Consider the following 115,343-nt stretch of genomic DNA (forward strand, 5'->3'; position numbering starts at 1 on the left):
TCACTCGCCGGCGCCAACCCCGTCCCCGCCAGCTCCGGACGCATCGTCCGCCACCGCCTCAACCGAGGCGGCGACCGCACCCTCAACGCCGCCCTGCACACCATCGCCAAAGCCCGACAACGATGCCACCAACCCACCAAGGACTACATCAACCGCCGCACCCTCGAAGGCCGCACCCCCACCGAGATCACCCGCAGCCTCAAACGCTACATAGCCCGCCAAATCTGGCGCACCCTCGAAGCCACCGCTTGACAAAAACCTTCACAGATCTTGCACTTTTCGTCGCGGCAAAAGCCGCATAGTCGGTCTTTTTGGTGACCAGAAGTGCAAGATCGACGGCGCTGGGGCGGGGTGGGGAGCGAGGGAGGGAGGAGGGTGGGGTCAGGCGGGGATGCGTTGTTCGGGGACGGAGAGGCCGTAGAGGGCCATGAGTTCGGGGGTGTCGACGCGGCTGCCGTCGGCTACGGTGTCGCAGGCGATGTCGACGATCTGGTCCTTGTGGGCCAGCAGATAGGGGCGGGCCCCGACATCGGCGCTGGCCAGGGTCGCGATGCCGGCCCAGTGACGGCGGCCGAACAGCATGGGGTAGCCGCGCAGGCCGTTGTAGGTGGCGCAGACCAGCACGTCGGGGAAGGGCAGGGCGGTCACCCGGCGAACCGCGGCGGCGGTCAACCCGGGCATGTCGACCGGCACCACCACCACCGCCTCGATCCCGTCGTCGTCGAGCCCGGCCAGGCCGGCTCGGATCGACGAGCCGACCCCGGTGCCCCAGGCCCGGTTGACCACCACGGTGACGCGGTCCAGGTCAGCGGTCTCGCGGACCTGGTCGGCCGCGGCACCGAGAACGACCACGATGGGCCGGCAGCCCGCCTCGGTCAGCGTGTCGATCATCTGGTCGACCAGGGGCTTGCCGCCCTGGTGCAGCAGGGCTTCCGGGCCGCCGATGCGGCGACCACCCCCCGCAGCGATGATCATTCCTGCGATCCGGTTCAGAGCCGAGCTCCCTCCAGAGTGGAACCGGCAGGCACTGCGGCACTGCCCGTCCCGTCCGACGCACACCGTGAGCAACGATCGCGCCCTGTGGAGAGTGGCGGGCAAATCACATAAATCAGACACCCCTGGGCAAGGAAGGGCACCTCAGCAACGGGAAGGACCCTTTGTTGACAAGCCCCAGATGCTCACCGGGTTGGTGTTGCGGGCCACCGGCAGCCGGCCGGTCGCCTCGGCCAGACTCAGGCCGCGTCGGCGTAGGACTCGACGATCGACAGGTCCAGCGGGAAGCGCACCGGGGTGTCGCCGAACAGCAGGGCGGTGGCCCGCCGACCGGCCCGCTGGACCGCCTCGGCCACCGCCTCGGCCTGCTCGGCCGGGCAGTGCACGATCACCTCGTCGTGCTGGAAGAAGACCAGCTCGGCCTCGGTGCCGGCCAGCTCGCCGCGCAGCACCGCCAGCAGGGTCGAGGCCCACTCGGCGGCGGTGGCCTGGATGACGAAGTTGCGGGTGAACCGGCCCCGGGACCGCGCCGCCCGGGCCCGGGGCGACTGCGGGTCGCCGGCCGCGTCCGGATCGACCGGCCCCTCGTCGGTGGCGAAACCCGCCGTGCCCGGCGGGCAGGTCCGCCCCAGCCAGGAGCGCACCAACCCGCCGGCCTCACCGGTACGCGCCGCCGCCTCGACGTACCCGAAGGCCGTCGGGTAGTTGCGCCGCAACACCGCCAGGGCCGGTACGGCCGCCCCGCCGGTCTGCCCGTACATCGCCCCTAGCAGGGCCAGCTTCGCCCGCCCCCGGTCGCCGCCGAAGGCGTCCCGCGCCAGGGCCGCGTAGAGGTCCCCGGTGGCCCCTGCCCGTGCCAGCCCGCCGTCACCGGAGACGGCCGCCAGCACCCGGGGCTCCAACTGCCCGGCGTCGGCCACCACGAACCGCCAACCCGGATCGGCCACCACAGCCCGGCGGATCACCTTCGGGATCTGCAACGCACCCCCGCCCCGGGTGGCCCACCGACCGGACACCACCCCGGCGGGCACGTACTCCGGTTGGAAGCGGCCGTCGCGGACCCAGGCGTCCCGCCAGGCCCAGCCGTGCGCGGTCCAGATCCGGTACAGCTCCTTGTACTCCAGCACCAGCGGCACCGCCGGATGGTCGACCCCGCGCAGCACCCAGGACCGGGTGTTGGGCAGGTCGATGCCGGCACGGGAGAAGGCCCGCAGCAGCTCCGCCGGGGAATCGGCATGCAACTGGCGTACGCCGAAGGCCTCCGCGATCCGGGCGGCCAGTTCGGCCAGGCGACGCGGCGGGCCACCCACCGGGGAGGGCTCTCCCAGCAGCTCGGTGAGGATGCTGTCGTGCACGTCGGCCCGCCAGGGCAGCCCGGCCGCCCCCATCTCGGCGGCGATCAGCACCCCGGCCGACTCGGCGGCCACCAGCAGACGAAAGCGACCGGGATGCCCGGTGGCCGCGATGCGGTCGAGTTGGTCGGCGTACACCCGGGTCAACGCGGTGATGTCGGGACCCGGCGGCCCGGGCACGGCCTCGAAGAGTGCGGCCTGCCCGGCCCCGGGTGGGGCGGCGGCCCGCGGCGGCGGATCGGGTGGCACCGGTGCGCCGGTCAGCCGGGCCCAGGCCGCCGCCAGGGAACGCGGTTCACCCCAGCGGCCGGCGTAGCCGAGCAGCAGGGACTCGGTCAGTTCGACGTCGTGGCAGCGCTCGACCCGGACCCCGGCGCGCAGCAGGCCGGGGTAGAGGGTCGCGCCGGAGGCCCAGACCCAGCGGGGCCGGTCCTGGGCCTCCCGCGCGGCGACGGCGGTGGCGAGGTCGGTGACGGGCTCGGGCGGACCGGCGCACCGCCCGTCGACGCGCAGCGGGCACAGCACGCCCGCACCGCCCTCCCCCGCCACCACCGCGACCAGCACACCCCCATCCTGCCCGGACCCACCGACACCCTCGGGGCGCCTCGGTCCGTCCGGGCAGTGCTACGGGATCACCACACGCAGGGCTGGGTGTGGACCTTCACACTCGTCACGATTCCGGGCCAGTACGTGTCCTGCCCGTTGCCGGGGGTCAGGCAGATGGTAAAGGGGCCCCACGGGGAGTCATGCTGCCAGCGGAAGGTGACGTCGACGTTGCGGGAGGTGTTGTTGTAGAACAGGTATCCCGGGATCTCGCCGGACCAGTCGGTGTTGGTCGTCAGGGCCGGCGTCATCCATTCGTTCCATTCGGGCCAGAGGCAGAACACGCCCTGCGGGCAGTTCCCGGACGGCCACATTCCGTCTGACGCCTGGGCGGTTGCCGCCGAGGCGGGAGGGGCGGCGACCAGCACGCCTGCGACAGCCGCGGCGACAGCGAGGGACTTGAGCATGGTCTTGAGCATGATTCACCTACTTCTCGTTGTGGGATTCACCGGCAGTTGCGCGTGTGGAAGACCACCTTCGTCACGGTCATCGGCACGTACAGGTCCGCGTCGCCAGGGGTGGCGCAGAAGGTGCCGGCGTAGGTCGTCCCCGGCAGGTGCCAGTCGATGTCGACGTTGCGGGAGGTGTAGTTGTAGAAGTTGAACACCGTGACGCTGCCGGACCAGTCGGTGGTGGTCACCAGGGAGGGAGTCGCGGTGGGGCCCTCCGGCGGGTGGTCCCAGTTGGGCCAGCCGCAGAACGTGCCCGGCACGCAGTTGCCGGGCAGATATCTTCCCCACCCCGACTCGGCGGTTGCCGCCGAGGCGGGAGGGGCCGCGACCAGCACGCCTGCGACGGCCGCGGCGGCAGCGAAGAGCTTGAGCATCCTTCACCTGCTTTCCGTGAGACAAGTATCGATGCCTGTCGAACTTACTCGTTAAGATATTGACGAGTCAAGCACCTGATGTCGGTTCGCTCACCCAGGGAGGAGCGTGACGACGGGGCTACGAAACCGTTACGGCGCAATGGCGGGATCCGCGCGAGCGGGATACCACCATGGCGCCGAAACGGAGTTGATCAACCGGATGAGCCGGCTGCGCGCGGGTCTCGTTACTTGCTGACCCCGGCGGTGAGGCCGGACTGCACCTGGCGCTGGAAGACGATGTAGACGATCAGCACCGGCAGCATCGCCATGGTGACCCCGGCGAACAGGCCGGACCAGTCGGAGCGGTAGCCCTGGTTGACGGAGAGTTCGATCAGGCCCTGGGAGATGACCTGCTTCTTCGGTTCGTCCGCCACCGACTGCATCAGCAGGGTCGGCAGGTACCACTGGTTCCACTGCCCGAGGACGTTGAAGATGCCGATGCTGATCAGGCCCGGCTTGGCCATCGGCAGCATGACGCTGAAGAACAACCGGCTGTGGGAGGCCCCGTCGACCATGGCCGCCTCGGCGATCGCGTTCGGCAACGTACGGAAGAAGGAGTGCATGAAGAAGACCGTGAACGCCAACGACCAGGCCACGTAGACCAGGATCAGCATGAAGTAGCTGTTCGGGCCGAGGAAGGGCAGGGTCACCCCCATGTTGTAGACGCCCTTGAACAGCGGCACCGCGGCCAGGTAGACCGGCAGGGTCAGCCCGGACAGGAACATGTAGTAGATCAAGCGGTTGCCGGGGAACTCGTAGCGAGCCAGCACGTACGCAGCCATCGAGCCGAGCAGCATGGTGAGGAAGACGCTTCCGGTCAGCACCAGCACGGTGTTGAGGAAGAACGAACCGATCTGCCCCTCGGTCCAGGCCCGGGCGAAGTTGTCCCACTGCAACGTCTCCGGGAACAGCGACAGCGGCTTGCGGATGACCTCCGAGTCGGTCTTGAGCGCCGACATGATCACCCACAGCAGCGGGTAGACCACCATGATCGCCCAGACGGCCAGGAAGAGATGCGAGAAGCCGTTGAAGATCTTCGCCCCGGCGCGGCTGCCGTCGACGGCGGCGCGTGGGCCCGGCGTACGGTCCGAGGGTGGGGCCTGCCCGGGCCCGGCCGGAGGGTGGGTCACCGTGCTCATCGTCGGTGTCTCCTCAGTACTCGATGCGCTCACGACGGGTGATCCGTAGCTGCAACGCAGCCAGCAGGATCGTGAAGATCGCCAGGGCCACCGCGATCGCGCAGGCGTAGCCGAACTGGCCCCGCTGGAAGGCGTTGAAGTTGATCACCGAGGCGAAGATCTCGCTGGCGTGGTTCGGGCCGCCCTGGCTGGGGGTCATGATGTAGACCAGCGCGAACATGTCCAGCGCGATGAAGCCCAGATACACCCAGGCCACCGAGACGGTGTCCCGCAGCAGGGGCAGGGTGATCCGGAAGAAGGTGTGGAAGCGACCCGCGCCGTCGAGGAGGGCCGCCTCGTAGATGTCCTTCGGAATGGACTGCATGGCCGCGGAGAACAGCACCATGTAGAAGCCGGCCCCGCTCCAGACCGCGATCACCAGCAGCCACCACAACACCGCCGGTACGCCGAGGAAGGGCTCCGGGTCGTACACGAAGGTGATCGGGTCGTTCTCGTCGACCAGACCGATCTTCATCAGTACGCCGTTGATCAGGCCCTGGCCGTCCGCGCGGTAGATCTGTTGCCACATCACCGCGATGACGACCAGGGACAGCACCTGCGGGAAGAAGAAGATCACCTTGTACAGGCCGGAGCCGAACACCCCCCGGATGCCGGCCTTGTCCTCGCGTCCGCCCACATTGAGCAGGAACGCCAGGAACAGGGCCAGCGCGATGGTGAACAGCGGCACGGTGACCAGGAAGAAGACGTTGTGCCAGAACGCCTTCCTGATCAGCTCGTCGGAGAACAGCCGGAGGTAGTTCTCCAGCCCGACGAACTGTTGCCGGTCGGAGTAGCCGCCCCAGTCGGTCAGCGAGTACCCGGCCGCCTGGAGGAAGGGCCACACCACGTAGAAGAGGTACAGCCCGACCGGCAGCGCCAGGAAACCCGTGACGAAACGCCCCACACCGTGCCGCATCGCCGCTCACTTCCTCGTTCGGTCGGGGGTCAGGCGTCGCGGGTCTGCTTGGTGATCGACGAGTCCTTGGCCACCTTGTCCGCGGCGGCCTGCATCTTGTCGACGAACTGCGCGGCGGTGATCCGACCGGCCATCAACTCCTGGGAGAGGTTCTGGCTCTCCTTGTCCAGGTCGGCGTAGAAGTTCCAGAACTTCACCGAGACCAGGTCCTTCGGCGCGTTCTTCATCAGCTCGTTGGCGCTGGCCAGCGCCGAGTCCTGGACCTTGTCCCCGGAGCCCACGGTCGAGGCCAGGGACTTGGTCAGCTCGGCGAACTTCGCCGAACCGGCCTTGGAGAGCACCGCCCGCAGGAACTCCTTGGCCGCTGCCTTGTTCGGCGCCTTGCTCGGCACCACGATGCCCTCACCGGCACCGGCGTACACGTCGTTGGGGGCCTTGTCGGTGGCGCCCAGACCCCAGTAGTCGGAGATCTTCATCTCGAAGCCGGGCGGAATGGTCGCCGCCATCTCGTTCTTCAGCCAGGTGCCGACCTGGATGAAGGCCGCCTTGCCGTCCAGCCAGGCCTGCTGGGACTGGGTGTGGTCCAGCCGGCCGGGCAGCAGCAGCTTGTCCTTGACCAGCTTCTCCCACTGCTCCAGCGCGGGCAGCACCCCCTCGGCCCGCCAGGCGTTCTCCTTGAGGTTGTCGATGTCGATGACCGCCTGCTTGCCGGCCGACTTCCAGATGGTGGCCATCAGCGCCCAGCGCGGGTAGTAACCGTGCACGGCGTCGTAGACGTACGGTGCGATGCCCTTGGCCTTGATCTTCGGGGCCAGGGCGAAGAACTCGTCGAAGGTCTTCGGCGGCGCCCAGCCCTCCTTGCTGAACAGGGCGTCGTTGTACCAGTTGCCCCAGACGGTGTAGGCGACGTTGACCACGTAGAACTTGCCCTGGAAGGTGCCGTCGGCCACGGTGCCCGGCAGCAGGGTGTCCGCCACCGTCCCCGGGCTGTCCCAGGCCGGGGCGGCGAGCAGGTCGTCCAGCGGCTCGATGGCGCCCTCGTTGACCAGGGTGCTGACGTCCATCATGTCGGCGCCGGAGTTCATCACGACGTCGCTGGGGGTGGTCGCCATCTTCGGCTGCTCTTCGGTCTTGATCTTCTGGGTGGAGCTCATGTTGACCGTGACGTTGGCGTGCTTGGCGCTGAAGATCGCCTGGTCTTCCTTCGCCCACTGGTCACCGAGACCGCCGTTGAAGATGACCACCTTCACGGCGCTGTTCTCCTGCACCCCGAAGGGGTTGTCGTCGCTCTTCTCCCCGGCGTTGTCGTTACTCGGGCTGGGCGTGCTGCCGGCGCAGGCGCTGAGCAGGCCGGCGGCGGGGGTCACCAGGAGACCCGCGGCCGCCGCGCGGCGCAGCAGGGTCCGGCGGTCGAGTTCGGGGTTGACGGACATTCTTCGGCGCTCCTTGTGGTGTCGGGTCAGATGGGCGGTGAGGCGGCCTGGCGTCGTGGTTCAGGTGGCGGCCGCGCGCGCGGCCTTGTGCCCGTCGACGGCCTGGGCGGTACGCCGGAAGGCCGCGTGGGCACGGTCATGGGTCCGTTGGGCCACCGCGATGTAGAGCAGGTCCAACACGACCAGTTGCGGATGCCGGGCCGACAGGGCGTCCGGCCGGAAGGTGGTGGCCTGGCTGGCGGTGAGCAGCACGATGTCGGCCAACTCGGCCAGTGGGGAACGGCGGAACCCGGTCAGCGCGATCGTGGTGGCCCCCCGGCTGCCGCCCTCGGCGAGCATCTCGATGGCCTCCCGGGTCTGACCGCTGTGCGAGATGCCCAACGCGACATCGCCGGGCCGCAGCAGGGCGGCGGCGGCGAGTCCGGAGTGCACGTCGTTCCACGCCCAGGCGGCCACCCCGATGCGGTGCAGGCTGAACTGCATCTCCTCCCCGACCAGGGCGCTGCCGCTGGCGCCGAAGATGTTGACCCGGCTGGCCCCGGCGATCGCGACCGCGGCCCGTTCCACCTCGGCGAGGTCGAGCAGCGCGGCGGTGTCGTGCATGGCCCGGGTGTCGGCGGCGATGATCTGCTCCAACACCCGTTCCAGGGGGTCGCCCGGTTGGATCTCACGTCCGATGTCGACGCTCCACCCGGCCGAGCGGGCCCGGCCGGTCTCGGCGGCGATGCCCAACCGCAGGTCGGCGTAGCCCTCGAAGCCCATCGCCCGGCAGAAGCGGGTCACCGTGGCCGGTGAGGTGCCGCTGCGTTCGGCCAGCTCCACGATGGTCGCCCGGGCCGCCGCCGCCGGGTCACTGAGCACGTGTTCGGCGACCCGCCGCAGCGCCCCGGTCAACTCGTCGGCGCCGGTCCGGACCCGGGCCAGTATCCCGTCGGACGCCACTCCCAGGGCGTCCCGCCGGTCGATCCCGTCGACGTCGGCCACCGCGGCGCCCGCGGAGGTGTCCGCCTCGTGATCAACCATGGGAAGCCTTTCGGAAAAGACTGTTAACTGTTAGTGGTAAAAGTTCTTACTGAAAGCCCCTCCATGTCAAGACCGTGGGCGAAGTTTTCAAACTGTTACCAGTCGCGCAGCTCCGACCACCCCACCACCGGCCACCACGGCGCCGCCATGACCAGCACGAACGTTGATAAGTAGATAAATATCGATACCTCAGCCGCCTCCTGATCAACGCCGTGGCCCGCCCTCCGGATCGGAGGGCGGGCCACTTTGGGAGTTGTGGAGTGTTCTGGCACGATCATGTGGCGGTACCGGGCGTCGTAGCAGCGCGACTGGCAGTGGCCTGGACCAACCTCGGTGCGGCGGGGCCGGACTGCCGGAACTCCGCCTCAGGCACGTGCCGCTGCAGTGCTAGCCGTCAATGCTGCGAAAGGTGCTGGGCTGGCAGTTGTAGCCCTGGTAGTCGGAAGGTCCGTTGGCCTCGCAGATCACCATTCTGACCTCGTCCCCCGCGTAGACCTGAACCGGATCCCAGATGATCGACGTGCCGGAGCCGCCACCGTTGTACTTGGTGCCCCTCTGGACGCCATTGAGATACACGTACGCCAAGACCCCGTCACCGTTGGCGCACGTGTCCCTCACGATGAAGTAGTCGTCATTCATTCCACCACCGGGCGCTCCCTCGCCGTAGTCGACGAAGTCAAGGCGGCCGGCCTGGCAACCCTTGAAGCTGTCCCAGGTGGTCACGTAGTGGTCGTCGTTGGCAGCGGCGGCCGGCGAGCCGGTGGCGACCAGGACGCCGACGGCCACCGCGAACACCACTGGCAGCTTCAAGGCAAGATGCTGGATCTTCATGTGAAGCCCCTTCAGCGGTCGGGTCGGGTCACCAACTAGCCCGGGTAGTCCCACCCCTGGATGGTGGCGACGTCGTCCGGGTATTCCCAGCCCGCACCCACGGCGGCAGCGGACGCCGACGCGGCGGGCAGGATCAGCGCGGCGGACGCCATCAGGCCGGCGGCGGCCAGCATCAGCAGCTTTCGTTTCATCGCTTTTCCTCTCGTCGATTTCTCCCCGGCGTGCCGATTCCCGAATTCACCAAGCCAATTCGGATCCCCCGAACCCGGCACACCACTTCTGGATCCCAGACTGCCAGCCGGCGAGCGCGATACCGCCACCGTTGGACGTCCATGGACGATGCTGGACATCGGGTGCGACGATGCGGCTGTGACCAACAGCCATGCCGGTTCTTCCACGGCTGATTCAGGCGAGCCGGAGCAGGAGTTGTTGGCGGAGCTGAACCGGCTGCGGATCCGCGCCGCCCGGTCCCGAGGCAAGGCTCGGCTCTCCCTCCAGGACCTGGCTGCGGCCACCGGCGTCCCCCGGAGCAGCCTGGCCAACTACCTCAACGGCAACAGTGTGATGCCGATGGATGTACTCGACCGGCTGCTGCTCGCCCTCGGTGTGACACCGGCTCAGGCGGGCGCGTGGGCCACCCGATGGGAACGGGTGGTCGGCGAACGCCTCGCGACCGGCGGACCACACCGTACCGCCGCACCGGACACCGACCGGCGGGTGGCGGATCCGGCAGGACCCGCGCTGCCCGGCACCGGACCGCAGGCGGATCCGGCCACGGACCGCCCGCAACCGGCATTGCCGGTGCCCGCCCAACTCCCGGCGGCCCTCGGCGCCTTCAGCGGACGGCGGGAACTGCTGGCGGAACTCGACGGGCTGCGCGCCGACCTGGACGCCACCACCACTGCCCCGGTCATCGCGGTCGTCACCGGGACCGCCGGCGTGGGTAAGACGACAATGGTCATCCATTGGGCACAACGAATGCGGGAACATTTCCCGGACGGTCAGCTCCACGTCAACCTGCGGGGATTCGACCGAAGGGCACCGGTCCCGCCCAGTGACGCGATCCGCCACTTCCTGGACGCCTTCGAGGTGCCCCGAATGCGGATTCCGGGCGATCTGGAGGCACAGATCAATCTGTTCCGCAGCCTGCTGACCGGCCGCCGGTTGCTGATGGTGCTGGACAATGCCCGCGATGCCGACCAGGTTCGCCCGTTGTTGCCCGGCTCGGCCGGTTGCCTGGTCCTGGTGACCAGTCGCAGCCAACTGCCCGGCCTCGTCGCCGCAGAGGGTGCCCGACCGATCGCGGTGCCGCTGCTGGATCGGATGGAGTCGAGGACCCTGCTGGGCCGCCGGATCGGAGCCCGACGGATGGCGGCCGAACCCGACGCGGTCGACGAACTCATCGACAGGTGTGCCGGCCTACCGCTGGCCATCGCCGTGGTGGCCGCCCGGGCCGCGACCCACCCGCACTTCCCGCTGGCCGCCGTGACCGCTGAGCTGCGGGACGCACCACGGCGACTCGACCCGCTGGCGGGAACGGATTCGCGCGTTGACGTGCGAGCCGCCCTCAGCTGCTCGTACCAGCAGGTGAGCGAGCCGGCCGCACGTCTGTTCCGCCTGTGCGGGCTGTTCCCGGGGCCGGACATCGGGGTCGCCGCCCTGGCCAGCCTCGCCGCGGCGACCGTGGTCGAGGTCCGGGCGTCCCTGGCCGAACTGGTCCAGGCCCACCTGGTCACCGAACATCGGCCGGGTCGGTTCACCTGCCACGACCTGCTGCGCGCGTACGCCGAGGAACTGGCCGAGGCGGAGCCGGCCCAGTGGCGGCGGGCAGCCACCCGGCGTCTCCTCGACCACTACCTGCACAGCGCGCACGACGCCGAACTGCTGTTGCAGCCGCCCCGGGGCCCGATCTCGCTCGCCACCGCCGCACCCGGGGTGGTCCCGGAGGGGTTCACCCACCGCGAGTCGGCACTCGCCTGGTTCGCCGCCGAACACGCCGTACTCGTCGCCGCCGTCGACCTCGCGGCCGGTTCGGGCCATGACACCCACGCCTGGCAACTCGCCGCCGCCCTGGTGAGCTTCCTCGACCTGCGCGGCCACTGGCACGACTGGACCAGCACCCAACACATCGCCCTGTCCGCCGCCCGTCGGCTCGGTGACCCGGCGGCGGAGGCTCACACCCACCGCTTCCTCGGTGGGGCCGCCACCCGGCTCGGCCGCTACGGCGACGCCCGGGAACACCAGCAGCGGGCGCTGCATCTGTTCGAGGGGCTGGACGACGCGCTTCATCAGGCGTTCACCCACCGAAGTCTGGGGTGGATCGCCGACCAGGCCGATGACCATCAGACGGCGTTACGCAACGACCTACGGGCATTGGAGCTGTTCCGCCGAGCTGGGCACCGCATCGGCGAGGCCAAGACGCTCAACTCGGTGGGCTGGTGCCATGCCCAGCTCGGCGACCACCGCGCGGCGGTCGCGTACTGCGAACAGGCTTTGGCGATGCTCAACGAACTCGGCGACGTGGACGGGGCCGCCGTCACTCACGACAGCCTGGGCTACGTGCACCGCATGCTCGGCGAGTACGACCGGGCCGCCGAGCTTTACCATCGCACGCGGGAACTGTACGCCTCCCTCGGCGACCGGCACGGCGAGGCGACGGCGGACACGAATCTCGGCGACACGCTGTACGAGGCCGGCGAACACGAGGGTGCCGCCGTCGCGTGGCGGCGCGCGCTTGCCGTGTTCGACGACATCGACGACCAGAAGGCCATGCAGATTCGGGCCAGCCTGGGCAACATCGCCTCGACTGGGCATACCCTCGGTTGATGCGCCGCCTGGCCGCACTCGCCGCGAGGACACCGGCCGACCGTGAGCGCTACCTGGATCTGCTTCGGGCCCTGGCGATCCTCATGGTCGTGCTCGGTCACTGGGCGATCGCCACCATCTCCTACGACCGGCATGGACAGCCCGACGGCCATTCGGCCCTGCCGTCGCTGCCGTGGGCCTATCCGCTGACCTGGCTGGTCCAGGTGATGCCGGTGTTTTTCCTGGTGGGCGGGTACGCCAACGCCGCCGCGCTGACGGCACACCGCAACCGGGGTGGTGAGGTCAGCAGCTGGTTGCTCGGACGTAGCGCTCGGCTGCTGCGCCCGACCACCGCGCTGGTACTGGTGCTCGCCGGCAGCGCGCTGATCGCCCGGCTGGTCGGAGCCGAGGCGAGCCTGGTCCGTACGGTCATCTGGTTCGCCACCATCCCGCTGTGGTTCCTCGCCGCCTACCTGGCGGTGGTGCCGCTGACCCCGCTCATGTACGCGCTGCACCGCCGCTTCGGGCTGGTCGTGCCGGTGGCGTTGGCGGCCCTGGTGGCCCTGGGCGACGCAGGACGCGCGTTCGGTCCGGCCGAACTGGCCCTGGCCAACTACCTGCTCGGCTGGCTCGCCGTCCACCAGCTCGGTTTCGCCTGGTACGACGCCCGACATGGCGACTGCCGACCATCCTCGCCCGGGCGCGAACCGCCAGCCGCGGCGGCGGACCGGAGTCCACCACGCCGAGGACTGCGCACCCGATGTCTACCGATGTCGCCTCGGGCCGCCCTGGTGATGCTCGCGGCCGGACTCACCGTGGCGGTGCTGCTCACCGGCCCCGGACCGTACCCGGTGAGCATGATCAACTTGCCGGGTCAGCGGCTGGACAACGCCGCGCCGCCCAGCGTGGCACTGCTCGCCGTGGCCACCGCCCAACTCGGACTCATCCTGCTGCTGCGTGAACCCGCCGAACGCTGGCTGCGCCGCAGCCGCCCGTGGCAGGCGGTGATCGCGGTCAACGCGGTCGTACTCACGGTCTTCCTCTGGCACCTCAGCGCGGTGATCCTGCTGGTGGGCGGGCTCGACGGGCTCGGTCTGCTGCCCACCCCGGCCGCCGGCACGCGAGCCTGGTTCGCCTGGCGGCTGCCCTGGCTGCTGATGCTGAGCGCGGTGCTGGCCGTACTGGTGACGATCTTCGGCCCGATCGAGGCCCGCACCGGCCGCTCGACGGCGAGCCGGCACCATTCCACCGACCAGCCGGCCACCGACCGGCAACACCCCGCCGACCGGCCGGCCGCCGGCCAGCGGCAGCCCGATCATCGACAGGGCGGGGTCGACCGGCCGCGGGGAGACGGACGGCCGACCCCGTGGTGGACAGTTGCACTCGCCGTCGCCGGATACGGCGCCGTCGTGTACGCCATGGCAGCCAACAGCGTCGCCCCGAAGGCCGCACCGGAACCCCTGGGCCTGCCGGTGACCGCCCTGGTGGCGTACCTGGTCGGGGCGGGCACCCTGCGACTGCTCAGGTCTGGGTGGGGAACCCCAGGTTGACCCCGCCGTGGCGGGGGTCCAGCCAGCGGCTGGTGACCACCTTGCCCCGGGTGAAGAAGGCGACCCCGTCCGGGCCGTGGGCGTGCAGGTCCCCGAAGAGGGAGGACTTCCAGCCGCCGAACGAGTAGTACGCCATCGGCACCGGGATCGGCACGTTGACGCCGACCATGCCGACCTCCACCTCGTGCTGGTAGCGCCGGGCGGCCCCGCCGTCGTTGGTGAAGATCGCCGTGCCGTTGCCGTACGGGTTGGCGTTGACCAGGGCCACGGCCTCGTCGTACGAGCCGACCCGCAGCACCGACAGCACCGGCCCGAAGATCTCGTCCGTGTAGATCGACATGTCCGGGGTCACGTGGTCGAACAGGGTCGGGCCCAGCCAGAAGCCGTCCGGGTCGCCGTCCGGGGTCACCTCGCGGCCGTCGACCACCGGCACCGCCCCGGCGGCCACCCCGGCCTCCACGTAGGAGCGCACCCTCTCGGCGTGGGCGGCGGTGACCAGCGGACCCATGTCGCAGCCACGCCGCCCGTCACCGGTACGCAGGCCGGCCATCCGCCGGGCTATCCGCGCCACCAACTCGTCCGCGATCGGCTCCACCGCCACCAGGGCGGAGATCGCCATGCACCGCTCCCCCGCCGAGCCGAACCCGGCGTTGACGGCCGCGTCGGCGGCCAGGTCCAGATCGGCGTCGGGCAGCACCACCATGTGGTTCTTCGCCCCGCCGAGGGCCTGCACCCGCTTCCCGGCCATGGTGGCGCGCTGGTAGACGTACCGGGCCACCGGGGTGGAGCCGACGAACGAGACCGCCTTGACCGCCGGATGTTCCAGCAGCGCGTCGACGGCCTCCTTGTCGCCGTTGACGACATTGAGCACCCCGTCGGGCAGGCCGGCTTCGGCGAACCATTCGGCCAGCAGCAGGGCCGCGCTGGGGTCCTTCTCGCTCGGCTTGAGCACCACGGCGTTGCCGGCGGCCACCGCCACCGGCACGAACCACAGCGGCACCATCACCGGAAAGTTGAAGGGGCTGATCACCGCGACCACCCCGAGGGGCTGGCGCAGACTGTACGAGTCGACCTCGGTGGAGACGTTCTCGCTGAACCCGCCGCGCAGGGCCGAGGGGATGCCGCAGGCGTACTCGATGACCTCCAGGCCGCGTTGCACCTCCCCGGCGGCGTCGGCTAGCACCTTGCCGTGCTCGGCGGTGATCACCTCGGCGAGCTGGTCGCGGCGGGCGTGCACCAGCTCCCGGAAGGCGAACAGCACCGCGGTCCGCTTGGCCAGGGAGGCGTCCCGCCAGGCGCGGGCCGCCCGCTCGGCGGACTCCACCGCTACCGCGACGTCCGTGGCGCTGGCCAGCTCCACCTGAGCGGTACGCCGACCGGTGGCCGGGTCGAAGACCTCACTGCGCCGTCCCGAGCTGCCGCCGACCCGCTTGCCGTCGATGAAGTGCCCGATGAGGTTCACGCTGAACAACCTTTCGTTCGCGACTGCGGGGCTCGCAAACCCGGCTCACTCCTCGCGCTCACGGGTGCCGCCTTCGTTCGCGACTGCGGGGCTCGCAGAACCGGCTCACTCCTCGCGCTCACGGGGTCACCGCCTCGGCGGCGCCGGAGCGGATCGCCTCGACCAGGATGGCCAGGCCCTCCCGGGCCTCCTGGTCGGTCAGGGTCAGCGGCGGCCCCATCCGCAGCACGTTGCCGTGCAGCCCGCCCTTGCCGACCAGCAGGCCACCGGCCCGGCACCCCTCGAAGACTCGGGCGGCCAGGGCGGGGTCCGGCTCGGTGGTGCCCGGTCGGACGAACTCGACACCGAGCATCAGGCCCTTTCCGCGTACCTCGGCGACGCAGTCGAGGTCGCCCACGGCGGCGCGTAGGCCCTCGACGAGGATCGCGCCGGTGCGGGCCGCGTTGGCCTGCAGGTCGTGGTCGAGCAGGTAGTCCAGGACCGCGTTGCCGGCGGCGGTGGAGATCGGGTTGCCGCCGAAGGTGGAGAAGCTGATCGCCGGTACCGCCTCCATCACCTCGGCCCGGCCGACCACCCCGGCCAGGGCGAAGCCGTTGCCGATGCCCTTGGCGAAGGTGAGCAGGTCCGGGGTGACCCCGTGGGCCTGGTAGCCCCAGAAGTGCTCCCCGGTACGCCCCCAACCGGTCTGTACCTCGTCGGAGATCAGCAGGATGCCGTGCTCGTCCAGGACCTTCTTCCAGGCGGCGAAGAGACCGTCCGGGCCGTGCACGAAGCCGCCGACCCCCTGGATCGGCTCGGCCAGCAGACAGGCCACGTCTCCGCTTGTCTGGGTGGCCAGCACCTCCCGCAGGTCCTCCACGGCGGCGTCGATCCGGTCGGCCTCCGGCAGCCGGGACAGCAGGCCGCGCAGCCGCTCACCGGAGTGCAGCCAGGCCACCTGGAGGGGGTTGAGCTGGCTGGCCGACCAGCCCCGGTTGCCGGTGATGCCCATCGTCGCGTACGACCGGCCGTGGTAGCTGTTGCGGACCGCGAGGACCTGGTGGGAGCGGCGGTGGTTGGTGGCCATCAGCAGGGCGGCCTCGTTGGCCTCGGTGCCGGAGTTGGTGAAGAAGACCCGGGCGTCCGGGATGCCGGAGAGTCGGGCGATCTTCTCGGCCAGTTCGACCTGCTGGCGGATCAGGTAGAGCGTCGAGGTGTGCACGATCCCGGTGGTCAGTTGCCGCTGCACCGCCTCCCGAATCTCGGCGATGTCGTACCCGATCATGTTGGTCAGCACCCCGCCGAAGAAGTCCAGGTAGGTGCGGCCCTGGGCGTCGGTGACCCGGCGGCCCTCGCCGGAGACGATTTCGATCGGCTCGGCGTAGTAGAGCGGCATCCAGGACGGGAGTACGGCCCGGTGCCGGGCCAGCAGGTCATCGGCGGTCATCGTCGCACCCTCTCGGTTCGCGGTAACCGCACGCTTCCACCACGATCACTACCCCGACAAGAGCCAAGGTGTCGCGGATGCCCCACCCGCCCTGACACAACGTCAACGCTTTCCGCACCCATCTGCCCGCACCCCCACGCTTCCCACACCCAAACCCACCCCCCACCCACGCTTTCCGCACCCCACCCCTCCCCCTCCCCTTCGGCGTTGATCATGAGGTTAGCGGCAGTGAATCAGGACAAAACGCACGGCTAACCTCATGATCAACCAGGGCAAGGGCCGGAGGCCCGGGGGTGGGGGTGAGGGGGTCAGGGGTGGGTGGGGGTGGTGGTTTGGATGGCTTGGGCGAAGACTTCGGAGCGGTGTTCGAAGTTGCGGAAGCGGCCGTAGCTGGGGGCGGCCGGGGAGAGGAGGACGACGCCGTTGGGTGGGGTCAGCTGGCGGGCCAGGTGGACGGCTTCGGTGAGGTCGTCCACCAGTTCGGTACGCACTTTGGGGAGGCCGGTCAGGGTTTGGATGATGCGGGGGCCGCTGTCCGGGATGCCGATGACGGTCAACTCCCGCTCGGCCAGGTGCTCCCGCAGGGGGGTGTAGTCGACGCCTCGGTCGTTGCCGCCGACGATCACGGTCAACGGGCGGCCGTCGTACGCGTCGATGGCGTGCATGGCGGCGTACGGGCTGGTGGCCAGGGTGTCGTCGACGAAGGTCAGGCCGGAGGGGTCGACGATCTCGGTCAGCCGGTGGGCCAGGCCCTGAAACTCGGCCACCGCCACCGCCAGGGCGTCCTTGCGCCCGACGATGTCCACCCCCAGGGCGTCGAGCACCGCCAGGGCCACGCAGAGGTTGCCCTCGTTGTGCCGCCCGACCAGCGGCAGTACCGCCCGGGGGAACAGCGGCCGGTCGACCAGGTGGAACCAGGGTGTGCCGTCCGGCCCTCCGGCCACGTTCACCGAGTCGGCCGCGCCGGCCCGGATGACGGCCCGGTCGCCCAACTCGACCGCCAGTCGGGGGTCCGCGCCGTTGACCACCACGGTCTGCGGCCCGTACTGCAGCAGGTTGAGCTTGTCCCGGTAGTACTCCCGTTCGCCGCCGTGGGCGTCCAGGTGCTCCGGGAACAGGGCGGTGACCACGGCGACCCGGGGCGAGTCGGTCAGGTCGCTGCACTGGTAGCTGGACAGCTCCAGCACGTACAGCTCCGCCTCCGGCAGGTCCAGGGTCGGTACCCCGATGTTGCCGCCGAAGACGTTGGGGCGGTCCATCGCGTTCAGCAGGTGACTGATCAGGCTGGAGGTGGTGCTCTTGCCCTTGCTGCCGGTCACCCCCACGGTGCGTGCCGCGTGGTCGGCCATCCACAGGGCGGTGCCCTGGGTGATCGTGGCGCCCCGGCGGCGCAGCTCCACCAGCCAGGGATGGGTCTGCGGCACCCCCGGCGAGCGGACCACCACCTCGGCGGCGGCCAGCCGCTCGAAGCCCTCCTCGCCGGTGACCAGCGGGGCGGCCTCGGCCAGGGGCCCCTCCCAGGGCAGGGTGAGGAAGTTGGCGCTGTCGTCCACGGCGACCAGCTCCGCCGGCCCGTGGGCGGCGATCGCGATCACGGCGGCCCGGCCCTCCCGGCCGGCCCCCCAGACGGCGACGGAACGTCCGCGCAGGTCAGACAGGCGCACAGCTTCTCCTCGAGGGCGACGGCGGTGGAGCAGGGACACGGTACGGCGGAGCCGGGCACGGCCGGACGAACCAGGGCCTAGTATGGCGTGTGCCCAACACGCAACTGGCGCGGATGGACGCGTTCACCTTCCCGTCCTACTCGATCGACCTCTCCACCGGTGAGGCGCTGTTCGACTACGCGCTGACCGGCCCGGACGGCGAACAGCGGTTCACCGAGGTGATCACGCTGCCGGTGCCCGAGCAGTCCCCCTCGGATGCGGCCGTGGCGGCCCTCGGCCGGGTGCTGGAGCTGCTGCACGTGGTGGCCGGGGTCAGCTACTACAAGGCCGCCGCGCCGGGGCAGATCGTGCTGCCGGCGCCGCTCGGCCCGGCCGCCGCCGAGTTCGTCACCGCCGTCTACAGCAAGGGCCTGGCGGAGTACGCCTACCGCAACCAGCTGCCGTACGTGCTGGAGTTGACCCCGCAGATCCCGCCCGGCCGGGTGCGCCCGCCCGCCGAGTACGACAACTCCGACCGGCGTCCGTTGTCGGCGGTCGGTGGTGGCAAGGACTCCATCGTCAGTCTGGAGGCGCTGCGTCGGGCCGGTCTGGACCCGGTGCCCTTCTCGGTCAACCCGAACCATGTGATCAAGGCGGTGAACGTCGCCTCCGGGCTCCCCGCGCTGGCGGCGCGGCGCCGCCTGGATCCGGTGTTGTTCGAGCTGAACGCGGCCGGGGCCCGCAACGGGCACATCCCGGTCACCGCGATCAACTCGCTGATCGCGGTCGCCACGGCGGTGCTGCACGGTCTGGGCCCGGTGGTGATGTCCAACGAGCGTTCGGCGTCGGACCCGAACCTGATCTGGAACGGTCACGAGATCAACCACCAGTGGTCGAAGGGGGTGGAGGCCGAGGGGCTGCTGCGGGGAGCCCTGGCCGAGCACGCCGGGTTGACCGAGCCGTACTTCTCGCTGCTGCGTCCGCTGTCGGAGCTGCACATCGCCCGGCTGTTCGCCACCATCGACCGGTACGACGACGTGGTGACCAGTTGCAACGCCGCCTTCAAGCTGCGGGACGCCAGCGAACGCTGGTGCCGTGACTGCCCGAAGTGCCGGTTCGTCTTCCTGGCCCTGGCCCCGTTCATGTCCCGGGAGCGGATCACCCACATCTTCGGTGGTGACCTGCTCGCCGACCCCACCCAGATCCCGGGTTACCGGGAACTACTCGGGGTGGACGGGCACAAGCCCTTCGAGTGTGTCGGTGAGGTGGAGGAGTCCGTGGTGGCGTTGAGCCTGCTGGCCCAGCAGCCGCACTGGCGGGACACTCCGGTGGTGACCGCCCTGGTCGCGGCCGTCCCGGACAGCGCCTGGGCCACCGCCGCCACCTCCGACACCTTCACCCCGGGCGGCGGCCCCTCTTACGTCCCGCCGCTCTACGCCAAGGCCCTGCACTCCCTCACCGAGTGAGCGCCGCACGGTCACCGAAAGGTGCCCTGGTTTCGAAAAAGTGCCTTCTTCCCAGGTAGCCGCCACTCTCTTATGGTTCCTGAGTAACCATTGGAGAGCTAGAGGAGGCACTTCGTCATGGCTGTGACACTGGTGAACCCCAGCGGGCTGCCGGAGATCGACGTGTACCGGCAGGTGTCGGTGGCGACCGGGTCGAGGATCGTGCACGTCGCCGGGCAGGTCGCCTGGGACGCCGAGGGTCGCACGGTCGGCGAGGGGGATCTCGCCGCGCAGGTCGAGCAGTGCTACCTCAACGTCGGCACGGCCCTGGCCGGGGTCGGGGCCGGCTTCGCCGACGTGGTGAAGTTGACCGTGCATGTCGTCGACTGGACCCCGGATCGGATGCCCGCGCTGCTGGAGGGCATCGCCCGGGCGGCGGCGAAGCTGGGGGTCACTCCGGCCGCGCCGGCCTCACTGTTCGGGGTGGCGGCCCTGGACGTACCGGAGCATCTGGTGGAGGTCGAGGCGACCGCCGTCCTCGACTGACCGGCAGCGGTCCCGGCCACGGCAGCGGCCCCGGCCCGGGAGCGGGCCGGGGCCGTCAGTCGGCGTCGAATCGGTGGCGGGAGGCCTCGATGTGGCCCAGGTAGCGCTGGGTCCAGGTGCACATGCCGTCGACCACCCCGCGCAGCGACTCCCCGGCCTCGGTCAGGGTGTACTCGACCCGGGGCGGCACGGTGGGGTACACCTGCCGCTCGACCAGGCCGTTGCGCTCCAGCATGCGCAGGTTCTGGGTGAGCATCTTGTGACTGATGCCGCCGATGACGTCCCGCAGTTCGCTGAAGCGCATGGTGCGCTGCCCCAGGAACTCGATGATCAGGAAGGCCCACTTGTTCGCCACGTCGGAGAAGATCTCCCGGGCCAGCGAGTCCGCCCGGGCGAGATCGGCCTCCGGGGGCAGCTGACTGATCTCCGTTCTTGTTCCCACCTGGCCACTCTCCATCAGTGCCCGGGTTACCGCAAGAGAGTGTGGGCGGTGTGTCAGGGGGCGCGGATGGCGTCCAGGGCCAGCAGGGCGACATGCAGGGAGAGGCAGGTGTCGACCGAGTCCAGGTCGGCGTCGAGGATGCGACTGATCCGGGCCAGCCGTTCGTAGAAGGCCGGCCGGGACAGGTGCGCCGCGGTGGCCGCCGCCGACTTGTTCCGCCCCTGCTCCAGGTACGCCCGCAGGGTGCCGAGCAGGTGCTCCCGGGGATGCCGGGCGTCGTACGCCAGCAGGGCACCCAGCTCGCGTTCGACGAAGGTCTGCAGGCGCGGCTCGTCGCGCAGCAGGTGCAGCAGCCCGGCGAGCCCGACATGCGGCAGCCGGAAGATCGGCAGGTCCCGCCGGTCCCGCCGGGCCGCCTCGGCTACCTGCCGGGCCTCCATCAGGGAGCGACCGGCCTCCCGCAGGCTGCCCACCCCTGAGCCGGCCGCGATGACCAGGCCCCCGCTGCCGGGGCGGCGCGGCTCGGGTAGGCGGAGGTCGGGGCGGGCGCGTCGCAGGGCGGCGGCGAAGGCCGTCAGGGCCCGCTCCTCCGCCGCCGGGTCGGCCAGGGCCAGCAGCACCCCGACCGCCTGGTCGTCCATGGCGCTGGTCAGGCCGGTCAGGTTCGCCTCGCGCAGCGCCTGCCCGACCGTCTCGGCCAGGTCCCGCAGTCGGCCCGCCCCGGCATCGGCACCGGCCGACCCGGGCTCACCGGCCGGTTCGGTCGATGGGCCGTACTCCCCGGTCGGGTCGTCGCCGCGCGGCCGGACCACCACCCCGACCAGGTGCCGACGGTCCAGCACCAGCCCCAGCGCCCGGGCCCGCAGGGCCACCTCGTCGACCGGCCGGGTGCGGTCCATCAGGGCGGTGAGCAGGGTGCGGTGGATCTGCCGTACCCACCCTTCGGTGTCCCGGCGGATCAGTCGGCCCAGGGCCAGGGTGGACGCGGCCCGTTCCACCAGGATGGTCAGCCGGGTCGGCGGCACGGCCGGGCCGGGCCTCGGGTCCTCCGCCCCGTCCGGGTCACCCTCCCCCGGCCCGTCGACCTCGACGCCACCCGGGCCGCTGAGGTGGACGCCGCCCGGCCAGCGCAGCAGCAGCCGACCCCAGTCCTCGCCCCGGGCGCCGACCATGGTGACCAGCCAGCCGCTGTCCGGGTCGTACGCCGTACGCCCGGTGGGTCGGATCCGTCGGGAGTGTTGCTCCCATCCGTCCAGCAGCAGTTCGGCGTTCTCCCCCGCCGGGTCGTAGGCGAGCACCTGGCGGGACAGGTTCTCCAGCACCACCGGGCAGCCGGACAGTTCGGCGGCCTGCCGGATCACCTCGTCCGGTTCGGCGCCCTCCACGGACAGGTCGGTGAACCGCTGGTGGATCTCCTCGGTGGCCCGCAACTCGGCTAGCTGGGCGTCCACGATCAGGGCGTGCACCGCCTCGGTGATCCGCACGAAGGGGGTGGCCCGGCGCAGTTCCACCAGGGGCAGGCCGTGTCGTCCGGCGGCGGCGGCCATCACCCTGGGTACCCCGGTCAGGTAGCGGCGGCCCAGTTCCACCACCAGTCCGGAGACCCCTACCCCGGCCAGGTCGGCGATGAAGGCCCGCAGTCCGGCGTCGTCGACCGGCAACCCGATGCCGGTGGTGAGCACCAGTTCACCACCGCCCAGCAGGGTGGCGATGTCGGGTACCTCGGCCACGTGCACCCAGCGCACCGGTCGGTCCAAACCCACCTCTCCGGCTACCAGACGCGGGGCGCCACGGCGGACCGGGTCCAGGGCCAGGACCTCGCGTACGGTGGGGAACACCCGCGACACGTTACAGTCCGTGATTTGCCCGCCGATAACCGCAGGTCAGGTCAGAGGGGATCGTCGCGGCCGAGTTCCCAGCAGGCCACCGCGGTGGCGGCGGCGACATTCAACGAGTCGACACCGCGCCGCATCGGGATGACCACCCGCACGTCGCTGGCTTGCATCGCCGCCGTGGTCAGCCCGGCCCCCTCGGCACCCAGCAGCAGCGCGGCCCGGGCCCGCTGAGCCGGGGTCAGTCGCTGGATGGGCACCGCATCCGGGGCCGGGGTCATCGCCAGCACGGTGAAACCGGCGTCGCGTACCTGGGCCAGCGCGGTCGGCCAGGGGTCCAGTTTCGCGTACGGCACCGCGAACACCTCCCCCATGCTGACCCGTACGCTGCGCCGGTAGAGGGGGTCGGCGCAGGACGGTGAGAGCAGCACGGCGTCCACCCCGAGCGCGGCGACCGCCCGGAAGATCGCGCCCAGATTGGTGTGATTGTTGACGTCTTCGAGGATGACCGCCCGGCGGGCGGTGGCCAGCACCTCGGCGGCCTCGGGCAGTGGTTTGCGCCGGAAGGAGGCGAGCACTCCCCGGTGCACATGGAAGCCGGTGGCCTCCCGCAGCACCTCCGGGGTGGCGGCGTACACCGGGGCCTCGCCGGTGTCCAGGTCGGCTAGCTGGTCCACCCGCTTGGCGTCGACCAGGTACGACCGGGCCGGGTAGCCGGCCCGCAGGGCCCGGCGCAGCACCAACTCCCCCTCGGCGATGAACAGCCCATGCGGGGGCTCCCAGCGGGTACGCAACTCCACGTCGGTCAGCGCGCGATAGTCGGCGATCCGCTCGTCGTCCGGCTCGGTGATCAGCTCCACCAGCCCGAGTGTAAGGAAGGGCCCCTTCCTAACGTCTGCGGTAGAGCAGGGGTCCCCTGTTAACAAGCAGCAGTCAGCCGCCGAGACGCGGCTCTGCCACAGCTGGATATGATCGGCCCAGTGTGCTGACCGCGATCAGGACAGCAGGGCCGGCCGCAGTTCCCCGCCGAGATTGATCCCACCTACCACCCGATCAGCGGCGGGGTCGTACACGTTGGTGGTGTTGTTGCGGCGCATCAGTTCCCGGACCGACTGCGGCAACGGCGGCGGATCCGGCCACGCCGCGTTGATCTGCTGCGCGGCAGAGATCAGCCGCAGGACCAGCTCGGCCCCGTTGGTGTCCGGCCGGACCCGGCCGTACTCCCAACCGGTGGTGACGAGGTCGAACAGCTCGAAGACCGAGGCCAGGACCGGGGCGGGGTCGGTGATCTTCACGACCCGCGACGCCCGGTCGCCGATCACCGTGACCGCCGCGGCCACCTGCACGTACGGATGCAGGCCGCCCGGCGCATCGAACAGCGGCCACCGCAAGGCCCGCCCGGCTTCCCGCCACAGCGGACGATAGTTGCGCCGGTCGACCACCAGCCGGTAACCGTTACGCCGGTACAGGTCGGCGGCCTGAGCCTGGAGATCCGAGTGGGCCGCCTCGGCGACCTCACGCACGATCCGGATGGCTACCAGCAGACCGTCCTCGTCGTCCAGCAGCTGCGTGATCGCCTTGACCTGGTCGTGGAGGCCGACCTGGACGCGGATGCCGAACCGGTGCCGTACCTCTTCTAGCAGTGCCTCCTGTCGACCCGGATCGTGCTCGACCCGCCGCCCACCCAGCACACGCTGGAGCCACCCCATACAGCCTCGCTCCGCAGCCGTCTCAAGACGCGGCAATGTTAGCGTGCCGCCCCCCAGTGGACGGCCCCGGCACGACGCCCGCGCCCCAGCAGCGCCGACGCGCGCCGTATCGACGAAACGGCGGGGTCCGCGAGGGCCGGCGATCGCCGTTACGCCGTAACGGCGGGGTCCACGAGGGTCGGACACCGCCGTTACGGCGAAACGGAGTCGATCACCGCCGGGAAGCCCGGACGGTCGGTTGCAGGCCGCCCGACCGGCAGCCCGGCCCACCCCGGCGACGGCCGCAGGCAATCCGAGCGACCACCCCGGTCGACGAGCCGGTGGACCCGGGCCACCCCCGGCCGACGAGCCGGTGGACCCGGGCCACCCGGTCAGCGTGGCCCGGGACCGACGATCAGGTCCGATCGGTCAGGCGATGGTGCAGGTGGCGCCGTTGAGGGTGTACGAGGAGGGTCTAGCGGAGTTGCCGGTGTGGGTGGCCTGGAAGCCGATGGCCACCGAGGCACCCGGGGCGATGCTGCCGTTGTACGACACGTTGCGGGCGGTCACCTGTCCGGAGGTCGGCGAGTAGCTGGCGTTCCAGCCACCGGTGATGTTCTGCCCGCCCGGCAGGGTGAACACCAGGGACCAGCCGTTGATCGCGCTGCCACCGGTGTTGGTGATGGTGAGGTCCTGGGTCAGGCCGTTGTTCCAGGCGTTGACCGCCACGGCCACCCGGCAGGCGCCACCACCCGGGGGCGGGGTCGTCGGGCCGGGCGGCGGAGTGGTGGGGCCGGGCGGCGGGGTGGTGGGGTCCGGCGGCGGCGGGGTGCTGCTGCCGAACTGGGTGAAGAACCGCCAGGTCTCCGCCGGCAGCCAGGTGCGGGAGCCGCTGTCGCCGGGCGCCCCGTCCTGGGGTGCGGCGATGTGGCCCTCGTCGAAGGCGGCCCACACCACCGGGTAGCCGGCCGCGCAGCCGGAGTAGGTGGTGGTGCGGTGGGTCAGGCTGCCCTGGGAGGGCTCGGGCGGATTCTGCGGGGTGCAGCCGTTGTTGTTGACGAACCGGTCACGCAGCGACCGTCCACCGGAGATGCCGAGGACGTTGTCCCGGATGCCGTGGGCGCCGAAGTAGGCGATCCGACCGTTGCCGCCGCTGCATCCGCTGATCAGGCCACCGGCGTACACGGCCACCGCCCGGAACACGTTGGGTCGGGCGCAGGCCAGGGCGTAGCTCATCCCGCCGCCCCAGCTGAAGCCCAGGGCGAAGCGTTGGGTGGTCTCCACGCAGAGGTTCGCCTCCACCTGCCGCAGCAGGTCGTCGACGAAGGTCACGTCCTCGCCGCCGGAGTTGGCCCAGCCGGCGTTGAGCCCCTGCGGGGCCACGAAGATGGTGCTGTTGTCGGCCAGTTGCCGCAGCCCGTAGTACGACCAGGCGTCCCGCTGCACCGTCTGCCCGGTGTCCACGTCGACGGCCGAGCCGCCGCGCCAGTGGAAGCCGAGCACCAGCCGGTAGGGGTGGTTGTTGTTGTAATTGGCCGGGATCCGCAGGATGTAGCTGCGGCTCTTGCCGTTGCTCTGGATCGTGTGGGTGCCGCTGTTGAGCCCGGGGGCCCGACCGCAGCCCGCCGTGGCCGCCTGGGTGCCGACCTCGGTGGTCGAGGCGGTCGCGCTGGGGCCGGTGGCCATCGCCACCCCGCCCACGCTCAGCACGAGCAACGCCGCGAGGGCGGCGGGCCCGAAGATCGATCTGGATCTCACCATCTTGTTGCTCCATCTCGCGTCGCACCGGACGCGCGGAAGGTGCCACTGCACCGTGGGTGGTGGTGGATGAGCCCTGCTCCGCGTACCGGTCGGGCACGGGCTGCCCACCGCGGACCCCGGGGCGACCGTGATCGGTTCGGCGGCGCCCGGTCAGGATCCGCGTAGCCCGTCGGTCGGCATCGCGGTCTCGTCCACTCGCCGGGATCCCGGACCGGCGGGGACGCGTCGAGAGCGTGCCCGGCTCCCGCTCGGAAGGTATCGTGTGAGCGATAACATATCAAGACATTTGGATGTCTTGAGTCGACGGACCGGTGGCGATCAGGCCAGGAAATCCGGCGGCACCTGGGCGGTCAGCCAGACCCCGTTGGCGGCCCGGTAGAAGACCAGGCCGACACGGTGCATACCGGCGGCGTCGACCCGCAGCACGACCGGTTCGCCCCGGCGGGCACCGACCCGGGCCGCGGTCTCCGCGTCCGCAGACAGATGCACATGGGTACGCTCACCCGGCGCCAGTCCCTCGACACGGATGCGGGGCAGGAAACGGGCCACCGTACCGTGATAGAGCACCTGCGGCGGCACCTGCGGTGCCAGTTGCAGGTCCACCGCGACGCTGTGGCCCTGGGCGGCCCGGATCCGACCCGCGCGGATCTCGAAACGTTGCTTGTCGGTACCGGTGACCAGGTGGTCCAGCAACTCCACGGTGACCGGTCGACCGTGCCGGGCCAACGCGGCCAGCAGCTCCTGCACGGCCACCCAGCCGGCCTCGTCCAGGGTGATCCCGACCGCCTCCGGGCGATGCCGCAGCACGTACGCCAGGAACCTGCTCGTCGAGGTGAGCCGCCCGGTCACCGGGGTGCCCGCTCGGCCACCGGCGGGAACTGGCCCAAAAAGTCGCCCACCAGCTCTGCACGGGGAAGCCGCCAGGTGGCCCAGTAACGGATCTGCGGCAGGCCGTGGATCGGCACGGCACGCAGCCCGTCGGGCAGTTCGACACACCCGTTGACCACGGTGGCGCCGACCCCCAACCCGGCCAGGTGCACCAGCAGGTCCCAGCCGTCCACCTCGGCGGCGACCTGCCACCGTACGCCCGCGTCGAGCAGGGCCCGGGTCAGCGCCCGCCGGTGCGGTCGGTCGGCCGGGGGTACCACCAGGTCCAGACCGTCCAGGTCGCGCAGCCGGACCGCCCGACGCTCCGCCAGGGGGTGTCGCTCGTCGACCACGAGCACCTGCTGGTACGCGGCGATCTGGACAGCCTCGACCTGCCGGGTCGGCGGATCGTGGGCGATGACCGCCAGATCGGCCCGCCCTGCGCGCAGGGCCGCCAGCGCGGCATCCCGGTCGGCGGTGATCACATTGACCCGACGTCCCTGCCGGCCGACCTGCCGGATCGCCTCGCCGATCACCCAACGCAGCGCGCCCCGACCGGCCGCGATGGTCAGGGTGGGGGTCGACTCGTGGTGCAGTTCCCGCAGGAACTCGTCGGCCCGCCGCCGACAATCCAGGGCGTACGCGGCCAGGCGCTCCCCGGCGGCGGTCAGGCTGAGCCGCCGACCCTCGCGTTCGTACAGCTCCACGTCGAGGGCCGTGGCCAGCTTGCGGATCTTCACATGCAGGGCGGGTTGGCTGATGTGCAGCGCCGCCGCGGCGGTCGTGAAGTTGCGGTGCTCGGCGAAGACCGCGAACGACCGGAGGGCGTCGGCCTCCAGCAACTCCCGCCCAGTCATAACGCCACACTATAGATCAGCGCCAGAACAATAGTTCTGCGTACGCCTCAGGCCGCCGATGCTGGGCCACATGAACGCGCACCTTCCCCGACTCGGCATCGACATCGGCCGGGTCATCATCGACGGTTCCGCCCATCCCAGCGGCGACGACACCGCCTTCTTCAGCGGCGACGAGGCGGCCATGCTGGCCACCCCCGAGGTACCCGAGGCGGTGGCGACCATCGCCCGACTGGTCCCCCACTTCGACGGCCGGGTCTGGCTGATCTCCAAGTGCGGCCCCCGGGTGCAGGCCCGTACCCTGCGCTGGCTGGCCGCGCACGACTTCTACACCCGCACCGGGGTCGACCCCCGGCAGGTGCGGTTCTGCCGGGCTCGGGCCGACAAGCGGTCCCACTGCCTGGACCTGGCCCTCACCCACTTCGTCGACGACCATCCCGAGGTGCACGCCGCGATCCAGGGCACCGTCGAGCACCAGTACTTCTTCGGCCCCCAGCGCCGCCCGGTCCCCGACTACGGTCACCCCACACCCACCTGGGCGGAGGTCGAACGCCTGATCATCGACTCCCTCCAGGCCCCGGACCACGCGGCGATCCCCAGCCGAGGAACCGGTTGAACAGGCTCGTCGGGTCCGGGCCGTCGTGCGGGTTGAGGTGGTACAGATCGCGCATGGCCTCGTACATCAGCCCGGCCAGGTAGATCGACAGGCCGGTGCGGTTGTGGGCGTACTCCGTGTGCAGCAACAGCCGCGCGGTGGCACACGGCCAGGGCTGCCCGCAGGCCCGGCAGCACCACATCGGACGCATCGGGGTGTGCGGCGGGTCCGCGCCGACCCGCCGAGGACGATCCGGGTACGGTCCTCGGCCCGCCCCCGGCAACCGCGTGGTGATCACCTATGACCTCCCAGGGCCGGCTTCTTTGGGTGCGTTTCTTGTCGCCCTGGCAGCAACGAACGCACCCAGAGCGAGCGATGGAACCGGGGCCACCCCGACGCGGGGGGGAAAGCGCGGGGCGGCCCCGGGGCAGAACCCGCCCCGTCCCTGCTGGATGGGAGCGGATCCGCTTACGTGACAGTCTGCTGATCACACCGCTACCCTCGGAACGCATCGAGCCTGACCGCGGTGACACTGCGTGGATCATGGCCACCACTCGGCGACAGTTGGCGATCTTGACGAGGCCCCTGGGGGTGCGGTGGAAGGTGAACAGAGCGTGGATCTGATCCGGGTCCAGTTACGCAAGCAGCGAGCCCTGGCCGGCATGAACCAGGAGGAGTTCGGCAAACGCACGAACTACTCCGCCTCGACGGTGTCCGCCGTGGAGACCGGCACCCGTCCGGTCGACCTGCCCTACGCCCGCCGGGCGGACGAGATCCTGGAAACCGGCGGTCTCTTCGAGTCTCTGCTGCGTACCGCCCAGCAGGACAGCCAACCCGCCTGGTTCATGCCCTGGCTGAAAGCCGAACGCGCCGCCAAACAACTGCGCTACTTCAATCCGACCCTGATTCCGGGTCTCTTTCAGACCGAGAACTACGCGCGGGCGGTGCTGCGGTTTGACGACACCTGCCCCGAGCAGGAGATCGAGCAGCAGGTGGCGGCCCGACTGGAGCGCCAGGAGATCCTGCGCCGCGAGCGGCCACCGCAGGTCTTCGCGGTGATCGACGAGGCGGCGCTGCGCCGCACCAACGCCATCATGGCCGAGCAACTGGCGCATCTGCTGCGGATGACTGAGCTACCGCACGTCCACATCCACATCATCCCGGCTCGTACCGGCCTGCACGTTGGCCTCGACGGGCCACTGCTGCTCGCCATGCTGCCCGACGGCACCTGGATCGGGCACCTGGACAGCCAGCTCGGCGGCGAGGCAGCCGACACCGACGAGAAGGTGCTTAAGCTTCTCGGCAAATGGGAGGGTGTGCGGACGGTCGCCCTTCCCGAAGACCTCTCCATCGACCTCATCAAGGAAGTTGAGAGCCAGCATGGACCTCAGTGACGCCCGTTGGCGGAAGGCCACCCGCAGCAATTCCTCCGGCGGAGACTGTGTCGAGGTGGCTGACAATCTGGTGGGCGTGGTTGCCGTACGCGACAGCAAGGACCCGGCCGGGCCGGTGCTCGCCTTCGACCCCACCGCCTGGCGGTCCTTCCTCGAACTGGCCAAACGGCACTGACCGGTACCGCAGATCAGCCTAGTCAGACACGACCGACCCGGCCAGGCGCGAGAAGCCTGGCCGGGTCGTTGTCGTTGCGGGTGGCCTGGACGAGCATCGTCACCTAGGCCGGGGCGTACCGCATCACCGCCGCTCCGGAGGCCAACTCGGACCGGCCGACCAGCTTCAGGTCGACATGTTTCGCCAGCCCCTCGAACAGTCGCGGCCCGCGCCCCGCGATCCGGGGATGCACCACGAACTCGTACTCGTCGATCAGCCCCAGCTCGGCCAGGGCCGTCGGCAACTGCACCCCGGAGACGAACACCCCGCCGGGGCACCGCTCCTTGATCTGCTCGACGGCGGTACGCAGATCTCCCCGCACCAGCTCGGCGTTCCAGTCGACCCGCTCCAGGGTGCTCGACACGACGTACTTCTTCGCCGCGTCGATGGTCCGTGCGAAGGGTTCCGTCCACTCCGGCCTGGACACCGCCGCAGCGGACGGCCGCCACGCCTGCTCCATCATCTCGTAGATCACCCGACCGAACAGCAGGGCATCGGCCCGGGTGAGGTTCTCCATGTGGTGGCGGTGCAGCTCCTCGTCGGGTTCCACCGCTAGGTGATCGCTGCATCCGTCCACGGTGAGATTGATGGAGTACCGCAGAGGTCCCATTCTCAGGCCGCCCATACGTGTCGTCGTGGTCGTGATCTCCCGGGGGGACTCACCCTGGTGGACCAGCTGTCGACGTGCTGCCCGGGCCGCCCGTGCGGCACACCCTACTCAAATTTCCTTGGCCTCGAGGGCCGGTGGACGGGCGTGGCGGGGTTCGATGGCCGGGCTGAGGCGACGGCGACGGGTCGGCAGCATGAGCGTGGGGTGGGACACCCCCCAGGCCGCGCCCCGACAGACGATCTCCTTGTAGCGGGCGGCCCACCAGCCCCGGAAGTGCACCCCCCTGGCCTGGTCGTCGGCGGTCACCCACTGAATGATGCCGTCCCGTCGGCCGAGGCTGATGCACTGGTTGTAGTAGCGGATCGGGGTGCTGCGCACCGGCCGACCGGTCAGCCGGGCCGCGATGGCGTCCGCCGCCTGCCAGGCCATCGGGACTCCGGAGGCGCAGGACATCCGCAGCGGCCTGCCGCCCGGCCCCTCGGCGCAGGCGGCGTCGCCGATGGCGTACACCTCGGGGTGCGACACCGAGCGCATGGTGGCGTCCACGAGGATCTGCCCGGTGGGTGCGGTCCGCACGGCCATGCCAGCGACCAGAGAGGGTACGGCGAAGCCGGCGCACCAGACGGTCACCTGGGCCGGGATGACCCCGTCGGTGCCGGTGACCGCGCCGGTGGCCCGGACCTCGGTGATGTCGGTGTGCTCGTGGACGGTGATTCCCAGCCGGTCGCACACCTTCCGCAGGTGGCGGCGGGCCCCCTCGTCCAGCCAGTCACCGAGCCCGCCCCGGGTGGCGAGCGCGACCTGCAGGTCAGGTCGGGTTTCGGCGATCTCGGTGGCCGCTTCCAGGCCGGTGAGGCCCCCACCGACGACCAGTACCCGGCCGCCCGCCTCCAGGACGGCCAGGCGTTCACGCAGCCGCTGCGCGGACTGGGCGCCGGCCACGTCGTAGGCGTGGTCGGCGCCGCCGGGGTGCTCGGCGGCGGTGCTGCCCAGGGCGTAGACGAGGGTGTCGTAGCCGATCTCGGACGAGGTGTCGGCCTCGGCGAGGGTGACGATCCTGCGGTCGACATCGACCCCGGTGACCCGGGCCAGTCGGACCCGTACCCCGGTGCCGGTGTAGAGGTCCCGCAGCGGACGGACGGCTAGATCCGCCCCGACGGCGAGTTGGTGCAGGCGGACCCGCTCGACGAAGTCGGCGGCGGCGTTGACGACGGTGATCTCGGTCTGGTCGGGGTGCAGTCGCCGGGCCAGGCGACCGGCGGCGATCGCCCCGGCGTAACCGGCGCCGAGGACGACGATGCGATGGGTCATGCTCCCACTCCCTGTCTGCGGGTGGTGCCGCGCCGGCTGCTGGGAGCCGGTCGTCGGCGTACGCCTTCTGAACCGGGCAGCCCGGCGATTGCTGACAGGGATCGGGTGTGGTCCCGGTCACCACCGGTCCAGGAGGGGTTCGGCCGGGGGGCTGGCCGACCAGAGCCGGGTGATGCGGGCCAGCTTGTCGGGGTTGGCCTGGGCGCGCACGGCCGCCACCCCCTCGGGGGTCACCTCCAGCGCCAGTACCCCGACGATCCGGTCGCCGACGACGACCACCACGGCCGGTTCGCCGTTGACGATCTCGGCGTACATGGTGGCGGATCCCCCGAGCACCTTCCGCCGCAGGTCGACGGCCTGGAAGAGTCCGCGCAGCAACCTGGCCACCGCCAGCGCACCGACGACCGGGGTGGACCGGGCGGGGACCTTCCCACCACCGTCACCGACGCTCACCGCGTCCTCGGTCAGCAACTCGACCAGCCGTGCGGTCTGACCACTGTTCGCGGCAGCCAGGAACTCCGCCACGATGTTGCGGGCGGCGGTCTGGTCGACCTGGACGCGGTGGCGACCGGCGGCCAGGTGCTGCTTGGCCCGCCGGTAGAGCTGCTGACAGTTGGCCTCGGTGAGGTCGAGGATCTCGGCGATCTCCTCGTGCGGGTAGCCGAAGGCGGCCCGCAGCACGTACACGGCGCGTTCATTGGCCGACAGCCGCTCCATCAGGGTCAGCACCGCCAGGGACACCGATTCCCGCTGCTCCACGGTGTCCACCGGGCCGAGCATCCGGTCCCCGGCCAGCAGGGGCTCCGGCAGCCACATGCCCACGTAGCTCTCCCGCCGGGCCCGGGCCGAGGTGAGCTGGTTGAGGCACAGGTTGGTGAGCACCTTGGTCAGCCACGCCACGGGCTGCTCGATCCGGGCGCGGTCGGCGGCCTGCCAGCGCAGGAAGGTCTCCTGGACCATGTCCTCGGCGTCCCCGGCCGAGCCGAGCAGGCGGTAGGCCACCGCCTCCAGCCGACCCCGGGACCCCTCGAACAGTTCCACGTCCTGCGCGCTGAGCGACATGTTCCGAGTGTCACCCATCCGGGCGAGGTGCCCGCTACCCGCCCGGCGGACGACTGTCACCGGCTAGCAGGTGGATGCCGAGGGGGGTCAGCCGGTGCACCTTGGCGCCGCCGAGACGTTCGCTGGTGATCAGCCCGGCGGCCCGCAGCGCGGCGGCGTGTTCGGAGGCCGAGGAGACGCTGATGCCGAGGTGTCGACCCACCGCCGTGGTGGTGTGCTGGCCGGGTTCGGCCAGTCGGCGCAGCACGGCCGCCCGGGTGCCGCCGAGCAGTTGGGCCAGGGGGTCCGTCCTGGTCGGTGGGGGTTCGGGCGGGGCGATGACCGGGTACACCAGCAGCACCGGCTGTCCGGTTCGGACCAGCACCCGGGGGCGCAGACCGGCCAGTGGACCGGGGATGAGCAGGATGCCCTCACCGTTTCCGGTCAGCTCCGCGCTCCACCAACTGTCGATCTCCAGGATCGGCGGACGCCACCGGATCGCCGGGTGCAGTTCGTTGAGCAGGCCGTCCACTCCGGATCGGGCGTAGGTGCGGGCCCGCAGGTCGACATGCGCCCGGTGGGCCGCGGTCAGGTGCGACCAGGCCGGGGCGAGCACGGCGTCGAAGTAGTGGTCCACCGCCGTCATCAGCAGATCCAGCATCTCCGGGTCGGCCGACACGAACCGCCGCCGCCACAGGCTGGGCGGCAGTTTGGCGTACGTCTCGGTGAGCTCTGCGGTGATCTGGCGACGCGGGGTGGCCCGGATGGTCTCGATGCCGGCGGCCACCGACTCGATCCCCTGCACCGGGGTGAGGAAGTCGGGCAGCAGGCCCCGGGCCGGCAGCAGATGGCGCAGGGCGGCGGTGCTCGCCGAGGCGGCCTGGGCACGGGCGGCCATCTCCGGCATCCGCGCGGCCACCACCGGATCCCGCAGGGCCTGGCTGGCCAGGATCGTGTTGCCGACCGGATGTGGACGGCTACCGAACCGGATCCGGGTCAGGTCCGCCGCAGTGAGCCGCAGGGAGATCACCCCTCAAGGTTGCCAGCAGTTCCGGGCGTACGCCGAGGGGGGGCAAGCGTTTTCCGGGTACGCCGGAGGGACCCGGGGTGCTTTTCGGCGTACGCCGAAAGGGTTGTCGGGGTGTCGGACCGCCGGTGAGAGTGAGGCAGACCAACGGCCGGGAGGGGGCGGCATGCGTCGGCTGCTCGGGTGGTGCGTGTCGGTTTGCCTGGTGGTGGGGGCCGCGGCGTGTGGTAGTGGCGATGTGGAAACGCCACCCACGACGACGGGGGCGGCCCCCGCCGTGTCGCCGGGCCCAGGGCAACATGCCCTGACCCTGAACCATGACGGGGTGAGCCGGAGTTACCGACTTCACGCACCGCCCGGGTACGTCCCCGGGCGGCCGGTGCCGCTGGTGATCGCGCTGCACCCGTACCCCGGCACCGGTCTGGAGATGAGCGGACTGTTCGGTTGGGACGACCTGGCCGCCCGGGAGGGCTTCCTGGTCGCCTACCCGGACGGGGTCGACGGCGCATTCAACGCCCTGGTCTGCTGCGGGAACGCCGACGACGTGGGTTTCCTCGCCGCCCTCGCCGGCCACCTGGTCGACACCTGGCAGGTCGATCCCGACCGGGCCTACCTGACCGGCATCTCCAACGGTGGTGACCTGAGCTTCCGGGCCGCGGTGGAGGCCGCCGGCACCTTCGCCGCGATCGGGGTGGTCAGCGGCGGGTTCATCGGTGAGCGGTCGGTCGCGGACGACTACCGACCCCAGCGACCCGTATCGGTGGTCACCTTCATCGGCGAGCGGGACCGGTACGCGTCGTCGTTCAGCACCGGGTTGGACCGCTGGCGGCAACGGCTGGGCTGCACCCCGGTCTCCCCCGCCCCGGCCGCCCCGACCGAGGGGGTGACCCTGACCCGGGACCGCTGCGCCGACGGCAGTGAGGTCGAGGTGTACCGGATCGACGGCATGGGTCACTCCTGGCCGGGGGCCTCGGGTGACCGGCTGAGCGCCCCGGAGGTCGAGTTGCCCGCCACCGAGTTGATCTGGACCTTCTTCACCGCCCATCCGCGCCGGACCTGACCCGAATCGGGGGGTTTCGGCCGGGTGGTGCCGGGAATGTGCGTTCGCCGGTACTACCCGAGAGGCGGCCCAGGTGAGCGCAGGACATGTCGGCACTGCGGTGCCAGCCGACCCGTGGCCCCTACCCCGCAACGCCACCGTGGCGGACCACATCGTGCAGCGACTGGCCTGCTGGGGGGTACGCCGGTACTTCGGCTACCCCGGCGACGGCATCAACGGCATGACCTCCGCCCTGCAACGCACCGGCCAGCAGACCCAGTTCGTCCAGGTACGCCACGAGGAGACCGCCGGCTTCGCCGCCTCGGCCCACGTCAAGTACGGCGGCGGGCCGATCGGGGCCGTACTGGTCACCAGCGGGCCGGGGGCCATCCACGCCCTCAACGGCCTGTACGACGCCAAGCTGGACCACCAGCCGGTGGTGGCCCTGGTCGGGCACACCGCCTCGACCGCCGAGGGAGGTGGCTACTACCAGGAGGTGGACCTGCTGGCCCTCTACAAGGACGTCGCGGCGGCCTTCCTGGCCCAACTGGACCATCCCTCCCAGGTACGGCACCTGGTGGACCGGGCCTGCCGCACGGCCCTGGCCCGGCGTACGGTCGCCGCGTTGGTGCTCCCCCTGGACGTGCAGGACCTGGCCGCGGTGCCCAACCCGCCGCACGCCCACGGCTACTACCACACCAGCAGCGTGCCCAGCACCGGCCCGACCGTGCCGCCGGAGGCCGACATCCGCCAGGCCGCCGAGGTGCTGCGCGGTGGCGAGCGGGTGGCCATGCTGGTCGGCCAGGGGGCGATCGGCGCCGAGACCGAGGTACGCGAGATCGCCCACCGCCTCGGCGCCGGGGTGGCCACCGCCCTGCTCGGGTTCACCGTGGTGGACCACCGGGAGCCCTGGGTGACCGGGGCGATCGGTCTGCTCGGCACCCGCCCTAGCTGGCAGCTGATGAACGAGTGCGACCGGCTGCTGATCGTCGGCAGCAACATGCCGTACTCGGAGTTCTATCCCCCACCCGGTCAGGCCCGGGGGGTGCAGATCGACCACGACGGCACCCAACTGGGCCTGCGGTACCCGACCGAGGTGAACCTGACCGGGGACGCCGCACCCACCCTGCGGGCCCTGCTGCGCGAACTGGGCCCCGGCCCCGGGCCGACCCGCTGGCGACAGACCATCGCCGGGGCCACCGCCGCCTGGCGGCAGTCCCAGCGGAAACTCGCCGAGCAGAACGCCGACCCGGTCAACCCGCAACGGTGGTTCGCCAGCCTCAGCGAACGGCTGCCCGAGGACGTGCCGCTCGCCGTGGACTGCGGCACCACCACCGCCTGGTACGCCCGACACGTCAAGGTCCGCCCCGGGATGCTGGCCAGCCTCTCCGGCACCCTGCTGTCCATGGGCGGAGCCATGCCGTACGCCCTGGCCGCGAAGTTCGCCCACCCGGACCGGCCGCTGGTGGCCCTGATCGGGGACGGGGCGATGCAGATGAACGGGGTCAACGAACTGATCACGGTGGCGAAGTACTGGCGGGGCTGGGCCGACCCCCGGTTCGTGGTGCTGGTGCTCAACAACCGGGATCTGGCCTTCGTCAGCTGGGAACAGCGCTCCAGCGAGGGCACCCCGATGTTCCCGGACAGCCAGCAGTTGCCGGACATCGGCTACCACCGCTGGGCCGAGGTCCTGGGGCTGCACGGTGAGATGGTGGACCGCCCCGATCAGGTGGCCACAGCCTGGGAGCGGGCGTTGAACGCCGACCGCCCCACCGTCATCAACGCCCTGGTCGACCCGGCCGAGCTGATGATGCCCCCACACTTCACCGCCGAACAGGCCCGCAACACCGCCGCCGCGATCCTGCGCGGCGACACCGACTGGGCCGGCATCATCCGCCGCGGCCTACCCACCATGGTCACCACCTACCGCCCCCGCCGAGCATGAAAGGAAGGGCACCTTATTAACGCCTGGCGTATGGGAAGGGCCCCTTGCTAACAGAGCACGCCGGCGCTGCGGCCGTCAGCCGCGGCCTTGCAGCCAGCGGGGCAGGTCGGACTCCGGGTCGGACTCCGAGTCGGGTGAGCGGGGCGAGGTCGAGGGGGCGCGCTCGACCGGACGACGCTCGACCGGGCGACGTGGGTCCCCGACCAGGGCCCGGCTGGGAGCGGTGAAGGACTCGGCCGGTTCGCCGTCGACCGCCGTACCGATGATCCGGGCCACCGCCTCGATGACCCGGGCCTGCACGGCGGAGCCGACCAGGTCGGTAGGGTCGTCCGGGTTGGCGGCGATGCCGGCCACCGCCACCTGCGGGGTGAAGCCGACGAAGGTCTCCGTGGCGGCCCGCTCGGAGCTGCCGGTCTTGCCGGCCACCGGACGGCCGTCGAGGATGCTGTTCACCGCAGTGGCCGTACCACCGTTGCACTGTGCGAACGCCGACTGCTGACCCACCGGGCAGCGCGCCGCGTCGGTGGCGGCCCGCGCCACGTCCGGGTCGAGCACCTGCCGGCAGGAGGGGTCCCCGACCGGCAGCCGCTGCCCGTCCGGCGCGGTCACCGACACCACCGGCAACGGCGCGCAGTACGTGCCCTCGGCGGCCACGGTGGCGTACGCGTTGGCCAGATCCAGCGGGGTGGTGGCGGAGACGCCGAGGGTGAAGGCCCCCCAGTTGGCCGCATTGTCCTGCGCGAAGCGCGCGTCGGCCTCGGCTCGGAAGGTGATGCCCAGCCGCTGGGCCATCTCGACCACCTTGTCCTGGCCGACCTGCTCGGCCAGCCAGACGAAGTACGTGTTGACCGAGCGGCCGAACCCGTCCCACATCATCCGGTAGCCGTTCATCCACTGCGGGTTGGCGTTCGCCGGGCACCACTGGCCGTCGCAACTGCTGTCGTCGGTGCCGGCGGCGTACCGGGTGGGCAGCCGGGTGGGGGCGTCGAAACCGGTCGACAGGGTACGGCCGGACTCCAGGGCAGCCAGCATGGTGAACAGCTTGAAGGTCGAGCCGGCCTGATAACCGGCGACGCTGCCGCCACCGGAGATCAGCGGGTTGACGGTGTTCGGGTAGTTGACCTGCCCATCCGGGTTGTCGTCCAGGCTGTAGTGCCGGTTGACCGCCATGGCGAGGATCCGACCGGTGCCCGGTTCGACCGCGGCGATCGGCACCGCGCGCTTGTTGTCGTACCCGTAGATGCTGGTGGCCTGCTGCTGCGCGGTCTTCTGGATCTGCGGGTCGAGGGTGGTGACCACGTTGTAGCCACCCCGGCGCAGCGCCTGCTCCCGCTCGGCGACGGTGTCGCCGAAGGCCGGCTGCTCCAACCACCAGCGGCGCAGGTAGTCACAGAAGAAGCCCCACCCGTCGCGGGAGCTGACCGTGGCCGCGCAGCCGTTGGCCTGGTCGCTGGGGTCCAGCTTCAACTTCTCGGCCTTCGCGCTCCTCGCCTGCTCGGCGGTGATCGCCCCGGTGGCGACCATGGCATCCAGGACGTACCCCCGCCGGGTCAGCGCCGCGTCGGTGTCACCGTCGATCGGGCTGTACGCCTCCGGCGCCTGCACCAGACCGGCCAGCAACGCCGCCTCGGCGAGGGTCAGGTCCGCCGGCGCCTTGGAGAAGTAGCGCTGGCTGGCGGCGGCGATGCCGTACGCCCCGGAACCGAAGTACGCGATGTTCAGGTAGCGGTTGAGGATCTCGTCCTTGCCGAGGGTCTGTTCCAGGGCGTTGGCGTACCGGATCTCCTGGATCTTGCGCCCGATGGTCGGCGCGGTGGCCTCGGCCCGTTCCTCCGCGGTGCGGTTCGGGTCGGTCTTGAGCACGTTGCGCACGTACTGCATGGTCAGCGTCGAGCCCCCCTGCTCGGTGCCGGAGGTGGCGTTGCTGACCAGGGCCCGCGCCATGCCGCGCAGGTCGACCCCGCCGTGGTCGTAGAAGCGGCGATCCTCGGCGGCCACGATGGCCTGGCGCATCACCGGCGCGATCTCCGCCAGCGGCACGTCCGTGCGGTTGACGTCGTAGAAGGTGGTGATCAACGTCTTGCCGTCGTTGGCGTAGAGGTAGGAACGCTGCGGGGTGGCCGGGGTCCGCAAGGCGTCCGGCAGTGCGGCGTAGTTACCGAGCGCGGCCTGGGCGGCGAAGCCGAACACCAGATTGACCGGCAGTACGGCGACCGCCAGCACGAGTCCGGCGAGCACGCCGGTCAGCAGCACGGTGAACAGCCGCGACAGCGGCGTAGGGGAGGCCATGGTCCCCAGGATTGCCGCGAAAGCCACCTACCGACCACCTCAACGGCCGGGTTGTCAGCCAATTCACGGCAAGCCTCCAGCACTCTTTGCCCTGTTCAGGCCGGGCCGGGGCCGATCGGGCCGGGCGGGCGGGCCGTGGCGACGCTGGCGCTGGCCGCGTCGTAGAGGATCTCCCGGGGCATCAGCCGCCCGGAACGGTACGCGATGCCGATGCTGGCGATCAGCACGAAGATCGCCCCGAAGGTCTGCAAGGAACCGATCAACGCGCCCCCCAGACCCAGCAGCGGGCTGGCGATCATCAGCATGACGCCGTCGCCGATGCTGAACGCCCCCGACCGGGCCACCGCCCAACCGGTGCACAGCCAGCCCAGGCTGTAGCAGGTGGCGCCGACCAGCACCAGGGTCCGTGCGGTGGTACCGAAGACCGGTGTCTGTTCGGCCAGCCCGGCGAACGGCAGCATCAGCACCGTACCGGCGATGCTGATCAGCAGCCCGGCGACGGCGGAATGCCGACTGCGGGTGGCGGCCAGTAGGCCGGTCAGCCCGAGCAGGGCCAGCAGGCCGAGCCAGACCGCGGCCACCCAGCCGACCAGGTACAGGGCCCGCCCGTCGGCCGGGTAGGGATCATTGCCGACCCCGCCGTCGCTGGCCATCGCGACCAGACCATAAAGAATCGCGTACGCCGGCAGCAGCCAGACCGCCGCTCGGGCCAGCCGGCGCAGTGACCAGGCCCAACTGGCGTTGGTGGCCGGCCTGGGTGGGCCCGGGTCGTCGACGAAGGGCAGTACCCCGAAGCCACCCCCGGTCCGCCGGGTACCCAACGGGCCCTGGGGATCGTGCTTGCCCGGCACCTGCGGCGCGGACCACAAACGGCGCAGCGGATCCATGCCTCACCTCGCTCATCCACAGACCTCGCGCGGGACGCACCCGAGAGCGCCCCGGTGCCCCAGGCCGGACCGGCCCTACGACCGATGGTGGCAAACACCGCAGCCCGCCATGAGGCTTTCTCGCATTACCGATGCCGAAGATCGACTCCGTTACGCCGAAACGACGGGGTCAAGGCGGGCCGGATCGCGCCGTTACGGCGTAACGGCGGGGACCACGCCAGCCGGACCGCGCCATAACGGCGAAACGGCGGGCGCGCCCAGGGGATGGGCGCGCCCGCCGGTTGTGCGGGAGGGTCAGGCGCGTTCGCGTTGGTCGGTCGGGTCGTTGAGCAGGCTGGTCGGCGAGACCGGCTCCGGGGCGGGCAGCCCCTGCGGGGTCTTGCCGCCGGTGGCCTGCGCCTCGGCCACCCGTACCTCGTTGTGGATCTCCTGGGCGGCAGCGGCGGCGGCCTGGGCCGCCTCGGCGGCCTCGCGCTCGACGGCGCTGGCGTCGTCGGAGGCCTTCGGGCTCGGCGCGTCGCCGACCATCTGGCTCAGCCCGCCGAGTGCGCCGCCCATGCCCTCCAGGGCCTTGGTCAGCTCGGCCGGCACGATCCACACCTTGTTGGCGGTGCCGTTGGCGATCTGCGGCAGGGCCTGGAGGTACTGGTAGGCGAGCACCTTCTGGCTCGGGTTGGCGGTGTGGATCGCGTCGAAGACGGTACGGATCGCCTTGGCCTGGCCCTCCGCCTGGAGGATCCGGGCCTGCCGGTCACCGTCGGCGCGCAGCACCGCGGCCTGCTTCTCACCCTCGGCGGTGAGGATCTGCGACTGCTTGTGCCCCTCGGCGTTGAGGATCGCGGCGCGGCGGTCCCGCTCGGCGCGCATCTGCTTCTCCATCGAGTCACGGATGCTCGGCGGCGGCTCGATCGCCTTGATCTCCACCCGGGTCACCTTGATGCCCCACCGGCCGGTGGTCTCGTCCAGCACCCCGGACAGGTGCCGGTTGATCTCCTCGCGGCTGGTCAGCGCCCGCTCCAGGTCCAGCGAGCCGATCACGTTACGCAGGGTGGTGACGGTGAGCTGCTCGATGGCCTGGAGGAAGTTGGAGATCTCGTAGGTGGCCCGGACCGAGTCGACCACCTTGAAGTACAGGACGGTGTCGATCGACACGACCAGGTTGTCCGAGGTGATCACCGGCTGCGGCGGGAAGCTGACCACCTGCTCCCGCATGTCGACCTTGGTACGCACCGAGTCGACGAACGGCACGAGCAGGTTCAGTCCCGGGTTGAGGGTGCGCTTGTAGCGACCCAGCCGCTCGACCACGTCCTGGCGCTGCTGCGGGACGATCCGCAGCGCCTTGGCCAGGGTGATCACCCCGATCAGGGCGATACCTATCAAAAGGACGGGAATCACGAGTTCCATCCGGTCACCTCTCCACTTCGGGTAGCTCAGTGGGCGTCGCAACATCCCGCCAGACCAGGGCTACCGCTCCCTTGACCTGAATAACCTGCACCCGTTCGCCGGGAGCCAAAACCTGGGTGCCGTCGTAGGCTCGGGCGGTCCACACCTCGCCGTCGATCTTCACCATGCCCTTGTCGGAGTCGACCTGCTCCAACACCAGGGCGGTGGAGCCCTCGAGCGCCTCGATCCCGAACGCGGTGTCGCCGCTTTCCAACGCCGACTGCCTGTGTCGCCGGATCACCGGCCGCGCCGCCAGGACGGTCAGCGCCGAGACGGCCGCGAAGACGACCGCCTGCACCGCCACCGGAGCACCGAGCGCGGCGGCACCGGCAGCGGCGAACGCACCGACCGCGAACATGAGCACGAACAGGGTCGCCGTGAAGATCTCAGCGACCGCCAGCACCACGCCCAGCACGATCCAGAACACGGCATCCATAACACGATCGTGACATGGGAATGCACGTGTCATCGAATTGACATGATCGTAAGCTCTCGGTCACCACTACGGAGGGCAGAAGATGTCGCTACGTCCGGAAACCGCCCGTCAGCTCGACGTCCTGGTGGCCGAGGCCCAGTTGACCGGTCACGTTCCGTCATTGATCGTCGGGGTGATCCGCGACGGCGCTCTGGTCCATCTGAGCGCCGCCGGCACCCACCCGACTCCCGACGCCGACCTGCAGTTTCGGATCGGTTCGATCACCAAGACGATGACCGCAGCGCTGATCATGCAGGAACGCGACGCCGGCCGGCTGGCGCTCGACGACCCCCTGCGGCGGCATCTGCCGGAGGCCGAGGCGGCCGGGCCGGTCACCCTGCGGCAGTTGCTCGGACACATCAGCGGTCTGCAACGGGAGCCGGACGGACCGTGGTGGGAACGTAGCGACGGTGTCGATCTACGTACGCTGCTGGCCGGATTCTCCGCCGCGAAGGTCGCGTACCCCCCGCACCGCGCCTTCCACTACTCCAACCTGGCGTACGGGCTGCTCGGCGGGGCCCTGGAACGGATCACGAAGACCCCGTGGGAGCAACTGCTGCGGGAGCGGATCCTCGACCCCCTGGGGATGCATCGCACCACCTACGCCGCCACCGCGCCGTTCGCCCCCGGCTATGTGGTGCACCCGTGGCACGACACCCTGCGGGAGGAACCGCTTACGGACACCGGGGCCATGGCACCGGCCGGGCAGCTCTGGTCCACCGTGGCGGACCTGGCCCGCTGGGCGGCCTTCCTGGCCGAGCCCGATCCGGCCGTCCTGGCCCCGCAGACCCTGGACGAGATGTGCGCCCCGATGGCGATGGTCGACCTGGACTCCTGGCGGGCCGGACGCGGGCTCGGACTGGCACTGCACCGCGAGGGCGAGCGGGTGTACGCCGGACACGGCGGCTCGATGCCCGGCTACCTGGCCGTGCTGGAGGTGCATCGCCCCAGTCGTACCGCGGTGGTCGGTTTCGCCAACGCGTACGCCTTCCGGGTCGGCGGTCTCGGCACCCTGGGCCGGCAGCTGCTCACCCAGGTCCTGGACGCCGAACCGACGCCGCCCCGAGCCTGGTCGCCGGTCGACACACCGCCCCCGGCCGACGTGGCCGCCCTGACCGGCCGCTGGTGGTGGATGGGCATCCCGCTCGACCTCACCTGGGACCCCATGACCGGCGACCTGGTCGGGGCCGTGCCGGGCGATCCGGTCAGCCGCTACCGCCCGGAAGGCCCGGACCGGTGGCGGGCCGTCAGCGGCGAGGAACACGGCGAGGTGCTGGCCGTGCTCCGCGACCAGACGGGCCGCCCGGTGGCCCTGGACATCGCCACCTTCGTCTTCACCCGCTCCCCCGACCAAATCCCCTGACCCACCTGCCCACCCGCGTTGATCATGAGGTTACCGGTACAGGAAAGCGCTGTCCCCACCGCTAACCTCATGATCAACGCAGCGGGCCCGGGTCGGGGTGAGGGGTGTTATGGCGCGGTGGAGCGGACGACCACTGCGTCCGGGACGGGTGGGGCCGGTTCCGGGGGGCGGCGGGCCAGGCGACGCACGGCCGTGTTGAGCACGGCGATCAACGGTACGGCGACGAGTGCTCCGACGATGCCGTCGAGCACCACCCCGGCGGTCACCGCCAGCACCACCGGCAGCGGGTGCAGGGCCACCGCCCGACCCATGATCCAGGGCTGGAGGACGTTGCCCTCCAGCTGCTGCACCACGATCACCGCCCCGAGAATCGCCAGGGCGGTGACCCAGCCGCTGTCGACCAGGGCGACCAGTACCGCCACCGCACCGGACAGGGTGGCACCGACGATCGGGATGAAGGCGCCGAGGAACACCAGTGCGGCCAGTGGGAAGGCGAACGGCACGTCGAACAGCACCAGGGCGATCCCGATGCCCAGCGCGTCGATGAAGGCCACCAGCACGGTGGCCCGGACGTAGGCCACCAGGGTCAACCAGGAGGCCCGACCGGCGTCGTCGGCCCGCCAACGGGCCGCCACCGGCAGCATCCCGACCAGGAACCGCCAGATCCGGTCACCGTCGCGCAGGAAGAAGAACATCGCGAACAGCACCAGCAGGGTGCCGGTGAACACCTCGAACACCGTGCCGGCGGTGTTGATCGCCCCGCTGGTCAGGGACTGGCTGTTCTCGTTGATCCACTTCTGGCCAGCCTCGACGTAGCCGTTGAGTTGCCCGTCGGACAGCCCGAGGGGGCCGTCGCGCAACCAGTCCTGGATCTGCCCGATGCCGGCCGAGGCCCGCACACTCAGGTCGGGCAAACCGACGATGAACTGGTTGACCACCAGGGTCAGGGTGCCCACCACCGCGCCGAGCCCGCTGATCAGCACCACCGCAGTGGCCAGGCTCCGGGGTACCCGCAACCGCAGCAGCCACCCGACCGCCGGGGCCAGCAGGGCGGTCAGCAGCAGGGCCACCAGCAGGGGAACGATGACGATGCGAACGGTGCCCATCAGGCGCAGCAGCGCCCAGCCGACCACCCCGATCACGATCAGCCGCCAGGACCAGGCGGCGGCGATCCGCAGTGCCTTCGGCACATCGGAGTCGTCCCGGCTGGTCGTCGAGCCACCGCCGTCGACCGGCGGCACGGGCTGCCAGGGCGGCGGGACGGCGACCGCCTCCTGGGCGCGGATCGCCGCTCGTTCGCGCTGTCGCTCGCGGGCGGCGCGTACGGACGCGCGTCCCACCTGGAACGCCTGACGCACCCGCCGTCGCGGCTGCTCGAAGCGGCTCAACCGGCACCCCCGGGAGTGGTAGGGATCAGGCGGTACACCGTAGCGCCTGCGGCCCCGCCCGACACAGACCGCCGAGAGCGCGGATCAGCCCGGCTCGGTGACGAAATCGATCAACCGCTCCATGGCGTTGATCAGCGGGGTCTCCACCTCCGCGTAGGTGTTGACCCGGGACAGGATGTGCCGCCACATGTCGGCCGGCTCGGCGACCCCTAGCGCCGCGCAGACCCCCTCCTTCCACGGCCGCCCCGGCGGCACCACCGGCCACGCCCGGATGCCCAGCGCCGCCGGCTTCACCGCCTGCCACACATCGACGTACGGATGCCCGGTGACCAGCACGTGTGGCGAGGTCACCCGGGCCACTATCCGGCTCTCCTTCGAGCCGGGCACGAGATGGTCGACGAGGACCCCGAGCCGCCGGTGCGGGGCCGGGCCGAACTCGCGTACCGCGGCGTCCAGGTCGTCGATCCCCTCCAGGGGTTCCACCACCACACCCTCGATGCGCAGGTCGTCGCCCCAGATCCGTTCGACCAGGGCGGCGTCGTGCACCCCCTCCACCCAGATCCGGCTGGCCCGGGCGACGCGGGCGCGTACCCCCTCGACCGCTACGGAACCCGAGGCGGTACGCCGACGCGCGGCCGGCACCGGCGCCCGGGCGGGTCGGCGCAGGGTGACCGGCTGACCGTCGAGCAGGAAGGCGGCCGGACGCAGCGGGAAGTTGCGCCGCTTACCGTGCCGGTCCTCCAGCACCACCGCACCGGACTCGAACCCGACCACCGCGCCACAGAAACCCGAATCGGCGTCCTCGACCACCAGGTCCGCCTCGGCGTCGACCTCCGGAATCACCTTCCGCCGCCGCCAGTCCCCCGCCAGAACGTCCTCGCCATACCGCCGCCCCATCCCCGGCACGCTAGTCCCACCCACCCGACCCCACATCTCGACGCGCCGCCCACCCCGCCCTCTGGCCGCCGATCATGCACTTAGCGTCGCGACGAAAGGTGCAGAAGTGCATGAACCAGCGACCAAAAGTGCATGATCGACGGGGAGATGGCGGGGGTGGGAGGGGCGGGGTGGGAGGGGGTGGGAAGGGGTGGAGTGCGGCAGTCGAGACAGGGGCGGGCAAGAACACGTACTCTTTCGGCATGTCCACCCCCGCTGCGGGTGCGGCCATCCTTGCGCCGCGCCGGTCGAGCCGGTTCGTTGCCTGGGTGCGCGCATGGCGCGCCGGCCTGGTGCCCTTCGACGAAGTCGCCGACGAGGTCGCCGGTGACGAGGAGCACCTGGTCGCCGACGCACCCGGCACCTGGACGGACGTGCCGTTGCGGGAGGCCCTGCCCACCCTGGCCAAGCTCTCGCCGGACGAGATCCGGCTGGTGCTGCCGGCCCCGGGCGACCCCCGTGGCCTGCCCGGCCCGGGTGACTTCGCCGGGGCCGCCCTGGTCACCGGCGAGGCCGTCATCGCCGGTCCGATGGGCCTGATCCCGGAGGTACGGGTGCACACCTCCGGCTCCGGGGACACCTTCGAGACCGTGCTCTGGCGGGTGTACCCCCTGCCGGCCAACGCCCCGGCCGCCGCGCTCACCCTGCCCGGTGCCGCCGAGGCGGAGGCGGAGCTGGCCGCCGCGCTCGCCGACACGACCGCGGCACTGACCCGACTGGACATCGCCCAGTGGCGTCCCGAGCTGGCCGGGGCCCTGGAGGCCCTGCGCCGCCCGGACGGCACCACCGACCTGCCGCCCGGCTTCGACCCGCGATCGCGCCGGTTGTTCGCCCGGGCCGCCGTACTCGACCGGGTGCTGGCCCTGGCCGGGCACGCCGCACCCGGCGGTGCGGTCAACAACCACGAGGCCCAGCAGCGCGATGCCGCCCTGCGCCCCCTGACCACGGCCTGCCGTCAGGCCCTCGTCGCCGCCTGCAACGCCCCCCTGCGGCCGTAGCCCGGAGGACCCCATGCCGTTCGTAACCTCCCGGGACGGGACGCGGATCGCCTACGAACGGGAGGGTGCCGGCCCGGCGCTGATCCTCATCGACGCCGCCGGGCACTTCCGGGCCAACAGCCCCCTGGACGAGTTGGCCGTCCTGCTGGCCCAGGGCTTCACGGTCTACCGCTACGACCGGCGCGGCCGCGGGGACAGCGGCGACACCCCGCCGTACGCCCCGCAGCGCGAGGTCGAGGACCTGGCCGCCCTGATCGCCGAGGCGGGAGCACCGGTCTCGCTGTACGGGTACTCCTCGGGCTGTCTGCTCGCCCTGCACACGGCCGCCGCCGGTGTCGACGTACGACGATTGGCCCTGTTGGAGCCGCCACTGGACACGGACGACGACCGCGCCGAGGCGCGGGCCTTCACCGCGAAGCTGCGGGAGTTGGGCGGCGAGGAGGCGGTGGGGTTCTTCCTCACCGAGATCGGCGTACCGGACGACCTGCTGGCCGGGATGCGCGGCACCCCGCACTGGACAGCCATGGTCTCGGTGGCGCACACCCTGGCGTACGACAGTCTGCTCAGCGAAGCCACCGGCGCGGCACTGCTGCGCCGGGTGGCCACCCCCACGCTGGTGCTGCACAGCGCCGGCAGCACGGCCGACCTGACCGCGATGGCCGCCACCACGGCCGCCCTGCTGCCCGCCGCCGAACAACGCAGCCTGCCCGGCGAGTGGCACGGCGTACCGGCAGCGGTGCAGGCTCCGGTGCTGGCCGACTTCCTGCGCCGCGACACCGAGCCCGCCTGACCGGCGCCGATCCGCCCGGACGCCGCAGCGGTCAGATCTCGTCGATCAGGTCGGCCACGGAGTTCACGATGCGGGAGGGACGGTACGGGTAGCGTTCCGCCTCCGTGCGGGTGCTGATGCCGGTCAGCACCAGGATGGTCTCCAACCCGGCCTCCAGGCCACAGAGGATGTCGGTGTCCATCCGGTCACCGATCATCGCGGTGCTCTCCGAGTGGGCGTCGATGGTGTTCAGCGCCGAGCGCATCATCATCGGGTTGGGTTTGCCGACGAAGTACGGCTCCACCCCGGTCGCCTTGGAGATCATCGCGGCCACGGATCCGGCGGCCGGCAGGGCCCCCTCGACCGACGGGCCGGTGGCGTCCGGGTTGGTGCAGATGAACCGGGCCCCGTCGTTGATCAGCCGGATCGCCTTGGTGATCGCCTCGAAGCTGTAGGTGCGGGTCTCCCCCAGCACCACGTAGTCGGGGGCGAAGTCGCTGAGCACGTAACCGACCGCGTGCAGGGCCGTGGTCAGCCCGGCCTCCCCGATCACGTACGCGGTCCCGCCCGGCCGCTGGTCGGCCAGGAACTGGGCGGTGGCCAGCGCGGAGGACCAGATCGCCTGCTCCGGCACGTCCAGACCCATCCGGGCCAGGCGGGCCTGCAGGTCCCTGGGGGTGTAGATGGAGTTGTTGGTCAGCACCAGGAAGGGCTTGCCGGAGGCGCGCATCCGCTTGATGAACTCCGGGGCACCCGGTATGGGCTGGCCCTCGTGCACCAGCACACCGTCCATGTCGGTGAGCCAACTCTCGACGGGTTTACGGTCTTGCATGCTCGTCTCCGCAGGGGTGTCGGGGTCGGCAGGGCCGGTCAGGAGGGACGGCGGGGCGGGACGCAGCAGACCGAGGGGCAGGTGTCCCACATCGGCAGCTCGCCGAGCCGGCGACGCAGGTCGACCCCGGCCGGGTCGATGCGTTCCTGGACCAACTCCCGCACCATGGTCACGAAGCGGGGGTCGGTGCCCGGGGTGTCCGCCCGGACATAGTCCAGGCCCAGTCGGGTGGCCGTGTCCCGCGCCTCGGTGTCCAGGTCCCAGATCACCTCAAGGTGGTCGGAGACGAAACCGATCGGGCTGACCACCACCCCGGTCACCTGCTGGTCGGCCAGGGCGGTCAGGTGGTCGTTGATGTCCGGCTCCAGCCACGGGACGTGCGGCGGCCCGGATCGGCTCTGCCACACCAGGTCGTAGGGCAGGTCGGGGGCGGCCCCCGCGTGCACCAGCCGGGCCGTCTCGGCCAGTTGGGCGGTGTACCGGCCACCGTGCGGGCCGGCGCTGTCGGCCATGGTCACCGGTACGGAGTGGGCGGTGAAGACCAGCCGGGTGGTGTCCCGCCGAGCCGGGTCCAGTCGGCTCAGCGCGGCCCGTACGGCGTCGATGTGCGGCTCGACGAAGCCGGGGTGGTCCCAGAACTGGCGCAGCTTCTCGATCACGGGTGCGTCCGAGCCGACCGCGGCCCGGGCGGCGGTGATGTCCTCCTGGTACTGCCGGCAGGAGGAGTACCCGCCGAAGGCGCTGGTGGCGAACGCCAGGGCCCGGCGTACCCCGTCGTCGCGCATCTGGGCCAGGGTGTCCGCGAGCATCGGGTGCCAGTTGCGGTTGCCCCAGTACACCGGCAGGTCCAGGCCGTGGGCGGCGAAGTCGGCGCGGACCGCGGCCAGCAGGTCCCGGCACTGCTGGTTGATCGGGGAGACTCCGCCGAAGTGCTGGTAGTGCTCGGCGACCTCGGCCAGCCGCTGCGGCGGGATGCCCCGCCCCCGGGTGACGTTCTGGAGGAAGGGCAGCACGTCGTCCGGCCCCTCCGGGCCACCGAAGGAGACCAGCACCAACGCGTCGTACGCCATGGTCCCATTCTTGCCCCTGCCGGGCGGCGTACCGGCAACGCCCCCGGGTCCCGGCCGTTAAGAAGGGCCCCCTGCTACACCGTAGGCGTTAACAGGGGGCCCTTCCTTTCACCTAGGCGCCGATTGCGTGGTAGCCGCCGTCGACGTGCACGATCTCGCCGGTGGTGGCGGGGAACCAGTCCGACAGCAGGGCCAGGCAGGCCCGGGCGGCCGGCTCCTGGTCGGCCAGGTCCCAGCCCAGCGGGGCCCGTCCGGACCAGGCGTTCTCGAACTGCTCGAAGCCGGGGATCGACCTGGCGGCCATGGTCCGCAGCGGACCGGCGGCGACCAGGTTGCTGCGGATGCCCTGCTTGCCCAGGTGCAGGGCCAGGTAGCGGGAGGTGGACTCCAGCCCGGCCTTGGCCACGCCCATCCAGTCGTACACCGGCCAGGCCTGGGTGGCGTCGAAGGTCAGCCCGACCACCGCGCCGCCCGGCGACATCAGCGGCAGCGCCGCGACGGCCAGGGACTTGTAGGAGTACGTGGAGACGTGCAGGGCGGTCGCCACGTCCTCCCAGGGGGCGTCGAGGAATCCTCCGCCGAGGCAGCTCTGCGGGGCGAACCCGATCGAGTGCACCACCCCGTCCAGGCCGTCGACGTGCTCACGCACCTTGTCGGGCAGCCCGGCCAGGTGTTCGGGGTTGGTCACGTCCAGCTCGATGACGGGTGCCGCCTCGGGCAGCCGCTTGGCGATCCGCTCCACCAGCGAGAGCCGGCCGTACCCGGTCAACACGACCTGGGCGCCGTTCTCCTGGGCGAGCTTGGCGACTGAGAAGGCGATGGAGGCGTCGGTGATGACGCCGGTGACGAGCAGCCGCTTACCGGCCAGCAGTCCGGACATTTTGCTCATTCCTCCGTGCTCAGGTTCAGGGGCCTGCTCGGTTCAGTGGCCCATGCCCATGCCGCCGTCGACCGGGATGACCGCGCCGCTGATGTAGGCGGCACTGTCGCCGGCCAGCCAGGTGACGACCTCGGCGACCTCCTCCGAGCTGGCCATCCGGCCCGCCGGGATGGACCTGAGGATCTCCGCCTTGCGCCCCTCGGAGAGCTCGGCGGTCATGTCGGTCTCGATGAAGCCGGGGGCCACCACATTGGCGGTGATGTTGCGGCTGCCCAGCTCACGGGTGATCGAGCGGGCCACCCCGACCAGGCCGGCCTTGCTGGCCGCGTAGTTGACCTGACCGGCACCGCCGGAGAGACCGACCACCGAGGAGATGAAGATCATGCGACCCCACTTGGCCCGCAGCATCTTCGCCGAGGCCCGCTTGGCGCAGCGGTACGCCCCGGTCAGGTTGGTGTCCAGCACCCGGGTGAACTGCTCCTCGGACATCCGCAGCAGCAGGGTGTCGTCCGTGATGCCGGCGTTGGCGACCAGCACCTCCACCGGGCCGAACTCCGCCTCCACGGCCGTGAACGCCGCGTCGACCGACTCGCTGTCGGTGACGTCGCACCGCACCCCGAAGATCCCGTCGGGTGCGCCGCTGCCCCGGTGCGTGATCGCCACCCGGTCGCCCTGCTTGGCGAACGCCTGGGCGATGGCCAGACCGATGCCGCGGTTGCCACCGGTAACCAACACAGTTCGAGACACGGGCGTCCCTCCAAAAGATCGTTGCGGGTGGAGACTAGGTGCTACCGCACGGTAATCCCTAACCCGTCCCACGTCATCGCACCTATCGTGCTCGCTTCCATCTCGGACGGCGGAAGTGTGCCCATGCGGGGCCATCCCGTCGACTGCCAGCCTTTCCGGCCTCCGCCGCCGGACAGTCGACCCCGGTTCGCGGGGGCGGTCGACCGAATGCGCCCCGGGGCGGTACCGGGTGTACGCTGACGGGCGTTCGCGGGTCGCTCGGCGACCCGTATCGCCCGGACCGACCCCGACCTCAGGAGGTGATCGCTGTGCCAGATAGCGATCCTCCCAGTCGTGGCCGGGCCGACCGCCAGTCACGCTGAGCATCTCTCCGCCTGAGCTGGCCCGCTCCCCGCGCACCCGCCACCGCCCTTCGGCCGTAAGCCGCAGTGGTCGATCCTGCGGGTGCCAACCGGAAGCCCCCGGTCACGACTTCGAGTGTGTGCATCCCCGATTCACTCCTCGCCGGTCCCGCCATGTCCCGGGCCGACGAACCGCTCACCCCGGAGTCTGTCATGAGCCGCTACGTCGCCCCGCTGGGCTTCACCCTCGCCGCCGTCTGGGTGGCCGTCCTGTTCGTGATGGCCAGCGGCACCCACTGACCGCCCCGCCCAGGGTGACCCCCGGCAAGATCGTGCTCGATCCAGGATCGAGTGGCCTGGCGGCGTGCGCTTAGCCACTCGATCCTGGATCGAGCGTGATCACCACGACTGAGCGGGGTGGTCAGACCAGGCGGGAGGACCAGAGCAGGCTGGTCGCCCCGGCGCAGAGGGCCAGCAGCAGGGCGATGCCGGCGTACCACTGGGTGATCTCCCGGGCCTCGGTCCGGAAGCCGATCGAGCTGCCCATGTCCTGGTACACCTGCTTGAGCTCGCTGACCGAGGCGGCCTCGTAGAAGTAGCCCTCGGTCGTCTCGGCCAGGGCGGCCAGGGCCATCCGGTCCACCGGCACCCGTTGCAACTGCCCGCCGATGGCCACATGACCGGCGTCCGTACCGAAGGCGATCGTGGAGACCGGCACATTGGCCGCCTGGGCCGCTGCGGCGGCCTCCTCCACCGACCGGCCGGCCGTGCGGAAGCCGTCGGACAGCAGCACGATCCGGGCCGGGGGGATCCCGGCCGCCCCGTCGGCCGGCACCGACCGGATCGCCTCCAGGCAGGTGAAGACCGCCTCCCCGGTGGCGGTCGCCTCGGCCAGCACCAGCCCGTCGATCGCACTGGTCACCGCCGGACGGTCCTTGGTCGGGGGCACCAGCACGTTCGCCGACTTGGCGAAGGAGACCAACCCCACGTTGTACGTCTCCGGTAGTTCCCGGACGAACTGCTTGGCCGCCTCCTGGGCCGCCTCCAGGCGGTTCGGGGGCACGTCGTCGGCCTGCATCGACAGCGACACGTCGATGGCCAGCATGATGGTGGCGCGTTCCAGGGGTTCCCGGGTGTCCATCGCCGGGCGAGCCAGGGCACCGGCCAGCACCAGCAGGGCCAGCAGGAAGGCGGTCGCCGGGACGTGCCGCCGCCAGCCCAGTCCCTTCGGCGCCACCGTACGCAGCAGGTCCACGTTGGTGAACCGCATCGCGTACTCCCGGCGGCGCAACTGCCGCCAGACGTACAGCGCGGCCAGGGCGAGCACCGGCAGTACGGCCAGCAGCCACCACGGTTGGAGCAGTCGGATCATCGTGTCGTCCCCCGGGTACGCGCGTGCCGTTGCCCGGCAACGAAGCGCACCATGTCCAGCAGCCAGTCTCGGTCCGTACGCAGTCGCAGGTGTGCGGCACCGGCGGTACGCAGGGCGGCGGAGATCTCCGCGCGCTGGGCGGCTGCCGCCGCCGCGTACCGGTGCCGCAGGCCCGGATCGGCGGTCTGCACCTCGTGCAGTTCCCCGGTCTCCGGGTCGACGACGGGCAGCACCCCGACGTCCGGTAGCTCCAGTTCCCGCGGATCGACCACCTCGATCGCCAGCACGTCGTGGCGTACCCGCAGCTTGCGCAGCGGGCGGGCCCACTGGATCGGCGGGGCCAGGAAGTCGGAGATGACCACCGCGACCCCACGCCGCCGGGGTGGGCGGTTGAGCATGTCCACCAGTGCGCCCAGGTCACTGCGGCCGGGCCGACTCTCCGTGCCGGCGATGGCCCGCAGCATGCCCTGGGCCTCCTTGCGCCCGGACCGGGCCGGCAGCCGGACCAGCCGCCCCGGCCCGACGGGTACGGGTGCCGACCGGCGACCCCGACGCTGGGCGGGCACCTCGTCGCCGCTGCCGACCACCGCGCCGATCCGGTTGCCGCCCCGCACGGTCAGGTGGGTGATGGCCGCCGCCGCGGCGATCACCACCTCCCGCTTGAGCCACCGGCCGGTGCCGAAGTCCAGGCTCGCCGACAGGTCCACCGCCAACCAGGTCTCCAGCTCACGGTCGGCCACCGTACGGCGTACGTGCGGGGTGGTGGTGCGGGCGGTGACCGGCCAGTCCATCCGGCGTACGTCGTCACCGGGGCGGTACTCCCGGGACTCGCCCGCCTCACTGCCCGGGCCCGGCAGCAGCCCGGCGTAGTCGCCCTGCAACAGCCCGTCGAGTTTGCGGGTGACCAGCAGCTGCAACCGGGCCAGCACGGCACCGGAGCGGTTGTCCGCCGCCTGTGCGGATTCCCGGTTACCGCTGGGAGGGGTGGTCGAGGTCACGGCCGCTGCCCGGGCCACCCCGAGGTCGGCGCTCCCGTCGGCGGCGGGGTGGCCTGCTGCCGGGGCGCCACCGAGGGCATCGGGATGGTCGACATGACCCGGTGCACCACGTGGTCGGCCGGCACGTCGTCGGCCAGGGCGTCGTAGCTGAGCACCAGCCGGTGTCGCAGGATGTCCGGGGCGATGTCCTGAACGTCCTGCGGCAGGGCGTAGTCCCGACCGCGCAGCAGGGCCAGCGCCCGGGTGGCCCGGACCAGACCGAGGGAGGCCCGTGGGCTGGCACCGTACTGGATCAGTCGCGCCACGTCGGGCATCCCGTGCTCGGCGGGGGTACGGGTGGCCAGCACCAGCCGCACCGCGTAGTCGATCAGGGCATTGTGTACGAACACCTGGTCGGCCTTGCGTTGCAGGGCGAGCAGGTCCTCGGTGTCGAACACCGTGGTGGGCTCGGGCGGGGCCACCCCCATCCGGTAGACGATCTCCCGCTCCTCCGCGTCGGTCGGATAACCCACGACGATCTTCATGAGGAAACGGTCCCGCTGGGCCTCCGGCAGGGGGTAAACCCCCTCCTGCTCGATCGGGTTCTGGGTGGCCATCACCAGGAAGGGGTTCGGTACCCGGTGGCTCTCCCCGCCGATGGAGACCTGCCGCTCGCTCATCACCTCCAGCAGCGCCGACTGCACCTTGGCCGGGGCCCGGTTGATCTCGTCAGCGAGCAGGAAGTTGACGAACACCGGTCCCAGCTCCACGTCGAACTTCTCGCTGGACTGCCGGTAGATCCGGGTGCCCATGATGTCGGCCGGCACCAGGTCCGGGGTGAACTGCACCCGGGCGAAGGAGCCGCCGACGACCTTGGCCAGGGTCTCCACCGCCAGGGTCTTGGCCACCCCGGGCACCCCCTCCAGCAGGCAGTGCCCCCGGGCCAGCAGGGCGACGAACATCCGCTCCACCATCCGGTCCTGCCCGACGATCACCCGTTTGATCTCGAACAGGGCCCGCTCCAGCAGGCCGGCGTCCTGCGCCGGTGTGGTCGGCGCGGCGGGCGCCTGCGGCTGCGTCCCGTTCGGGGTCGGGGCGTCGGGCGTGGTCGGCTGGGCCACCGGTCCTCCACAGCATGAATCGGTCGTCGCGGCGTGTGCGCTACCAAGCCTCGCATGCCCGGCTGAGTACGGACGGCGGGAGCGACCGATTTTCGCCACGCCCGCCCCTCGGCACCGAATCGCCGATCACCAGTGGACAGAATCCGCCTCGGCGTGTGTACCATTCACCCGTCGCCGGGCGGCTTCCCCCGTGGCCGCCCGGCGCTCATCGTCTTTCTCCCGCCGCCCTAGACTGGCCGGGATGAGCGACCCCGACACCTCCACCCAGGTCCTGGTCTGTTCGGCCCGTGGGTGTCACGCCTGCGCCGGGTGGTCACTGCGGTGGAACAATCCCCGTCTGCACCAGCCCGAGCGGCGCAAGACCTGGCTGGCCTGCGACGCGCACCGCGCTCAGCTCAGCGACTTCCTCACCGCACGCGGCTTCCTGCGGGAGGTCGCCCCGCTGAGCGGATCGCCTACCCTCGAAGAGTGGACGCGCACAACAGAAGGCGGGCCCCATGACCGGTGATCAGGTGGGCGGCGGCTCGTTGCCGAGGTCGGACGCCGGGCACCCCAGCCCACTTGAGCCGTGGCCGGACACGGTCCGCTGGCAGTCGATCTCCCGGGATCTGATCTGGGTGGAGTTGCTGCGGCTGTCCGCCATGGTGGTCGTACTGTCGATCATTCTCGGGGTCGGCTGGGCGTTCACCAGCGCCTGGCCCTTCGGGCTGGCCCTCGGCCTGCTCCTGTTCTTCGCCCTCTGGCGGGCGGTGACGATCGTCCGGGCGGTACGCGCCTGGGGCTACGCCGAACGGGAGAACGATCTGCTGGTGCGGCACGGGCTGCTGGTCCGTCGGCTCTCCATCGTGCCGTACTCCCGAATGCAGTTCGTCGATGTCAGTGCCGGCCCCCTGGAGCGGGCCTTCGACCTGGCCACCGTGCAGTTGCACACCGCGGCGGCGGCCAGTGACGCCCGGGTGCCGGGGCTTCGGCCCGCGGAGGCCTCCCGGTTGCGCGACCGGCTCACCGCCCTCGGCGAGGACCGGGCGGAAGGGCTGTGAGCGACCCCGTCGGCGGGGACTCGGACCGCACCCCGCCCTCGCCGGACACCGCACCCTCCGCCAGTTCCCCAACAGCCCCAGCCCCTCCCCCGCCAGCCGGCCCATCACCCGTAGCCCCGCCACCACCAGCCGGCCCGTTGCCGGGGGCGGTGCCACCGCAGTATCCGTACGGATATCTTCCGGGCGCGGGGCCGCCGCAGTATCCGCCCGGTGGTTGGCTGGGCTCGCCGCAGGCACCGCAGGCTCGGCAGCGGCTGCATCCGCTGAGTCCGGTGCTGCACAGCGCCCGGTCTCTGGTCGTGGTCATCGCCGGGCTGTCCTGGTCGACCTTGTCCCGGGTCGGGTTCGGCTGGTTCGCGGCGATGGTGTCCGTGATCGTCCTGGGCGCTGCCGTGCTGGCCGTGGTCAGTTGGTACAACACCGGCTACCAGGTGGTGGGCCGCGAGCTGCGGATCCACGAAGGGCTGTTGTGGCGCCGGACCCGGGCGATCCCGCTGGAACGCCTCCAGGCCGTCGAGGTGGTCCGGCCCCTGCTCGCCCAGCTCACCGGGTTGGCCGAGTTGCGGTTGGAGGTGGTCGGCGGCGGTAAGACGGAGGCCCCGCTGGCCTTCCTCAGCCTGGCCGAGGCCTCCGCGCTGCGCCAACGCCTGCTGGCCCTGGCCGGGTCACCGACCGTCAGCGCACCCGGTGCCGGGCCCCGGCCTGCTCCGCTGGCCACCCCTGCCGGGGCCGAGCCGCCGGCCGGTAGGCAACTGCATGCGGTACGCAACCATGATCTGCTGATCAGTCAGTTGCTCACCCCCCAGGCGTTCCTGCTGCCGTTCGGTGTGCTCTTCGTCGCCGCGCAGTTCCTGTCGGAGGGTTCCTGGTCGTTCATCGCGGTGGCCAGCACCCTGACCGCGATGGCCGGCATCCTGCTGCAACCGGTTCGCCGGGTGCTGGACGACTGGCGGTTCCAACTGGCCCGCGACGAGGACCGGCTGCGGATCCGCAACGGTCTGCTGGAGACCAGGATGCAGACCGTACCCCTGCACCGGGTGCAGACCGTCGGGGTGACCTGGCCGCTGCTCTGGCGGTTCAAGGGCTGGTTGCGGATGCGCCTGGAGGTGGCGGGCTACTCCGGCGGCGAGCCGGACCAGCGCAGTCGCCCCGACCGTCTGCTGCCGGTCGGTGACCTCCGCACCGCCGAGGCGATCATGGCCGAGGTGCTGCCGGGGGTCGATCTGTCGTCGCTGCCGCTGACCACGCCGCCGGAGCGGGCCCGCTGGCTCAACCCGCTGAGCCGCCAGGTGCTCGGTGCCGGGCTGACCCCGCAGGTCTTCGCGGTGCGTTCCGGCCTGCTGACCCGCCAGGTGACCGTCGTGCCGTACGCCCGGTTGCAGAGTGTCCGGGTGGTGCAGGGGCCGTTGCAGCGGCTGCTGCGGCTGGCCACGGTCCATGCCGACACGGCCGGTGGGGCCGGGGCGGCGGCCGTCGACCGGGATCTGGCCGAGGCCTGGGCCCTGGCGGCGGAGTTGTCCGCGCGAGGGCACGCCGCCCGCCAGCAGTGACCGCCCGACCCCACGCCGCCCGCCGCCGGCAGTGACACCCGCTCGACCCCGGCAGTGACCGCCCGAACCGCGAGGGTCGGTCAGCGGGTGGCCGGGACGGTGGTGGGGTCGGCCGGGGTGACCGGCGGGTCGGCGGGGGTGTCCGTCGGGGTGCGGCCTGCCTTTCGGCCGGCCCACCAGCGCTCGGCCAGGCCCACCACCAGGAAGGTCATCCCGACGTACGCCCAGCCGACCAGCACGTCGATCACGTAGTGCTCGCCGCTGTAGACCAGGGTGAAGGTCATCGCCAGCGGATACGCCAACAGCAGCGGCCACCAGCGACGCCGCACCCCGCTCAGGAAGAACAGCACCACGAACAGGGCGAAGGCGGTGTGCAGCGACGGCATCGCGGCCACCGGGTTGGAGGCAAGCTGACCGGCGTTGAGCAGGTTGCCGGCGCCGTGCATGCCGAACTCCCGCCACCCCCGGGTGGAGATGCGTGCCACCTCCGTCAGCAGCCCGTTCTGCGCCGCCCACCAGGGCGGGGCGGCCGGGTAGAGGAAGTAGGTGACCAGGCCGGCGGCGCAGAGGAAGAACCAGCGGCGCATGAAGGCCGCCCAGCGGGCGCGAGAGTGCACCCAGAGCACCGCGGCAGCGGCCAGGGCCGCCACGAAGTGGGAGAAGTACACCCAACTGACGAGTACGTCGTACCAGCGCACGTCGGGGTGGTAGAGGTGCTGCTGCAACCAGACCGTCGGCACCTCCCCGCCGGTGAGCCAGCCGAACATCACCCGGTCGGCGAGGATCAACTCGTACGCGTGCGGGACCGTCCCGTCGTGGTAGGCGAAACCACGGGACAGGTTGTACGCGACCAGCAGCAGCACCACCGGCACCCAGTCCCGGGCGAACCGCAGGTGGCTGCGCCACGGGCGGTCGGAGTTCCAGGCGATGGTGCCGGCCCAGATCCAGAAGAAGGCGTACAGGGGGTCGGTGGGCAGGCCGATGGCCAGCCAGCACACCACGAACGCGAGGGCCCACACCAGCATCGCGACCACCCGGCGGCGACCGACCTCAGGTGGGACGGGGGCCTCGGTGGGGGCGGTGGGTTGGGGGTCGGTCACAGCAGACATCGCGGACAAGGTTAACGGCGCATCAACCACCGTCTGACGCAGGACCACCTGCCGCGCCGGGGCAGTGACCGGGGTCGCATCCCGCCGGGGCCCGACACGGCCCGGATCGCGGTGATCGTGGCGGCCACCCACCCCGACACCGGGCCAGCACCTACGCTGTGGCCATGCAGGAGCAGTCGGATCATGCCCTGACGCCGGGCCTGGTGGCCCGCGTCGCGTTGACCGTCACCGACGCCGACACCGCCCAGGCCCTGGGCTCCGGCGACGTGCCCGTGCTGGGCACCCCCCGGGTGGTCGCGCTGGCCGAGGCGGCGACCGTGGCGGCGATCACCCGTCAACTGGCGCCCGGGACGACGACGGTCGGCACCCGGGTGGAGTTGGATCACCTGGCCGCGACCCTGGTGGGCCGGACGGTGACCGCCCAGGCCGAACTGACCGCGGTCGACCGGCGTCGGTTGACCTTCGAGGTGACCGTCACCGAGGGTGAGCAGACGGTCGCGCGAGGCCGGGTGGAGCGGGTGCTGGTCGACCGGCAGCGCTTCATCGAGCGGGCGGGCGGAGCCTCATGACGGGTGGCTTCGTCGAGGTCGCCGACCGGGTCCTGGTGCTGCGGGAGCCCCTGCTGGCGGTCAACGTCACCCTGGTGCTGGGCGAGGGACAGGCCCTGCTGGTCGACACCCTGTCCACCGTTGGGCAGGCGGTCGAGCTGGCCGAGGCGGTACGCGCGGTCACTGCCGACCCGCTGACCCTGGTCAACACCCATCACCACTTCGACCACTGCTTCGGCAACGCCACCCTGGCCGCCGGGGGGTCGCGCCCGATCTGGGCCCACGAACTGGCCGCGGCGGCCTTGCGCGAGGACCCGGAAGGGCTACGCCGGCAGGCGTACGCGGAACTGCTTGACGAGCACCCCGAGCTGGCCGCCGAGGTGACCGAGGTCGAGGTGCTGGCGCCCACCCACACCCTGCGCACCGAGGTCACCCTGGACATCGGGGGGCGGCCGGTGCTGCTGCGTCACCCCGGTCGTGGGCACACCGACGCCGACCTCGTGGTGCAGGTGCCCGACGCCGAGGTGCTGATCGCCGGTGACCTGGTGGAGGAGTCCGGCCCACCCGCCTTCGAGGACTCCTACCCCCTGCAATGGCCGGAGACGGTGGCCGAACTGCTGCGCTGGGCCACCCCCTCGACGGTCGTGGTGCCGGGGCACGGCACGCCGGTGGAGATCGACTTCGTCCGAGCCCAGCACGCCCAGCTGGTCGAGTTGGCCTGGCTGATCCGGGCCGGGCACACCGGCTCGACCCCACCGGAGCGGGTCGCCGCGGACGCACCCTTTCCGGCCCGGGCCGCGTTGCTGGCCGCCCGTCGCGGCTACGCCGAGTTGGACGGCACGATCTGACCGGGTGACGGCCGGGCCGCAGGGGTCAGCCGGGGAACCGGTCGGCGACCTCGGCCCGGGTGGGCATGGCGACCGCGCCCCCGGGGCGCTCGCAGACCAGCCCGGCGACCCGCAGGGCGAAGGCGACCCGCTCGGCCCACCCGGTCGGGTCGACCGGTTCCCCGGCGACCAGCAGGTCAGCGACGAGGGCGGCCAGCACGGAGTCACCCGCGCCGGTGGCGTCGACCGCGGTGACCCTCGGCGCCGGTACCCGTACCGGATCGGTGTCGGCGGCGGTGACGACCGCACCGGCGGCGCCCAGGGTGACCACGACGGTGCCGGCCCCCAACTCCCGCAGGTAGGCCGCCACCCCCTCGGCCGGCTCGCCCGGATAGAGCACCTCCGCGTCGGCGGCGCTCAACTTGACCAGGTGCGCCCCGGCGGCGAACTCGGCGACCACCTCGCGCAGGTCGGCCAACGCCGCCGGGCCGGAGAGCAGCCGGGGCCGGACGTTAGGGTCGAAGACCCGCAGGCCGGTCGCCAGCGACCAGGCCCGCCGGGCGGCGGCCAGCGGTGCCGGCGACAGCAGCACGATCGACCCGCAGGAGAGCACCTGCGCGCCCTGGATCAGCCCGACGTCCAGGTCCTCCGGGTTCAGCAGGGCGTACGAGGGCGGATCGCCGTAGAAGCGGAAGTCCGGTTCGGCGCCGGTGAAGGTGGCCACCGCCAGGGTGGTCGGTACGGCGGCGGTGACCGTGCCGGTCAGACCGACCCCGGCCGAGGTGAGGAAGGTGCGGATCCGCTCGGCGAGCGCGTCCTCACCGAGGGAGCCGACGAACTGCACCGCACCGCCGAGCCGGGCGATGCCCACCGCTACGTTGAGCGGGGCCCCACCGATGGCCTGCCGGTAGACCGGCACACCGTCGTACTCCGTGTCGAGCAGGTCGACCAGCGCCTCGCCGAGCACCACCGCGTATCCCATCGAGCCGATCCTTCCGTCCACTGCCGGGATGTTCAGGCTGGCACAGCCGGGGCCGGTCGGGTGGGCGAGGCGGCGCATCGACCGAGCCGACATCGAGAAATGACTATTGCGCCGATGCGCCGCCCGTGCTGGGATAGTGGGTACCGGGTGACGCGGGGGCTGCGCGTCACCGGCGCCGGGTTCATCGCACGCGAGGGCATTTACGCGTCGACCGCATGCTGACGGCACCCGCCTGTCGGGCTCATCCGACCTGGGCGCGGGTCGCCGCATCGATCGCATCCGCCTAACAGCAGCGGGGTTGGCATACCTCGTCATCCCCCGCGCGTTCCGGCGGGGCCACCGGACCGGTGTCCCCGCGAGTCAGGAGAACCTGTGCACCGTCCTCGTCTGGCCGCGGTATTCTTCGCGGCCGTCACCCTCGCTGCGAGCGCGGTCGTAGCCGTGACCGCCAGCCCCGACCCGGCCGCCGCGCACGGCGCGGCGATGACCCCGGGTGCCCGTACCTACCTCTGTTGGCGTGACGGGCTCTCCCCCACCGGCGAGATCCGTCCGCAGAACCCGGCCTGTGCGGCGGCTGTCGCGCAGAGCGGTACGAACTCCCTCTACAACTGGTTCAGCGTGCTGCGTTCGGACGCCGGCGGCCGCACCACCGGCTTCATCCCGGACGGGCAGCTGTGCAGCGGCGGGGCGACCGGTTTCCGCGGCTTCGACCTGGCCCGCAACGACTGGCCGCTGACCCACCTGACCGCCGGCCGCTCCATGGAGTTCCGGTACAGCAACTGGGCCCACCACCCGGGCACGTTCTACTTCTACGTGACCAAGGACAGCTGGAGCCCGACCCGGGCGCTGGCCTGGAGCGACCTGGAGACCCAGCCGTTCCTCACGGTGACCAACCCGCCGCAGCGCGGCGCGGTCGGCACCAACGACGGCCACTACTACTTCACCGGCACCCTGCCGGCGAACAAGAGTGGCCGGCACATCATCTACTCCCGCTGGGTCCGCTCGGACAGCCAGGAGAACTTCTTCGGCTGCTCCGACGTGGTCTTCGACGGCGGCAACGGTGAGGTGACCGGCATCGGTGGCGGTGGCACCAACCCCCCGCCCACCACCCCGCCGCCCACCACTCCCCCGCCGACCACTCCCCCGCCGACCACCCCGCCGCCCACCACCCCGCCGCCGACCACCCCGCCGCCCGGCAACAACAGCGGCTGCTCGGCCACCTTCAAGCTGACCAACAGCTGGTCCGGTGGCTTCCAGGGTGAGGTGGAGATCAAGAACACCGGCACCTCGCCGATCAACGGCTGGACCGCGAACTGGAGCCTGTCCAGCGGTCAGCAGATCAGTCAGGTCTGGAACGCCACGCACACCACGTCCGGATCGTCGGTGACGGCCCGCAACGTGGGGTACAACGGCAGCCTGGGGGCCAACGCCAGTACGAGCTTCGGCTTCCTCGCCAGCGGCACCAGTTCCACCCCCACGATCACCTGCACCGCCAGCTGATCACCAGCACCACGAAGGGGGCCCCGGATCCGGGGCCCCCTTCCGCTTGTCCGCTTACGTCTCAGCGCCGTTGGCGCCCCAGGCGCCCCAGTCCGCGCTCGGCACTGACAAGGACGCGGTCGGGCGAGACACTCTCGCCCGACCGCGCCCCGGATCGGATCATCCCGTCCGCGGAACCGCTCAGCGCAGCGTGTACGCCGTGGGGATGGTCTGCTTGACGGTGTTGCCACCGCTGTCGGCCGCGCTGATCCGCAACCCGACCCCTTCGGCGGCCTGACCCCGCTTCGGGTGCTTGACCGTCGCGGTGTAGGTGTTCTTCCCGGCGGCCTTCGTCGGCGCCGGCTGCCAGCTTCGGCCACCGTCGAAGCTGACCTCCACACGCAGATCGGTCACCTTCGGCGGCGTGCTGAGACGCTCCTGGTAGTAGCCGATGATCGTGACCTGGTGCGTACTCCCGGCCTTGACCGTGTTGTCCAGGTCAAGACCCAGGTCGTAGCGGAGGAAGATCAGCGGTTCCGGGCGGCACTCGTCCGCGCCCCCGACGATGTCGCCCATGCAGGGCTGCGACTCCGAGACGTCCCCCTCGGTCGCCTTGCCCGAGGTGTACTCCCACACGGTCTTGACGCCGTTGGTCTCCGCCTCGAAGGTGTAGCGGGCCGATTCCGGCGGCAGATCATAGGCGACGATGTCACCACCCGCCGCGCATCCCAGCGCGACGATCCCCGCAGCTATCAGCCCCGCGAGTGTTGCCTTTCGCCGCAACGACGGCGACGTCGTGTTCATTGCGTCGGCCTCCCTTTTCGATTCGGCCCTCATCGCTGGCCACCGGAGGTCCGGGCCACCGGGTCACCGGCCGCACCGCTGCCGATCACGGCGGAGAAGGGCGCGAGCCGGCGTTCAAGTTCGTTGCCGGACTCATCGGCGAGCCTGAAGTCACACGCGGACGGCTCGCAGTTGTTGATTCCGAAGTACCCCTCGGCGAGCCCCTCGTTGTTGACGATGCCGATCATCGCCTGGCGGCCGCCGCTGCTGGTGGTCAGATACATGTTCGGGTAGAAGGTGTCAGCCTGCCGGCACCCTGCGCAGAGCGTTCCCGTGTCGAGGGTGAAGCCCGACCTGGTACGGACCTGCGGCACCGCACCGGGCAGGGTCGGACCGGTGTTCCAGTAGACCGTCTGCGCCACACCGGCCAGCAACTCCTGGTCTTCCTGCTGATTCGACGATGGGGTCGGCGTTTCGGTGTGGTCGACCCACGTGAATGCGAACTTGTTGATGGCGTTCTTCTGCCGGGTGACGAACGTGGTGAGCTTGTCTTGCGTGCTCGTGAGCGGCAGGCTGGCGGACACCGGGTCCGGGCCGGATTCGGTCCACTGCCCCCACGTCAGGCTGGTGACCTCTCCCGGCCGGCTGGCGTGGAATCGGTGGTCGACCCGGTCAAGGTCGTTGTGTCGCACCTGGTACGGCAGCTTGTTGGGCACCCGACCCGAGTCGTGGAACGCGAGGGTGTAGACCTGCGGGTCGGGGCTGCCGCCGAGCTTGATTCGGACGGACGAGGCCTTCTTCGGCTTGGCCTCGAGCCGCGCGATCAGCTGGTTGGCCTCATCCGCCGGCACGGTCAGGATCGGCAGCGCGGCGTACGGTTCGATTGCCGGGCAGCTCTCCGGCCCGTCCGGGCAGACGATGGTGGGCTCGACGAACGTCAGTCTTTGCAGACCCGGCGGGCCGGCCACCAGCACGCCGACACCCCCCGCGGCAGCCACCGCCGCAACCCGTTCCCGCAGCGAGGTGACCTGACAGGTCGTCGCCGGGCAGATGTCGGTCGGTGTCAGCAGCACCAGCTTGCCCCTGGCATCGATCTTCGCCAGGTCGTCCGCCAATCCCATGCCGCCGTAGACGACAGCCTTCGTCCCGCTGTTCGGCAGCCGGGGAACCCGCAGCCGCAGCGGCTGAGAGAAGGTGTTCTCCCCCTCCGTCCACTGCAGGTCGTTGCGATACACGGAGGCGTCCGGGGTGCTGTAGCGGGCGGACAGGTCGAAGGAGCTGTCCCCACCGGTGACCTTCATGGTGATCAGAGGTGTGGTCTGCACCAGGTAGGCGCTGTGGGTCAGGGTGCCGGTACGCACCTTGTCGGTGGGCAGGGCCCACCAGTTCGGGTCGTAGGCGCCGTAGTTCGATGCGGTTTGTTGCGCCGTCATGTCCCAGTCACCGGTAGCGGACGTCCGCTGGATGACCTGGGCCGCGAAGTAGGTTTCCGTCGGCTTCGGGGTCTTCGCCCTGACCGGTTTCGCCTTACGCAGGTCGAGGGTGACGGTGGTGGGCTTGCTCAGCTTCACCTCGGGGGCCATCGGTAGTGCGCTGTGCTGCTCGCCGCGCGCGTCCTGCCAGGTGACCGAGAGGGCGGCGGCGAAGGTGCCCTCGAACAGGCGTGCGGTCATCCGGTCACTGCCGGGCACGCCCACCGCGTCGTCGTGCAGGTGCACCTTGTCATCCACCGGAACGATCAGTGCGTTGCCGTACCTGACGGAGGTGGCACCGGCCGGTGGGATGACGTTGATGGTCAGCTCGATGCGCTCCGGCTCGAGGAAGGCGCTGATCCGATTGGACGCCTGCACGACGCCGTCGGCATCCCGAGCTGTCAGCACACCGCTGTAGCTGCCGTACTGCCCACCGTCCTCCAACACCCTGCCGTCGACGGTGACGGGCACCTCCGCGGTCCCGTGCGCGGCCACGGTCACCGGGTCGGTGCCGAAGCTGAACAGCCCTGCGGGAGCGGACTGGCCGTTGGAGGCGACCGAGGCCGAGAGATTCAGCATGATCGGCTGGTCGGTGTGGTTGGTGTAGGTGAGCGTCCTGACCACCGGTGAGTGGGGGTAGGTGTGCCGGCCGAAGTGCAGGTTTCCGGTGGTGCTGATGGTCGGGTCGACGGCTCGGGCCAGGTCGACCCGGCCGACGCCCTGGGCGTACACGTCGTGCCCGAGGTCCATGGCGGTGGACATCAGGAGTCCTTTGATCTCTTGCCCAGTCAGCTCCGGGTACTTCTCCGCGATGATGGCCGCGGCTCCGGCAACGTGCGGGGCGGCCATCGAGGTGCCGCTGGCGCTGGTGTAGTGCTCGTCCACCACGGTACCCATCGCCGTACCGGCGGCGCGCGCAGCGACGATCTCGACGCCTGGAGCGGCGATGTCCGGCTTCGCCGCGTTGTCTCCTATTCGCGGTCCGCGGCTGGAGAAGCCGGCCATGGCGTCTTGCTTGTCCACGGCCGCCACGGTCAGTGCCTCGTCGGCAGCTCCCGGGGCTCCGACAGTGCCGCTGCCTGGTCCGGAGTTGCCCGCCGAGACGACGAAGAGGGTTCCCGTGCTGCGGCTCAGGTTGTTGACCGCCTCGCTCAACGGGTCGGTTCCGTCGGTGGCCCCGCCGCCGAGGCTCATGTTCACGACCTTGGCGTCGGAGTGGGCAGCCCACTCCATACCGGCGATGACGGCATCGGTGGGGCAGGAGCCGCCATCGTTGCAGACCTTGCCGACCATGAGTTTCGCCGCCGGCGCCACTCCCTTGCGCAGTCCGTCGGAGGCGGCACCGCTGCCGGCGACGGTAGCCGCCACGTGCGTCCCATGCCCGTGCCCGTCCTTCGGGCCGCTCGCGTCACCAGTGAAGTCGACCTGCTCGACGATCTTGCCGGCCACATCCGGGTGATTGGGATCGATACCACTGTCGAGTACCGCGACGGTCACACCCGACCCGTCGTAGCCGCGGTCCCACACGATCGGCGCATTGATCTGCGCTACGGAGGTGTCAAGGTTGATGCGGGCCAGTTCGTTGAGCCATACCTTCTTGACTCCGGACAGTGCACCGGCAGTCCTGGCGGCTGCCACGCCGACGTCGTCATTGCCGCGCACCTCCTGCCACCAGCGGCCGTCACCCTGGATGTCCATCGACTGGGCGTTGATGCTGGCCAGAGTGGACCCGGTTTGTGCACCGGCCACCTTCGGTGCCGCCCGCATCCGGAGGTTCTGGTGGTAGGTGATCAGCACCGGCACCCGGCCGACCGTGCCCTCCGCCACGTGCGCGGCCAGCTTGGCAAGGTCGAACAGGCCCCAGTCCAGCAGTCCCTGCTCGATCAGCGACAGTGCGTCGTTCGGTACGACGTAGACGCTGCCCTTCCTGGTGATGGTGTGGAAGGTGACGGTTTCGCCGTCGGGTCTGGGGGCGGCTTCGATCTCCCGTACGACCGGTTTCGCGTCCGCGCCGATACCGACATGCACCTTGTCGCCGGTGATCAGTGTCAGCGGCAGACTTGCGCCGGATCCGGCAGCGACCCGCAGGGCGTCTTCGCTGATGGTTACCGGCAGGCTCCGGGGCGCCGTGACATCCGGTCCCGGACCCTGCTGGGTTGGCGTGTCGGCGTTCGCCGGCGAGGTTGACACGACCATCCCGAAGATGGTCAGACCGACGGTCAGGGCGCCCAGGCGTCGCCCGATGGGCTTCATAGCCGGACTCGGCCTCATCTGTCGGCCTCCTGCCGAGATACGGCCAGGCAGGTGCCTGGATGATGGCGTGTGGATCGCATCAAATTCCTCCTGCTAACTGGTACCTGCTCCGCCGACGTACCGAAAATGGTCGTGCAGCCGAAAGAGAAACCCCGCTGTCGACCCTCGACCTTCGCTAGAGCGGCTCGTATTCGCCATCGACATCAACTCCGCCCGCATCTGTACTATTCGATGCAACTGCCGAGTCGATCGACGGTCGTGCCAGCTCCGCGCGGCCGTTCGACCCGCTCGACGACTCCGGCGAGCTGTCTGATGACTCAGGCATAGACGGTTGTCCTGGCTCCATGAGGACAGTGTGGGATCACCTTGACCGTAGATCGATTGGCCAAGTGCAGGATTTAAACCGCCCGCGCACCCACGGATTTATTTCGTGCCGCCTGACGGGGGCTGAATTTTTTCGTCCTGCGCCGGCGGAAGTGCCTCATGCTCGACGAGGCCAAGTTCCATGATCTTGAGTGCGAGTCCCGTGCGGGAGGTCACCTGCAACTTGCGCATGGCCGACTTGATCTGGCTGGAGACGGTCTGCGTGGACACCATCAGCTCGTCGGCGATCTGGCGGTTCGTCCACCCACCGACCAGCAGGCGGGCCACTTCACGCTCGCGCGGCGACAGTTGGTTGCCGTAGCTCGGCCGGCCGCGGCCCCGCGTCATGCCGCCTTTCCACCCGTACTCCTGCAAAGCCTGCAAGATCCGGTCGGCGTCGATGCCGGCGCCCAGTTCCGTCAGGGCCCGTGCTGTCTCGGCGAGCATCGGCAAGGCCACGTCGGGTTGGCCGGCGGTGAGCAGGCAGCGGGCGTGGCGCTCCCGGGTGAGCAGCGCATCGTACGGGCGAGGCAACGCCTGCCACGCTGCGACCGCGTCAGCGAACAGCTCGGCGGCCCGGGCGGCCTGCCCGCGGGCTTCGGCGAGGATCGCGCGGCACAGCGCCAGGGACGCCTGCGGTGCCGGGGCGGGCGCGTCGCCCAGGGCGCGTTGAAAGGCGCCGACCAGATCGTCGGCCTGGTCGATTCGACCAGCGGCAACCAGAGCCTCAACCCGCACGGGCGCGATTTCCGCGCCACGCGCCCAGATTCCGTTGCGTAGTGCTACCTCTCCGGGCCCCTCGGTCATGCGGAGCGCTTCCTCGACGCATCCGTCGCGCAGTCGCAGTCGGGCCAGCGCTGCCGTGGATTCGATGCGTTGCTGATCGTCCCTGCCGGCGACGAGCAGATGGCGTTCCGCCTGTTCCCGGTCTCCGTTGAGCGCATGCAGCAGGCCTGCCACCAGGGCCGCCTCGCGCTGGTCCCTCAGCCACACCCCGTCGGGCGCGGCCATCAGTGCGGCGGCCCGGTCCGCCAGGCCGGCCCAGGCGCCGGTGAACCAGTCCAGGTGTGCCTCGATTACCGCGATGGCGCCGAACAGCATCCCAAGCTGGTATCTGTCGGCAAGGTCTCTGGCCTTGGCCAGTCGCAGGCGGGCCTCGTCGTATCGACCCCAACGCATCGCCATCTCGGCGATATTCGCGTGGCTCGCCGCGATCAGCCCACGTTGGCGAGGATCCGGGCTCTCCTGGGGAAGCTGCTGCACCTCGGCCCAGGCGGTCTCCTCGCCGAGCATGAGCAGCGCGAACGTCCGCTCCTGGAGCAGGCGCAGTCGCTCGTATGGCGTGATCGACAACGTGGCCGCCGGTACCTCGCGCAGCTGACGCAGCTGCTCCTCGGTCAGCCGGGCGGTGCCGGGAGAAAGGGCAAGAAAGATCCGCGCTCGCGCGGCCTGCTCCGAGTCCGGCGCCAGATTGACCGTCGCCTGCTCGACCTCGAGTCGGGCCTCCTCCCAGGCACCCGCCACCATGAGGACCCGGCCGAGCTGAAAACGTACCGCTGCTTCCTGCTGCGACGTCAGCGCTTCCTTCCGCAGCGCGGACCGCAGGACACCGACGATGTCCGAATACGGGTCTGCGTCGGGCAACGGCTGGAACTGGATTTTCATCACGAGCCGCACCAGCGATTCGACCGGCAGGTCAACGCTGGTGACCAGCCGGTGCAGCAGGAGTGCGGCCGTGGCCGCGTCACCGGATTGGGCGGCGAGGTCGGCTGCCTGTTCGGCGTATCGGCACCATGCCTCGGTCTCGCCGGCCTGCCGGAAGTGGTGGGCCAACTGCGCCACCGGCGGCAGCACCGATCCTTCCAGTGCCCTGCCGGCCCGCAGATGCATGAGGTGGCGTTCCGGCACCGCGACGGCCTCGTACACCGCGCGGCAGGCCAGGGAGTGACGGTACGACACCTTCCCACGCCGGTCCTCGCGCAGCAGGCCGCAGCCGAGCGCCTCCGCCGCGGCGACGCCGGCCCGCTCCGGCGGCAGACCGGCGACCGCGTTGAGGGTCAGGTAATCGGCGGGGGCGGCGAGCACCGCGGCGGCACGCAGGATGGCGACGGTGTCGGGCCGCAGTCGGGCGACACGTTCGAGCACGGCGTCACGGATCGTCGGCGGCACCTCGATGTGGCTCAGCCGACGGCGCGCCCAGCCGCCGGCAAGGCGGACCAGGTCGGCACGTTCCCGCATCAGGCGTATCGATTCCTCCACCGCCATGGGTACGCCGTCGGTGCGTTGGTGCAGGAAGGCCGCGAACTCGGCGGAGACGTGCTCGTCGGCCAGCATCGAGGAGACGAAGGCGGCCGTGTCATCGACTGACAGCGGCTCGAGTTCCACCCTGGACAGGCGAGCGTCGGCGGGCAGCCGAGAGGACAGCCGCAGGAGCAACGAGTCGGCCGGTAGCTCTTCGGGCCGGTAGGTCACGACTATGCTCGCCGGCTGGGGGCGGCGCGAGACCAGGAACAGCAGGAACTCAAGGGTGGCGTCGTCGGCCCAGTGCACGTCCTCGAGCGCCAGCACAGCTACGTCGAGGCGGCCGAGCAACTCGACGAAGGCGCGGAAGAGTCGGTGCCGCGCCGCCGTCGGATCCTCGATCGGCTCCGGTGCGGGTGGCAGGTCGGCCGCCCATTCGGGAAACAACGGCCGAAGCGCTCCGGCCAGGCCGCTCAGCCGCAGCCCGGCGACATTGCCGACGCCCTCGCGCACCGCGTCGACCACTGCGCCGAGGGTGTAGGGCTCACGCAGCGGTGGGCAGGAACCGACGAGGGCCCGGTGACCCTGACCGGCGGGAGATGCCAGGAACTCCCGCAACAGCCGGGTCTTGCCGATGCCGGCCTCGCCCTCCAGCAGGACCACGGCGGGCGGTTGTCCGAGTGCGCCGAACAACGCCCGCATCTCGCGGTCCCGCCCCACGAAACGAGGAGTGGAGATCGTTGGCGGTTGACGACGATCGACATCAGTTTGGCTGTTCATGGCCGCCTCCTCCGGCAGATCACCGGTCGGCCGACTCTGGCCTGGAGGTTAGTCCATGATCAAACTTTAGCAAATATTACTCTTCAGTAGCTGATCTATCTCTCGTTGAAACGAACGACTTGACAGGTCAGCGGACCATCGAGCCGACGACCGGCTTGGTGAGCAGGGCGGACTGGTTGCGCTGGATGCCCGGGTCCAGGGTCTTCGCCACGAAGATGGCGTGCCAGATGCAGAAGATCAGCACGGTCCACACCTTGCGGGAGTGGTCGGCCTCCTCCCGCTTGTGCTCCTCCAGCAGGCGCAGGGCGTACGACAGGTCGAGCAGGTCACCGGCGCCGGAGGTGCTCAGCACGTGCCGGGCCCACTCGTACATCTCGCCGCGCAGCCAGACCCGGGTGGGGGTCGGGAAGCCGAGCTTCTTGCGGTTGACGATGGCCGGCGGCACCACTCCCTGCAACGCCTGACGCATGGCGTACTTGGTGGTGTCCGAGCGGGGTGGCAGCTTCAGCTCCACCGGGATCTTGGCCGCCACCTCGAAGACCGCCCGGTCGAGGAAGGGCACCCGCACCTCCAGGGAGTGCGCCATGGAGATCCGGTCGGCCTTGACCAGGATGTCGCCGCGCAGCCAGGTGTAGAGGTCGACGTACTGCATCTTGGTGACGTCGTCCAGCTCGGTGCACTCGGCGTAGATCGGGGCGGTGACGTCGGTGTAGCGCACCGAGGGGTCGTAGCGGCGCAGCAGGTGCTGCTTCTCCTCCTCGGTGAACATCCGGGCGTTGCCGTAGTAGCGCTGCTCGATCGGGGTGGTGCCGCGCTCCAGGAAGCTCTTGCCCTTGACTCCCTGCGGGATGGCCTTGGACACCGCCCGCAGGCCCTTCTGCACCCCGCCGGGCAGCCCGTTGACGCCGCTCAGGGAGAGGGGTTCCCGGTAGATGGTGTACCCGCCGAAGAACTCGTCGGCCCCCTCGCCGGAGAGCACCACGGTGACGTGCTCGGCGGCCTTCTTGGCGACGAAGTAGAGCGGCACCAGGGCCGGGTCGGCCACCGGGTCGTCCAGATGCCAGACGATCTTCGGCAGCGCCTCGATCATGTCCTGCGGCCCGATCTTGGTCGGGATGGTGGTCACGTCGAGGTGCCGGGCCGACTCCTGGGCGACATCGATCTCCGAGTAGCCCGGGACGTCGTAGCCGACCGTGAAGGTGAGGATGTTCGGGTTGAACTCCCGGGCCAGGGCCACCACCGCGGTGGAGTCGATGCCGCTGGACAGAAAGGAGCCGACCGGCACGTCCGAGCGCATGTGCATCCGTACGCTCTCCCGCAGGGTCTCCCGGATCTCGTGGTAGAGCTGCTGCTCGTCGGCGACCGGGGCGGGCCGGAACACCGGGCGGTACCAGCGGCGGATGTCGATCCGGCCACCCGGGGACCAGGTGAGGTACTCCCCCGACCCGATCCGACTGATCTGCTTGTGCAGGGTGCCCGGCTCGGGGACGTACTGCAGGGTCAGGTAGTGGCTGAGGTTGGCCGTGTCGACCCCGGCGTCGCCGATGTGCGCGGAGTGCGCGAAGGGCAGCAGGGCCTTCTTCTCCGAGGCCAGGTAGAGCCCGTCGGCGGTCTCCAGGTAGTGCAGCGGCTTGATGCCGTAGTAGTCCCGGGCGCCGAAGGCGCGGCGGGCCTGCCGGTCCCAGATGACGAAGGCGAACATGCCCCGTAGCCGGGTGAGCACCTGCTCGCCCCAGTAGTGGTAGCCGGCGACGATCACCTCCCCGTCACCGTTGGTGGCGAACCGGGCCCCGTGCTCGCGGATCAGCTCCTCGCGCAGCTCGATGTAGTTGTAGATCTCGCCGTTGAAGGTCAGCAGGTAGCGCCCGTCGGCGTAGGGCAGCGGCTCATGGCTGAGCGCGACGTCGATGATCGCCAACCGCTTGTGGGCGAAGACCCCGTCCGCGTACTGGCCGGTGGCGTCCCCGACCACCTCGACACCGGTCTCGTCCGGGCCGCGGTGGTGCAGGCATTCCAACGCTCCGGCGATGCTGTCGCGGTGAGCGGCGGCGTCGCCGCGCGCACTGAAAAAAGCCAGGAGTCCGCACATGGTCGTCATCTTTCCATGCGTACGAATCGGGCGTTGCGGCACGGGCGGGCTCCCCCACCGAGGGCCCGGAGAGGGTCCCGGCGCGCAGCACGAAATGATCACCATGGCCGGTGCGGACCGGATTCGCGGTACGGTCGGGGCCAGCGACGACATGAAGGGAGCGGGCATGACCGAGGAACGCACCGACGGCAAGCCGGCCGACGGCACCGAGTCACACGACCCGGACTTCCCCCCGGCGTTCCTGGCGTTCATGCGGCAGGGTTGGCGGGACACCACCCTGCCGGTAGGCCCCCGACCGGAGGTGCCGAACTACGCCAAGCGGCGAGCCGCGCTGTCGGCCGCCTTCCCGGGCGAGACCCTGGTGATCCCCACCGGCGGGGAGAAGATCCGCGCCAACGACACCGAGTACCGGTTCCGTCCGGGCAGCGACTTCGCGTACCTGACCGGCGACCACGACCCGGACAGCGTCCTGGTGCTGCGGCCCAACGGTTCCGGGCACGACCCGATCCTGTACATGCGGCCCCGCAGCTCGCGGGAGAACGACGAGTTCTTCCGCAGCCGGCACGGCGAGCTGTGGGTGGGCCGGCGGCACACCCTCGGCGAGAAGTCCACCGAGCTGGGCCTGCCCACGGTGGATCTGGCCGAGCTGGACTCGGCGCTGGCCGAGCTGGCCCCGGCGCGTACCCGGGTGCTGCGCGGTTTCGACCCCCGGGTGGACGCCGCGGTCCGCGCCTACGACGGTCCGCGCGAGGAGGGTCAGCCCGCCCGGGACCGGGAGCTGGCCATCGCCATCTCCGAGCAGAAGCTCGTCAAGGACGAGTGGGAGATCAGCCAGTTGCAGGAGGCGATCGACGCCACCGTACGCGGCTTCGAGGATGTGGCCCGGGTGCTGCCGGCCGACCGGGGGGTCTCGGAGCGGCTGCTGGAGGGGGTCTTCGCCCTGCGGGCCCGGCACGACGGCAACGACGTCGGCTACGGCTCGATCGTCGGCGCCGGGGAGCACGCCACGATCCTGCACTGGGTGCACAACCACGGGGTCACCCGGCCGGGCGAACTGCTGCTGATGGACATGGGGGTGGAGGGCCGCAACCTCTACACCGCCGATGTGACCCGGGTGCTGCCGGTCAACGGCCGGTTCACCCCCCTCCAGCGCCAGGTCTACGACATCGTGTACGCCTCGCAGCAGGCCGGCATCGACGTCATCAAGCCGGGGGTGGCCTTCAAGGAGGTCCACCTGACCTGTATGCGGGTGCTCGCCGAGGGCCTGGCCGACCTGGGGCTGCTGCCGGTGAGCGTGGACGAGGCCATGGACGAGAACTCCACCGTCTACCGCCGGTGGACCCTGCACGGCTTCGGCCACATGCTCGGCATCGACGTGCACGACTGCTCCAACGCCCGCAAGGAGGCCTACCGCGACGGCAACCTGGGCGAGGGATATGTGCTCACGGTCGAGCCGGGGCTGTACTTCCAGCCCGAGGACGAGCTGGTCCCCGAGGAGCTGCGGGGGGTCGGCATCCGGATCGAGGACGACATCCTGGTCACCGACTCCGGTGCGGTGAACCTGTCGGCGGGCCTGCCCCGCCGCTCCGACGAGGTGGAGACCTGGTTGACCGAGCAGCGCGAGGCGGGGCCGCGCCTGCCCGGCTGACCGCGCCACGACCGCCCGACGGGCCCCGCCCGGCGGTGTGCGACGTTTCGTACGTCCAGCACACCCCGAGCGGGGCCCGTCCTTGTTTGGTCCGGTCACCCGCTTCTTGCCCAGGCTGGCGCTGTGACCGGCACATGCCCGGAATACATCTAATGCGGGGGTTTTTCGGATACGCCCGTGTCGCGAGGATCCTTCTCATACGGTGGTCGTCGGAGGCTGCAACCGATTTGTAGCTGACGCGCCTCCTTCGGGTGGTGCGAGCCCGTTTGGTAGCAGGAAGGGCGGAAAGCTCTGATGTCCAACCTAACGACTCCCTCCGGTGAGGCCCCCATGGCCCCACCGAGACGAGGACGACGGAAACTTTGGGTGGCCGCCGGGGTAGCCGGCTTGACCGGCGTCGTCGGCCTGGCCGCCGTGGGCGGCGTGGCCGCCCGTAACCAGAAGTCCGGCGAGCGGCAACAGGCGTCGAACACGCAGGCGTCGGCACCGAAACAGCACGTCAGCGACGCGGACAAGGCCGAGGAGACCGGTGGCACGGAGTCCGGCAAGGGCGACCGAGGCGACCGGGACGGCAAGGGCGACCGGGACGGCAAGGGCAAGCGCTTCGACGGTCGAGAACGGGTGAAGGAGGTGCCGTGCGACACCGACAAGCTGATCGACGCGATCACCCTGGCCAACCGGACCGACGGCGCGACCCTGAAGCTGGCCGAGCACTGCACCTACACGCTGACCCGGCACGACGAGTGGGGTAACGGCCTGCCACGGATCAATCAGCCGATCACCCTCAAGGGCGACAAGACCCGGATCGAGCGGGATCCGACGGCCAAGCCGTTCCGCATCCTCAACGTCGGCCCTGGCGGGGAACTCACCCTCAAGGGCCTGACCATCAAGGGCGGCCAGCTCAAGGACGACAAGAAGAAGGACGACTCGAAGCCCCGCGTACGGTGGGGGTCGAAGGGGGAAACGACGGCTCCCACGGCCACGCCGGAGGCGGCTGACGCCGCGCCCGGGACACCGGCGGTCGCCCCTCAGGCAGCAGCCGCGCCTCGGGCGGCAGCGGCACCGGCGGCCGCGCCCGGAGCCGGCGAGCCCGGCTCGGAGGTGACGCCGGCTCCGTGGCCCACCGGCGGGCACGGGCACACGCCCACCGAGGGCGCGGGTCTCCTGGTCCACCAGGGTGGTCGCGCCGTCGTCGAGCACAGCACCTTCGTACAGAATCACGCGGCCGGCGACGGCGGTGCCATCGCCAACTTCGGCGCCACCCGCATCGACGGGACCCTGATCGAGCGCAACAGCGCCGGTGGCTTCGGCGGCGGCATCTTCAACGCCGGAGCTCTCCAGGTCGAGCAGTCCGAGGTGGTTCGCAACAGCGCCGAGGAAGGCGGCGGCGGCATCGCCAACGGCTCGTCCGACAAGTACGGGATCGAGGGCGGCACCGTCTACATCTTCAAGAGCAAGATCAGTCACAACCGGACCGCGGGTGACGGTGGCGGCCTGGCCGACAACGGCGGGACCACCTCGGCCAGCCACAGCGAGTTCACCGACAACACCGCGGGCTCCGATGTCGGCGGTGTGCTCGCCAACGTCGACAGCCAGCTGACCCTCAAGCACGTGCTCGTCGCGAAGAACTCCACCCAGGGCCGGGCCGGCGGCATCGGCATCGGTACGGGCACCAAGGCCGTCATCGAGCACAGCCTCGTCAAGGAGAACGTCTCCGACGGCGACGGTGGCGGAATCTTCAACTTCGGCTTCACCGTGCTGCGGGACACCGAGGTACTCGCCAACCAGGCGGTCGGTGGGTATGCACAGGCCGGCGGGATCTACAACGACGGCGGCAAGGTCAGTCTGATCCGGTCGAAGGTGGCCTTCAACTTCTCCACCAAGAAGCCGGGCGGCATCTTCACCAACAACGACCGCGTCGACATCGACAGCAAATCCACGGTCGTCGACAATCGCCCGACCAACTGCCTCGGCAGCCCGGTCATTCCGGACCGCTGCTTCGGCTGAGACATACCGAGAGAGCTAGACCACATAGCCGGAGGGCTTCTCCGGGCCGCCACCCGGCGCCCCGGAGAAGCCCTCCCCCTTCTCCCGCCGCCCGCCCAGCCATGTTGATCGAGAAGGTTGCGTCACGAATGGCGTGTAGCACGACCAAAAGCTCTTGATCAGCCGCCTGTCCGGGGTGCGGCCACGGTGGGGTGGGGATGAGGGCTTGGGTGCGCGGGACAGCGAATGCACCTAATGCGGGTTCCTTTCGCATTTGACCGCGAGGTGAGGAAGATTCTCTTACTGTTGGTTTCGGGAGCTACAACCGATTTGTAGCGGGGGACGCCCGCCTGAGGCGGAGCGACCCTGTCTGGTACGAGGAGAGGGCAAAAGCTCCGATGTCCAACTACCTAGCGAACAACGATGATCGGCCGACGCCGAAGCGTCGCCGCAAGCTCTGGGTGGCCAGCGGCGTTGCCGGATTGACCGGCGTGGTCAGCATCGCCGCGGTCGGCGTCGCTGGTGCCGGGGCGGTCGGCGGCAGTGACGGGGTGAAGTGGTCGACCACCCAGCAGGTCATCCGCGACGACGTCCAGGGCGAAGCGGAACACGGCAAGGAGGCGGAACACGACGGCAAGAAGCGGGACCGCGATCGGCACGATGAGCGGGCGAGGGAGGTGCCCTGCGACACCGACAAGCTGATCGAGGCGATCACCCTCGCCAACAACAGGAACGGTGCCACCCTGAGCCTGGCCGAGCACTGCACCTACAAGCTCACCCGGCACGACAAGTGGGGCAACGGCCTACCGAAGATCACCCAACCGATCACCCTCAAGGGCGACAAAACCAAGATCGAGCGGGATGCCACGGCCAAGCCGTTCCGCATTCTCAATGTCGGTCCCGGCGGGGACCTCACCCTCAAGGGCCTGACCATCAAGGGCGGCCAGACCGGGCCGGCCAAGAAGGTCTCGGCGCCGGAGCCGCGGAAGACGTGGTCACAGTTCTCGGGTTCGGGCGAGGCGACGGACGCCGTACAGGGCGGCAAGCCGCTGGCCACCGCGTTGCAGGCCGCGCCGAAGGCGCCGGCCGAGACCGACGCGGCGGCGGTGCCCGCCACCGCCCAGGTCGACGGGGAGCAGGAGTGGCAGTCCGAGGAGCAGGTCGAGGCCGAGGGCGACTGGGAGCCGGGCCGTTTTGACGGCGCGGGCCTGCTGGTGCAGCCGGGCGGCCGGGCCGATGTCCACGACACCGAGTTCGTCGAGAACCAGTCCGGTGCCAACGGTGGTGCCGTGGCCAACTACGGCCAGACCCTGCTCCACGAGAGCCGCGTCGTCGACAACACCGCCTTCCTCTTCGGCGGCGGCATCCTCAACGTCGGCGTCCTCAACATCGAGAAGTCGGCGGTGAAGAACAACCAGGCGATCATCGGCGGTGCGGGCATCTCCAACGGTCTGGTCAAGTTCAAGCCGCACAAGGACAAGCTGCACCACGCCGGCATCGACAACGGCACGTTGTACGTCGAGAAGTCCGAGATCGAGGGGAACGAGACCACCGGCTTCGGCGGCGGCATCCTCGACATCGGCGGTCAGACCTCCGTCAAGCACTCGAAGGTTTCCGACAACGCCGCGCTGATCGCCGGTGGCGGCATCCTCGCGGCCAAGAAGAGCCAGCTCACCCTGGCGCACAGCACGGTCGCGAAGAACAGCACCGCAGGTGTCGGCGGCGGCCTGGCAGTGGTCGACTGGAGCACCGCCACGGTCGACGACAGCGCCATCAAGGACAACATCGCCGGGTTCTTCGGCGCCGGCCTGTTCAACGAGGACAGCAAGACCACGCTGCGGGACACCGAGGTCACCGGCAACCGTGCCATCGGCCTGTTCGCTGTCGGCGGTGGCATCTTCAACAAGGGCGGCTGGGTCTACCTGACCAAGACCGAGGTGGCCCACAACTCCGCCCGCAACAAGCCGGGCGGCGTCTTCACCAACAACGACGGCGTGGTGTTGGACGACAAGTCCGTCATCACCGACAACCGCCCCACCAACTGCCTCGGCAGCCCGGTGGTTCCGGACGGCTGCTTCGGCTGATCCACCCGGTTGACCGGTACTGACACCGGCTCCGACCGCAGACCGGCTCCCTTCCGACCACGGAAGGGAGCCGGCCGTCGGTGGCTGATTGCTGCGGGCACGAACGGGGGCTGACCGTGCGGTCCAGCCCCCGTTCGTGGTGGTACGGCCTACCGCTGCACGAAGACGGCCACACTGCGCGCCGGGACGGTGAAGGTGCCGGTCGGCGCGGCGAAGGCGGCGGTCCGCAGCACCGGGTCGGCCGAGGAACGCAGCATCGGGTGCAACGTCACGTCCGCGCCCCGCAGCCCGGTCACCCGCTGGGTGGCCGCCTCCGGGGTGCCGTTGAAGACCACGGTCACGGACTTCCAGGCCCCGCCGAGGCCCCGGGCGTCCAGGGTCATGGTCAGCACCCCCGGCGTCTCGTCCGGCCCGGACAGCGGGAAGCTGACCCGCCGCTGCACCTCCTGTGCCGTGGACAGCCCGAACACCGGGGAGGAGTTACGGATCCGCAGCAGTTCGGCGTACCGGGCGTCGGTCAACTCGATCGCGGCACAGTCCGGCACCAGCAACGGATCGGCCAGCAGCGGCTTCGCGTACGGCCACTTGTCCCGGTTGTCCTCGGCGGGCGGCAGACCGGCGCCGAACCCGTTGCCCTGGGCGCAGTCCCAACGGATCTGGTTGAACCAGTCCCCCGAATTGTACGAATTTCGATCGAGTGACTTCGACCGCAGCCGCTCGGTGCCGGTGGTGACGAAGCCGGCCCCCTGACCCAGCACCACCGTGCTCAGGGCGAGCACCTGCATCCGGGCCCGGTCGGTGGCCGGGGTGGCCTGGGGCAGCTTGTACGCCAACGCGTCGTACAGGATCTCGTTGTCGTGGGCGTCGACATAGGTGATCGCCTCGCCGGGCGAGTCGGTGTAGCCGGCGGGCGAGCCGTTGTAGTCCACCTGGTCGCCGGTGACCGTCCGGCCCGCCGAGTCGGTGAACCGGTAGCCGCGCAGGTTGCCGACCAGCCCGACCTTGATCAGGTCCTGCTGGTGCAGCAGCCGGGCCCGCTGTTCGGCGGTGCTGCCGTTGATCGGGTCGCCGTTGGGGTCGCTGAACAGCCCGGAGGCGAAGCCCTGCTGACGCGGGTTGTCGTCGAAGGGCCCACCGCCGCGCACCGCGTCGCGCAGCCGGTCGTTGAAGGTGCCGATCCCGGTGCCGGCCATGTTGGCCTGGGTGGCCTGTACGAACCGGGCGTCGTCGGCCACCTCGCCGAAGTTCCAGCCCTCGCCGTAGAGCAGGATCTTCCGGCCGTCCACCCCGTCCCGGGCCACGGTCAGCTTGTCCAGCGCGGCGCGTACGGCCAGGATGTTCGCCTTCGGGTGGTGGCCCATCAGGTCGAACCGGAAACCGTCGACCTTGTACGCCTTGGCCCAGGTGACCATCGAGTCGACCACCAGCTTGCCCATCATCGCGTGTTCGGGTGCGGTGTTGGCGCAGCAGGTGGAGGTGGCCACCGTCCCGTCGTCGAGCAGCCGGTGGTAGTAGCCGGGCACGATCTGGTCGAGCACCGAGCGGGGGTCCGTACCGGCGGCCGAGGTGTGGTTGTAGACGACGTCGAGCACCACCCGCAGACCGGCCCCGTTGATCCCGGCGACCATCTGCCGGAACTCCGTGGTGCGCCCGGCACCGTCCGGGTCGACGGCGTACCCACCCTCCGGGACGGTGTAGTGCAGCGGGTCGTACCCCCAGTTGTAGCCGTCGCGCTCGCGCACCGCGGCGATGCACTCCTGCTGGCGCTCCGAGTCCGGCGGCAGGGCGGCCAGGTCGCAGTCCGGCTGCCGCTGGTCGGCCCGCCGTTCGGGAATGGTGGCGAAGTCGAAGGTCGGCAGCAGGTGCAGGTGGTTGACGCCGGCCTCGCTGATCGCCCGCAGGTGCTTCATCCCGGCCGTGTTCGGGTCGGTGAAGGCCAGGAAGGTGCCCCGCCGGTCGGCCGGGACGGTGCTGTCGGCGATGGAGAAGTCGCGTACCGACAGCTCGGAGATCTGCACCTTGGCGGCCGGCGGGGCGGCCGGCTTGCGCAGCTTCGCCCAGCCGGGCGGGGCCAGCTTCGGGTCGGCCAGGTCGACGATCTGGCTGTGGGTGGAGTCCGCCGCCAGGGCCACCGAGTAGGGGTCGGTCACCGAGGCGGTGACCATCTGCTGGGCGGCCGGTTGCCAGGCCTGCACCCGGTACCGGTAGTACCGGCCGGTCCAGTCCCGGGCCCCGCGCACCGACCAGACTCCGGTGCGGTCGTCCCGGCGCATCTGCACCAGGCGCGGAGTCGCGGTGGGCGAGTCGAACAGTTCCAGCGACACGCTGCGGGCCGTCGGGGCCCAGACCGCCAGGGTCGGTACCCCGCCGGTGAAGGTCGCCCCCAGTCGAGCGGCCGTCGCCGGGGCGTAGAGGTCGTCGAGCACCCCCGGGAGTTGCACCCCGGTCGCGCCGAGCAGGGTCCCGTCGGCGGCCCGCTCGGTCACCAACACCTGCCCGCGCAACGCGGCCGGCACCTTGGCCAGGTCTCGCCGGTCCAGGGTGAAGGTCCGGTGGTCCCACAGGTGCGGGAAGGCCGCCCGCTGGGCCTCGGTGAGTCCGTTGCGCTGCGCGGTCAACGGCAGCGAGGTGTACGCCCCGACCAGCTCGCCGTCGACCACCCGCACCCCGCCGGCCGGGGCGGTCACCAGGGCGTACGCCTTGCCGTCGCCTGCGCCGGTGCGCCAGGCCACGGTGGACCGGTCGATCCAGTGGGCCTTCTGCCGGCCGATGTCGGTGTCCGTACCGGTGCCGGTGGTCGTGGTCGGCAGCAGCCGGCCCTGGGTGGCGGCCAGCAACCACACCTCACGTCCGGCCTCGGCGAAGTCGAGCCGCTGGTCCTGCGGCAGATCCTTCTCGTCGCCCCGGTGGATGATGTAGCTCAGCCCGGTAGCGCCCTCGGCCAGCGGCACCCGGAACTCGGCGCCGAAGGAGTCGATCCGGGTCGGCGGCATCGGTCGCGCCCAGTCGGTGGGGTTGGCGGCGCCGTCCCACAGGTGCAGACCCCAACCCTCGTAGTTGCCGTCGGACCGGCGGTAGTGGAGCACCGCCGTGCCCTCCTCGACCGGCGGCGCGGGCCCACCGGCCGCCTCCTCCCGCCTCTGGTAGGTCGCCGGGTCACCCTGTTTGACCCAGACCTCCCCGGTCTGCGTCACATCCACCACCCGGTCATTGTCGACGTCCTTGGTGCCGTCCGCATCGACCACCAGGAAGCCGACCGATTTCGCGCCCGGCTTCAGCTTGACCCAGGCGAACCGGCCGTAGGCGTCCGTCCCGGCGAAGGGCTGCCCCTTCGGCCATTCGGTGGCGTACTCGGGGTCGATGTCACCCCAGGTGTAGAGCCCCCAGTCGGGGTAGTCGCCGTCGGGCCGCTGGTAGTGCACCACCAGCCAGTCCCGGGAGGAGCCGACCTGGTCGGGGGTGCCGACCGTGGTGGCCCCCCGGGCGGTCGCGGCGCGGCCCCGCCCGTCGCGGACCACCGCCAGGTAGTCGACCTTGGTGCCGGCGGCCAGCCCGGTCAGGTCGTGGTGCACGGTGTACGGCGCCCGATGGGCGGTGCCGAGCAGGGTCCACCGGCCACCGGCGACCCGGGCCGCCATCGTGACCGTGGCCAGTGGGTCCCCGGTCACCTGGGCGGTGACCTCGGCCCGGGTGGCCTGGGGTGCCTCCGGAGCGGTGATGGTCAGGCCCGGCTTGGCGGTGGGCAGGGCCACCGGCTTGCCGGCCCGGTGCACCACGGCCGACAGCGGCGGCACGGTGACGGTCAGCTTGCCGTCCCCGGCCGCCCTGGGCCGACCGGTGCTGCCGTAGACCCCGGCGAAGGTGGCACCGGGCGACCAGGTGTCCACCGTGACGGTCTGGGGGGTGGCCGCGTTGTTGACCGCCACCAGGTACTCGGTGCGGTTGTCCGGGTCGAACCGGGAGAAGGCGAAGACCCCCGGCCCCTCGGCCGCGTGCCGGGTCACCTGCACCCCGTCGCGCAACGCCGGGTGGGCCTGGCGCAGCTGGCCCAGGGCGGCGATGGTCCGGTACAGCGGGTGGCCGCGGTCGAACTGGTCCTGGGCGTGGGTGCGGTCGGTGCCGAGCAGGTCGTCGTCGAGGTAGTCCGGGGTCCGCGAGGCGAACATCGGCTGCCGGGCGTCCTTGTCCCCGCCCGCGCCGGTGAAGCCCTGCTCGTCACCGGAGTAGATCACCGGCTGGCCCCGGGTGAGGAACATCAGCTCGTGGGCCAACTGGTCACGGCGCAGGTGGGTGGCCGGGTCGGTGGGGCCGGCGGCGATGAAGGAGCCGATCCGACCCATGTCGTGGTTGCCCAGGAAGGTGGGCAGTCGCCCGGCGTGGGTGTCCCGGGCGGCGTACAGGTCGTCGCGGGCGTACACCTCGGCCAGGGTCTTGGCGGAGCCGTCGCCGGCGGTGTAGCCCCGGGCCGCCTCCTGGAAGGCGAAGTCCAGGGTGGCCGGCAGCCCACCCTGCCGTACGTAGCTGGAGGTGATCTCCTGGTCGGCGCTGTAGACCTCGCCGAACATGAAGAAGTCCTTCTTGCCGGCGCGGGCGGCGGCCTGGTCGATGCCCTGGCTGAACTGCGGCCAGAAGTCCATGTTGACGTGCTTGACGGTGTCCAGCCGGAACCCGTCCACCCCGGTGTCGCGTACCCAGTCGGCGTAGATCTTGGTCATGCCCCGGACCACCTCGGGCCGCTCGGTCCACAGGTCGTCCAGGCCGAAGAAGTCGCCGTACTCGCTGTTCTCGCCGACGAAGGTGGAGTCACCCCGGTTGTGGTACATGGTCGGGTCGTTCAGCCAGCCGGGCACCTTGACCTTGGCGTCCGCCGGGCTGGCGAAGGTCGGGGTGTACGGGAAGGACCGGTTGTTCACCTGCGGGAAGGTACGGCTGCCGTCGGCGTAGTTGCGGTCCTCGAAGGGCCGGCCCTGCGCGTCGCGGTACGGCGCGGTCTTCTTGTCGAGGTAGCTGTACCTGTCCTCGGCGTAGGTGATCACGTCGGCGGTGTGGTTGACGATCACGTCGAGGTAGACCTTGATGCCCCGTCGATGGGCCGAGGCGACCAGCTTCTTCAGGTCGGCGGCGGTGCCGAAGTGCGGGTCGACCTGGGTGAAGTCGGTGATCCAGTAGCCGTGGTAGCCGGCCGAGACGTCGTCTCCCTCGCCCTGCACGGGCCGGTTCTTGAACACCGGCGCGAGCCAGATCGCGGTCGTGCCCAGCCCTTGGATGTAGTCCAGCCGATCGGTCAGGCCCTTGAGGTCGCCGCCCTGGTAGAACCCCTTGTCGGTGGGGTCGTACCCGGTGCGCAGCCGGTCTCCGGTCAGCCCACCCCGGTCGTTGCGCGGGTCGCCGTTGGCGAACCGGTCGGGCAGTACGAAGTAGAACTGCTCGGCGCGGGCCGAGTTGGCGCCCGCCGCCAGCAGAGCCTTGGCGCTGGGCTCGGACTGCCAGGTGACGGCCCCGGTGGGACTCAGCGAGCCGGTGCCCGGGGCGGCCACGGCGGGGCTCTGGTGCACCACGACCGGTGCCCCGAGCAGGGTGAGGGTGAGCAGCAGGACGAGGGGGAACAGGGCGCTGCGGGGTTTCGGCGGGGGCTTCATCGACGGCCTTCCTCTGGTCGCTGACTGGCCCGCACGCTAGCCCTTGCCGAAAGGTTCTGCAATACCTTGCAAACGAACCGGCAATGTTGTCGACACCTTGCGCAAGCTTGAAAGCACCGCGCAACAGCGGGAGGGTCCTCAGAGGCCGTCGCAGGTCCGTCCGGACACGACACAACGCGCCGGGCGGGGCGAGGCGAACTCGATGTGGAACCGCAGGGCTACGGCCGCACCGGCCGCCAGATCCGGGCCGCTGCGGTAGGTCAGGGTGCCGCCGGCATCGCGGAAGGTCCCCTGCGGCACCCCCTCCAGCCAGGCGGTGACCACCCGACCGCCGGGGTACTCGACCCGGGCCACCCACTCCTGGTCGCGCCGGGAGGTGTTACGGATCGACAGCTCCGCGATGAATCCGCCGTCGAAGGTCTCGGTCACCCGGTAGCGCGCCTGAATCGGCGAGGCCGGTGTGGCGGGTGGACGGGCGATCGGCGGGCTGCTGACCTCGGGTGCCGCATAGGTCGGTGCCGCCGAGCGGGAGGGTTGCCCGGCCGAGGGCTCAGGCTCGGGCGCGGGCATGGCCGCCGTACCGGTCGGGGTGGGTGGGTCGGTGCGACGCGGAGACAGGCCCGGCACCGGCTGCGACGGTAGGCCGGAGGCCCCCCACCCGGCCGAGGTGGCGCGTGGCGGCGGCACCGCACCCAACGGCGGGGTGGGGTCGTAGTCGGCTCCGGGCCCCCGGTATGCCCCCACCGCGATGACGAGCAGCACCACCATCGCGCCCACCCCGATCGAGATCAGGATCCAGGGCGAGGACGCCACCGCGGTGGCACCGGGGGACGGCATCGAACGCGGAGCGCGACGCATACCGGACATGTCTCTCCTCAGCGGGCAGCCCGGCAAGGGTAACGATCATGACAGAACTCGGGAAGCACCCGACCGATCAATCAACAGTCCCGACTGTACGGTCAGCCCATCGCACAGGCTGAGCCGTTGACCGTGCATTGTGCCGGGTAATTCCGATTTCCGGTACGGCTGATTCGCAGATACACCGTCTGCCGCCCGCTGGCGGGCAGCAGACCGGTGCCACTGAGCTGGTACCAGCCCGCTCCCTTGATGCTCATCGACACCCCCGGCCCACTGGCGGCCCGAACGCCGGTGACCTCGCTGGTGAACCTCAGGTCGACCACCCATCCAGCCGGCTGATCGGTGCCGTTGTGGACAACCAACCGGGCCCGGTAATAGTCCGTCACGCTGAAGGTGACCAGATAGCTGGCGGCAAACTCCCCGGCGTCCACGGCCAACGACGGCGGGTCAGAGACATCGGGCGATTCGGAGGGTTCCGCTTCCCTGCGCGACGGCTCCGACACCGTACGCGACGGAAGCGCCGACCGTGTCGACGACGGAGTGACCGCCGGGCCGGGGGTCGCCCTCGGCGAGGGGGTGGGTTTGCGGGTCGCGCTGGGCTCCTGGGTCGGGGTGGGCTGGGTCGGCAGCAGCATCGGCGGACCGGGCGTCCACGCCGTTGGCTGTTCCGGCTGGCGAAAGGACATCGTCGCCACCACCAGCAACACCGCCAGCACCGCGACGCCGACCAGCACCACCACCCATGGTGCCGACCCGATCACGGTGGGCAAGGCCACCCGGCCGTGGCGATCTGCGCCCTCGTCGCCCGCCGACCGCTCCGGCATTCAGGCCCCCTCATGGTCACCGATGGGTCAGCCTAGCCAGGTGCGTCCGGGCGCGGAACGACCAAGCCGGCAGTGAGGCCCTGGCGGGCCGGAGGGTCAGCCGGTCCGGATCACTGTGCAGATGGCCGGTCCGTCGTCAGTGGATCGCAGCAGGTAACGGTAGCGTTCGCCCGTCACCTGCCGTCCCTGGCTGTCCAGGAACTCCCACCGGACGGCCACCATGGTCAGCAGCGCGGAGATGTGCTGGATCTGCTCGATCTCGGCGTGCGCGGCGATGAGTTCCCGCTCGCTGTAGTCCGGGGCGGCGCCCACGAAGGACAGCGCCACCGCTGCGGGCGAGGTGAACGAGAAGCTGTAGGTGTCGGCGACCACCAACCCCGGCAGGGCGTAGCAGCCGGCGATCGCGGGCAGGTCACCGGCGGTCAGGGCCACGCCGTACCGGTCGAAGAATTCGGTCAGGACGTCGAGATCGGTGGAGGCATTCACAGGCAGGAAGTTGCCGACCGGCCGGTCGACCAAACCTCAACGGGCCGGCATCCGTACCTCGATCTCGCTGCCCAGCCGGGCCCCACCGCGCAGCCCGAGGTCATCGCCGCTCCAGAAACGCCCCGGGTCGTACCAGTTGGGACGGCGACCGGCCGGCAGCAGCCCCATCGCCTCGTAGGTGACCGCCACGACCTCGGCGCAGTAGGCGCTCTCCAGGGTCGACTCGTCAGCGGCGGCCGTGCTTTGGGCGGTCGGCTCCGCCGAGCCGGCCGGACCCAGGGCGGTCGGCTCCGCCGAGGCGACCGGGCGGGAAAGGGCGGCGGGTAGCGGCAGGCGGGGCAGGCGCGGGGCAGGCACCCGGCCGCGAAGCCAGCGCCAGGCCATCTGGGCGGTGGACGGAAAGGGGGTGCCGTCCAGTCGGGCGATGGTCCGCAGCACCGCCTTCTCCATCTCCTGGTCGGCCGGCGGATCGAGTTGCCGCAGCCAGGCCCGCTGGCCGTACCGGTTGGCCCAGACGCAGACCGCGTCCCGCAGGTCGTGCAGCTGCACCCCCCGCTGGTGGGTACCGGTCCACATGTCCGGCAGGGAACGGCCGAGTTCGGCGTGCCACATCAGGGGTGGCATGTCGTCCAGCACCACCGCCATGCCGACATGGTTGACCGGGCTGTTCGTGGTCCACTGAATGGCCCGGTCCGGCGCGCTGCGGCCCCGGAACAGCCACATGTCGCCGGTACGGGTCAGCTCGACCGCGTCGTCCAGGCTGATGCTCATGAGGGTTTACCCTAAGCGGATGCGGCGACGGGTGCGGTGGTGGAAGGTTCTCGGTCTCGCCGGTCTGGCCGGTGTGGCGGCCTCGGGGGTGGTGATCGCGCGAGCCGAGCGACGGCGGCGCGCGTACACACCGGAGGAGATCCGGGATCGGCTGCGCAACCGGCACGCGGAGGCCAGTTCCTTCTCACCGGCCGGCGAGCAGGACTGACGCCCTCAGTCCACTTCGACGTGGTTGCGGTCCCAGCGACCGCCCTCCGGAGAGTTGTCCAGCCGTAGCGGCCCATCGGCGTTGCCGGCCAGGTCGTTGTCCTCGACCCGGCAGGACACGCAGCGGCCCCGCGGGGTGATCCACATGGCGTAGCTCTGGGTGGGGTCCTCGCGGTTGTCCCAGATCCGGTTGCCGCGCACGCTGGACGAACGCAGTTCGGAGTTCACGGTGATGCCGGCGCGTACCGGGGCCGGGCCGGGCAGTTCGTAGGCCGCACCGGGCGGCGGCACGTCCTCGTTCCAGGCGTTCTCGGCGTCCGGCCGCAGGTCGGCCAGGGCCAGATCGGTGTCGGTGTTGGCGACCACGACCGCGTAGCGGGTGCCGACCCGCAGCACCTTGCCCCGGTGGCCGTCGATCGGCCAGTGCGCCGACCGGTCCGTCACGGCACGGCGGGCGTAGTGCACCGATTCCCCGGACCCGGCAGCCGCCGGGGCGCACTGCCGCCCGTTGTTGCGGATCCGGTTGTTCACCACCACGGTGTCCACCATCGGCCGGTCGATCCGGATCCCGTCCAGCCCGTTGTCCCAGAACTGGTTGCCGTCGATGACGATGTCCAGGGCCGGGCCCTCGTAGCCCGTGCCGAGGTCGTGCTGGTGATAGCCGTGGCGCCCGTTGCCGCTGATCCGGTTGCCCTGGATGGTGTACGGGCCGGGGGTGTTCCCCATGCTGATCCCGTCACCGACGTTGCGGTCGATGACACAGTTGGCCAGGATGCCGCCGCGACCGGCGATACCGGCCGTGCCGTTGGCGGAGACGTCGAAGCCGGCCTCCAGGTTGCCGGTGATGGTGCAGGCGGTCACGATCAGTCCGTCGGCGCCCCAGTCGGAGATGCCGAACCGGTTGGCCTGGCTGTGGCAGGCGACGATGCGGTACCCACGCGGCGGGGTCCAGTACGGCTTCTGCAACTCCAGGAAGATGCCGTTGGTGCCGTTGCCGAGGGTGGTGCAGTTGGAGATGGTGCAGCGTTCCACGTCACCCCACCCGCCGATGCCGACGCCGATCCCCGCCCCACCCATCTGCTCGCCGTTGTCCAGTCGGCCGCAACCCACCACGACCACCCCGTCGATCAGGCAGTCCTGGAGGAAGTCGCAACCCAGCCCGGTGGCGCCGGTGTGGTGGATGTACAGATTGCGGAACACCCCGCGTACGACGTACTGCAACCCCAGGCCCTTGGCCAGGTAGTTGTACTGGGTCATGGCCACGCCGGAGCCGTCGATCTCGAAGTCGGCGAAGGTGCAGTCGGCGATGTGCCGGTCGCGGTCCGCGCCGTGCTGGAGGGTGGTCCAGTACGCCAAGGGGGTCGGCTCGGCGCGGTTGCCCTCGTTGCTGAGCAGGAACCGGGTCGCGCCCGAACCGGCACCGACCAGGGACACCCCGCTGCGCCAGACCGTGCCGGCGTCCCGGATCGAGTAGATCCCGGGCGGGCAGTAGATGACCCGGGCCCGCCCGTCGGCGGCGTACCCCTCGCCGAGGCGGTCCACCAGGGCCGCCAACGCGGGCTGGTCGTTCGTCGTACCGTCGCCCTGTAGTCCGTAGTCCCGCGCGTCGCACCACAGCGGCGCCCCGGCCACCGGGGCCGGGTGCTGACGTACGGCGACGGATCGGCCCTGCTGCCCCACGGGCCCTCCCTGGATCGTCGGCTACCTACCCGCCGCGCTTTCCCCCTCCCCCTCCCCAGAAACCCACCCCCTTGGCCCTCTCTTCGCCCCGTTGGGGCGGGGTGGGGTGCCGGGAGGGGGTCCATACGGTGGCACTGGGTTGCGTGCATAGCAAGACGGACGTACGGTTTTGATGACAGGGAGAATCGGCGGTAAGTGTCCCCTAACCACGGCGGCGCCCCGACCGGTGCGACAGACTGCTCAGGACTACTCACGGTCGCTGGTGTGAAGGAGTACGACGTGGCGAGCCTCGACACCTTCGGTGCGAAGACCCAGCTACGCGTCGGAGACGCGAGCTACGAGATTTTCAAGATCAGTCAGGTGGAGGGGCACGAACGGCTCCCCTACAGCCTGAAGATCCTGCTGGAGAACCTGCTGCGGACCGAGGACGGCGCGAACATCACCGCCGAGCACATCCGCCAGCTCGGCTCCTGGGACCCGAACGCGGACCCGAACGTCGAGATCCAGTTCACCCCGGCCCGGGTGCTGATGCAGGACTTCACCGGCGTACCGTGCGTGGTCGACCTGGCCACCATGCGTGAGGCCGTCCGCGACCTGGGCGGCGACCCCACCAAGGTGAACCCCCTGGCCCCCGCCGAGCTGGTCATCGACCACTCCGTCATCGCCGACCTGTTCGGCCGTGAGGACGCCTTCGAGCGCAATGTCGAGCTGGAGTACGCCCGCAACAAGGAGCGCTACCAGTTCCTGCGCTGGGGCCAGACCGCCTTCAACGAGTTCAAGGTGGTCCCGCCCGGCACCGGCATCGTGCACCAGGTCAACATCGAGTACCTGGCCCGTACGATCATGGAGCGGGGCGGTCAGGCCTACCCGGACACCGTGGTCGGCACGGACTCGCACACCACGATGGTCAACGGCCTGGGGGTGCTGGGCTGGGGCGTCGGCGGCATCGAGGCCGAGGCCGCCATGCTGGGCCAGCCGGTCAGCATGCTGATCCCCCGGGTGGTCGGCTTCAAGCTCTCCGGTGAGATGCCGGCCGGCACCACCGCCACCGACCTGGTGCTCACCATCACCGAGATGCTGCGCAAGCACGGGGTGGTCGGCAAGTTCGTCGAGTTCTACGGGCCGGGCGTGAGCGCGGTGCCGCTGGCCAACCGGGCCACCATCGGCAACATGTCCCCGGAGTACGGCTCCACGGTCGCGATCTTCCCGATCGACGCCGAGACCGTCCGCTACCTGGAGCTGACCGGCCGCGATCCGCAGCAGGTCGCCCTGGTCGAGGCGTACGCCAAGGAGCAGGGCCTCTGGCACGACCCGGCGGCCGAGCCGGAGTACTCCGAGCGCCTGGAGCTCGACCTCAGCACCATCGAGCCTTCCCTCGCCGGGCCGAAGCGCCCCCAGGACCGGGTGCCGCTGGGCAGCGCCAAGACCCTGTTCCGCGCGGCGCTCACCGACTACGTGGCCGCCGACGAGACCGGCGGCGAGCCGGGCCGCAAGCCCGGCGTGCCCCCGCAGGAGAAGGCCTTCGGCGCCGCCGGCCCGGCCGACGAGGCCAGCGCCGAGTCCTTCCCGGCCAGCGACTCCCCCGCCAACGACGTCAACGACCCGGCCGACGCCCCGCGTGACCTGGTCACCGCCGCGGTCGGCTCGGGTGGGCGGGCCAGCAACCCGATCCAGGTCACCGGCACCGACGGCAACACCTACGAGCTGGACCACGGCGCGGTGGTGATCGCGGCCATCACCTCCTGCACCAACACCTCCAACCCGCAGGTCATGATCGGCGCGGCGCTGCTGGCCCGCAACGCGGTGGACAAGGGCCTGAACCGCAAGCCGTGGGTGAAGACCACCCTGGCGCCGGGCTCCAAGGTGGTCATGGACTACTACGAGCGGGCCGGTCTCACCCCGTACCTGGAGAAGCTCGGCTTCCACCTGGTCGGCTACGGCTGCACCACCTGCATCGGCAACTCCGGCCCGCTGCCGGAGGAGATCTCCGCCGCGGTTAACGAGGCCGACCTGGCGGTCGTCTCGGTGCTCTCCGGCAACCGGAACTTCGAGGGCCGGATCAACCCGGACGTCAAGATGAACTACCTGGCCTCCCCGCCGCTGGTGGTGGCGTACGCGCTGGCCGGCACGATGGACATCGACCTGGCCAACGAGCCGATCGGTGAGGACAGCGAGGGCAACCCGGTCTTCCTGCGCGACATCTGGCCGAGCACCGCCGAGATCCAGGAGGTCATCGCCTCGGCGATCGGCGCTACCGGGTTCAGCGCCGCTTACGCCGACGTCTTCGCCGGTGACGAGCGCTGGCAGTCGCTGCCCACCCCGACCGGTGACACCTTCGCCTGGGACGGTGACTCCACCTACGTGCGCAAGCCCCCGTACTTCGAGGGCATGGCCCCGCAGCCGACCCCGGTGACCGACATCGCCGGTGCCCGGGTGCTGGCCAAGCTGGGCGACTCGGTGACCACCGACCACATCTCCCCGGCCGGCTCGATCAAGGCCGACTCCCCGGCCGGCGAGTACCTCGCCGCGCACGGGGTGCCGCGCCACGAGTTCAACTCGTACGGCTCGCGGCGGGGTAACCACGAGGTGATGATCCGGGGCACCTTCGCCAACATCCGGCTGCGCAACCAGCTGGTGCCCGGGGTCGAGGGCGGCTTCACGGTCAACCACCTGACTGGCGAGCAGACCTCCATCTACGACGCCTCGATGGCCTACCAGACCGCCGAGGTGCCGCTGGTCATCCTGGCCGGCAAGGAGTACGGTTCCGGCTCCTCGCGGGACTGGGCGGCCAAGGGCACCATGCTGCTCGGGGTCAAGGCGGTCATCGCCGAATCGTACGAGCGGATCCACCGCTCCAACCTGATCGGCATGGGGGTGCTGCCGTTGCAGTTCCCGGCCGGCGAGAACGCCGACTCGCTGGGGCTGACCGGCACGGAGACCTTCACCATCACCGGGGTGACCGACCTCAACGAGGGCTCGACCCCCCGTACGGTCAAGGTCACCACCGACAGCGGGGTGGAGTTCGACGCCGTGGTGCGGATCGACACCCCCGGTGAGGCGGACTACTACCGCCACGGCGGCATCCTGCAGTACGTGCTGCGTCGGATGATCGCCAGCTGACGGTCGGACACGTAGAGGGGCTCCTTCCCGTGCGGGGAAGGAGCCCCTCGATCGTTTCCGCCCAGCGGCTAGGGTCGGCGCGGTCTCAGCCGCCGGCGCGCCGGGCCTCGCGGAGCTTCATCGCGTGCTCGACCAGGGTGATCAGCACCTCCTTGGCCGACTCCCGTTGCCGGGCGTCGCAGAGCAGCACCGGCACCTCCGGGTCGAGGTTCAGTGCGGCCTGCACCTCGTCCAGCCGGTACTGCCGGGCCCCCTCGAAGCAGTTGACCGCCACCAGGAAGGGAGTGCCCCGCCCCTCGAAGTAGTCGATGGAGGGGAAGCAGTCCGCCAGCCGTCGGGTGTCGGCCAGCACGACCGCGCCGATCGCACCCAGCGCCAACTCGTCCCAGACGAACCAGAACCGGTCCTGGCCGGGGGTACCGAACAGGTACAGCACCAGGTCGTCGCTGATGGTGATGCGACCGAAGTCCATCGCCACGGTCGTCGTGCGCTTGGTCTCGACCCCGGACAGGTCGTCGATGCCCACCCCGGATTCGGTGAGCACCTCCTCGGTCCGCAACGGGCGTGTCTCACTGACCGCGCCGACCAGCGTGGTCTTGCCCACCCCGAATCCGCCCGCGACCAGAATCTTGATCGCCGTGGGCAATGCGACCGCGCCCGACGGCCGCTCAGAGTGCCCGTAGTCCATTGATAACCGCCTCGAAGATGCTGTTGTCGGGTATGCCGACGGTGCTGTGTGGCTCCCGGATCTGAACCAGGCTGCGCGCTACCAGGTCGCCGAGCAGGACCCGCACGGTGCCGACCGGCAGGTCAAGATGCGCCGCGATCTCGGCGACCGACTGCATCCGCTGACACAAACCGACGATCGCCAGGTGCTCCGGGCCCAACCCGACCTCCGGTGAGACGTCCGTCCGGGTCGCCATCACCAGCGAGATCAGATCGAACGTGCCGGTGACCGGGCGGGCCCGGCCGCCGGTCACCGCGTACGGGCGGACCACCGGACCGGCATGGTCGTCCACCCACTGGTGGTCGGCGGACTCTCCCTGCACCGTCATGTGGGTTACTTCTCCCCGTTGGTCTGTTCGGCTGATCGTGTCGGCGACGCGACGAACTTGCCTACCCGGGTGACCAGCATGGCCATCTCGTACGCGATCAGCCCCACGTCCGCGTCCTCACTGGCCAGGACCGCCAGGCAGGCGTTGCGACCGGCGGCTGTGACGAACAGGAACGAAGACTGCATCTCGATGATCGTCTGCTGCACCTGACCACCGCCGAACCGCTTCCCCGCGCCCCGGGCCAGGCTCTGGATTCCCGCCGCCATCGCCGCCAGGTGCTCGCCGTCGTCGCGGCTGAGCCCCTGCGACGAGGCCATCAGCAGACCGTCGGCGGACAGTGCGACCGCGTGCTCGGCCTGCTTGACCCGACCGACCAGATCGTCCAGCAACCACGTCAGGTCGGCACTCGAAGCCGTCTTCTGCGCCACTTCGTCGTCCTCTTCTCCCCCGGCTCATCGCCGTGCTCATCTGGTCCTGACCGTCGGTCGGGCGGATCGCCGCACGACCGGCACCCCGGTCAGGACTCCTGTTGGTCGGCGTCGTCAGACTCGTCCGTGTCGCCTGACCGACCGCCACCACCCAGCAGCCGGGCGGCGTCGGTACGGCCGCGCTGGGTGCCGGTCTGGTACGAACTCATCATTCGCCGAACCTGTTCCGGTTCGCGGATCACGTCCTCGTCCTCCTCCGCGGCCTCAGACTCGGCGCGCAACGCCGGCGTGATGCTGGCCTGCCGGATGCGGACCGGCAGGCCCGATTCGGTGCGGGTCGACTCGGCCGGGGCCGTCTCGCCCGGCTCGGCGGTCGCCGGCACGCTGCCGGCCGGGGAACTCGCCGGGGCGGGTGCGGCGGCGGGCCGGGTGTCCAGCGGACGACGCGGCAGCCCGGATCCGCCCGCGGGCGGGCTGGCGACCGGCACACTGATCGGAATGGTCGGACCGTCCAGGGCGGAGTGCCCGGGTCGACGTCGTGACCGGGTCGGCAGCCCACCTTCGGGGTCGGTTTGGACCTCCACCGGGGTGTCGGCAGCGACTCCGCCCGGCTGCCCCTGCTCGGCCTCGGTGTCGGCCACCGGTTCGCGGGTGGGGCGGGGGGCGGGCGGCAGCGCCGGGGCGGCCAGGGCCACCGGTGCGCCCGACCGCTGGGCGGTGATCGCCGGCACCGGCTCGCCGCCGCGCACCGCGCCATCGGTGCCCGGCCCGGCGACGCTCTGCGGCTCGCTGCCGTCGACGATGATCAGGTTGCTCGGGATCAGCACCACCGCGGTCGTGCCGCCGTACGCGGACTCCTTGAGCCGGACCCGCACCCCGTGCCGGTCGGTCAGCCGACTCACCACGTAGAGGCCCAGCCGGGAGGCGTCGGCGAGGTTCAGCTCGGACCGGTCCACGATCCGGTGGTTGGCCGCGGCCAGGTCCTCCTCGGTCATGCCCAGACCGCGGTCCTCGATCTCGATGGCGAACCCGTTGGCGACGAGTTGACCGCGGACCTCGACGTTGGTGTGCGGCGGGGAGAAGGACAGCCCGTTCTCGATCAGCTCGGCGAGCAGGTGGATGACGTCACCGACCGCCCGTCCGGCCAGGGACACCCCGCCGACCGGCAGCACGGTGACCCGGGTGTAGTCCTCGACCTCACCGACCGCACCGCGGATCACGTCGACCATCGGCACGCTGCGTCGCCAGGCCCGGCCCGGGGTCGAGCCGGAGAGCACGATCAGGTTCTCCGCGTTACGCCGCATCCGGGTGGCGAGGTGGTCGACCCGGAACAGGTCCTCCAACTCCTCCGCGTCGTGCTCGCGCCGCTCCATCGCGTCCAGCAGGGTCAGCTGGCGGTGCACCAGGGCCTGGGTACGCCGGGCCAGGCTGAGGAAGACCTCCCGGACCGCCCGGCGCAGCTCGGCCTGTTCGACCGCCGTACGGATGGCGGTCTCCTGCACGACGTTGAAGGCCTTACCCACCTGGCCGATCTCGTCGTCACCGAACTGTAGGGGTGGGGCCTCCTTGGCCACGTCCACCTGGTCACCACGACCCAGCCGCTCGACCACGCTGGGCAGCCGCTCGTTGGCCAGTTGGAAGGCCGCGTCGCGCAGCCGTTGCAGCTGCTGCACCAGGGCTCGCGCGGTGGTGATCGAGACGACCACGGAGGCGATGACGGCCAGCAGGCCGAGACCGGCGGCGAGCACCAGCCGGACGACCACGCCGATCGCGACCGGGGTGGCCCGCTTGACGATCTCGTCACCACCGGCCAGCACCACGTCGCCGATCTCGACCAGGGCGGCCGAGGAGATCTCGTTCCACTCCTGGCTGTCGAACGGCAGGCGCGACGTTCCGGAGGCGAGCATGATCTGGTTTTCCAGATTGGCCAGCCGGGTGAAATTGACGCCGGCAATCATCTGCTCGTAACGGCGCTGATCTGCCGCGGGCAGCTGGGTGACCGCCTGCTCGGCGAGGAACTGCCGGGCACCCACCACGCGGGTGAACTCCGCCCGCTCGTTCTGGGTGATTCGGCCGGCGGCCAGAATTCCGGCCAGCAGGGCGTCCTCCTGGGACACCAGTTCCCTGGCCCGGTTGAGCCGGATCAGCTGTGCGGTGTTCTCGGCCACCTCGTCGTCATCCAGGTTGCCGAGTTCGTCGTAGACGCCGTAGATCGATTCGATCACTTCGGTGAACGCCGTCATGGCCTCACCCCGGCCGATGTTGCGCTGGTCGACCGCATCACGGGTTTCCGACAGCGCGGCCAATCCCCGGTTCAGGGCGGTGATGCGCTCCTCCAGATCCTTGCTGCCGAGCAGACGCACCTGCCAGTTGTCGGTCGACTCGACGAAATCGGCCGCCGCCTCGTCGGTGCGCTGCCGCAGTTGCGCCAGTTCGGTGCGCCCGCCTTCGTCCGGCCGTCCCAGGTAGACCACGGAGGTACGGCGTTCCAACTGCAGTTGCATCAGCAGCGGTTCGGTGGGGTCGAACACCCGGGCGTCGAGCGCCTGCACACCGACGAGGTTGACTCCCTCTCGGACGGTGACCCAGGCGGTGAAGCCCCAGAGTGCCACCAGCGAGGCCAATAGAGCCACGACCTTGGTACGCAGATTCGAACTGCGGGAACCCATTACACCGTCCCTGGCACTGAGCTAATTGATCGGTCGGTCAGCAGTGCGTCACGCACATCGACCCCGGCGCACGCTAACAGCGTCACCGCGCCAACTCAAGCGGTCGTGATCATGCCTGACCCGGTCCCCGCTTCCCGTGTGGCCGGCAAAGCCTGGTTGAATGTCGGCACCGCCGCATGAGCCAGTTTCCGCGCTGCGATCACCGCCGACCGGACAATGAGAATGGGCGCGTACAGGTCTTTGTCGTGCCACAATGGAGGATGGTCGAGCCGATTGACATGCAACTGCGCGAATGCCCGGCGCACGGCCGCGGTCATCTCCGGTCGGATCGGCCGGCCCCCGGCCAACAGGATCTGCACCGCGTAGGCGGTCTCCTCGGTGGTCGTGGACCAACGCCCCCAACCCCCGTCCTCGCGTTGGGTGGCCAGGATCCGGTCCACGGCACGATCGATCGCCGGGTGGGCCACCTCCGGCGGCGCGTACGCGGCCAGCGCCGACACCGCGCAGTAGGTGGCGTAGTAGGGCGAGGCGTGCCATCGGTCCACCCAGAGCCCGTCCGGCTGCTGCACCTCCCGCAGCCACCCGGCCAGTGACCTGACCCTGGCGGCGTACCGGTCGGCGCCGTCGGTGGTGTAGCGGGCGTGCCAGCCCAGCGTCTCCAGCACATGGGCGTTGGTGGTGATCGACTGCCCGTCCTCCCCCTGCCAGGTGCAGAAATGACTGCCCAGGTCGTAGCGGAGCAGGCTGGCCGGGTCCACCGGGTGACCCAGCCGGGCCAGGGCGTACAGGGTGGTCGAGGTGGTGTCGGCGTCCGCGGGCAGCCCCGGTCCGGTGGCCGCCCCCTCCGGCCCCAGGGCGGCGACCAGCTCCGCCACCAGCCGCGCGCCCGGGCGCACCGGCACCCCCGCCCGGGCCAGGTTCGCCAGGGCCCAGGAACGCTCGAAGACCGTGATCGGCGCACAACACGGCACCGGGCCATTGTGCCGGGCCACCACCGCGTCGAGGTACGCGCGGGCGGCCCGGTCCTCGGCACCTCGGTGGCTCAGCCACACCGCGGTCGCCGCGGGCGAGGCTCCGACCGCACCCTCGATCGGGGCGACCTCGGTGCGGGCGGCGGCGGCCGGTCCGAGCACCTCGTAGGCGTGCCACAGCTTGCTGGGCACCGGTCGGCCGCCGGCCAGCAGGGCGTCGACCGCCTCCACCCGACGCCGGTCGACCCGGGGCAACGCGGCGGGTGCCCCGGTCAGGGCCGGGTCGCCCGCCAAGGCGAGCAGGTCCGTGTCGATCCGCGCCACCAGGGTAGGCACGATCAGGTCGGCGGCCGGGGTGTCCGGCAGGGCGGTACCCTCGCCCAGATACCGGGCCAGCGCGACCAGCCCCCGGGTGGCCGCGGCGGCGACCGCGGCCCGGTCCGGTCCGGCCGGGTCGGGCGGATCGCACCGAACCAGGCTGGCGAGCAGGGCCTGCACCGCGCTAGCCGTCGGGACCAGGGCGTACCCGCCGGCCGGACCCCAGCCGCCGTCCTCCCCCTGCTCGGCCAGCAGGTACGCCAGCCGCTGCGGATGCCCGGCCACCCACGGGGTGTCGGCCACCAGCCGCCCGGTCTCGTAGACCGAGGTGCTGACCTGCCCGTGGGGCTGTGCTTCCAACTGCGCCAGCAGCGCACCGACCTCCTCGGCCAGGGTCGGCTGCGCCACCGCGACGACGGTGAGGGGCGGTGCTGTCACGGCACCCCCCAGAAGTCGGTGGACCGGTAGAAGCCGCTGCTGAAGCCGATCTGTCGGGCCAGGTAGTCGGCCTGCACCGGGCAGTTCTCCCGCAGCGCCGCCAGCAGGTCGCGGGCCTGCGCCACCAGCTCGGCGATGCGCTGCTCGACCTCGGCCCGGGGCACCAGCAGCAGGGCGTTGAGGTCGCCCCAGCGCAGGTCCCGCTCGTAGCTGCCGAGGTCGTTGACCAGCCGCAGGATCCGCTGCACGCAGTCGCTGGCCGTGAGCATCGCGTCCAGGTGGGTCAGGGTGGCCGGGTCGGCCGTGTGGATCCAGTGCACGACATTGACCACCGTGCAGGCCAGGTTGTCGGCGTTGTCGAGGTACTCCTCGAAGCCGGGCAGCTGGTCGGGGATCTGCTTCCAGGTCCACTCCCGCGCCATGGCGGTGAGCACCTTGTCGGTCTCCTGGCGCCAGTGGTGGCCGTACTCGGCGAAGGCCGGCACGGTGGCCAGCTCGTCACGCAGCTCGGCCAGGAACGCACCGAGGGAGTCCCCGGATTCCGGGGCGGCACCGTCGGCCACCGCCAGACAACGGGCGGCCAGTCGGTCGATCTCGTCGCGCGAACCCGCCTCGTGGTCCACCTGCCAGTCCAGGGCGAACCCCCACAGCACCGCCCGGTTGGTCAGTCGAAGCTGAGCCACCTCGCACCAGGGCGCGCCGAAGGCGATGGCCATGGCCACGTTGCCGAACAGGGTCGCGTCGAACGGCTTGGCGGGAAACAGATCCGGGTAGCCGGCGGCGACCTCGGCCAGGTCCCGCTGGCCCTTGGCGGCCAGGGCGCAGATGCGTCCCTGTTCCGCGGCCACACTCATCTGGTCGCCGCCGGTGTCCGGCGGCGACTGGGTCACCAGACTCACGCCGCTACACCCGCCACGGGCCGCAGGGTGACCTCCACCCGGTCCCGGGGACGCAGCGCGGCGGCCACCTTGATCCCGGGTACGGCCGGGCGGCTCAACCGGAACCGGTACCGGCTGAGCAGGGTGGCGACGATCAGGGTCGCCTCCAGGTAGAACAGGTGCATCCCGATGCACTGGTGCGGACCCCCGCCGAACGGGAAGTGCGCGTACTTGGGCCGGCCGCGGACCAGTTCCGGCCGGAACCGGTCCGGATCGAAGACCTCGGGCCGGTCCCAGAACTGCGACATCCGCTGGGTGATCAACGGGCTGACCACCAGGGTGGAGCCGGCCGGGATGCGCACCCCGCCCAGGGTGTCCTCCTGCACCGCCATCCGGGGGAAGAGCCAGCCGATCGGATAGAGCCGGAGCAGTTCGTCGAGCACCTGCCGGGTGTAGCGCAGCTCGCGCAGGTGCTGCCCGCGTACCGGCTGGTCGCCGACCACCCGGTCGAGTTCCTCGTAGAGCCGGTCGGAGATCTCCGGGTCCTGTTCGAGGTGGGGCCAGAGCCAGGTGAGCACGCTGATGGTGGTCTCCGTGGTGGTGGCCACCATCGCCACGGTGTCGTTGCGCACCTGGCGTTCGTCCAACCGGCCGCCGTCCTCGGTGCGTCCCCGCCAGAGGGTGGAGATGATGTCGTCGGAGTCGGCCTCGGCGGTTTTTCGGGCGGCCCGGATGGTCGGCATCAGCAGGTCGTCGATGAGTTGCACGGAGCGGCGGAAGGTCCGGTCACCGGGCATCGGCGCGGCCAACGGCGCCCAGGGCACCAGGATCCGCGGCATCACCGACCAGGCGATGGCGTCCTGGGCCTCCATGATCTGCATGGCGTCCGACACCGAGATCTTGTCCGCGAAGAAGACCCGCATGATCGCCGAGCAGACCACCTGGGCCTGCACCTTGCCCATGTCCACCGACTGGCCGGAGCGGGCCGGTTCGGCCAGCTCGTCGATCGACTCCTCGATCGCCACGGCCAGGCGGTCGACCAGCCCGTCGATGCGCCGGGCGGTGAACAACGGCTGGAGAATCTGTCGACTGTTGGTCCAGTGTTCACCGTCGCTGAGAATGCCCTCGCCGAACAGCCGCTTGAGTGGCCGCCACTGGAGCCCGTCCCCTGCCCGCACATAGTTGTCGGCCCGCTCCCGCAGCACCCGCTGGAGGTGTTCGGGGTGGGTGACGAGGAACGGTCGGAAGGAGCCGAGGTTCAGCCGCACGACCTCGCCGCCGGACCGTTCGCCGCACTCCACCAGGGCGCGGGCCGGATCGCGCAACAGGCCCGGCAGGACGTGTCGCAGCGGTACCGACTCTGCGCGTCGGCTTTGGACATTTGTCGCGTGGTTGTTTCCCACTCGCACAGACTCCCCGGGGTGTGGGTTTACTCTTTGGAATGCCACGATTGCGAAGAGCATGACATCGCAGTGGTATCCCTCACTAGTCGCGTGTCGAGAAATCTTCATGGTCGACATTCCCGCTGTCCAGAACGGATTTCGCCTGGCCCGACGGCCTTCCGCCGCCGCGTTCCGGCATCCCCGCCCACCCAAGGACCACCCCGTCCACCTGGCCGCAGCGCGTTTGCCCAGCTCAGATGGGGTCATCGACGAGACGACGGCACTGCCGGTATCCGTCAGCACACGGGCCGTCGATCGACGGATCAGATCGGATAGGGTGATCTACGTCATGTCCGGCATGGCACGGTCGGGATCCCCGCGCCTCGGGGTGCGGGCCGGTCCGGCCGGCGATCGAGCCACGCCGCCCGGGTGAATTCAGGCGGTGGGCCGTATCGCTGTGCCAGGCTCAGGGGATGGACGACAAGACCATCCTGGGCCGGATCTCCGAGCTGGTCGACGAGGAGCACCGGTTGCGCGCGGACGCGCAGGCCACCGAGGCGGGCACGGACGACACCACCCGGACCCGGCTGCGCGAGCTGGAGGAGTCCCTCGACCAGTGCTGGGATCTGCTACGCCGCCGCCGGGCCGCCCGGCAGGCGCACGGCGATCCGGAGGCGCAGAGCCCCCGACCGACCGAGGAGGTCGAACGGTACCTCCAGTAGCGGCGCACCGGCTCCGGGTGGCTTCCGTCCCACCACCCGGAGCCGGGGTTTCAGCGCAGGGGTCAGCGCGGCCGGGGGTTCAGCGCAGGCCCGCCTCGCGGGCCAGCGCCTCGGTGAGCACGACCGGGTCGGCCAGGCCCGCCGGCAGCCCCCGGGCCACGAACCAGGTGGCGACCACCCGGACGTCCCGGGCCAGGAAGTCGCGTCCCTGCGGGTTCGCCACCACATCCACCACCTGCGGCAGGTCGATCAGCACCAGCCGGTCGGCGTGCACCAGCAGGTTGTACGGCGACAGGTCGCCGTGGGCGTACCCGGCCCGGGCCAGCACCGTCAGGGCCTCGACCAGTTGCTCCCACAGCCCGCGTAGCTCGGCCGCGGCCGGCCGCAGTTCGGCCAGCCGGGGAGCGGCCCGGCCGGTGTCCGGGTCGCCGAGGAACTCCAGCATCAGCTCGGTCCCCCGCAACTGCACCGGATACGGCACCGCGATCGTCGCGTACCGCTGGTCGATCTCCCAGAGCCGGGCCAGCGCGGCGAACTCCGCCGCCGCCCACTGCCCGGCGATCATCTGCCGACCGAAGGCCGTCCGGCCGGTCATCGCCCGCATCTCCCGGGACCGGCGGACCCGGCGTCCCTCCAGGTATCCGGCGTCCCGGTGGAACAGCCGGTGCCGGGGATCGCGGTACCGCTTGGCCGCCAGCAGGCAGGAGCGGTCGGTGCCCGGTACCGCCCGGCGGACCAGGTGGACGTCCGCCTCCTTACCGGTCTTGAGCACCCCCAACTCGGTGTCCTTCGCGGCCAGATCGGTGACCAGCCAGGCCGGATGGGGTTGCGGGCCGTGCAGGGCGTCGTCCCAGGAGGACCAGACGGCACCGGTCTCCGGATCGGGTTCGTCGGCCGGTTCGGCCGGTACGGAGACGCCGGCCTGCCCGCGCTTCAGGAAGTACGGTTCGTCATCGTCGTCGAAGCGGCGCTTGCCGCGGGGGTGGCGCTCCCGCGCCGAGAAGTCGTGATCGCGCACTGCGCTGATATCCCTTGGTCGAGGTGACTGGAGGCAGGAAGTGACCTGCGAAGACGGCCATGACCGACCCCCTCTCCTCGACCGGGCGCACGCCCGGATGCACGATGCGCAGACGATGTTCGCGGTGCCCTGAGCCCGCGTCAACCGTATTTCGCACCGACCGCCCGTCACGCCCCCATGACGGCGGCGACCGCGGCGATCACGGTGTCCACCGTGACGGTCGGGGCGAAGCGGGTGTCGCTCCAGCGTCGTCCCCGGTGCAGCCAGATGCTGGGCAGACCGACGGCGGTCGCGCCACCGATGTCCGCCTCGGGGCCGTCACCGATCACCCAGGCACCGCGCAGCGGCATCCGGACCCGCTGGGCGGCCAGCGCGAAGATCCGGGGATTGGGCTTGCTGACCCCGGCCTCCTCCGAGATCACCCAGTCGGCGACGTACCGGTCCAGTCCGGTCCGCCGGATCTTGGCGTCCTGCTGGCGTACCGCTCCGTTGCTGACCACCACCGGCATCCAGCCGGCGCCGTCGGCGATGCGCAACGCGCAGGCGACCAGGGGATCGAGTCGGGTGAACTCGACGACCCCGTCGTGCAACTCCTCGACCAGGTCGATGGAGGGAATGCGCAGTCGGTAACGGTCCCGGATGGCGTCCGCGACATCCCACCGGTCGGTGAGGCCGTCGGCATCGATCGACAGCAGCCATTCGATGTCCCCCGGCGGGGCCCCGATGCCGTCGAGGAAACGCTCTGCCCAGATGCGGAACGGCCCGGCCCGATCGAGCAGGGTGTTGTCCAGGTCCAGCAGGAGCAGTGGCACTCGGGAACCCTACGGTAATCGGGTAGCCGACCGACAGGTCGCAATGTTACGGACTCGGGTCAGGACCGGGCGCCTTGCCGCCTCGACCAGGAAACCAAGCCGTACGTACGGTTTGCCTTCCCCCTGGTGGGCTGACACGATCGGACTGTGCCCAGAGTAAGTCAGGATCAGCTCGACGCCCGCCGGCAGGAGATTCTCGCCGCCGCACGGCCCTGCTTCGCCCGGCACGGCTACGAGGGCGCCACCGTCCGCCGGCTGGAGGAGGCGACCGGGCTGTCCCGGGGGGCCATCTTCCACCACTTCCGGGACAAGGACTCGCTGTTCCTCGCCGTGGCCGAGGACGACGCGGCGGCGATGGTGGCCACGGTCGCCCGGCACGGCCTGGTGCAGGTGATGCGGGACCTGCTGGCCCGGGCGGTCTCCCCGGACACCACCGGCTGGCTGGGCAGCCAACTGGAGGTCTCCCGCCGCCTGCGTACCGACCCGGCCTTCGCCAAGCGCTGGGCGCAACGGTCCGAGGCCATCGCCGAGGCCACCCGGGACCGTCTGGCACGCCAACGCGACGCCGGGGTGCTGCGCGACGACATTCCGATCGAGGTGCTGGCCCGCTTCCTCGAACTCGCCTACGACGGGCTGGTGCTGCACCTGGCCATGGGGCGACCGGCCGGTGACCTGGGCCCGGTGCTCGACATGGTCGAGGAGGCGGTACGCCGCCGGTAACGACGGGGTAACTGCGCATCGGCACCCATCGACCACTGGCACCGCCGCCGCACAATGAAGCGCGTTCCCCCTCGCCCGACAGGAGCCGGCCATGATGGCGCCCACCGCAGAGTTCGACACCTGGGGTGTTCCCAGTCGCACCTTCCTGATCCTCTACCTGCTGGCCACTGTCGTACTGGTCATCGGCGTACTGATCCACCGGCGGCGTACCCTGGCCGGCCGCTCCGCGCCCTCCGCCGATCAGCTCACCCCTGAGCAGGTCGCGTACCTCAACGACGGGCCCGACCGGGCGATCTGGTCCTCGGTCAGCAGCCTGCGCAGCCACCGGGCGCTCGGGGTGCAGGACCGCGGCGCGCTCATCGCCGAAGGCCCGCTACCGGCCGGGGCCACTCCCCTCGACCGCGCGGTGCACTACGCGGCCGGCCAGCACGTCCCCGCCCGACAGTTGCGCTCTACCGAGTGGGTGAGCCGGGCCCTCGACGAGTTGCGCGACGGACTGGCCCGCCACGACCTGTTGGTCGGCTCGGACCGGCGGGCCAGGCTGCGCCTGGGAGCGTTGCTGCTGGCCGCACTGGTGGCGCTCGGGGTCGCCCGCATCGCCGCCGGCGTCGCCAACGACCGTCCGGTGTGGTACCTCGTGTTCATCGTCGGGCCGCTGGCGGTGTTGACCATGATCCTGTTCTTCCGGGTGCCCCGCCAGACCCGGGCGGCCAAGATGGCCCTGCTCGGCCTCCGGCACCGAAACCGCCACCTCGCACCCGCCTCGAAACCGGCGTACACCGTCTACGGCTCGACCGGAGTGGCGATGGCGGTAGCCCTCTACGGCACCGGCACCATCTGGCTGATGGACCCGACCTTCGCCCAACAGGCCGACATCCAACGCCAGGCGATGGCGACCGGGGGCGGCAGTACGGCGGGGGGTTGCGGTGGCGGCGGTTGCGGGGGCGGAAGCGGAAGCAGTGACAGCGGAGGCGGTGGCGGCGGCTGTGGTGGCGGCGGGTGTGGCGGATGACCGGTCCGCAGGGGGTGGGCATCGGCTGGCGGCCCGAGATCGCCGGGTTCGTCGCCGAGCTGCCCGGCCTACGGTTCGTCGAGGTGATCGCCGAGTCGGTGCCCACCGCCGGGCCGCCACCTGAGGCCCTGGTCGAGTTGCGAGAGCGCGGGGTGACGGTCGTACCGCACGGGGTGCGGCTCTCCCTCGGCGGGGCCGAGCCGGTCGAGCCGGCCCGGGTGGCCCACCTGGCGGCGGTCGCCGAACTGCTGGCCGCGCCGCTGGTCAGCGAGCACATCGCCTTCGTCCGGGCCGGCGGAATGGAGGCCGGGCACCTGCTTCCGCTGCCGCGCACCCGGGAGGCGGTCGACGCGGTCTGCGCCAATGTCGCGCGGGCCCAGGCCGAACTGCCGGTGCCGATCGCCCTGGAGCCGATCGCGGCGCTGTTCGACTGGCCGGACGACGAACTGGACGAGGCGGCCTTCCTCAGCGAGATCCTGGCCCGTACGGACGCGCTGCTGCTGCTCGACATCGCCAACGTGCACGCCAACGCCCGCAACCGGGGCACCGACCCGCTGGCCCTGCTGGATCGGCTGCCCCTGGAACGGGTGGCGTACCTGCACGTGGCCGGCGGTGCGGAGCAGGGTGGCTTCTACCACGACACGCACACCGATCCGGTGCCCCCGCCGGTGCTGGAACTGCTAGCCGAGTTGTGCGCGCGACGCCGTCCACCGGCGGTGTTGCTGGAACGCGACGGGCACTACCCGCCCGCCGCCGAACTCCGCGCCGAACTGGACGCCGTGGCCGCCGCCACCGGCTTTCCCCTGGTGACATGAGCGCTCCTCCGGTCGACGGCACGGACTCCACCGGCGAGCTACCGACTCCGGCCACCGGGTCGCTGGCGGCACGGCAGGCGGAACTCGTCGCGGCCCTGGTGGCCGGTGGGCCCCCACCGCCGGGCTTCGCACCGGCCCCGCTGGCCGCCGCCCGAGCCGCCTTGCTGCGCAAACGCGCCGGGGAGGTGGCACGCCACTGGCCCCTGCTGGCCGCCGGGCTGGGCCGGCGATGGCCGGCCGCCTTCGTCGAGTGGGCGGCGGACCGGCCGAACCTCGGTGGTCTACGCGACGGCTGGGAACTGGCCCGCGCGTTACACACCCGCCATGCCCTGCCGGCGCTCGGGGCCGAGGAACTGGCCGCCCGGGAGGCCACCCACCGCTACGACGGCACGACCGCCCCCCGCCACCGCCGGTGGCCCGCCATCGGCCGGGCCGACCGGGCCGTCGCGGTGCAGCTGGCCGGCCGGGTACGCCTGCTCCGCTCGGCCCGGTAGCAGCATCGACGCCCGGCCGGGGGACCCAACCCCGGATGCTTGCCGGGGACCCGCTGCGGCAGGATCGGCGGTATGGATCTGGGATTGACCGACCGGGTGTACGTGCTCACCGGCGCCTCCCGCGGCCTCGGCTACGCCACCGCGCAGTGCCTGGTCGCCGACGGTGCCCGGGTGGTGATCTCGGCCCGGCGTGCCGACGAGGTGGCCGCGGCGACCGCCGCCCTGGGCGGGCCGGACCGGGCGGTCGGCATCACCGCCGATCTGGCCGACCCGACCACCCCCGGCCGGCTGGTGGAGGCCGCGCACCAGCACTTCGGCCGGCTGGACGGGGCCCTGGTGTCGGTGGGCGGGCCCACCCCGGGCAGCGCCGCCTCCATCGAGGACGACCAGTGGCGACACGCCTTCGAGACGGTCTTTCTGGGCAGCGTACGGATGGTGCGGACGGTGGCCACCGCGCTGCCCGAGGGGGGTGCGATCGCTCTGGTGCTCTCCACCTCGGCCCGGGGGCCGGTGCCCGGCCTGGGCATCTCCAACGGCCTGCGACCCGGCCTGGCCGGGGTGGCCAAGGATGTCGCCGACGAGTACGGCCCCCGTGGGGTACGGGTGGTCGGCCTGCTGCCGGGGCGCATCCTCACCGACCGCAACCGGGAACTCTTCGCCGCCAGTGGCGACCCGGAGCGGGCCCGCGCCGAAGCGGAGGCCGGCATCCCGCTGCGGCGCATCGGCGACCCGGTCGAGTTCGGGCGGGTCGCCGCCTTCGTGCTCTCCCCCGCGGCCAGCTACCTCACCGGGATCACCCTCCCGGTCGACGGCGGCGCGCTGCGCGGCCTGTGACCGTCGAACCGCCCGCCGAGGGGGTCACCGAGCCGGGTGCGGCGGTGGCCCCCCGCCCGAATCCGCGCCCCAGCCGGGAGGAACTGGCCGCGGCCGTGGACAAGACCCTGCCGGATGTCATCCGCCCCGGCCTGGAGGTGCTGTTCGTCGGCATCAACCCGGGGCTGTGGTCGGCGGCCACCGGTTGGCACTTCGCCCGCCCGGGCAACCGGTTCTGGCCGGCCCTGCACCGCAGCGGGTTCACCCCCCGCCTGCTGCACCCCAGCGAGCAGGACACCCTGCCCGCACTGGGGCTGGGCATCACCAACATCGTCGCCCGGGCCAGCGCCCGGGCCGACGAGCTGACCGCAGCCGAACTGGTGGCCGGGGCCCGGGAGTTGACCGAGAAGGTGGCCCGGTACCGGCCCCGCTGGGTGGCCGTGGTCGGGGTGACCGCCTACCGGGTGGGGTTCGCCCGACCCAGGGCGACCTTCGGTCGGCAGCCCGAGCCGCTGGCCGACGCCCGGCTCTGGGTGTTGCCCAACCCGAGCGGCCTGAACGCCCACTACACCCCGCAGACCCTGGCCGCCGCCTTCGCCGCCCTCCGCGAAGCGGCCACCGAGTAACCCGCCGGGCCGGTAGCCCGGCGGATCCGCTGGCGGCGGCCGACGGACAGCCAGGCGGGGCTCGGTTGGCGGCGGGCGATCGGGGTGGTAGCCCGCCGGGGTGGTCAGTTGGCGGCGGCGGGCGGCAGGGCTTCGTCGGCCAGGTACTCGCGGGTGGGGATGACGACCGGCTCCGGGTGGGCGGCATCGGCGTACGGGCTGGGCGAGTCGGCCAGCGCGAACTGGGTGCGGTACAGCTCGGCGTAGAGGCCGCCGACCGCGACCAGTTCCTCGTGCCGGCCCCGCTCGACGATCCGCCCCCCGTCCAGAACCAGGATCTGGTCCGCGTCGCGGACGGTGGAGAGCCGGTGGGCGATCACCAGGGCGGTGCGTCCGGTCAGCGCCACCGACAGGGCTCGCTGCACGGCCGCCTCGCTCTCGGAGTCCAGGTGGGCGGTGGCCTCGTCGAGGATGACGATCGAGGGTGCCTTGAGCAGCAGCCGGGCGATGGCGATGCGCTGCTTCTCCCCGCCGGAGAAGCGGTAGCCCCGCTCCCCCACCGTGGTGTCCAGCCCGTCGGGCAGGGATCGGACCAGGTCGGCCACCTGGGCGCCGGCCAGGGCGGCCCACAGTTCCTCGTCGGTGGCGTCGGGCTTGGCGTACCGCAGGTTCTCCGCGATGGTCTCGTGGAACAGGTGGGAATCCTGGGTGACCACGCCGATCTCGTCGCGCAGGGAGGGCAGGGTGGCGTCCCGCACGTCCACCCCACCGACCAGCACCTGCCCGTCGGTGACGTCGTAGATGCGGGAGATCAGCATGGACAGGGTGGACTTGCCGGCACCGGAGGGGCCGACAAGGGCCACCATCTGACCCGGCTCGACCGTGAACGAGACGCCCTTGAGCACCGGGTCGTTGATCGTCCGGTCCAGGGTGGCGACCTCCTCCAGGGAGGCCAGCGAGATCTCCGCCGCGCTCGGGTAGCGGAACCGCACGTCGCGGAACTCCACCTTGCCCGCGCCCTTGGGCACCGGCACCGCGTCGGGTCGTTCGGTGATCGCCGGCTTCAGGTCGAGCACCTCGAAGACCCGGTCGAAGGAGACCAGGGCGCTCATCACGTCCACCCGGACGTTGCTCAGCGCGGTCAGCGGACCGTAGAGCCGGGTGAGCAGCAGCGCGAGGGTGACCACCGTGCCGGCGCTGACGTCACCCCGGACCGCCAGCCAGCCACCCAGGCCGTAGGTGAGTGCCTGGGCCAACGAGGCCACCAGCATCATCGCCACGAAGAAGGTCCGGGAGTACATCGCCGACTGGATGCCGATGTCGCGTACCCGCTCGGCGCGGCGGGCGAACCGGTCGGCCTCGGCCTCCGGCCGGCCGAACAGCTTGACCAGCAGCGCGCCCGACACCCCGAACCGCTCGGTCATGGTGGCGTTCATCTTGGCGTCCAGGTTGTACGACTCGCGGGTGATCTCGGCCAGCCGCCGCCCGACCCGGCGGGCGGGGATGATGAACACCGGCAGCAGCACCAGCGACAGCGCGGTGATCTGCCAGGACAGGGTGAACATCACCGCGGCGGTGAGCAGCAACTGGATCACGTTGCTGACCACCCCGGACAGGGTCGAGGTGAAGGCCCGCTGGGCGCCCAGCACGTCGTTGTTGAGCCGGCTGACCAGGGCACCGGTCTGGGTGCGGGTGAAGAACTGCAGCGGCATCCGCTGCACGTGGTCGTAGACCCGGGTACGCAGGTCCAGGATGATGCCCTCGCCGATGCGCGCCGAATACCACCGTTGGGCCAGCGAGAGCAACGCGTCGGCGACGGCCAGCCCGGCGATGAACAGGGCCAGCCGGATCACCACGGACCCACCCTCGGGGCCGCCCCGGGTGATGGCGTCGATCACGTCACCGGCCAGCAGCGGGGTGGCCACCCCGATCACCGCTGCGACGATCACCGTCAGCAGGAACACGATGATGTCGCGGCGGTAGGGCTGGGCGAACGCGACGATCCGCCGGGCCACCCCCCGCTTGAGGCGGTGGGTGGAGATCTCGTCGCGACTGCGCATCGACCGGAGCATGCCCCAACCGCCGCTGGCCATGTGGTTGGACAAGCGTCACCTCCGGGTCGTCACTGGCGATCGAATCGTCAGTCGATCTGCCGTCGGGTCAATTCTCCCGATGCCTACGACAACCTCGTAAGTAACCCGGTACTTCCCGATCGGTCCTTACTATTCTCGTCGACTATTCGCCGCGCCCGGTGAGATCACGCAACCGTCGGGTCTGCGCCTCCCGTTCGGCCCGCTGCTGCTCGGCGTGGCTTCGGCCGCCCGCCCCGGCGAGCAGGGCCTTGATCTCCACGACCGCGTTACGGTCGTTGGCGAGCAGGCCCGCGGCGAGGTCGCGTACCGCGCCGTCAAGCTCGTCGTTGGGCACCACCAGGGTGGCCAGGCCGATACGGTCCGCCTCGGCGGCGTCCATCCGCCGGCCGGTGGCGCAGATCTCCAGCGCCCGGCTGTAGCCGACCAACTCGACCAGGCGTTTGGTGCCGGCCAGGTCCGGCACCAGCCCGATGGTCGCCTCGGCCATGGACAGCTTGGCGTCCGTGGCCAGTACCCGCAGGTCGCAGGCGAGGGCCAACTGGAAGCCGGCACCGATGGCGTGCCCCTGCACGGCGGCGATGGAGATGATGTCCGGCCGGTGCAGCCAGGTGAAAGCGGCCTGGTAACCGGCGATCTGGTCGGCGCACTCCGACTCCGGCAGGGCGGCCAGCTCGGCGAAGGAGTCCGGGCCGGAGGCGCCGGCTGTCGACAGGTCCAGTCCCGCCGAGAACGCCCGCCCCTCCCCACGGAGGATCACGACGCGTACATCGCCGGGCAGGACCCGGGAGAATTCGCTCATCGCGCGCCACATCGCCGGGGTCTGCGCGTTGAGCACGTCGGGCCGGCACAGGGTGACTGTGGCCACCGGCCCGTCGCATTCCAGCCGGACCCCGGTCGCCTCGGCGGTCACCGGGCGGCCCGGGTCACGGCGATGGTGGGCGCCGTGGACCGGCGCGTCACGCCTTCTTCCGGCGCCGAGCGCCGCCGCGCTGCCGCAGCTGCACCCCGGACTCGGTGAGTACCCGGTGGATGAATCCGTAGGAACGGCCGGTTGAGGCCGCGAGAGCACGAATGCTCTCTCCCCCGGTGTACCGCTTGACGAGGTCCTTGGCGAGCGTCTGACGCTCGGCTCCGACGATCCGGCGACCCTTCTCAGTGCTGGTGGCTGTGCCCGTGGCTGCCATGCTGTGTCCTCACGTCCCAGACTGTGCGGTTCGGATACGGTCCCACCTATTAGACCGTCTCGAACGATCATGCGCCAGATATCAACTATTCGCCAACCGACACGCTATGCAATGTCAGCTTCCCGATAGGTGACGCCAGCCAGGGCAGCACCAGCTCACCCACCCCTCGGCCGCGAACTCCGACGATCACCTGCCGCAGTGATCCAGTTACGCTACGCCAGTTCGACGAGTTCCAGGAGGTCGTCGCTCCAGGCGTCCTCGTCGCCGTCCGGCAGCAGGATGGCGCGGTCCGGCTTGAGCGCCAGCACGGCGCCCGGGTCGTGAGTGACCAGGACGATCGCGCCGGGATAGCGGGCGATGGCGTCGAGAACCTGTTCCCGGCTGACCGGGTCCAGGTTGTTGGTCGGCTCGTCGAGCAGCAGCACGTTGGCGCCGGAGCAGACCAGGGTGGCCAGGGCCAGTCGGGTCTTCTCCCCGCCGGAGAGCACCCCGGCGGGCTTGTCCACGTCCTCGCCGGAGAAGAGGAAGGCCCCGAGGATCTTGCGCAGCTCGGTGTCGGTCTGCTCGATCGACGCGGCCCGCATGTTCTCCAGTACGGTCCGGGTCACGTCCAGGGTCTCGTGCTCCTGGGCGTAGTAGCCCAGCCGCAGCCCGTGCCCGGGGTGCACCTCGCCGGTGTCCGGCTCCAGCAGACCCCCGAGCATCCGCAGCAGGGTCGTCTTGCCGGCGCCGTTGAGCCCGAGGATGGCCACCCGGGAACCCCGGTCCACCGCCACGTTGACGTCGGTGAAGATCTCCAGGGACCCGTACGACTTGGACAGGCCGGTCGCGGTCAGCGGGGTCTTGCCGCAGGGGGCCGGGGCGGGGAAGCGCACCTTGGCCACCTTGTCGGAGACGCGTACCTCCTCCAGGCCGGACATCAGCCGCTCGGCCCGGCGGGCCATGTTCTGCGCGGCGACGGTCTTGGTGGCCTTGGCCCGCATCTTGTCCGCCTGGGCCATCAGTGCGCCGGCCTTCTTCTCGGCGTTGGCCCGCTCCCGGCGGCGACGCCGCTCGTCGGTCTCCCGCGCCTCCAGGTACGCCTTCCAGCCCAGGTTGTAGACGTCGACCACGGACCGGGTGGCGTCGAGGAACCAGACCTTGTTGACGACCGATTCCAGCAGGTCACCGTCGTGGGAGATGACCACCAGCCCGCCCTTGTGGTTGGCCAGGAAGCCGCGCAGCCAGGTGATCGAGTCGGCGTCGAGGTGGTTGGTGGGCTCGTCGAGCAGCAGGATGCCGCCGCCGTTGTCACCGGCGTCGCGGAACAGGATCCGGGCCAGTTCGATGCGGCGGCGCTGACCGCCGGAGAGGGTGCCGATGGTCTGGGCCAGGGCCCGGTCGGGCAGGCCCAGGTTGGCGCAGATCCGGGCCGCCTCGGCCTCGGCGGCGTACCCACCCAGGGCGGCGAACTGGTCCTCCAGCGCGCCGTAGCGGCGGACCAGCTTCTCGTCACCGCCGTCGGCGAGCTTGGCCTCCAGCTCCTGCATGCCGGCCATCAGGACGTCCAGGCCCCGAGCGGAGAGCACCCGGTCGCGGCCGGTGACCTCCAGATCGCCGGTACGCGGATCCTGCGGCAGATAGCCGACCGGGCTGCGCCGGTCGACCTGCCCGGCGTACGGCTGACCCTCTCCGGCCAGCACCTTCAGCGTGGTGGTCTTGCCGGCACCGTTGCGGCCGACCAGGCCGATCCGGTCACCGGGCTGCACCCGCAGGGTGGTGTCGGACAGCAGGATCCGGGCGCCGGCGCGCAGTTCCAGGCCGCTGGCAGTGATCATGTCGGGGTACTCGCTCTCGGGATCCGGAGGGCTGACTCAGGGCACACGAAAGCGCCGGCGGATCTCGGTGACCCGTCGGCGCGGGGCGTTCAGCCTTCGCAGAGCAGCACGGCGACAAGTGTACCGGGCCCCGCTGGATGGGCACCGGGGATTATCAACCAAGATCGTCGGGTACCGGATCGCCCACCGGGGCCTGTCTCCGGCACCGCGACCATCAAACTGATCACCGACCGATCGGGGTCATCATGGAGCTGAACGAGAACGCCCGCATCGACACCAGCCAGATCGACGACCGGCGGGGCAGCGGAGGCGGAGGCGGCGGGATGGGCATCCCCCTCCCGACCGGCGGCGGGCGCGGCGGCATCGTCGGGATCGTCATCGCCGTCCTGGTGGCCCTGGTCGGCGGCGGTTTCGGCCTGAACGCGATGACCGGCGAGGAGGGCGACAACACCGCGCTGGAGCAGCGCTGCGAGGCCCCGGACGCGTTGGAGCACCTGGACTGCCGCAACAACCTGTACGTCAACTCGATCCAGGCGTACTGGCGTACCGCCCTGCCGGAGGCCTTCGGCGAGCAGTACCGGCCCACCCGTACGGTCTTCTTCGACCAGGCCGTCAACACCGCCTGCGGCTCGGCCGACTCCGGGGTCGGACCCTTCTACTGCCCGGCCGACTCCCTGGTCTACATCGACCTGAGCTTCTACGAGGTGCTGGCCGGGCAACTCGGCGCCACCGGCGAGTTCGCCCAGCCGTACGTGCTGGCCCACGAGTACGGCCACCACGTGCAGAACCTGCTCGGCACCAACGAGCAGGTCCGCCGCGCCCAGCAGCGCGACCCGGGAGCGGCCAACGAGCTGTCCGTACGGCTGGAGTTGCAGGCCGACTGTTTCGCCGGCGCCTGGGCCAAGAACGCCACCGGCACCGCCGACGAGCAGGGTCAGAAGATCTTCACCAGCATCACCGAGCGGGACATCGCCGAGGCCATCGACACCGCCGAGGCGATCGGCGACGACGCCATCTCCGAGCGGGCCAACCGGCCGGTGAACCCGGACGAGTTCACCCACGGCTCCTCGGCCGACCGCAAGCGCTGGTTCAACCGGGGCTACGAAAGCGGCGACCCGGCCTCCTGCGACACCTTCAGCGGCGCGGTCTGACATCTGGGGTGGGGGTGTCGAACGGTGTCCGACACCCCCACTGAACCAGCTATGCGACGGCAGGAAGTGAGCCGAACTTCAGCCGACGAAGGTCTTCGACATAGACGAAGCTCTTGCCATCCGGTGACGAACTGGGATGGTACGCCTCCTCACCATCCGCCGCCGCAGACCGACGTGGGAGCAGCTTGATCCAGAACACGTTCCCCGGACAGCTGTGTCGACTGCTGCCGCCACACTGCCTGCCGTTGGATGCCTCTTCCCGCAGGAAGTACACCCACCCGTCGCTCGACCAGACCGGATCGGTAACCGTGACGTACACGATCGAGGGTGGCCACTGGCACCCGCCGGACACCGCGAGGATCAGCAGAGCCAACGGAGCAGCCAGGAAGGCCCGTCATTTCTCGATGCGCGTCTGCCGTAGCCGCCGTCCAGTTCGTGGCACGCCTCAACCCCCGGTTCGATCATGGCAAGCCAGCCGTCACGGGTACACAGCGAGGCCACCCTCATCTTCCGCCGTTCCAGCAGAATCGCCGCCGTCGTTGTGCGGTCAGGCGGGGTCGCGGACGAGGATGCGGACCGCGCGGGCGGCGATGGCCGCGTCCTGCAGCACCGCGTACCGGGGCTCGGGAACGTCGAGCAGCCGCTCGGCGCGCAACCCGGCCAGCGGAGCGAGTCTGCGGTCAGCGAGAATGCCGTCCACCGTCCGCCGGTCACCGCCGACGACCAGCGCGGCCAGGCGGTCGGCCTCCGGCAACAGCAGCCGCACCGCCAGGTCCGCCGCCTCGCCCAGGGCCGCCTTCGCCTGGTTGTCCCGCCGCCGCGCGAAGCGCTGCTGCGACCAGCCACCGGCGGCGGTACGCCCCTGCACGTACCGGGTGTCCACCTTGTGCACCGGCAACTGTTCCCCCTCGGCTATGCCGACGGCCACCGCGCCCTTGCGGGCCAGCAGCAGCCCGATCCGGCGGGGCGCGACGGCCTGCGCGGCGAAGGTCTCCAGATCCGGTGTCGCGGGCGCGCCGGGCGGGGTGTGCAGCTCGGCGGTGGCACCGTCCGGTGCCGACAACAGCAGGCCGTACTCCTCGATCGTGGTGGACGGCGGGCCGTGCCGTTCGGCGAAGCCGGCGACCCAGCGGGTCAGGCGGGGCGGGTCGACCTCGACCCACCGGCCCCCTCCGGCGGCGGGTCGACTGCTCATGCCCCGACCGTACGACACCGGGCGGCGGCCCCGGCGCGCGGGACGGCCCCCGACACCGCCGGGCACGCCGAACTCCACGCCGAGACACCGGCCTGAGGGCCGTGGCCGCCTGCCAGGCCGGGCCGGCACGCCGGCCGGAAAACGGTAACGCGGGAGGACACCTGAGGTGGTGTCCTCCCGCGTCAGTCACCTGTCGGTCAGTGCACCGTGAGGTTGCCGCCGGTCAGGTTGACCTCGCCGGTCCCCGTGCCCGTCCAGTCGGACGAGGAGAGCAGGACACCGCCCTGCCACAGGGTGAGCCCGACGGAGTCGTTGCGCCCGGGGGCGCCCCGGTCGGTCACCGTCACCGCCAGCGTCAGGCCGCTGGCGACCAGCTTGCCCTTGCTGTCGTACAGGCTGGCCTGGTAGCGCAGGTCGGCCCGGTTGCCCGCGGAGGTGATCCCACCGCCGGCGACCGTGGTGGCCTTGATCGTGTAGGTCTTGCCGCCGGAGCGGAACTCGATGTCGGCCTTGCCGGAGGCGGCCTTCTTGCTCGTGGCCGGCTTGGCGTTCAGCTCCACCGAGACCTTCGAGTTCCGGTCGGCCGGGTAGGCCCCGGCGGACCGACCGGCGGTGAAGTGGCCACCACCGGTGAGGAAGCCGCCGTCGGAGACGGCCACCCGCACCGTGGCGGTGGTGCTGCCGGTGTAGTGGCCGCCGACCGTCGCGGTGACGGTGTGGGTGCCCGCCGGCAGGGTGGCCGTGCAGGCCGCCGAGCCGGTGGTGGTGGCCGTGCCGAGCAACTGCACCGCAGCGGTGCAGAGGGTCGCACCGCTCGCGGTGAAGGTGACCGTGGCGTTGCGCAGGTCGCCGGCGGTGGTGTCGGTCGTCGACGGGAGCACCGAGCTGTCCCGCAGGACGGCCCGCAGCAGGGCGCTGCCGGCGGCACCGCTGGTGGCGGTGCTCACCAGGGTGTCCCCGGCCCAGGTGGCCGCCGCGTTCTCCGGGGTCACCCGGATGGTGAAGGCGGTGCTGCCGACCAGGCCGGAGCCGTCGGTCACGGTGACGGTGACCGGGTAGTCACCCGGTGCCGCCGCAGTGGTGCCGGTGACCGTCCAGGTGCGGGTGCCGGGTCGGGTGTCCGCACCGGAGGTGGCGCCCACGGTCAGCACCAGACCGGCCGGCAGGCCGGTGGCGGAGGCGGTGAGCGCCGAACCGGCGGTGTCGCCGTCGGTCGCCCGGATCGTCACCGTCGGCGCGAGCGCGTCGCTGTACTGCACGCTGACCCCGCCGGCCGGGGCGTCGTGGGACACCTCGGGCGCAGACCGGATGGTGAACTCGGCGTCGTTGACGGCGAAGAAGACGTTGCCGACCGC

At 70.9% G+C, this 115,343-nt stretch carries 98 protein-coding genes (1 of these 98 running past the window's edge); 33 read left to right on the forward strand and 65 right to left on the reverse strand.

Features of this window, described 5'->3' with window-relative positions; all coding sequences use genetic code 11:
- On the forward strand, positions 1-252 hold a 252-nt coding region (locus ABZ795_RS07330; RefSeq protein ID WP_357529690.1), incomplete at its 5' end, for a transposase.
- Between the two features lie 129 nt (positions 253-381).
- Here ABZ795_RS07330 and ABZ795_RS07335 read toward each other — a convergent pair.
- From ABZ795_RS07335 to ABZ795_RS07380, 10 genes are all read right to left on the reverse strand, one after another.
- The gene (locus tag ABZ795_RS07335) at positions 382-975 is read right to left on the reverse strand and encodes a nucleotidyltransferase family protein (protein ID WP_327025088.1); all 594 of its coding nucleotides are present in this window, start codon (positions 973-975) and stop codon (positions 382-384) included.
- Positions 976-1,232: 257 nt separating this feature from the next.
- On the reverse strand, positions 1,233-2,894 hold the full coding sequence (locus ABZ795_RS07340) for a bifunctional 3'-5' exonuclease/DNA polymerase (protein WP_357529862.1): 1,662 nt from the start codon (positions 2,892-2,894) through the stop codon (positions 1,233-1,235).
- An 83-nt stretch (positions 2,895-2,977) separates the two neighbouring features.
- Entirely contained in the window at positions 2,978-3,367 is a 390-nt protein-coding gene (locus ABZ795_RS07345; protein WP_357529691.1) for a hypothetical protein, read from the reverse strand.
- 26 nt (positions 3,368-3,393) lie between these two features.
- Complete coding sequence (locus ABZ795_RS07350) at positions 3,394-3,774, reverse strand: hypothetical protein (protein WP_357529692.1); 381 nt, start codon at positions 3,772-3,774, stop codon at positions 3,394-3,396.
- Between the two features lie 224 nt (positions 3,775-3,998).
- Positions 3,999-4,952, reverse strand: a complete 954-nt coding sequence (locus tag ABZ795_RS07355; RefSeq protein ID WP_357529693.1) for a carbohydrate ABC transporter permease — start codon at positions 4,950-4,952, stop codon at positions 3,999-4,001.
- Positions 4,953-4,965: 13 nt separating this feature from the next.
- Positions 4,966-5,907, reverse strand: coding sequence for a sugar ABC transporter permease (locus tag ABZ795_RS07360; protein ID WP_357529694.1), 942 nt, complete (start codon positions 5,905-5,907; stop codon positions 4,966-4,968).
- Between the two features lie 29 nt (positions 5,908-5,936).
- Positions 5,937-7,340 (reverse strand): N-acetylglucosamine/diacetylchitobiose ABC transporter substrate-binding protein, encoded by a 1,404-nt coding sequence (gene ngcE, locus ABZ795_RS07365; RefSeq protein WP_357529695.1) that lies wholly within the window; start codon positions 7,338-7,340, stop codon positions 5,937-5,939.
- Between the two features lie 60 nt (positions 7,341-7,400).
- Positions 7,401-8,363 (reverse strand): MurR/RpiR family transcriptional regulator, encoded by a 963-nt coding sequence (locus ABZ795_RS07370; RefSeq protein ID WP_327025076.1) that lies wholly within the window; start codon positions 8,361-8,363, stop codon positions 7,401-7,403.
- A 387-nt stretch (positions 8,364-8,750) separates the two neighbouring features.
- Positions 8,751-9,194 (reverse strand): hypothetical protein, encoded by a 444-nt coding sequence (locus ABZ795_RS07375; RefSeq protein ID WP_357529696.1) that lies wholly within the window; start codon positions 9,192-9,194, stop codon positions 8,751-8,753.
- Between the two features lie 35 nt (positions 9,195-9,229).
- Positions 9,230-9,385, reverse strand: a complete 156-nt coding sequence (locus ABZ795_RS07380; protein ID WP_327025074.1) for a hypothetical protein — start codon at positions 9,383-9,385, stop codon at positions 9,230-9,232.
- Positions 9,386-9,563: 178 nt separating this feature from the next.
- Here ABZ795_RS07380 and ABZ795_RS07385 point away from each other — a divergent pair, with 178 nt between their 5' ends.
- Positions 9,564-12,020, forward strand: a complete 2,457-nt coding sequence (locus ABZ795_RS07385; RefSeq protein ID WP_357529697.1) for a tetratricopeptide repeat protein — start codon at positions 9,564-9,566, stop codon at positions 12,018-12,020.
- The gene (locus tag ABZ795_RS07390; protein WP_357529698.1) at positions 12,020-13,549 is read left to right on the forward strand and encodes an acyltransferase; all 1,530 of its coding nucleotides are present in this window, start codon (positions 12,020-12,022) and stop codon (positions 13,547-13,549) included. Before ABZ795_RS07385 ends, ABZ795_RS07390 begins: the two co-directional genes overlap by 1 nt.
- Here ABZ795_RS07390 and ABZ795_RS07395 read toward each other — a convergent pair.
- The 3 genes from ABZ795_RS07395 to murD all read right to left on the reverse strand — a co-directional run bounded on the left by ABZ795_RS07395 (position 13,521) and on the right by murD (position 18,101).
- Positions 13,521-15,011: a CoA-acylating methylmalonate-semialdehyde dehydrogenase gene (locus tag ABZ795_RS07395; RefSeq protein ID WP_357529699.1), complete on the reverse strand. Its 1,491-nt coding sequence runs from the start codon at positions 15,009-15,011 to the stop codon at positions 13,521-13,523. The genes ABZ795_RS07390 and ABZ795_RS07395 overlap by 29 nt on opposite strands.
- A gap of 118 nt (positions 15,012-15,129) precedes the next feature.
- Positions 15,130-16,437, reverse strand: a complete 1,308-nt coding sequence (locus ABZ795_RS07400) for an aspartate aminotransferase family protein (RefSeq protein ID WP_357529700.1) — start codon at positions 16,435-16,437, stop codon at positions 15,130-15,132.
- A 308-nt stretch (positions 16,438-16,745) separates the two neighbouring features.
- Positions 16,746-18,101 carry a UDP-N-acetylmuramoyl-L-alanine--D-glutamate ligase gene (gene murD / locus ABZ795_RS07405; protein ID WP_357529701.1) on the reverse strand — a complete coding sequence of 452 codons (1,356 nt, stop codon included), beginning with the start codon at positions 18,099-18,101 and terminating at the stop codon, positions 16,746-16,748.
- 89 nt (positions 18,102-18,190) lie between these two features.
- Between murD and ABZ795_RS07410 the strand changes: the two genes are divergently transcribed.
- Both ABZ795_RS07410 and ABZ795_RS07415 read left to right on the forward strand, forming a co-directional pair.
- Complete coding sequence (locus ABZ795_RS07410) at positions 18,191-19,546, forward strand: hypothetical protein (RefSeq protein ID WP_357529702.1); 1,356 nt, start codon at positions 18,191-18,193, stop codon at positions 19,544-19,546.
- Positions 19,547-19,663: 117 nt separating this feature from the next.
- Positions 19,664-20,071: a RidA family protein gene (locus tag ABZ795_RS07415; RefSeq protein ID WP_357529703.1), complete on the forward strand. Its 408-nt coding sequence runs from the start codon at positions 19,664-19,666 to the stop codon at positions 20,069-20,071.
- 55 nt (positions 20,072-20,126) lie between these two features.
- Here the strand turns inward: ABZ795_RS07415 and ABZ795_RS07420 are convergent, their stop codons facing one another.
- The 7 genes from ABZ795_RS07420 to ABZ795_RS07450 all read right to left on the reverse strand — a co-directional run bounded on the left by ABZ795_RS07420 (position 20,127) and on the right by ABZ795_RS07450 (position 27,518).
- Positions 20,127-20,513 (reverse strand): helix-turn-helix domain-containing protein, encoded by a 387-nt coding sequence (locus tag ABZ795_RS07420; RefSeq protein WP_357529704.1) that lies wholly within the window; start codon positions 20,511-20,513, stop codon positions 20,127-20,129.
- Between the two features lie 53 nt (positions 20,514-20,566).
- Positions 20,567-22,360, reverse strand: coding sequence for a PucR family transcriptional regulator ligand-binding domain-containing protein (locus ABZ795_RS07425; RefSeq protein ID WP_357529705.1), 1,794 nt, complete (start codon positions 22,358-22,360; stop codon positions 20,567-20,569).
- Positions 22,361-22,401: 41 nt separating this feature from the next.
- Entirely contained in the window at positions 22,402-23,205 is an 804-nt protein-coding gene (locus tag ABZ795_RS07430) for an RNA methyltransferase (protein WP_327025067.1), read from the reverse strand.
- A 135-nt stretch (positions 23,206-23,340) separates the two neighbouring features.
- Positions 23,341-24,054, reverse strand: a complete 714-nt coding sequence (locus ABZ795_RS07435) for a hypothetical protein (RefSeq protein ID WP_357529706.1) — start codon at positions 24,052-24,054, stop codon at positions 23,341-23,343.
- A 408-nt stretch (positions 24,055-24,462) separates the two neighbouring features.
- A complete protein-coding gene (locus ABZ795_RS07440) occupies positions 24,463-25,719 on the reverse strand; it encodes a cellulose binding domain-containing protein (RefSeq protein ID WP_327027053.1) in 1,257 nt (418 codons plus the stop codon).
- Positions 25,720-26,112: 393 nt separating this feature from the next.
- Positions 26,113-26,643, reverse strand: a complete 531-nt coding sequence (locus tag ABZ795_RS07445) for an RNA 2'-phosphotransferase (RefSeq protein WP_327025065.1) — start codon at positions 26,641-26,643, stop codon at positions 26,113-26,115.
- Positions 26,640-27,518 (reverse strand): LysR family transcriptional regulator, encoded by an 879-nt coding sequence (locus ABZ795_RS07450; RefSeq protein WP_357529707.1) that lies wholly within the window; start codon positions 27,516-27,518, stop codon positions 26,640-26,642. The genes ABZ795_RS07445 and ABZ795_RS07450 overlap by 4 nt, the downstream gene beginning before the upstream one ends.
- A gap of 70 nt (positions 27,519-27,588) precedes the next feature.
- Here ABZ795_RS07450 and ABZ795_RS07455 point away from each other — a divergent pair, with 70 nt between their 5' ends.
- Complete coding sequence (locus ABZ795_RS07455; protein ID WP_357529708.1) at positions 27,589-28,131, forward strand: hypothetical protein; 543 nt, start codon at positions 27,589-27,591, stop codon at positions 28,129-28,131.
- On the opposite strand, the gene ABZ795_RS07460 is transcribed toward ABZ795_RS07455, so the two are convergent.
- Positions 28,073-28,408 carry a hypothetical protein gene (locus tag ABZ795_RS07460; protein WP_357529709.1) on the reverse strand — a complete coding sequence of 112 codons (336 nt, stop codon included), beginning with the start codon at positions 28,406-28,408 and terminating at the stop codon, positions 28,073-28,075. The genes ABZ795_RS07455 and ABZ795_RS07460 overlap by 59 nt on opposite strands.
- A 298-nt stretch (positions 28,409-28,706) precedes the next feature.
- Here ABZ795_RS07460 and ABZ795_RS07465 point away from each other — a divergent pair, with 298 nt between their 5' ends.
- Positions 28,707-29,504 (forward strand): helix-turn-helix transcriptional regulator, encoded by a 798-nt coding sequence (locus tag ABZ795_RS07465; RefSeq protein ID WP_327025061.1) that lies wholly within the window; start codon positions 28,707-28,709, stop codon positions 29,502-29,504.
- Entirely contained in the window at positions 29,491-29,679 is a 189-nt protein-coding gene (locus tag ABZ795_RS07470; RefSeq protein WP_327025060.1) for a DUF397 domain-containing protein, read from the forward strand. Before ABZ795_RS07465 ends, ABZ795_RS07470 begins: the two co-directional genes overlap by 14 nt.
- Positions 29,680-29,782: 103 nt before the next feature.
- Here ABZ795_RS07470 and ABZ795_RS07475 read toward each other — a convergent pair whose 3' ends face one another.
- The 4 genes from ABZ795_RS07475 to ABZ795_RS07490 all read right to left on the reverse strand — a co-directional run bounded on the left by ABZ795_RS07475 (position 29,783) and on the right by ABZ795_RS07490 (position 33,710).
- Positions 29,783-30,343, reverse strand: a complete 561-nt coding sequence (locus ABZ795_RS07475; RefSeq protein ID WP_357529710.1) for a dihydrofolate reductase family protein — start codon at positions 30,341-30,343, stop codon at positions 29,783-29,785.
- A gap of 93 nt (positions 30,344-30,436) precedes the next feature.
- Entirely contained in the window at positions 30,437-31,639 is a 1,203-nt protein-coding gene (locus tag ABZ795_RS07480) for an FAD-dependent oxidoreductase (protein ID WP_357529711.1), read from the reverse strand.
- Between the two features lie 117 nt (positions 31,640-31,756).
- A complete protein-coding gene (locus ABZ795_RS07485) occupies positions 31,757-32,701 on the reverse strand; it encodes an RNA polymerase sigma-70 factor (protein WP_357529712.1) in 945 nt (314 codons plus the stop codon).
- Between the two features lie 34 nt (positions 32,702-32,735).
- Entirely contained in the window at positions 32,736-33,710 is a 975-nt protein-coding gene (locus ABZ795_RS07490; protein WP_357529713.1) for a winged helix-turn-helix domain-containing protein, read from the reverse strand.
- Positions 33,711-34,032: 322 nt separating this feature from the next.
- Here ABZ795_RS07490 and ABZ795_RS07495 point away from each other — a divergent pair, with 322 nt between their 5' ends.
- Both ABZ795_RS07495 and ABZ795_RS07500 read left to right on the forward strand, forming a co-directional pair.
- Entirely contained in the window at positions 34,033-34,767 is a 735-nt protein-coding gene (locus ABZ795_RS07495; RefSeq protein WP_357529714.1) for a PHB depolymerase family esterase, read from the forward strand.
- Between the two features lie 73 nt (positions 34,768-34,840).
- A complete protein-coding gene (locus ABZ795_RS07500; RefSeq protein WP_357529715.1) occupies positions 34,841-36,691 on the forward strand; it encodes a thiamine pyrophosphate-requiring protein in 1,851 nt (616 codons plus the stop codon).
- Positions 36,692-36,766: 75 nt separating this feature from the next.
- Here ABZ795_RS07500 and ABZ795_RS07505 read toward each other — a convergent pair whose 3' ends face one another.
- The 4 genes from ABZ795_RS07505 to ABZ795_RS07520 all read right to left on the reverse strand — a co-directional run bounded on the left by ABZ795_RS07505 (position 36,767) and on the right by ABZ795_RS07520 (position 41,746).
- Complete coding sequence (locus tag ABZ795_RS07505) at positions 36,767-38,980, reverse strand: transglycosylase domain-containing protein (protein ID WP_357529863.1); 2,214 nt, start codon at positions 38,978-38,980, stop codon at positions 36,767-36,769.
- A gap of 95 nt (positions 38,981-39,075) precedes the next feature.
- On the reverse strand, positions 39,076-39,867 hold the full coding sequence (locus ABZ795_RS07510) for a hypothetical protein (protein WP_327025054.1): 792 nt from the start codon (positions 39,865-39,867) through the stop codon (positions 39,076-39,078).
- 294 nt (positions 39,868-40,161) lie between these two features.
- Complete coding sequence (locus ABZ795_RS07515; protein WP_357529716.1) at positions 40,162-41,271, reverse strand: SPFH domain-containing protein; 1,110 nt, start codon at positions 41,269-41,271, stop codon at positions 40,162-40,164.
- A 4-nt stretch (positions 41,272-41,275) separates the two neighbouring features.
- A complete protein-coding gene (locus ABZ795_RS07520) occupies positions 41,276-41,746 on the reverse strand; it encodes an NfeD family protein (RefSeq protein ID WP_357529717.1) in 471 nt (156 codons plus the stop codon).
- 82 nt (positions 41,747-41,828) lie between these two features.
- Here ABZ795_RS07520 and ABZ795_RS07525 point away from each other — a divergent pair, with 82 nt between their 5' ends.
- Positions 41,829-43,148, forward strand: coding sequence for a serine hydrolase domain-containing protein (locus tag ABZ795_RS07525; RefSeq protein WP_357529718.1), 1,320 nt, complete (start codon positions 41,829-41,831; stop codon positions 43,146-43,148).
- Positions 43,149-43,255: 107 nt separating this feature from the next.
- On the opposite strand, the gene ABZ795_RS07530 is transcribed toward ABZ795_RS07525, so the two are convergent.
- On the reverse strand, positions 43,256-44,536 hold the full coding sequence (locus tag ABZ795_RS07530) for an AI-2E family transporter (RefSeq protein WP_327025050.1): 1,281 nt from the start codon (positions 44,534-44,536) through the stop codon (positions 43,256-43,258).
- 84 nt (positions 44,537-44,620) lie between these two features.
- Positions 44,621-45,433 (reverse strand): DUF3097 domain-containing protein, encoded by an 813-nt coding sequence (locus ABZ795_RS07535; protein ID WP_357529719.1) that lies wholly within the window; start codon positions 45,431-45,433, stop codon positions 44,621-44,623.
- A gap of 242 nt (positions 45,434-45,675) precedes the next feature.
- Here ABZ795_RS07535 and ABZ795_RS07540 point away from each other — a divergent pair, with 242 nt between their 5' ends.
- Both ABZ795_RS07540 and ABZ795_RS07545 read left to right on the forward strand, forming a co-directional pair.
- A complete protein-coding gene (locus ABZ795_RS07540; protein WP_327025048.1) occupies positions 45,676-46,470 on the forward strand; it encodes a hypothetical protein in 795 nt (264 codons plus the stop codon).
- Between the two features lie 13 nt (positions 46,471-46,483).
- Positions 46,484-47,260 (forward strand): alpha/beta hydrolase, encoded by a 777-nt coding sequence (locus tag ABZ795_RS07545; RefSeq protein WP_357529720.1) that lies wholly within the window; start codon positions 46,484-46,486, stop codon positions 47,258-47,260.
- Positions 47,261-47,291: 31 nt separating this feature from the next.
- Here ABZ795_RS07545 and ABZ795_RS07550 read toward each other — a convergent pair whose 3' ends face one another.
- The 4 genes from ABZ795_RS07550 to fabG form a co-directional block, all read right to left on the reverse strand.
- A complete protein-coding gene (locus tag ABZ795_RS07550) occupies positions 47,292-48,161 on the reverse strand; it encodes an HAD-IIA family hydrolase (RefSeq protein ID WP_327025046.1) in 870 nt (289 codons plus the stop codon).
- Positions 48,110-49,141 carry a ferrochelatase gene (locus ABZ795_RS07555; protein ID WP_327025045.1) on the reverse strand — a complete coding sequence of 344 codons (1,032 nt, stop codon included), beginning with the start codon at positions 49,139-49,141 and terminating at the stop codon, positions 48,110-48,112. Before ABZ795_RS07555 ends, ABZ795_RS07550 begins: the two co-directional genes overlap by 52 nt.
- Positions 49,142-49,253: 112 nt before the next feature.
- On the reverse strand, positions 49,254-50,021 hold the full coding sequence (gene fabI / locus ABZ795_RS07560) for an enoyl-ACP reductase FabI (protein ID WP_357529864.1): 768 nt from the start codon (positions 50,019-50,021) through the stop codon (positions 49,254-49,256).
- Between the two features lie 42 nt (positions 50,022-50,063).
- Positions 50,064-50,768 (reverse strand): 3-oxoacyl-ACP reductase FabG, encoded by a 705-nt coding sequence (gene fabG, locus ABZ795_RS07565; RefSeq protein ID WP_327025044.1) that lies wholly within the window; start codon positions 50,766-50,768, stop codon positions 50,064-50,066.
- A 515-nt stretch (positions 50,769-51,283) separates the two neighbouring features.
- Between fabG and ABZ795_RS07570 the strand changes: the two genes are divergently transcribed.
- Positions 51,284-51,409, forward strand: a complete 126-nt coding sequence (locus tag ABZ795_RS07570; protein WP_327025043.1) for a hypothetical protein — start codon at positions 51,284-51,286, stop codon at positions 51,407-51,409.
- Positions 51,410-51,530: 121 nt separating this feature from the next.
- On the opposite strand, the gene ABZ795_RS07575 is transcribed toward ABZ795_RS07570, so the two are convergent.
- The 3 genes from ABZ795_RS07575 to ABZ795_RS07585 are packed head-to-tail and all read right to left on the reverse strand — an operon-like array spanning position 51,531 to position 54,579.
- Complete coding sequence (locus ABZ795_RS07575) at positions 51,531-52,481, reverse strand: VWA domain-containing protein (protein WP_327025042.1); 951 nt, start codon at positions 52,479-52,481, stop codon at positions 51,531-51,533.
- Complete coding sequence (locus ABZ795_RS07580; RefSeq protein WP_357529721.1) at positions 52,478-53,497, reverse strand: DUF58 domain-containing protein; 1,020 nt, start codon at positions 53,495-53,497, stop codon at positions 52,478-52,480. Before ABZ795_RS07580 ends, ABZ795_RS07575 begins: the two co-directional genes overlap by 4 nt.
- Positions 53,476-54,579: a MoxR family ATPase gene (locus ABZ795_RS07585; protein ID WP_357529722.1), complete on the reverse strand. Its 1,104-nt coding sequence runs from the start codon at positions 54,577-54,579 to the stop codon at positions 53,476-53,478. The genes ABZ795_RS07580 and ABZ795_RS07585 overlap by 22 nt, the downstream gene beginning before the upstream one ends.
- 241 nt (positions 54,580-54,820) lie before the next feature.
- Between ABZ795_RS07585 and ABZ795_RS07590 the strand changes: the two genes are divergently transcribed.
- The 3 genes from ABZ795_RS07590 (at position 54,821) to ABZ795_RS07600 (ending at position 57,169) form a co-directional block, all read left to right on the forward strand.
- Positions 54,821-55,087: a hypothetical protein gene (locus ABZ795_RS07590; RefSeq protein WP_357529723.1), complete on the forward strand. Its 267-nt coding sequence runs from the start codon at positions 54,821-54,823 to the stop codon at positions 55,085-55,087.
- Positions 55,077-55,619, forward strand: a complete 543-nt coding sequence (locus ABZ795_RS07595) for a PH domain-containing protein (protein ID WP_357529724.1) — start codon at positions 55,077-55,079, stop codon at positions 55,617-55,619. Before ABZ795_RS07590 ends, ABZ795_RS07595 begins: the two co-directional genes overlap by 11 nt.
- 218 nt (positions 55,620-55,837) lie before the next feature.
- Positions 55,838-57,169, forward strand: a complete 1,332-nt coding sequence (locus ABZ795_RS07600) for a PH domain-containing protein (protein ID WP_327027049.1) — start codon at positions 55,838-55,840, stop codon at positions 57,167-57,169.
- Positions 57,170-57,249: 80 nt separating this feature from the next.
- On the opposite strand, the gene ABZ795_RS07605 is transcribed toward ABZ795_RS07600, so the two are convergent.
- The gene (locus tag ABZ795_RS07605; protein WP_357529725.1) at positions 57,250-58,278 is read right to left on the reverse strand and encodes a phosphatase PAP2 family protein; all 1,029 of its coding nucleotides are present in this window, start codon (positions 58,276-58,278) and stop codon (positions 57,250-57,252) included.
- A 164-nt stretch (positions 58,279-58,442) separates the two neighbouring features.
- Here ABZ795_RS07605 and ABZ795_RS07610 point away from each other — a divergent pair, with 164 nt between their 5' ends.
- Positions 58,443-58,847 carry a hotdog domain-containing protein gene (locus ABZ795_RS07610; protein ID WP_327025036.1) on the forward strand — a complete coding sequence of 135 codons (405 nt, stop codon included), beginning with the start codon at positions 58,443-58,445 and terminating at the stop codon, positions 58,845-58,847.
- The gene (locus ABZ795_RS07615; protein ID WP_357529726.1) at positions 58,844-59,674 is read left to right on the forward strand and encodes an MBL fold metallo-hydrolase; all 831 of its coding nucleotides are present in this window, start codon (positions 58,844-58,846) and stop codon (positions 59,672-59,674) included. Before ABZ795_RS07610 ends, ABZ795_RS07615 begins: the two co-directional genes overlap by 4 nt.
- 25 nt (positions 59,675-59,699) lie before the next feature.
- On the opposite strand, the gene ABZ795_RS07620 is transcribed toward ABZ795_RS07615, so the two are convergent.
- Entirely contained in the window at positions 59,700-60,635 is a 936-nt protein-coding gene (locus ABZ795_RS07620; RefSeq protein WP_357529727.1) for a PfkB family carbohydrate kinase, read from the reverse strand.
- A gap of 372 nt (positions 60,636-61,007) precedes the next feature.
- Between ABZ795_RS07620 and ABZ795_RS07625 the strand changes: the two genes are divergently transcribed.
- Positions 61,008-62,135 carry a lytic polysaccharide monooxygenase gene (locus ABZ795_RS07625; RefSeq protein WP_327025033.1) on the forward strand — a complete coding sequence of 376 codons (1,128 nt, stop codon included), beginning with the start codon at positions 61,008-61,010 and terminating at the stop codon, positions 62,133-62,135.
- 180 nt (positions 62,136-62,315) lie between these two features.
- Here ABZ795_RS07625 and ABZ795_RS07630 read toward each other — a convergent pair whose 3' ends face one another.
- The 4 genes from ABZ795_RS07630 to asnB form a co-directional block, all read right to left on the reverse strand.
- Positions 62,316-62,918 (reverse strand): hypothetical protein, encoded by a 603-nt coding sequence (locus tag ABZ795_RS07630; RefSeq protein WP_357529728.1) that lies wholly within the window; start codon positions 62,916-62,918, stop codon positions 62,316-62,318.
- A gap of 29 nt (positions 62,919-62,947) precedes the next feature.
- On the reverse strand, positions 62,948-66,622 hold the full coding sequence (locus ABZ795_RS07635) for a S8 family serine peptidase (protein ID WP_357529729.1): 3,675 nt from the start codon (positions 66,620-66,622) through the stop codon (positions 62,948-62,950).
- Between the two features lie 423 nt (positions 66,623-67,045).
- Positions 67,046-70,006 carry an AAA family ATPase gene (locus ABZ795_RS07640; RefSeq protein WP_357529730.1) on the reverse strand — a complete coding sequence of 987 codons (2,961 nt, stop codon included), beginning with the start codon at positions 70,004-70,006 and terminating at the stop codon, positions 67,046-67,048.
- Positions 70,007-70,133: 127 nt separating this feature from the next.
- Positions 70,134-72,095, reverse strand: a complete 1,962-nt coding sequence (asnB, locus tag ABZ795_RS07645; RefSeq protein WP_357529865.1) for an asparagine synthase (glutamine-hydrolyzing) — start codon at positions 72,093-72,095, stop codon at positions 70,134-70,136.
- A gap of 166 nt (positions 72,096-72,261) precedes the next feature.
- Between asnB and ABZ795_RS07650 the strand changes: the two genes are divergently transcribed.
- The 3 genes from ABZ795_RS07650 (at position 72,262) to ABZ795_RS07660 (ending at position 77,813) form a co-directional block, all read left to right on the forward strand.
- Positions 72,262-73,743 carry an aminopeptidase P family protein gene (locus ABZ795_RS07650; RefSeq protein ID WP_357529731.1) on the forward strand — a complete coding sequence of 494 codons (1,482 nt, stop codon included), beginning with the start codon at positions 72,262-72,264 and terminating at the stop codon, positions 73,741-73,743.
- A 291-nt stretch (positions 73,744-74,034) separates the two neighbouring features.
- The gene (locus ABZ795_RS07655; RefSeq protein WP_357529866.1) at positions 74,035-75,750 is read left to right on the forward strand and encodes a right-handed parallel beta-helix repeat-containing protein; all 1,716 of its coding nucleotides are present in this window, start codon (positions 74,035-74,037) and stop codon (positions 75,748-75,750) included.
- Between the two features lie 377 nt (positions 75,751-76,127).
- Positions 76,128-77,813, forward strand: coding sequence for a right-handed parallel beta-helix repeat-containing protein (locus tag ABZ795_RS07660; protein WP_357529732.1), 1,686 nt, complete (start codon positions 76,128-76,130; stop codon positions 77,811-77,813).
- Positions 77,814-77,962: 149 nt separating this feature from the next.
- Here ABZ795_RS07660 and pulA read toward each other — a convergent pair whose 3' ends face one another.
- From pulA to ABZ795_RS07685, 5 genes are all read right to left on the reverse strand, one after another.
- Complete coding sequence (gene pulA / locus ABZ795_RS07665; protein ID WP_357529733.1) at positions 77,963-83,452, reverse strand: pullulanase-type alpha-1,6-glucosidase; 5,490 nt, start codon at positions 83,450-83,452, stop codon at positions 77,963-77,965.
- Between the two features lie 138 nt (positions 83,453-83,590).
- Positions 83,591-84,319 carry a cellulose binding domain-containing protein gene (locus ABZ795_RS07670; RefSeq protein WP_357529734.1) on the reverse strand — a complete coding sequence of 243 codons (729 nt, stop codon included), beginning with the start codon at positions 84,317-84,319 and terminating at the stop codon, positions 83,591-83,593.
- A 92-nt stretch (positions 84,320-84,411) separates the two neighbouring features.
- Positions 84,412-85,134 (reverse strand): hypothetical protein, encoded by a 723-nt coding sequence (locus ABZ795_RS07675; protein ID WP_357529735.1) that lies wholly within the window; start codon positions 85,132-85,134, stop codon positions 84,412-84,414.
- A 96-nt stretch (positions 85,135-85,230) separates the two neighbouring features.
- Positions 85,231-85,620: a hypothetical protein gene (locus ABZ795_RS07680; RefSeq protein WP_357529736.1), complete on the reverse strand. Its 390-nt coding sequence runs from the start codon at positions 85,618-85,620 to the stop codon at positions 85,231-85,233.
- 36 nt (positions 85,621-85,656) lie between these two features.
- Positions 85,657-86,391, reverse strand: coding sequence for a hypothetical protein (locus tag ABZ795_RS07685; RefSeq protein WP_357529737.1), 735 nt, complete (start codon positions 86,389-86,391; stop codon positions 85,657-85,659).
- Between ABZ795_RS07685 and ABZ795_RS07690 the strand changes: the two genes are divergently transcribed.
- A complete protein-coding gene (locus tag ABZ795_RS07690; protein WP_357529738.1) occupies positions 86,390-86,599 on the forward strand; it encodes a hypothetical protein in 210 nt (69 codons plus the stop codon). The two genes, ABZ795_RS07685 and ABZ795_RS07690, sit on opposite strands and share 2 nt — an antisense overlap.
- A gap of 5 nt (positions 86,600-86,604) precedes the next feature.
- Here the strand turns inward: ABZ795_RS07690 and ABZ795_RS07695 are convergent, their stop codons facing one another.
- Positions 86,605-88,278 (reverse strand): right-handed parallel beta-helix repeat-containing protein, encoded by a 1,674-nt coding sequence (locus ABZ795_RS07695; protein ID WP_357529739.1) that lies wholly within the window; start codon positions 88,276-88,278, stop codon positions 86,605-86,607.
- Between the two features lie 264 nt (positions 88,279-88,542).
- Between ABZ795_RS07695 and ABZ795_RS07700 the strand changes: the two genes are divergently transcribed.
- Positions 88,543-91,398, forward strand: a complete 2,856-nt coding sequence (locus tag ABZ795_RS07700) for an aconitate hydratase (RefSeq protein ID WP_357529740.1) — start codon at positions 88,543-88,545, stop codon at positions 91,396-91,398.
- An 85-nt stretch (positions 91,399-91,483) separates the two neighbouring features.
- On the opposite strand, the gene ABZ795_RS07705 is transcribed toward ABZ795_RS07700, so the two are convergent.
- From ABZ795_RS07705 to ABZ795_RS07735, 7 genes are all read right to left on the reverse strand, one after another.
- Positions 91,484-92,086, reverse strand: coding sequence for an ATP/GTP-binding protein (locus ABZ795_RS07705; RefSeq protein WP_327025018.1), 603 nt, complete (start codon positions 92,084-92,086; stop codon positions 91,484-91,486).
- Positions 92,067-92,453 carry a DUF742 domain-containing protein gene (locus tag ABZ795_RS07710; protein ID WP_327025017.1) on the reverse strand — a complete coding sequence of 129 codons (387 nt, stop codon included), beginning with the start codon at positions 92,451-92,453 and terminating at the stop codon, positions 92,067-92,069. Before ABZ795_RS07710 ends, ABZ795_RS07705 begins: the two co-directional genes overlap by 20 nt.
- Before the next feature lie 5 nt (positions 92,454-92,458).
- A complete protein-coding gene (locus ABZ795_RS07715) occupies positions 92,459-92,881 on the reverse strand; it encodes a roadblock/LC7 domain-containing protein (protein WP_013734909.1) in 423 nt (140 codons plus the stop codon).
- Between the two features lie 89 nt (positions 92,882-92,970).
- On the reverse strand, positions 92,971-95,550 hold the full coding sequence (locus ABZ795_RS07720; protein ID WP_357529741.1) for a nitrate- and nitrite sensing domain-containing protein: 2,580 nt from the start codon (positions 95,548-95,550) through the stop codon (positions 92,971-92,973).
- A gap of 95 nt (positions 95,551-95,645) precedes the next feature.
- Positions 95,646-97,277, reverse strand: coding sequence for a prenyltransferase/squalene oxidase repeat-containing protein (locus tag ABZ795_RS07725; RefSeq protein ID WP_357529742.1), 1,632 nt, complete (start codon positions 97,275-97,277; stop codon positions 95,646-95,648).
- Positions 97,274-98,131 (reverse strand): terpene synthase family protein, encoded by an 858-nt coding sequence (locus ABZ795_RS07730; protein ID WP_357529867.1) that lies wholly within the window; start codon positions 98,129-98,131, stop codon positions 97,274-97,276. Before ABZ795_RS07730 ends, ABZ795_RS07725 begins: the two co-directional genes overlap by 4 nt.
- 41 nt (positions 98,132-98,172) lie before the next feature.
- Complete coding sequence (locus ABZ795_RS07735) at positions 98,173-99,504, reverse strand: cytochrome P450 (protein ID WP_357529868.1); 1,332 nt, start codon at positions 99,502-99,504, stop codon at positions 98,173-98,175.
- A gap of 506 nt (positions 99,505-100,010) precedes the next feature.
- Here ABZ795_RS07735 and ABZ795_RS07740 point away from each other — a divergent pair.
- Positions 100,011-100,259, forward strand: a complete 249-nt coding sequence (locus tag ABZ795_RS07740) for a DUF2630 family protein (protein ID WP_327025013.1) — start codon at positions 100,011-100,013, stop codon at positions 100,257-100,259.
- 79 nt (positions 100,260-100,338) lie between these two features.
- Here ABZ795_RS07740 and ABZ795_RS07745 read toward each other — a convergent pair whose 3' ends face one another.
- Complete coding sequence (locus tag ABZ795_RS07745) at positions 100,339-101,277, reverse strand: RIO1 family regulatory kinase/ATPase (protein WP_357529743.1); 939 nt, start codon at positions 101,275-101,277, stop codon at positions 100,339-100,341.
- Between the two features lie 167 nt (positions 101,278-101,444).
- Positions 101,445-102,089 carry an HAD-IA family hydrolase gene (locus ABZ795_RS07750; RefSeq protein WP_327025011.1) on the reverse strand — a complete coding sequence of 215 codons (645 nt, stop codon included), beginning with the start codon at positions 102,087-102,089 and terminating at the stop codon, positions 101,445-101,447.
- 147 nt (positions 102,090-102,236) lie between these two features.
- On the opposite strand from ABZ795_RS07750, the gene ABZ795_RS07755 reads away from it, so the two are divergent.
- The 6 genes from ABZ795_RS07755 to mug all read left to right on the forward strand — a co-directional run bounded on the left by ABZ795_RS07755 (position 102,237) and on the right by mug (position 106,569).
- Positions 102,237-102,809: a TetR/AcrR family transcriptional regulator gene (locus ABZ795_RS07755; protein ID WP_327025010.1), complete on the forward strand. Its 573-nt coding sequence runs from the start codon at positions 102,237-102,239 to the stop codon at positions 102,807-102,809.
- A gap of 91 nt (positions 102,810-102,900) precedes the next feature.
- The gene (locus ABZ795_RS07760) at positions 102,901-103,821 is read left to right on the forward strand and encodes a TIGR04222 domain-containing membrane protein (protein WP_357529744.1); all 921 of its coding nucleotides are present in this window, start codon (positions 102,901-102,903) and stop codon (positions 103,819-103,821) included.
- Positions 103,818-104,636, forward strand: coding sequence for a DUF692 domain-containing protein (locus tag ABZ795_RS07765; RefSeq protein ID WP_327025008.1), 819 nt, complete (start codon positions 103,818-103,820; stop codon positions 104,634-104,636). Before ABZ795_RS07760 ends, ABZ795_RS07765 begins: the two co-directional genes overlap by 4 nt.
- Positions 104,633-105,130 (forward strand): hypothetical protein, encoded by a 498-nt coding sequence (locus tag ABZ795_RS07770; protein ID WP_357529745.1) that lies wholly within the window; start codon positions 104,633-104,635, stop codon positions 105,128-105,130. The genes ABZ795_RS07765 and ABZ795_RS07770 overlap by 4 nt, the downstream gene beginning before the upstream one ends.
- Positions 105,131-105,202: 72 nt before the next feature.
- On the forward strand, positions 105,203-105,964 hold the full coding sequence (locus tag ABZ795_RS07775) for an SDR family oxidoreductase (RefSeq protein ID WP_357529746.1): 762 nt from the start codon (positions 105,203-105,205) through the stop codon (positions 105,962-105,964).
- A gap of 44 nt (positions 105,965-106,008) precedes the next feature.
- The gene (gene mug / locus ABZ795_RS07780; RefSeq protein WP_327027045.1) at positions 106,009-106,569 is read left to right on the forward strand and encodes a G/U mismatch-specific DNA glycosylase; all 561 of its coding nucleotides are present in this window, start codon (positions 106,009-106,011) and stop codon (positions 106,567-106,569) included.
- A gap of 104 nt (positions 106,570-106,673) precedes the next feature.
- On the opposite strand, the gene ABZ795_RS07785 is transcribed toward mug, so the two are convergent.
- The 4 genes from ABZ795_RS07785 to ABZ795_RS07800 all read right to left on the reverse strand — a co-directional run bounded on the left by ABZ795_RS07785 (position 106,674) and on the right by ABZ795_RS07800 (position 111,642).
- A complete protein-coding gene (locus ABZ795_RS07785) occupies positions 106,674-108,641 on the reverse strand; it encodes an ABC transporter ATP-binding protein (RefSeq protein ID WP_327027044.1) in 1,968 nt (655 codons plus the stop codon).
- Between the two features lie 142 nt (positions 108,642-108,783).
- Positions 108,784-109,551: an enoyl-CoA hydratase/isomerase family protein gene (locus tag ABZ795_RS07790; RefSeq protein ID WP_327025005.1), complete on the reverse strand. Its 768-nt coding sequence runs from the start codon at positions 109,549-109,551 to the stop codon at positions 108,784-108,786.
- A 46-nt stretch (positions 109,552-109,597) separates the two neighbouring features.
- Positions 109,598-109,825: a helix-turn-helix domain-containing protein gene (locus ABZ795_RS07795; protein ID WP_007072022.1), complete on the reverse strand. Its 228-nt coding sequence runs from the start codon at positions 109,823-109,825 to the stop codon at positions 109,598-109,600.
- A 212-nt stretch (positions 109,826-110,037) separates the two neighbouring features.
- Positions 110,038-111,642, reverse strand: a complete 1,605-nt coding sequence (locus ABZ795_RS07800; protein ID WP_327025003.1) for an ABC-F family ATP-binding cassette domain-containing protein — start codon at positions 111,640-111,642, stop codon at positions 110,038-110,040.
- A 245-nt stretch (positions 111,643-111,887) separates the two neighbouring features.
- On the opposite strand from ABZ795_RS07800, the gene ABZ795_RS07805 reads away from it, so the two are divergent.
- Complete coding sequence (locus tag ABZ795_RS07805) at positions 111,888-112,793, forward strand: neutral zinc metallopeptidase (protein WP_357529747.1); 906 nt, start codon at positions 111,888-111,890, stop codon at positions 112,791-112,793.
- 547 nt (positions 112,794-113,340) lie between these two features.
- Here ABZ795_RS07805 and ABZ795_RS07810 read toward each other — a convergent pair.
- Both ABZ795_RS07810 and ABZ795_RS07815 read right to left on the reverse strand, forming a co-directional pair.
- Complete coding sequence (locus tag ABZ795_RS07810) at positions 113,341-113,988, reverse strand: acVLRF1 family peptidyl-tRNA hydrolase (RefSeq protein WP_357529748.1); 648 nt, start codon at positions 113,986-113,988, stop codon at positions 113,341-113,343.
- A 197-nt stretch (positions 113,989-114,185) separates the two neighbouring features.
- Positions 114,186-115,343, reverse strand: partial view of a M12 family metallo-peptidase gene (locus tag ABZ795_RS07815; protein ID WP_357529749.1) — the 3' portion only. Its footprint extends 2,379 nt past the window's final position; 1,158 of the gene's 3,537 nt are visible here — the last part of the coding sequence; its start codon lies off the right edge, out of view; it ends in the stop codon at positions 114,186-114,188.

Origin of the sequence: Micromonospora sp. NPDC047134, from assembly GCF_040643455.1 — a bacterium.
Classification (GTDB): domain Bacteria; phylum Actinomycetota; class Actinomycetes; order Mycobacteriales; family Micromonosporaceae; genus Micromonospora.

Coding starts and splice junctions, on each gene's coding strand:
- ABZ795_RS07785 (WP_327027044.1), bottom strand. CDS start 108,641: ATGGCCAGCGGCGGTTGGGGCATGCTCCGGTCGATGCGCAGTCGCGAC.
- ABZ795_RS07450 (WP_357529707.1), bottom strand. CDS start 27,518: ATGACTGGGCGGGAGTTGCTGGAGGCCGACGCCCTCCGGTCGTTCGCG.
- ABZ795_RS07590 (WP_357529723.1), top strand. CDS start 54,821: ATGAGCGACCCCGACACCTCCACCCAGGTCCTGGTCTGTTCGGCCCGT.
- ABZ795_RS07615 (WP_357529726.1), top strand. CDS start 58,844: ATGACGGGTGGCTTCGTCGAGGTCGCCGACCGGGTCCTGGTGCTGCGG.
- ABZ795_RS07370 (WP_327025076.1), bottom strand. CDS start 8,363: ATGGTTGATCACGAGGCGGACACCTCCGCGGGCGCCGCGGTGGCCGAC.
- fabI (WP_357529864.1), bottom strand. CDS start 50,021: ATGTCCGGACTGCTGGCCGGTAAGCGGCTGCTCGTCACCGGCGTCATC.
- ABZ795_RS07650 (WP_357529731.1), top strand. CDS start 72,262: ATGACCGAGGAACGCACCGACGGCAAGCCGGCCGACGGCACCGAGTCA.
- ABZ795_RS07350 (WP_357529692.1), bottom strand. CDS start 3,774: ATGCTCAAGCTCTTCGCTGCCGCCGCGGCCGTCGCAGGCGTGCTGGTC.
- ABZ795_RS07690 (WP_357529738.1), top strand. CDS start 86,390: ATGAGGGTTTACCCTAAGCGGATGCGGCGACGGGTGCGGTGGTGGAAG.
- ABZ795_RS07640 (WP_357529730.1), bottom strand. CDS start 70,006: ATGAACAGCCAAACTGATGTCGATCGTCGTCAACCGCCAACGATCTCC.
- ABZ795_RS07335 (WP_327025088.1), bottom strand. CDS start 975: ATGATCATCGCTGCGGGGGGTGGTCGCCGCATCGGCGGCCCGGAAGCC.
- ABZ795_RS07705 (WP_327025018.1), bottom strand. CDS start 92,086: ATGGACTACGGGCACTCTGAGCGGCCGTCGGGCGCGGTCGCATTGCCC.
- ABZ795_RS07435 (WP_357529706.1), bottom strand. CDS start 24,054: ATGGGGTGGCTCCAGCGTGTGCTGGGTGGGCGGCGGGTCGAGCACGAT.
- asnB (WP_357529865.1), bottom strand. CDS start 72,095: ATGTGCGGACTCCTGGCTTTTTTCAGTGCGCGCGGCGACGCCGCCGCT.
- ABZ795_RS07685 (WP_357529737.1), bottom strand. CDS start 86,391: ATGAGCATCAGCCTGGACGACGCGGTCGAGCTGACCCGTACCGGCGAC.
- ABZ795_RS07535 (WP_357529719.1), bottom strand. CDS start 45,433: ATGGGGCGGCGGTATGGCGAGGACGTTCTGGCGGGGGACTGGCGGCGG.
- ABZ795_RS07730 (WP_357529867.1), bottom strand. CDS start 98,131: ATGAGTGTGGCCGCGGAACAGGGACGCATCTGCGCCCTGGCCGCCAAG.
- ABZ795_RS07390 (WP_357529698.1), top strand. CDS start 12,020: ATGCGCCGCCTGGCCGCACTCGCCGCGAGGACACCGGCCGACCGTGAG.
- ABZ795_RS07505 (WP_357529863.1), bottom strand. CDS start 38,980: ATGGCCTCCCCTACGCCGCTGTCGCGGCTGTTCACCGTGCTGCTGACC.
- ABZ795_RS07670 (WP_357529734.1), bottom strand. CDS start 84,319: ATGTCCGGTATGCGTCGCGCTCCGCGTTCGATGCCGTCCCCCGGTGCC.
- ABZ795_RS07575 (WP_327025042.1), bottom strand. CDS start 52,481: ATGATCCGACTGCTCCAACCGTGGTGGCTGCTGGCCGTACTGCCGGTG.
- ABZ795_RS07360 (WP_357529694.1), bottom strand. CDS start 5,907: ATGCGGCACGGTGTGGGGCGTTTCGTCACGGGTTTCCTGGCGCTGCCG.
- ABZ795_RS07720 (WP_357529741.1), bottom strand. CDS start 95,550: ATGGGTTCCCGCAGTTCGAATCTGCGTACCAAGGTCGTGGCTCTATTG.
- pulA (WP_357529733.1), bottom strand. CDS start 83,452: ATGAAGCCCCCGCCGAAACCCCGCAGCGCCCTGTTCCCCCTCGTCCTG.
- ABZ795_RS07595 (WP_357529724.1), top strand. CDS start 55,077: ATGACCGGTGATCAGGTGGGCGGCGGCTCGTTGCCGAGGTCGGACGCC.
- ABZ795_RS07635 (WP_357529729.1), bottom strand. CDS start 66,622: ATGAAGCCCATCGGGCGACGCCTGGGCGCCCTGACCGTCGGTCTGACC.
- ABZ795_RS07555 (WP_327025045.1), bottom strand. CDS start 49,141: ATGGCGTACGACGCGTTGGTGCTGGTCTCCTTCGGTGGCCCGGAGGGG.
- ABZ795_RS07805 (WP_357529747.1), top strand. CDS start 111,888: ATGGAGCTGAACGAGAACGCCCGCATCGACACCAGCCAGATCGACGAC.
- ABZ795_RS07710 (WP_327025017.1), bottom strand. CDS start 92,453: ATGACGGTGCAGGGAGAGTCCGCCGACCACCAGTGGGTGGACGACCAT.
- ABZ795_RS07660 (WP_357529732.1), top strand. CDS start 76,128: ATGTCCAACTACCTAGCGAACAACGATGATCGGCCGACGCCGAAGCGT.
- ABZ795_RS07485 (WP_357529712.1), bottom strand. CDS start 32,701: ATGTCGCTCAGCGCGCAGGACGTGGAACTGTTCGAGGGGTCCCGGGGT.
- ABZ795_RS07510 (WP_327025054.1), bottom strand. CDS start 39,867: ATGGATCCGCTGCGCCGTTTGTGGTCCGCGCCGCAGGTGCCGGGCAAG.
- ABZ795_RS07515 (WP_357529716.1), bottom strand. CDS start 41,271: ATGGAACTCGTGATTCCCGTCCTTTTGATAGGTATCGCCCTGATCGGG.
- ABZ795_RS07475 (WP_357529710.1), bottom strand. CDS start 30,343: ATGGGCGGCCTGAGAATGGGACCTCTGCGGTACTCCATCAATCTCACC.
- ABZ795_RS07545 (WP_357529720.1), top strand. CDS start 46,484: ATGCCGTTCGTAACCTCCCGGGACGGGACGCGGATCGCCTACGAACGG.
- ABZ795_RS07620 (WP_357529727.1), bottom strand. CDS start 60,635: ATGGGATACGCGGTGGTGCTCGGCGAGGCGCTGGTCGACCTGCTCGAC.
- ABZ795_RS07770 (WP_357529745.1), top strand. CDS start 104,633: ATGAGCGCTCCTCCGGTCGACGGCACGGACTCCACCGGCGAGCTACCG.
- ABZ795_RS07800 (WP_327025003.1), bottom strand. CDS start 111,642: ATGATCACTGCCAGCGGCCTGGAACTGCGCGCCGGCGCCCGGATCCTG.
- ABZ795_RS07440 (WP_327027053.1), bottom strand. CDS start 25,719: ATGGCCACCGGCCCCAGCGCGACCGCCTCGACCACCGAGGTCGGCACC.
- ABZ795_RS07605 (WP_357529725.1), bottom strand. CDS start 58,278: ATGTCTGCTGTGACCGACCCCCAACCCACCGCCCCCACCGAGGCCCCC.
- ABZ795_RS07610 (WP_327025036.1), top strand. CDS start 58,443: ATGCAGGAGCAGTCGGATCATGCCCTGACGCCGGGCCTGGTGGCCCGC.
- ngcE (WP_357529695.1), bottom strand. CDS start 7,340: ATGTCCGTCAACCCCGAACTCGACCGCCGGACCCTGCTGCGCCGCGCG.
- ABZ795_RS07810 (WP_357529748.1), bottom strand. CDS start 113,988: ATGAGCAGTCGACCCGCCGCCGGAGGGGGCCGGTGGGTCGAGGTCGAC.
- ABZ795_RS07740 (WP_327025013.1), top strand. CDS start 100,011: ATGGACGACAAGACCATCCTGGGCCGGATCTCCGAGCTGGTCGACGAG.
- ABZ795_RS07415 (WP_357529703.1), top strand. CDS start 19,664: ATGGCTGTGACACTGGTGAACCCCAGCGGGCTGCCGGAGATCGACGTG.
- ABZ795_RS07470 (WP_327025060.1), top strand. CDS start 29,491: ATGGACCTCAGTGACGCCCGTTGGCGGAAGGCCACCCGCAGCAATTCC.
- ABZ795_RS07480 (WP_357529711.1), bottom strand. CDS start 31,639: ATGACCCATCGCATCGTCGTCCTCGGCGCCGGTTACGCCGGGGCGATC.
- ABZ795_RS07630 (WP_357529728.1), bottom strand. CDS start 62,918: ATGAACACGACGTCGCCGTCGTTGCGGCGAAAGGCAACACTCGCGGGG.
- ABZ795_RS07760 (WP_357529744.1), top strand. CDS start 102,901: ATGATGGCGCCCACCGCAGAGTTCGACACCTGGGGTGTTCCCAGTCGC.
- ABZ795_RS07525 (WP_357529718.1), top strand. CDS start 41,829: ATGTCGCTACGTCCGGAAACCGCCCGTCAGCTCGACGTCCTGGTGGCC.
- ABZ795_RS07570 (WP_327025043.1), top strand. CDS start 51,284: ATGTCCCGGGCCGACGAACCGCTCACCCCGGAGTCTGTCATGAGCCGC.
- ABZ795_RS07775 (WP_357529746.1), top strand. CDS start 105,203: ATGGATCTGGGATTGACCGACCGGGTGTACGTGCTCACCGGCGCCTCC.
- ABZ795_RS07765 (WP_327025008.1), top strand. CDS start 103,818: ATGACCGGTCCGCAGGGGGTGGGCATCGGCTGGCGGCCCGAGATCGCC.
- ABZ795_RS07675 (WP_357529735.1), bottom strand. CDS start 85,134: ATGCCGGAGCGGTCGGCGGGCGACGAGGGCGCAGATCGCCACGGCCGG.
- ABZ795_RS07795 (WP_007072022.1), bottom strand. CDS start 109,825: ATGGCAGCCACGGGCACAGCCACCAGCACTGAGAAGGGTCGCCGGATC.
- ABZ795_RS07540 (WP_327025048.1), top strand. CDS start 45,676: ATGTCCACCCCCGCTGCGGGTGCGGCCATCCTTGCGCCGCGCCGGTCG.
- ABZ795_RS07520 (WP_357529717.1), bottom strand. CDS start 41,746: ATGGATGCCGTGTTCTGGATCGTGCTGGGCGTGGTGCTGGCGGTCGCT.
- ABZ795_RS07355 (WP_357529693.1), bottom strand. CDS start 4,952: ATGAGCACGGTGACCCACCCTCCGGCCGGGCCCGGGCAGGCCCCACCC.
- ABZ795_RS07380 (WP_327025074.1), bottom strand. CDS start 9,385: ATGAAACGAAAGCTGCTGATGCTGGCCGCCGCCGGCCTGATGGCGTCC.
- ABZ795_RS07455 (WP_357529708.1), top strand. CDS start 27,589: ATGAACGCGCACCTTCCCCGACTCGGCATCGACATCGGCCGGGTCATC.
- ABZ795_RS07345 (WP_357529691.1), bottom strand. CDS start 3,367: ATGCTCAAGACCATGCTCAAGTCCCTCGCTGTCGCCGCGGCTGTCGCA.
- ABZ795_RS07400 (WP_357529700.1), bottom strand. CDS start 16,437: ATGACCGCCGATGACCTGCTGGCCCGGCACCGGGCCGTACTCCCGTCC.
- ABZ795_RS07375 (WP_357529696.1), bottom strand. CDS start 9,194: ATGAAGATCCAGCATCTTGCCTTGAAGCTGCCAGTGGTGTTCGCGGTG.